At 34.6% G+C, this 110,429-nt stretch carries 86 protein-coding genes, 1 tRNA gene and 1 riboswitch; of the genes, 53 read left to right on the top strand and 34 right to left on the bottom strand.

Annotated elements, in window-relative coordinates:
- Positions 1 to 19: 19 nt before the first annotated feature.
- The 7 genes from BLS90_RS04005 to BLS90_RS04035 all read right to left on the bottom strand — a co-directional run bounded on the left by BLS90_RS04005 (position 20) and on the right by BLS90_RS04035 (position 8,254).
- Positions 20 to 430 carry an RrF2 family transcriptional regulator gene (locus tag BLS90_RS04005; RefSeq protein WP_073355066.1) on the bottom strand — a complete coding sequence of 137 codons (411 nt, stop codon included), beginning with the start codon at positions 428 to 430 and terminating at the stop codon, positions 20 to 22.
- Between the two features lie 184 nt (positions 431 to 614).
- Positions 615 to 1,787: a trans-sulfuration enzyme family protein gene (locus tag BLS90_RS04010; protein WP_091255539.1), complete on the bottom strand. Its 1,173-nt coding sequence runs from the start codon at positions 1,785 to 1,787 to the stop codon at positions 615 to 617.
- Between the two features lie 66 nt (positions 1,788 to 1,853).
- Entirely contained in the window at positions 1,854 to 2,279 is a 426-nt protein-coding gene (locus tag BLS90_RS04015; RefSeq protein ID WP_091255541.1) for an OsmC family protein, read from the bottom strand.
- A gap of 148 nt (positions 2,280 to 2,427) precedes the next feature.
- Positions 2,428 to 4,842 (bottom strand): bifunctional aspartate kinase/homoserine dehydrogenase I, encoded by a 2,415-nt coding sequence (gene thrA, locus BLS90_RS04020; protein WP_091255543.1) that lies wholly within the window; start codon positions 4,840 to 4,842, stop codon positions 2,428 to 2,430.
- Positions 4,843 to 4,859: 17 nt separating this feature from the next.
- On the bottom strand, positions 4,860 to 5,822 hold the full coding sequence (locus BLS90_RS17290) for an alpha/beta fold hydrolase (protein WP_317039376.1): 963 nt from the start codon (positions 5,820 to 5,822) through the stop codon (positions 4,860 to 4,862).
- Between the two features lie 78 nt (positions 5,823 to 5,900).
- Positions 5,901 to 6,008, bottom strand: a riboswitch (SAM riboswitch).
- A gap of 232 nt (positions 6,009 to 6,240) precedes the next feature.
- Positions 6,241 to 6,450, bottom strand: a complete 210-nt coding sequence (locus BLS90_RS04030; protein WP_091255547.1) for a hypothetical protein — start codon at positions 6,448 to 6,450, stop codon at positions 6,241 to 6,243.
- A 511-nt stretch (positions 6,451 to 6,961) separates the two neighbouring features.
- Positions 6,962 to 8,254 carry an O-acetylhomoserine aminocarboxypropyltransferase/cysteine synthase family protein gene (locus BLS90_RS04035; RefSeq protein WP_091255551.1) on the bottom strand — a complete coding sequence of 431 codons (1,293 nt, stop codon included), beginning with the start codon at positions 8,252 to 8,254 and terminating at the stop codon, positions 6,962 to 6,964.
- A 580-nt stretch (positions 8,255 to 8,834) separates the two neighbouring features.
- On the opposite strand from BLS90_RS04035, the gene metK reads away from it, so the two are divergent.
- Complete coding sequence (gene metK, locus BLS90_RS04040; RefSeq protein WP_091255554.1) at positions 8,835 to 10,085, top strand: methionine adenosyltransferase; 1,251 nt, start codon at positions 8,835 to 8,837, stop codon at positions 10,083 to 10,085.
- A 117-nt stretch (positions 10,086 to 10,202) separates the two neighbouring features.
- Here metK and BLS90_RS04045 read toward each other — a convergent pair whose 3' ends face one another.
- A complete protein-coding gene (locus BLS90_RS04045) occupies positions 10,203 to 12,905 on the bottom strand; it encodes a carboxypeptidase-like regulatory domain-containing protein (RefSeq protein WP_091255556.1) in 2,703 nt (900 codons plus the stop codon).
- Positions 12,906 to 12,965: 60 nt separating this feature from the next.
- Positions 12,966 to 13,814, bottom strand: a complete 849-nt coding sequence (locus tag BLS90_RS04050; protein ID WP_091255558.1) for a GLPGLI family protein — start codon at positions 13,812 to 13,814, stop codon at positions 12,966 to 12,968.
- Between the two features lie 117 nt (positions 13,815 to 13,931).
- Between BLS90_RS04050 and BLS90_RS04055 the strand changes: the two genes are divergently transcribed.
- On the top strand, positions 13,932 to 15,521 hold the full coding sequence (locus BLS90_RS04055) for a sensor histidine kinase (RefSeq protein ID WP_091255561.1): 1,590 nt from the start codon (positions 13,932 to 13,934) through the stop codon (positions 15,519 to 15,521).
- Positions 15,514 to 16,194 carry a response regulator transcription factor gene (locus tag BLS90_RS04060; RefSeq protein ID WP_091255563.1) on the top strand — a complete coding sequence of 227 codons (681 nt, stop codon included), beginning with the start codon at positions 15,514 to 15,516 and terminating at the stop codon, positions 16,192 to 16,194. The genes BLS90_RS04055 and BLS90_RS04060 overlap by 8 nt, the downstream gene beginning before the upstream one ends.
- A 7-nt stretch (positions 16,195 to 16,201) precedes the next feature.
- Here BLS90_RS04060 and BLS90_RS04065 read toward each other — a convergent pair whose 3' ends face one another.
- Positions 16,202 to 17,092, bottom strand: coding sequence for a GLPGLI family protein (locus BLS90_RS04065; RefSeq protein WP_091255565.1), 891 nt, complete (start codon positions 17,090 to 17,092; stop codon positions 16,202 to 16,204).
- 114 nt (positions 17,093 to 17,206) lie between these two features.
- Between BLS90_RS04065 and BLS90_RS04070 the strand changes: the two genes are divergently transcribed.
- The 4 genes from BLS90_RS04070 to BLS90_RS04085 all read left to right on the top strand — a co-directional run bounded on the left by BLS90_RS04070 (position 17,207) and on the right by BLS90_RS04085 (position 19,578).
- Positions 17,207 to 17,998 carry a hypothetical protein gene (locus tag BLS90_RS04070; RefSeq protein WP_091255567.1) on the top strand — a complete coding sequence of 264 codons (792 nt, stop codon included), beginning with the start codon at positions 17,207 to 17,209 and terminating at the stop codon, positions 17,996 to 17,998.
- Positions 17,998 to 18,612 (top strand): deoxynucleoside kinase, encoded by a 615-nt coding sequence (locus tag BLS90_RS04075; RefSeq protein ID WP_091255569.1) that lies wholly within the window; start codon positions 17,998 to 18,000, stop codon positions 18,610 to 18,612. Before BLS90_RS04070 ends, BLS90_RS04075 begins: the two co-directional genes overlap by 1 nt.
- A gap of 299 nt (positions 18,613 to 18,911) precedes the next feature.
- Positions 18,912 to 19,208, top strand: coding sequence for a type II toxin-antitoxin system HigB family toxin (locus tag BLS90_RS04080; RefSeq protein ID WP_091255572.1), 297 nt, complete (start codon positions 18,912 to 18,914; stop codon positions 19,206 to 19,208).
- Position 19,209: 1 nt separating this feature from the next.
- Complete coding sequence (locus tag BLS90_RS04085; RefSeq protein ID WP_091255575.1) at positions 19,210 to 19,578, top strand: helix-turn-helix domain-containing protein; 369 nt, start codon at positions 19,210 to 19,212, stop codon at positions 19,576 to 19,578.
- Positions 19,579 to 19,645: 67 nt separating this feature from the next.
- Here the strand turns inward: BLS90_RS04085 and BLS90_RS04090 are convergent, their stop codons facing one another.
- The 5 genes from BLS90_RS04090 to BLS90_RS04110 form a co-directional block, all read right to left on the bottom strand.
- Positions 19,646 to 22,105, bottom strand: a complete 2,460-nt coding sequence (locus BLS90_RS04090; RefSeq protein ID WP_091255578.1) for a sodium-translocating pyrophosphatase — start codon at positions 22,103 to 22,105, stop codon at positions 19,646 to 19,648.
- A gap of 111 nt (positions 22,106 to 22,216) precedes the next feature.
- Positions 22,217 to 22,747: an inorganic diphosphatase gene (locus BLS90_RS04095; RefSeq protein ID WP_073352743.1), complete on the bottom strand. Its 531-nt coding sequence runs from the start codon at positions 22,745 to 22,747 to the stop codon at positions 22,217 to 22,219.
- 107 nt (positions 22,748 to 22,854) lie between these two features.
- The gene (locus BLS90_RS04100) at positions 22,855 to 23,457 is read right to left on the bottom strand and encodes a DNA-3-methyladenine glycosylase family protein (protein ID WP_091255580.1); all 603 of its coding nucleotides are present in this window, start codon (positions 23,455 to 23,457) and stop codon (positions 22,855 to 22,857) included.
- A gap of 98 nt (positions 23,458 to 23,555) precedes the next feature.
- Positions 23,556 to 26,042, bottom strand: a complete 2,487-nt coding sequence (locus BLS90_RS04105) for a DUF5686 and carboxypeptidase-like regulatory domain-containing protein (RefSeq protein WP_091255583.1) — start codon at positions 26,040 to 26,042, stop codon at positions 23,556 to 23,558.
- A gap of 132 nt (positions 26,043 to 26,174) precedes the next feature.
- The gene (locus BLS90_RS04110) at positions 26,175 to 27,155 is read right to left on the bottom strand and encodes a pyruvate dehydrogenase complex E1 component subunit beta (RefSeq protein ID WP_091255586.1); all 981 of its coding nucleotides are present in this window, start codon (positions 27,153 to 27,155) and stop codon (positions 26,175 to 26,177) included.
- A 391-nt stretch (positions 27,156 to 27,546) separates the two neighbouring features.
- Between BLS90_RS04110 and BLS90_RS04115 the strand changes: the two genes are divergently transcribed.
- The 7 genes from BLS90_RS04115 (at position 27,547) to BLS90_RS04145 (ending at position 34,775) form a co-directional block, all read left to right on the top strand.
- Positions 27,547 to 27,819, top strand: coding sequence for a hypothetical protein (locus tag BLS90_RS04115; RefSeq protein WP_139171386.1), 273 nt, complete (start codon positions 27,547 to 27,549; stop codon positions 27,817 to 27,819).
- Between the two features lie 60 nt (positions 27,820 to 27,879).
- Complete coding sequence (locus BLS90_RS04120) at positions 27,880 to 28,569, top strand: GLPGLI family protein (protein WP_091255591.1); 690 nt, start codon at positions 27,880 to 27,882, stop codon at positions 28,567 to 28,569.
- Positions 28,569 to 31,217 (top strand): carboxypeptidase-like regulatory domain-containing protein, encoded by a 2,649-nt coding sequence (locus BLS90_RS04125; protein WP_091255594.1) that lies wholly within the window; start codon positions 28,569 to 28,571, stop codon positions 31,215 to 31,217. The genes BLS90_RS04120 and BLS90_RS04125 overlap by 1 nt, the downstream gene beginning before the upstream one ends.
- Before the next feature lie 108 nt (positions 31,218 to 31,325).
- Complete coding sequence (locus tag BLS90_RS04130; RefSeq protein ID WP_091255597.1) at positions 31,326 to 32,072, top strand: electron transfer flavoprotein subunit beta/FixA family protein; 747 nt, start codon at positions 31,326 to 31,328, stop codon at positions 32,070 to 32,072.
- A 72-nt stretch (positions 32,073 to 32,144) separates the two neighbouring features.
- Complete coding sequence (locus BLS90_RS04135; RefSeq protein ID WP_091255599.1) at positions 32,145 to 33,110, top strand: electron transfer flavoprotein subunit alpha/FixB family protein; 966 nt, start codon at positions 32,145 to 32,147, stop codon at positions 33,108 to 33,110.
- 146 nt (positions 33,111 to 33,256) lie between these two features.
- Complete coding sequence (locus tag BLS90_RS04140) at positions 33,257 to 33,886, top strand: bifunctional nuclease family protein (RefSeq protein ID WP_091255602.1); 630 nt, start codon at positions 33,257 to 33,259, stop codon at positions 33,884 to 33,886.
- 64 nt (positions 33,887 to 33,950) lie between these two features.
- Positions 33,951 to 34,775, top strand: coding sequence for a thymidylate synthase (locus tag BLS90_RS04145; RefSeq protein ID WP_091255604.1), 825 nt, complete (start codon positions 33,951 to 33,953; stop codon positions 34,773 to 34,775).
- Between the two features lie 25 nt (positions 34,776 to 34,800).
- Here BLS90_RS04145 and BLS90_RS04150 read toward each other — a convergent pair whose 3' ends face one another.
- On the bottom strand, positions 34,801 to 35,097 hold the full coding sequence (locus BLS90_RS04150; RefSeq protein WP_091255606.1) for an isoamylase early set domain-containing protein: 297 nt from the start codon (positions 35,095 to 35,097) through the stop codon (positions 34,801 to 34,803).
- Positions 35,098 to 35,334: 237 nt separating this feature from the next.
- Between BLS90_RS04150 and BLS90_RS04155 the strand changes: the two genes are divergently transcribed.
- From BLS90_RS04155 to porT, 4 genes are all read left to right on the top strand, one after another.
- On the top strand, positions 35,335 to 35,682 hold the full coding sequence (locus BLS90_RS04155) for a 2TM domain-containing protein (RefSeq protein ID WP_066083002.1): 348 nt from the start codon (positions 35,335 to 35,337) through the stop codon (positions 35,680 to 35,682).
- Positions 35,679 to 36,161: a dihydrofolate reductase gene (locus BLS90_RS04160; protein ID WP_091255608.1), complete on the top strand. Its 483-nt coding sequence runs from the start codon at positions 35,679 to 35,681 to the stop codon at positions 36,159 to 36,161. Before BLS90_RS04155 ends, BLS90_RS04160 begins: the two co-directional genes overlap by 4 nt.
- A gap of 595 nt (positions 36,162 to 36,756) precedes the next feature.
- Positions 36,757 to 37,488 carry a bifunctional demethylmenaquinone methyltransferase/2-methoxy-6-polyprenyl-1,4-benzoquinol methylase UbiE gene (gene ubiE / locus BLS90_RS04170; RefSeq protein WP_073352754.1) on the top strand — a complete coding sequence of 244 codons (732 nt, stop codon included), beginning with the start codon at positions 36,757 to 36,759 and terminating at the stop codon, positions 37,486 to 37,488.
- Between the two features lie 22 nt (positions 37,489 to 37,510).
- Positions 37,511 to 38,215 carry a type IX secretion/gliding motility protein PorT/SprT gene (gene porT, locus BLS90_RS04175; RefSeq protein ID WP_175455431.1) on the top strand — a complete coding sequence of 235 codons (705 nt, stop codon included), beginning with the start codon at positions 37,511 to 37,513 and terminating at the stop codon, positions 38,213 to 38,215.
- Between the two features lie 48 nt (positions 38,216 to 38,263).
- Here porT and BLS90_RS04180 read toward each other — a convergent pair whose 3' ends face one another.
- Positions 38,264 to 38,989 carry an RNA methyltransferase gene (locus BLS90_RS04180; protein ID WP_091255610.1) on the bottom strand — a complete coding sequence of 242 codons (726 nt, stop codon included), beginning with the start codon at positions 38,987 to 38,989 and terminating at the stop codon, positions 38,264 to 38,266.
- 37 nt (positions 38,990 to 39,026) lie between these two features.
- Between BLS90_RS04180 and tamL the strand changes: the two genes are divergently transcribed.
- The 3 genes from tamL to accD all read left to right on the top strand — a co-directional run bounded on the left by tamL (position 39,027) and on the right by accD (position 43,645).
- Complete coding sequence (gene tamL / locus BLS90_RS04185) at positions 39,027 to 41,594, top strand: translocation and assembly module lipoprotein TamL (RefSeq protein ID WP_091255611.1); 2,568 nt, start codon at positions 39,027 to 39,029, stop codon at positions 41,592 to 41,594.
- 61 nt (positions 41,595 to 41,655) lie between these two features.
- Positions 41,656 to 42,723: a class II fructose-bisphosphate aldolase gene (fbaA, locus tag BLS90_RS04190; protein WP_091255612.1), complete on the top strand. Its 1,068-nt coding sequence runs from the start codon at positions 41,656 to 41,658 to the stop codon at positions 42,721 to 42,723.
- 67 nt (positions 42,724 to 42,790) lie between these two features.
- The gene (accD, locus tag BLS90_RS04195; RefSeq protein ID WP_091255613.1) at positions 42,791 to 43,645 is read left to right on the top strand and encodes an acetyl-CoA carboxylase, carboxyltransferase subunit beta; all 855 of its coding nucleotides are present in this window, start codon (positions 42,791 to 42,793) and stop codon (positions 43,643 to 43,645) included.
- Positions 43,646 to 43,765: 120 nt separating this feature from the next.
- Here accD and BLS90_RS04200 read toward each other — a convergent pair whose 3' ends face one another.
- Positions 43,766 to 45,016 carry an ABC transporter permease gene (locus BLS90_RS04200; protein WP_091255615.1) on the bottom strand — a complete coding sequence of 417 codons (1,251 nt, stop codon included), beginning with the start codon at positions 45,014 to 45,016 and terminating at the stop codon, positions 43,766 to 43,768.
- 197 nt (positions 45,017 to 45,213) lie between these two features.
- Here BLS90_RS04200 and purH point away from each other — a divergent pair, with 197 nt between their 5' ends.
- From purH to rodA, 6 genes are all read left to right on the top strand, one after another.
- Entirely contained in the window at positions 45,214 to 46,740 is a 1,527-nt protein-coding gene (purH, locus tag BLS90_RS04205) for a bifunctional phosphoribosylaminoimidazolecarboxamide formyltransferase/IMP cyclohydrolase (RefSeq protein WP_091255617.1), read from the top strand.
- A 53-nt stretch (positions 46,741 to 46,793) separates the two neighbouring features.
- A complete protein-coding gene (locus BLS90_RS04210; RefSeq protein WP_066083017.1) occupies positions 46,794 to 47,822 on the top strand; it encodes a rod shape-determining protein in 1,029 nt (342 codons plus the stop codon).
- A 100-nt stretch (positions 47,823 to 47,922) separates the two neighbouring features.
- Positions 47,923 to 48,747 (top strand): rod shape-determining protein MreC, encoded by an 825-nt coding sequence (gene mreC / locus BLS90_RS04215; RefSeq protein ID WP_091255619.1) that lies wholly within the window; start codon positions 47,923 to 47,925, stop codon positions 48,745 to 48,747.
- The gene (locus BLS90_RS04220; protein WP_091255621.1) at positions 48,740 to 49,246 is read left to right on the top strand and encodes a rod shape-determining protein MreD; all 507 of its coding nucleotides are present in this window, start codon (positions 48,740 to 48,742) and stop codon (positions 49,244 to 49,246) included. Before mreC ends, BLS90_RS04220 begins: the two co-directional genes overlap by 8 nt.
- Complete coding sequence (gene mrdA / locus BLS90_RS04225) at positions 49,243 to 51,195, top strand: penicillin-binding protein 2 (RefSeq protein WP_091255623.1); 1,953 nt, start codon at positions 49,243 to 49,245, stop codon at positions 51,193 to 51,195. Before BLS90_RS04220 ends, mrdA begins: the two co-directional genes overlap by 4 nt.
- Positions 51,196 to 51,200: 5 nt before the next feature.
- The gene (rodA, locus tag BLS90_RS04230; protein ID WP_091255624.1) at positions 51,201 to 52,436 is read left to right on the top strand and encodes a rod shape-determining protein RodA; all 1,236 of its coding nucleotides are present in this window, start codon (positions 51,201 to 51,203) and stop codon (positions 52,434 to 52,436) included.
- Positions 52,437 to 52,825: 389 nt separating this feature from the next.
- Here rodA and BLS90_RS04235 read toward each other — a convergent pair whose 3' ends face one another.
- Positions 52,826 to 55,003, bottom strand: a complete 2,178-nt coding sequence (locus BLS90_RS04235; RefSeq protein WP_091255626.1) for a carboxy terminal-processing peptidase — start codon at positions 55,001 to 55,003, stop codon at positions 52,826 to 52,828.
- Between the two features lie 207 nt (positions 55,004 to 55,210).
- Between BLS90_RS04235 and surE the strand changes: the two genes are divergently transcribed.
- The 5 genes from surE to BLS90_RS04260 all read left to right on the top strand — a co-directional run bounded on the left by surE (position 55,211) and on the right by BLS90_RS04260 (position 60,146).
- Entirely contained in the window at positions 55,211 to 55,990 is a 780-nt protein-coding gene (gene surE / locus BLS90_RS04240) for a 5'/3'-nucleotidase SurE (protein ID WP_091255628.1), read from the top strand.
- A 109-nt stretch (positions 55,991 to 56,099) separates the two neighbouring features.
- Positions 56,100 to 56,255 carry a hypothetical protein gene (locus BLS90_RS17295; RefSeq protein WP_317039377.1) on the top strand — a complete coding sequence of 52 codons (156 nt, stop codon included), beginning with the start codon at positions 56,100 to 56,102 and terminating at the stop codon, positions 56,253 to 56,255.
- 82 nt (positions 56,256 to 56,337) lie between these two features.
- Positions 56,338 to 57,450: a lipid-A-disaccharide synthase gene (gene lpxB / locus BLS90_RS04250; RefSeq protein ID WP_091255632.1), complete on the top strand. Its 1,113-nt coding sequence runs from the start codon at positions 56,338 to 56,340 to the stop codon at positions 57,448 to 57,450.
- A 46-nt stretch (positions 57,451 to 57,496) separates the two neighbouring features.
- Positions 57,497 to 58,015 carry a C40 family peptidase gene (locus BLS90_RS04255; RefSeq protein WP_091255634.1) on the top strand — a complete coding sequence of 173 codons (519 nt, stop codon included), beginning with the start codon at positions 57,497 to 57,499 and terminating at the stop codon, positions 58,013 to 58,015.
- Between the two features lie 94 nt (positions 58,016 to 58,109).
- The gene (locus BLS90_RS04260) at positions 58,110 to 60,146 is read left to right on the top strand and encodes a ComEC/Rec2 family competence protein (protein WP_091255636.1); all 2,037 of its coding nucleotides are present in this window, start codon (positions 58,110 to 58,112) and stop codon (positions 60,144 to 60,146) included.
- 5 nt (positions 60,147 to 60,151) lie between these two features.
- Here the strand turns inward: BLS90_RS04260 and BLS90_RS04265 are convergent, their stop codons facing one another.
- The 4 genes from BLS90_RS04265 to BLS90_RS04280 are packed head-to-tail and all read right to left on the bottom strand — an operon-like array spanning position 60,152 to position 66,190.
- Positions 60,152 to 60,610 carry a thioredoxin family protein gene (locus BLS90_RS04265; RefSeq protein ID WP_091255638.1) on the bottom strand — a complete coding sequence of 153 codons (459 nt, stop codon included), beginning with the start codon at positions 60,608 to 60,610 and terminating at the stop codon, positions 60,152 to 60,154.
- Between the two features lie 44 nt (positions 60,611 to 60,654).
- The gene (locus BLS90_RS04270; RefSeq protein ID WP_091255641.1) at positions 60,655 to 62,460 is read right to left on the bottom strand and encodes a peptide MFS transporter; all 1,806 of its coding nucleotides are present in this window, start codon (positions 62,458 to 62,460) and stop codon (positions 60,655 to 60,657) included.
- Positions 62,461 to 62,464: 4 nt separating this feature from the next.
- Entirely contained in the window at positions 62,465 to 64,009 is a 1,545-nt protein-coding gene (locus tag BLS90_RS04275; RefSeq protein ID WP_091255644.1) for a peptide MFS transporter, read from the bottom strand.
- Positions 64,010 to 64,018: 9 nt separating this feature from the next.
- Positions 64,019 to 66,190 carry a S9 family peptidase gene (locus tag BLS90_RS04280; RefSeq protein WP_091255646.1) on the bottom strand — a complete coding sequence of 724 codons (2,172 nt, stop codon included), beginning with the start codon at positions 66,188 to 66,190 and terminating at the stop codon, positions 64,019 to 64,021.
- Positions 66,191 to 66,369: 179 nt separating this feature from the next.
- Between BLS90_RS04280 and BLS90_RS04285 the strand changes: the two genes are divergently transcribed.
- Complete coding sequence (locus tag BLS90_RS04285; protein ID WP_091255649.1) at positions 66,370 to 67,686, top strand: hydroxymethylglutaryl-CoA reductase, degradative; 1,317 nt, start codon at positions 66,370 to 66,372, stop codon at positions 67,684 to 67,686.
- 69 nt (positions 67,687 to 67,755) lie between these two features.
- Positions 67,756 to 68,673 carry a GYDIA family GHMP kinase gene (locus tag BLS90_RS04290; protein ID WP_091255652.1) on the top strand — a complete coding sequence of 306 codons (918 nt, stop codon included), beginning with the start codon at positions 67,756 to 67,758 and terminating at the stop codon, positions 68,671 to 68,673.
- A gap of 124 nt (positions 68,674 to 68,797) precedes the next feature.
- Here the strand turns inward: BLS90_RS04290 and BLS90_RS04295 are convergent, their stop codons facing one another.
- The 6 genes from BLS90_RS04295 to BLS90_RS04320 all read right to left on the bottom strand — a co-directional run bounded on the left by BLS90_RS04295 (position 68,798) and on the right by BLS90_RS04320 (position 75,043).
- Positions 68,798 to 70,894, bottom strand: a complete 2,097-nt coding sequence (locus tag BLS90_RS04295) for a peptidylprolyl isomerase (RefSeq protein ID WP_091255655.1) — start codon at positions 70,892 to 70,894, stop codon at positions 68,798 to 68,800.
- Positions 70,895 to 71,002: 108 nt separating this feature from the next.
- A complete protein-coding gene (locus BLS90_RS04300; RefSeq protein WP_091255657.1) occupies positions 71,003 to 72,262 on the bottom strand; it encodes a hemolysin family protein in 1,260 nt (419 codons plus the stop codon).
- Positions 72,263 to 72,265: 3 nt separating this feature from the next.
- Positions 72,266 to 72,463, bottom strand: coding sequence for a hypothetical protein (locus BLS90_RS04305; RefSeq protein WP_091255660.1), 198 nt, complete (start codon positions 72,461 to 72,463; stop codon positions 72,266 to 72,268).
- A 10-nt stretch (positions 72,464 to 72,473) separates the two neighbouring features.
- A complete protein-coding gene (lptC, locus tag BLS90_RS04310; RefSeq protein ID WP_091255662.1) occupies positions 72,474 to 73,028 on the bottom strand; it encodes an LPS export ABC transporter periplasmic protein LptC in 555 nt (184 codons plus the stop codon).
- 40 nt (positions 73,029 to 73,068) lie between these two features.
- Positions 73,069 to 74,316, bottom strand: coding sequence for a hypothetical protein (locus BLS90_RS04315; protein WP_091255665.1), 1,248 nt, complete (start codon positions 74,314 to 74,316; stop codon positions 73,069 to 73,071).
- Positions 74,309 to 75,043: a type III pantothenate kinase gene (locus BLS90_RS04320; protein WP_091255668.1), complete on the bottom strand. Its 735-nt coding sequence runs from the start codon at positions 75,041 to 75,043 to the stop codon at positions 74,309 to 74,311. Before BLS90_RS04320 ends, BLS90_RS04315 begins: the two co-directional genes overlap by 8 nt.
- Before the next feature lie 128 nt (positions 75,044 to 75,171).
- Between BLS90_RS04320 and BLS90_RS04325 the strand changes: the two genes are divergently transcribed.
- A tRNA-Phe gene (locus tag BLS90_RS04325) sits at positions 75,172 to 75,244 on the top strand.
- Between the two features lie 200 nt (positions 75,245 to 75,444).
- Here BLS90_RS04325 and BLS90_RS04330 read toward each other — a convergent pair.
- Entirely contained in the window at positions 75,445 to 75,984 is a 540-nt protein-coding gene (locus tag BLS90_RS04330; RefSeq protein ID WP_091256069.1) for a lipid-binding SYLF domain-containing protein, read from the bottom strand.
- A 594-nt stretch (positions 75,985 to 76,578) separates the two neighbouring features.
- Here BLS90_RS04330 and BLS90_RS04335 point away from each other — a divergent pair.
- The 8 genes from BLS90_RS04335 (at position 76,579) to acs (ending at position 87,513) form a co-directional block, all read left to right on the top strand.
- Positions 76,579 to 76,998, top strand: a complete 420-nt coding sequence (locus BLS90_RS04335; RefSeq protein ID WP_073352781.1) for an IS1/IS1595 family N-terminal zinc-binding domain-containing protein — start codon at positions 76,579 to 76,581, stop codon at positions 76,996 to 76,998.
- Between the two features lie 101 nt (positions 76,999 to 77,099).
- Positions 77,100 to 78,479: a porin gene (locus tag BLS90_RS04340; protein ID WP_091255675.1), complete on the top strand. Its 1,380-nt coding sequence runs from the start codon at positions 77,100 to 77,102 to the stop codon at positions 78,477 to 78,479.
- A gap of 22 nt (positions 78,480 to 78,501) precedes the next feature.
- Positions 78,502 to 80,037, top strand: coding sequence for an MFS transporter (locus tag BLS90_RS04345; RefSeq protein ID WP_091255677.1), 1,536 nt, complete (start codon positions 78,502 to 78,504; stop codon positions 80,035 to 80,037).
- 10 nt (positions 80,038 to 80,047) lie between these two features.
- Complete coding sequence (locus BLS90_RS04350; protein WP_073352818.1) at positions 80,048 to 80,275, top strand: DUF6814 family protein; 228 nt, start codon at positions 80,048 to 80,050, stop codon at positions 80,273 to 80,275.
- Positions 80,276 to 80,602: 327 nt separating this feature from the next.
- Positions 80,603 to 83,308, top strand: coding sequence for a sensor histidine kinase (locus tag BLS90_RS04360; protein WP_091255679.1), 2,706 nt, complete (start codon positions 80,603 to 80,605; stop codon positions 83,306 to 83,308).
- A gap of 4 nt (positions 83,309 to 83,312) precedes the next feature.
- Entirely contained in the window at positions 83,313 to 83,675 is a 363-nt protein-coding gene (locus tag BLS90_RS04365) for a response regulator transcription factor (RefSeq protein ID WP_091255682.1), read from the top strand.
- A 17-nt stretch (positions 83,676 to 83,692) separates the two neighbouring features.
- Complete coding sequence (locus BLS90_RS04370) at positions 83,693 to 85,591, top strand: acetate--CoA ligase (RefSeq protein ID WP_091255684.1); 1,899 nt, start codon at positions 83,693 to 83,695, stop codon at positions 85,589 to 85,591.
- Between the two features lie 14 nt (positions 85,592 to 85,605).
- Positions 85,606 to 87,513, top strand: a complete 1,908-nt coding sequence (acs, locus tag BLS90_RS04375) for an acetate--CoA ligase (protein ID WP_091255686.1) — start codon at positions 85,606 to 85,608, stop codon at positions 87,511 to 87,513.
- Positions 87,514 to 87,920: 407 nt separating this feature from the next.
- Here acs and BLS90_RS04380 read toward each other — a convergent pair whose 3' ends face one another.
- From BLS90_RS04380 to BLS90_RS04395, 4 genes are all read right to left on the bottom strand, one after another.
- Positions 87,921 to 90,809, bottom strand: coding sequence for an alpha-amylase family glycosyl hydrolase (locus tag BLS90_RS04380; protein ID WP_091255688.1), 2,889 nt, complete (start codon positions 90,807 to 90,809; stop codon positions 87,921 to 87,923).
- Between the two features lie 74 nt (positions 90,810 to 90,883).
- Positions 90,884 to 91,996: a SusE domain-containing protein gene (locus tag BLS90_RS04385; RefSeq protein WP_091255691.1), complete on the bottom strand. Its 1,113-nt coding sequence runs from the start codon at positions 91,994 to 91,996 to the stop codon at positions 90,884 to 90,886.
- A 23-nt stretch (positions 91,997 to 92,019) separates the two neighbouring features.
- Positions 92,020 to 93,618 carry a RagB/SusD family nutrient uptake outer membrane protein gene (locus tag BLS90_RS04390; RefSeq protein WP_091255693.1) on the bottom strand — a complete coding sequence of 533 codons (1,599 nt, stop codon included), beginning with the start codon at positions 93,616 to 93,618 and terminating at the stop codon, positions 92,020 to 92,022.
- 17 nt (positions 93,619 to 93,635) lie between these two features.
- Positions 93,636 to 96,575, bottom strand: a complete 2,940-nt coding sequence (locus BLS90_RS04395) for a SusC/RagA family TonB-linked outer membrane protein (protein ID WP_091255696.1) — start codon at positions 96,573 to 96,575, stop codon at positions 93,636 to 93,638.
- Positions 96,576 to 96,808: 233 nt separating this feature from the next.
- Here BLS90_RS04395 and BLS90_RS04400 point away from each other — a divergent pair, with 233 nt between their 5' ends.
- From BLS90_RS04400 to BLS90_RS04445, 10 genes are all read left to right on the top strand, one after another.
- Positions 96,809 to 97,831, top strand: a complete 1,023-nt coding sequence (locus BLS90_RS04400) for a LacI family DNA-binding transcriptional regulator (protein ID WP_091255700.1) — start codon at positions 96,809 to 96,811, stop codon at positions 97,829 to 97,831.
- A gap of 188 nt (positions 97,832 to 98,019) precedes the next feature.
- Positions 98,020 to 99,381, top strand: coding sequence for an MFS transporter (locus tag BLS90_RS04405; protein WP_091255702.1), 1,362 nt, complete (start codon positions 98,020 to 98,022; stop codon positions 99,379 to 99,381).
- 2 nt (positions 99,382 to 99,383) lie between these two features.
- Entirely contained in the window at positions 99,384 to 100,040 is a 657-nt protein-coding gene (pgmB, locus tag BLS90_RS04410) for a beta-phosphoglucomutase (RefSeq protein ID WP_091255704.1), read from the top strand.
- 93 nt (positions 100,041 to 100,133) lie between these two features.
- Positions 100,134 to 102,437, top strand: a complete 2,304-nt coding sequence (locus BLS90_RS04415) for a glycoside hydrolase family 65 protein (RefSeq protein ID WP_091255706.1) — start codon at positions 100,134 to 100,136, stop codon at positions 102,435 to 102,437.
- A 449-nt stretch (positions 102,438 to 102,886) separates the two neighbouring features.
- Positions 102,887 to 104,692: a glycoside hydrolase family 13 protein gene (locus BLS90_RS04420; protein WP_245705043.1), complete on the top strand. Its 1,806-nt coding sequence runs from the start codon at positions 102,887 to 102,889 to the stop codon at positions 104,690 to 104,692.
- Between the two features lie 113 nt (positions 104,693 to 104,805).
- Positions 104,806 to 106,485 (top strand): alpha-amylase family glycosyl hydrolase, encoded by a 1,680-nt coding sequence (locus BLS90_RS04425; RefSeq protein ID WP_091255707.1) that lies wholly within the window; start codon positions 104,806 to 104,808, stop codon positions 106,483 to 106,485.
- A gap of 205 nt (positions 106,486 to 106,690) precedes the next feature.
- Complete coding sequence (locus tag BLS90_RS04430) at positions 106,691 to 107,248, top strand: NfeD family protein (protein WP_091255709.1); 558 nt, start codon at positions 106,691 to 106,693, stop codon at positions 107,246 to 107,248.
- 13 nt (positions 107,249 to 107,261) lie between these two features.
- Positions 107,262 to 108,776 (top strand): flotillin family protein, encoded by a 1,515-nt coding sequence (locus BLS90_RS04435; RefSeq protein ID WP_091255711.1) that lies wholly within the window; start codon positions 107,262 to 107,264, stop codon positions 108,774 to 108,776.
- Between the two features lie 145 nt (positions 108,777 to 108,921).
- On the top strand, positions 108,922 to 109,629 hold the full coding sequence (locus tag BLS90_RS04440; protein ID WP_091255713.1) for a glycerophosphodiester phosphodiesterase: 708 nt from the start codon (positions 108,922 to 108,924) through the stop codon (positions 109,627 to 109,629).
- A 101-nt stretch (positions 109,630 to 109,730) separates the two neighbouring features.
- The gene (locus BLS90_RS04445; RefSeq protein ID WP_091255715.1) at positions 109,731 to 110,138 is read left to right on the top strand and encodes a GxxExxY protein; all 408 of its coding nucleotides are present in this window, start codon (positions 109,731 to 109,733) and stop codon (positions 110,136 to 110,138) included.
- The last annotated feature ends 291 nt before the right edge of the window (positions 110,139 to 110,429 follow it).

The raw sequence follows: 110,429 nt of genomic DNA on the forward strand, positions 1-110,429 counted from the left end.
TTTATTTTGTGATTATTATCTAAAAAGCAATGTCCGCCAGCGTATTGTTTTCCAATATCAAGAGCGTATTGTCGCGCACTTCTGTCATTAGCTTTCGCACCGCACAAGTGGTTTCATCGGAGCAGTCAGCACAAGGCTCATAAAAATTGTGGCTGGCACATGGAAGTAGTGCAATTGGCCCTTCGAGAATTCGATAGACATGGGCCATATTAATATCCTTTGGTTCTTTTATCAAATAATATCCTCCACCTTTTCCTTTTTTAGCACCTAAAAATCCGGAGTGACGCAGTAACAACAAAATGCTTTCTAAAAATTTTAACGAAATGGTTTCACTCTTTGCAATATCAGCAATTGCTACTGGAGTTTGATCTTCTTGGCGAGCCAAAAAAGTCAACGCTTTTATTCCGTATTTTGTTTTCTTTGAAAGCATGTTAAAAAAATATAAGATTGAAGATTAACGATTTTTTGATTTCAGATTTAAAATTAATTTGAAATCAAAACGTATTTAATATTGTAACAACAAAAATATACTTTTTGAATGAAGAATAGTGACTGATGATTAATGAATATTATCCGACTCGAAATCTAAAATCACTAATCATCAAACTAAAACCTTACGAAAGCGCCTGTTCCAAATCAGCAATAACATCCTTCACGGTTTCTAATCCTACGGAAACTCGCACCAAACCATCAGTAATACTTACCGCTAAACGTTCATCCACTGATAATTTGCTATGAGTTGTGGATGCTGGATGCGTTACAATAGTTCTAGTATCGCCTAAATTTGGTGATAAAGAACATAATTTTATTTTATCCAAAAAGTTTCTTCCGGCTTCTAGACCCCCTTTTATTTCAAAAGCTACAATGTTTCCGCCCAACTTCATTTGCTTTTGAGCAATTTCATATTGTGGATGCGATTTCAAGAATGGATATTTTACTTTATTGACCTGAGGATGACTTTCCAGAAACTCCGCTACTTTCAAAGCATTTTCACAATGTCTATCTAGACGAATCGCTAATGTCTCTAAACTCTTAGACAATACCCAAGCATTAAAAGGTGATAAAGAAGGTCCTGTAAGTCGGGAAAACAAATAAATTTTTTGAATCAATTCAGCATCACCAACTGTTATTCCGCCTAAAACTCTCCCTTGTCCGTCCATTAATTTTGTCGCAGAATGTACCACTAAATGTGCACCCCATTTTATAGGTTGTTGCAAGTAAGGCGTTGCAAAGCAGTTGTCAATGACCAAAATCAAATTGTGTTTTTTAGCAATTGCTCCTAAAAGTTCCAAATCGATAATATCAACAGCTGGATTGGTAGGCGATTCTGCAAAAAGAATCTTTGTATTGGGTGTGATGAAACTTTCAATGGTTTCCGGCTTATTAATATCAAAATAGGAAGTTTCAATATTCCATTTTGGAAAATAATTAATGAACAACGAATGTGTGGCTCCAAAAACACTGCTGGATGAAACAATATGATCTCCAGATTTCAATAAAGCGGCTATGGTTGAATACACCGCAGCCATTCCGGATGCAAAGGCAAAACCAGCTGCAGCACCTTCCATAGCACAAACTTTATCAACAAATTCGTTGGTGTTTGGGTTGCTATAACGGCTATAAATATTTCTGTCTTTTTCCTCAGCAAAAGAAGCACGCATGTCCTCGGCATCTTCAAATACAAAACTGGAAGTTAAGTACAAAGGCACTGAGTGCTCTAAAAATTGTGTTCTTTCTAATTGAGTGCGGATGGCTAAGGTTTCAAAACCAAATTCTTGATCGTTCATTCTTTTTTAGTTTAAAGTTTAAGGTTTAAAGTTGTTTGAATATTGAATTCAATCACTTTGCTTAAACTACAATGGTTTATTATTCAAAACTACTTTGTAATGTATAGTTGCTGTTGGCTCTAATGTTTTAGAAACCGAACAATATTTTTCGAAAGAAAGTTGTGCGGCTCTCGCTGCTTTTTCTTCATTAATAGGGCCTTCCAAATAAAACACAATGTGAATATCCTTGAATGGTTTCGCTTCTCCTACTTGCACGCGCTCTCCTTCGACCTCAGCTTTGAAAGAGGTGATTTCCTGACGTTGCTTTTTTAAGATCGAAATCATATCAATGGCGCTGCAAGCCGCTACACCCATCAATACTAATTCCATAGGACTTGCGCCCTTATCATCTCCACCAAATTCTGGTCGGCTGTCTACATTTACAATATGTCCTCTTTCGTTTTTCAATTCAAAGTGGAAATTGTCATTTACTCTGTTTAATGTTATTTTCATTTTTCCCCTCCCCAACCCTCCCCGAAGGGAAGGGAGCCAAGACTGGAGGCAGTCCCTTTTTAATTAATTATATTATTGGACACAGATGAAACGGATTGTTGATTTTTATATCTGAAATCTAAATTCAAAAATCTGCAATCTTAAATCGTCATCCTTTATCCGACAATCTCAAAATATCGCCAAAAACACCTCTGGCCGTTACTGCTGATCCTGCGCCTGCTCCTTGAATCACAATTGGTCGGTCTCCATACGACTCTGTGTAAATTTCGAAGAAAGAATCAGAACCTTTCAATCCGCCCAGCGCCGTATCTGATGGCACGGAAACTAATTTAACTTCTAGATTTCCTTTGTCATTTTGCAAATCGCCTGACAATTCGCCTATGTATCGCAACACGTGATTTGGTTTTTGATCGGCTTTTATTTTTGCATAAATAGGATCAAACTCTGTCAATTTATTTAGAAAATCAGAAACATCACCTTCACGCAAATGTTCTGGAATTAAATTTTGAATATCAATTTCTTCAAACTCATTTTGCAAGTCCAATTCCCTGGCCAAAATCAATAATTTCCTACCTACATCATTTCCGCACAAGTCTTCTCTTGGATCCGGCTCGGTATATCCGTTATCAATTGCTTCCTTCAATATTTCACTAAACGGAGCATCTTTAGCAGAAAAATTATTGAACAAATAACTCAAAGTTCCTGAGAAAACACCTTTAATCTTCGTAATATTTTCGCCTGAAAGATGCAATAATTTAATCGTATCTATTAACGGCAATCCTGCTCCAACATTAGTTTCATAAAGATAACTCTTTTGATTATCCGCCAGCACTTTACGCAATTTTTTATAAAAACTATAACTTAACGTATTGGCCACTTTATTAGACGAAATCAAATCGAAACTGTTTTCTGCTAATTTTACATAATTTTCAACAAATTCAACACTTGCCGTGTTATCAATTGCTATCAAATTCTCCAAGTGATGCTCATTTGCGTAAGCAATTACATCATCAATAGTATAAGAGAAACCATTATTTTGAATTTCATTTTTCCAGTTTGGAGTAACACCATTTTTGTTTAAAAGCACGTTACTAGAATTAGCAATAGCAAAAACATTCAACTTAATGTCTTTCCGTTTTTCAATAGCTGCTGCCGATTCTAAAATTTGATTGATCAGCGTTCCTCCTACCAATCCATGCCCGAAAACAGCAATATTGATTTTCTTTGAAACTCCAAAAATCTCCCCGTGAATCACGTTTAAAGCTTTATTCAGTTGCGATTTTTTCACCACCAAACTCACGTTTTTACCGGTAACGGTATTATTGAAAAGTATTGGAACAATTTTATTTTTTATCAACGCCGTGTAGGGCTTATGAAACGTACTCAAATCCTGACCAATAATAGAAATTACCGAAACATCATCCGTCACCGTGATTTTATTAACATCTTTCGAATAGAAATCATTTTCGAATTCTCTTTCTAATTCTATCATAGCTTTAGTTGCTTTATCAGCAGCTACAACTAAACCAATTCCTCGTTCTGAGGAACCTTGAGAAATAATGCTTACGCTAATATCATTATCGCCCATCACTCTAAAAATACGAGCATCAACACCAGTTTTACCAAGCAATCCTCTTCCTTCCAGATTGACTAAAGAAACATTTTCAAGCACTGAAAGCGTTTTAATTCCTTCTTTATTGGAATTCGATGTTATTAATGTTCCTTTATTTTCATGATTGAAGGTATTCAAAATACGAAGTGGAATGTTTTTTTCCAATAAAGGAATAATCGTTTTTGCATGCAGAATAGTGGCACCAAAATTGGCTATTTCATTGGCTTCATTAAATGACAAATGATCAATCTTCTTGGCATCAAGTACTAAATCCGGATTTGCAGTATAAATTCCGTCTACGTGCGTGTAGTTCTGTAATTCATCTGCATTTAAATAATTAGCAATTAAGGAAGCGGTGTAATTACTGCCGTTTCTTCCTAAAGTGGTCGTGTCATTATTGGTATTAGAACCAATAAACCCCGTAACAACATTCACCGTTGTTCCGTTATTTTGTTTGAAATAATTAATGACATTTTTCTTCGAAATTTGTTCCAAAGGTTGTGCATCACCAAATTTCGAATCGGTTTTTATCAATTCTCTGGTATCGGCAAAACGGGCGTTTATTCCATTTTGAACCAAAATGGCTGTCAGTAATTTTGCCGAAAGCAATTCTCCTTTTGATAAAATCTGATCTTTTATTTTATTGCTGTAATCCCCAATCAGACTTACGCCTTCGAATAATTTTTCTAAAACTGTAAATTCCTCTGATAAATCAACGTCTAGATAATCGTCTTGTTGGTATCTTTTAAAATCCTCAAATAAAGGTTTATAATCACCATTCTTTGCAGCAACACTTAAAATGTCTTCCAATTCATCCGTAGCATTTCCTCTTGCCGAAACTACAATTGCAATTTCTTCTCCTTGATTTACTTTATCGGTAATAATCGCGACCACTTTATTTATTCCGTCGCCATTTGATAACGATTTACCTCCAAATTTTAATATTTTCATTGTATTGTGTTTTTGGCTTAGAATATATCCTGAAGCAAATTGTGTAATTGTTTGTATTCTATCAAAAAAGCATCGTGTCCATGAATGGAAACAATTTCCTGATAGCTGACCTTATTTTTATATTTTCTTAATTCCTCGTAGGTTGCTTTATTTTCATTAGCCGTAAAAAACAGGTCTGAATTGATTCCAATAATATGAATATCAGCTTCAATTCGAGATGTTATTTCTTCGAATGAAGCGCTATTTCTCGTAACATCTATCGTCTTCAATAATTGATTCATCATTTTGTACGACGAAATTTGAAAACGTTTCTGTAATTTTTTGCCATGATGTAACAACCAGCTTTCTACATTAAAAATGGATAATTCCTCATTAATAGATCTCTGAAATTTTGCCGCAAAAGATTCTGGAGTACGGTAACAAAGCATCGCATGAATACGAGCATCTTCAATAGGTTTCGAGGAATTTTTCAGAATTTGTTCTTGCAAAAAGCAATTGGCGATAAGCCAATCCGTCGATTTCCAATCGGTTGCAATAGGAATTAAATGTTGTGTGATTTTTGGTTCCAATGCAACCATTTCCCAAGCGATTCCTCCGCCAACAGAACCACCAATAATCGCATACAGTTTTTTAATTTCAAGAAACCGAATCCCTTTTATAAAAATTCTGGCAATATCTCTGGCATTAAAATCCGAATAATTTTCGATGCTAAAACCATCAAATCCATTTCCGGGAACATTAAACGCGAGAATTGTATATTTTGTAGTATCTATAGTTTTGTGTTCTCCAATTAGATCATTCCACCAACCCTTTTCACCCACAACTTGTGAATTTCCGGTTAAAGCGTGATTCACCAATACGATTGGTTCGGTATGCAATTCTGGCCCAAAAACTTGAAAACTTAAATTTAAGGCAGCATAAAAAGCGCCACTTTCGGTGGTGAAATTTTGTAATGTAATAGATGATGGTTTATTTTCCAATTGCAAATCTTTTATGATTTTTGACCTGTGTTTGGAAATATTAGAAAGAAAGCTAGGAGTTATCTAGACAAATTCTTAGTGTTATCTTTCCACGTTTGGCGTGGTAGAATGCAGCACCTTCTTCGATAAATCGAAGGGTTGCTAAGGCTTCATCGGGTCTAATCCCTCTGCCTTTCTTTATAACATTTCAATACGTTTGTGAACTTAATGACGCAAATTAACCACTATTTTTTGTAACAACCAAATTTTTATGCGCAATCGATTTTTTTGTTAGGTTTAAATAAAAACCTGAAACTAATAAACATAGAAATGTTATTTTGACGAAGTGGCTCTAAACTATTTGGTTTATTACTTCGCCAAAATAACAATTTTGGTCATTCTCTTGAAAATCTCAAAACCGAAAATAAATTCGGATTTCTTAAATAAAAAGCGCTTCATTCTCTTGTGAATACATTAGAAAAAGCAATGAATTGGGCACGGACTTTTGCGCCAGAGGATCGTTCTTTGAAACTTCAAACCTAGGATGAATCAGTTCGTTTTTAGAAACGTTCTCCTTCTCTTTTTTAGATGTTGGGTCAATCCTTCTTAATAAATCGAAAGTTTTCGGAAAATACTTAGTTGTACTCATAATTTTAGGTGTTAGGTTATTAAACTCATTTGTGATTGCTAGTTACTTTTAAAATTAAATTTAGAAACAAAAAACCCTTTTAGATCCATATCCAAAAGGGTTTTAAGTTGTGTTATGAACTTATACTTTTGGAATCAACAGACATAAAGAAACATTATAGCTTGGACCGTTGTCAACTTATTGGCTGTTACTTTAATCGTGTACTGAAAATTTAAATTAATCATGTATGCTTCTCTTTCTGTAAAAATTAGTCTTTTGGTATTCAAAAAAAAAGCTTCCCGTTATCTGGGAAGCTTTTGCTATATAATTTGATTTAAAAATTATGCAATAAGCGACCCGCAGGAATTATCCTGTGCGACTTTGAACGTATTGCAAATATTAAATTTCATTTTTTTATTTTAAAAATCAAATATGCGAATTATTTTCGGAATTTCCAAATAAAAAGCAGTAAAATACTTGGATTCAAACGAGCATTATATCCATTCGGTTTTTAGTGTCCAAACAGGAAACTTTATGCCAGTTGCCCTTTCTTTATAATTTCAAAAACGACTCTCAAATCTGTTTTTAAATCTTCTATATCTTCTAAACCAACCGAAAGACGAATTAAATCCTTAGAAACCCCTGTGGCAGCTTGTTCTTCCTCAGATAATTGTTGGTGCGTTGTACTGGCGGGATGAATAATTAATGATTTAGTGTCACCAATATTAGCCAAAAGTGAGAATAATTTCGTCTCATCGGCGACTTTTTTGGCTGCTTCAAAGCCACCATGCAAACCAAAAGTAACCACGCCACTTTGCCCTTTTGGCAAATAGTGTTGCGCTAAAGCATAATATTTATTGGATTTCAATCCAGGATAATTGACCCATGCAACCTCTTCCTGAGTTTCCAACCACTTCGCGAGAGCCAAGGCATTTTCACTGTGTCTTTGAATTCTTATTGGTAAGGTTTCTAGTCCTTGAATAATCTGAAATGCATTAAACGGACTTAGTGCAGCACCGTAATCACGTAATCCTTCAATTCTAACTTTAGCAATAAAAGCCGCGTTTCCTAACGCCTCGTGATATACTAATCCGTGATAACCTGCAGATGGCTCCGTGAATTCTGGGAACTTTCCATTGGTCCAATCAAAATTTCCGGCATCAATAACTACTCCTCCAAGCGAAGTTCCGTTTCCAGTAATGTATTTTGTCAAAGAATGAATAACAATATCAGCGCCGTATTGGATAGGATTTAATAAGTAAGGAGAAGCAACGGTGTTATCTACAATAAATGGCACTTTGGCTGCTTTGGCCTCAGCCGAAATCGCTTTCAAATCCAAAACATCTAATTTTGGATTTCCCAAAGATTCCACAAAAATTGCTCGTGTATTTTCTTGAACCGCATTTTTAAAATTAGCAGCATCTGATGGATCTACAAATGTGGTGGTAATACCTAACCGAGGTAACGTAACTTTTAATAAATTATACGTCCCGCCATACAAACTATTTGAAGCTACAATATGATCTCCGGCTTTTAACAGTACTAATAATGTAGTAGCAATGGCTGCAGTTCCAGAAGCGGTAACTACTGCACCAATTCCACCTTCTAGGATGGCTAAGCGCTGTTCTAATATATCATTTGTAGGATTATTTAGTCTTGTATAAATAAATCCGGGCTCTGCAAGGCCAAAAAGATTAGCGGCATGATCCGAATTATTAAAAACATAAGAGCTTGTTTGATAAATAGGAACAGCTCTGGTTCCTGCATTTTTTGTTACGTCGTGTCCCGCGTGTAAGGCGTTTGTTGCAAATTTCTGTGTGCTCATAAGGTTTAATTTTTAAGATTAGTTTGTTGTTTTTGTTACTAGTAGTTACTCTTTATGCTTCATTTCAACTGCCGTTATTAATTTTCGAAATAAAAATTCACTGAGGCCATTTATTCCATAAAAAAACCCCTGCTGATAGCAGAGGCCTTTATATATAATTTATGTTTTAAAACTATACAACAGCGCGCTCTGCGGAGAATTCCGGCATCATAAAACACATATTGACAGTACTAAATTTCATTTATTTCTTTTTGACGACTCAAATTTGCAAACTTTTATTGACACCACCAAATAAAAATCAATTTATTTATAATTCCCTATAGACTAAGTAGGATATGTTAAATTAACTTTTATTTAAATTAAAAAATACAAAAGATTAAATTACAATTCAAAATGGTTTCATACATTTGCACCTGAATACAAGAGGAAAAATTTGAACTGATTGCAACCTCTTCATAATGAAATCAATTCATTGTGAATACTGAAAATTTTTCAGTAGAAAAAATGCTAAAGCAGGAACCCTCCTTTAGTCCTTTTCAGCAATTATTTTTCCTCGCTTAATTTAAAAATAATAATAATTATGGCCTATTTATTTACGTCAGAATCTGTAAGCGAAGGACATCCAGACAAAATTGCAGATCAAATTTCGGACGCATTAATTGATAATTTTTTGGCATTTGATGCTGATTCAAAAGTAGCTTGTGAAACTTTAGTAACAACTGGTCAAGTAATTTTGGCTGGTGAAGTAAAATCAAATACATATTTAGATGTACAACATATCGCTCGTGAAGTAATCCGAAAAATTGGTTACACAAAAAGTGAATACATGTTTGAAGCTAATTCTTGTGGAATACTTTCTGCTATTCACGAACAATCTGCTGACATTAATCAAGGTGTTGACAGAGCAAATCCAGAGGAACAAGGTGCTGGTGACCAAGGAATGATGTTTGGTTACGCCACTAATGAAACCGAAAATTACATGCCATTGGCACTTGATTTATCTCATAAATTATTACAAGAGTTAGCGATTTTAAGACGTGAAAATACCGAAATTACGTATTTACGTCCCGATGCTAAGTCTCAAGTAACCTTAGAATACAGCGATGACAACAAACCAACCCGTATTGATGCTATTGTAATCTCTACGCAACATGATGATTTTGACGAAGAAGCTACCATGCTTGCAAAAATCAAAAAAGATCTTGTTGAAATTTTGATTCCAAGAATCATTGCAAAAAATCCAGCTCACGCTCATTTGTTTAATGATGCTATTCAATACCATATTAATCCAACTGGAAAATTCGTAATTGGTGGACCACACGGAGATACTGGATTGACAGGAAGAAAAATCATTGTGGATACTTACGGTGGAAAAGGTGCTCACGGTGGTGGCGCATTTTCTGGTAAAGATCCAAGTAAAGTAGATAGAAGTGCGGCATATGCAACACGTCATATCGCTAAAAACTTAGTTGCTGCGGGTGTTGCTGATGAGATCTTAGTACAAGTTTCGTATGCAATTGGAGTTGCTAAACCAATGGGTATTTTTATTGATACTTATGGAACTTCAAAAGTGAATTTAACCAATGGTGAAATCGCCAAAAAAGTAGAAGCTATTTTTGATATGCGTCCTTACTTTATTGAGCAACGCTTAAAGTTAAGAAACCCAATCTATAGTGAAACTGCTGCTTACGGGCACATGGGACGTACTCCAGAAACAGTTACTAAAACTTTTACTGCTCCAGGAGGATTAACAAAAACCGTGACTGTTGAGTTGTTTACTTGGGAAAAATTAGATTTCGTTGACCAAGTTAAAACTGCTTTTGGATTGTAATCATCTAAAAAAATATCTAAAACCCGCAATTCAATTAGATTGCGGGTTTTTTTTTAGCCCTGATGAAATGGAAATCCTTTGCTGAAGAAAGATTGAAATGTCTAGCAGGATTAGCTCTTACAAATTATACTTTAAAGAGAAAATTATATAGCGCGGTTGCACTGTATATTGTGAAGTTCTGGTCGCAAACTGACTGAAATTATCATCATTCAATGAGGTTGTGTTCAACAAATTTGCGCCGTTTACTTTGTATTCTAATTTACTGCCTTTCTTTTGATAAATCAAACTGGCGGTCAAGAAATCATATTCATTATTTACCGTTTTAGTGTCGTTATAATAATGATAGAATTCATACTCCGTTACGAAAGAAAAACTGTTTAAGAAGAAATAATCCAACTTAGCAAAGGGCCTCTCTGTGTAAAAAGTAGCGTTATTGTAATCATTAGTTACTACATTATAGCCTATTTCCAAATTGGGCATTTTCTTGTAATTTGTTGACGCTTTTAAGGTATAGTTTTGGGTTAAACTCTCGTTTGTGGACAACACATTATTCTGAATATTATTGAATTTTGACCAAGTTAATGAAGCTGCCAAAGAGGCTTTGTAATTCTTTAAAAAAGAACGTCCGTAGGAACCATTTCCTGAGAGTGTTTCATCAGCAAAATCAGAATTGAAAGGCGTTGACGTTTGATTGACGCCATTGAATACAGCACTAGTTTTTATCGCATCCACCCTTTTTGAGTAGGAAGCTACCGCGGTAATATTCTCAAAATTGAACATATTGTATTTAAAGTAACGCAACGAATGCTCTTGTGCAGTTGCATTCTCTAAAAGTCGGTTTCCTTTGGCCAAGCTATTGTAATTGGAGAAAACAAAACCCTCCGCTAATCTATTTATATCAGTAAAATTATTGGTATATGAAAAATTATAGGTTAATGTTTCCGATTTTTTTAATTGGTAAATCGCCAAGAAATCCGGCAACGCTCGGAAGAAATTTTGACTGTTACTGGTTGCTAATTGCTCATTTGTCATGTTGTAACTGTGCAGACTCACTCCTGGAGTAAACGTGAATTTTCCAGTCAAAATCTTATAATGCAATCCTAAAAACGTGTCGTTGAAATTGTAAGTTACATCATTTGTATTGGCACTATTAGTCAAATTATTAACTGTTTCATTATCCAAAATTTGGAAAATACCGGAATTGAAATTTTGATGTGAATACGTATTTCCTAACGTCATATTGATATTGCTTTTTGGCGTTATCATGTAATAATAATCCAATTTAGAGTCTATTTTATTCGTTTTTACAAAACGACTCTGATTGATGTTATTTCTGTTTTGTCCAACCACATATCCAGCCAAACTAAAAGGTTGCGATTGTAAATTAGCATTATAAAATGGATCTTCTTCTTGGTACAAATGCTGCATTTCAAAAGCAAAAATATTCTTGTCACTTTGCGTGAAATACAAACTCAAATTTTGATTTACCGAAATCGGGTCTTGATTTTTTATCGTATTAATGTTTTCTGTAATCGAATTACTGTTGACAATAGATTCTCTTAACAGTGAATTATTCTCGTCTTGCTTGGACAATTTCGTCAAAACATCGTAATCAAATTGAAACCTCGCACTGGGTTTATAACTGGAACTTAATTTGAATAATCCCAAATTACTTTTTTGATTCGCCGTTTCCTGACGGTTCTCTGTAGAGAGAATTTCAGAAGAATTAGGCTGTAAAATATTTGTTTGTGACTTTGTTTCTAAATCCGTTAGCGAAGAAGAAAGAATCCCAAAACCGCTTAACGTCCACGCTTTATTTACATTGTAGGAGAAATTTGTAGCTCCAAATTTAGTCTCAATTTCTTTAGCTCGATTATTTCTAAGGAGTGAAATTCCTAAATCATTTGAAGATACATTAAAACTGGAACCACCTTTTTGCATCATGCCTCTAAAACCGCCCGTAAATTTAAAATAATCCTGAACTGTTAATGGCAATTCACCAATATTATTGAAATTCGTGATTAAATTAATGCTGTATTTTGGGCTGTAATAAAATAATTTTGGGTTTATCAAATAACGGCTTTCCTGGTGTGCTACTCCAATTCCAGCAGTCATATCTCCAAACCAGAAATTTTTCTTTCCTGATTTAAGTTTGATATTCATCGCAATATTATCCTGATTGTTCTCTACTCCTTTTAGGATTGAATTTTCGTTGTAATTGCGCAACACTTGGATTTTGTCAATGGCATCAGCCGGAATATTTTTGACTCCTAACTTCGTATCCCCATCAAAAAAGTCTTTGCCTTCTACCATTAATTTAGTTACTCGTTTCCCTTCAACTTCAATTTCACCATCGGCGTTTACCTCAACTCCTGGTAATTTTTTCAGAATATCTTCAAGTTTTCGTTCTGTGCCGGATTTAAAAGAATCCGCATTATAAACTATCGTATCTCCTTTTATCGAAACTGGCATTTCACGAACAATTTCAACACCGTCGAGTTCAATTCCGCCTTCATCAAGCGCAATATTTTTAATGCTGTTTTCCGAAGTTGTGGTAATTTCCAACTCTTTATTCTGCATTCCCAAATAACTAATTTTAATATTATAAGCTGTATTTGGTTTTAGATTAAGAAGGAATTTTCCCTTGTCATTTGTTATGGCATAGGCATCCATTGCTTTGGTGACTTTATTAACCGCCATTACATTGGCCATTTCGAGTCCTGCAGCTTTTGAATCAGTTATGAGACCTTCAAATTTAATGGATTGAGCAAAGGAAAATGAAGTAATAAAGAAAAATAAAAAAAGGTACTGCTTTTTCATTGATTGGGTTTGTGAATATGACTAATTAGTCATAAAAAGGTTTAATTCGTTACAAAATAACTAATTCGTGAAGGTTCTAAAAATGATATTTCCATCCTTATCCTTCATGCTGTCCATTTTCTTTTTTTCTTCTTTATCGAATTCTTTTTGCGTTAACACTTTTCCTTCGTTTGGAACTTTAATTTTTACTCTATCCTCACTATTTAAAACTACTTTAGAGCATAAAAATGTAACTTCTCCATCATTTAATTCCAAAATTAAACCTGGTAGACCTGAATATTTATCTGGTCCATGATTAACCGGGATTTCTAATGTATACCAAGCAGTAACAATGTTGTTTTTGGGCTCATCCATTTCAAATAAATTTGTTTTCTGTTTAAATTTATTTTTTAAATAATCCTGATACTCTTCTTTTTGAGCAGCAGTAACCTGAATTACAATCTCAGCTTTATAGCATAGGTAATCTCCTATTTTTTTAGTTTCATCTTTTAATTGCCAATCCCAATTCGTTAATTCATCAGTAATAAGATATTTTTTTTCGAAAATTTCGCCTTCAAAAATTTGTTTTTGCACCTTCCGATTCATGTACTTCTTTCCATCTCCTGAAATGGTAATACTAATAGTCATTCCGCTATCACTTTGTCCCACAGGCTCAAGCTTTTGTTCTTCTTCAAATAAAGACTCTGTTTTATTAAAACTTAATGAATATGTTTTTTGTGAAACTTTCTCCCATTCTTTTTGTAATGCCTTGTCAAATTCTGCATCTTTTTCAGACTTGATCTCACCGACAGTTTCCTCGGATTTAATTTTAGATTGATAAATTGCTTTGCCTTTAAAGTTTTGAGCAACGGTTAAATTGACAGTAGTTAAAATTATTGTTAAATAAATTACTTTGAGTAAATTTTTCATTTTATAGCTTTTAAGTTAGATGACAAATAAAGTTCTAAATAACCACAATAATAGTTAACCAAAGTTAACGATTGTTAATGGGTCAATTCAAAAGCATTTAGTTCTTATATTTGAAAAATGAAAGTGAAAAATTACGCCGCTATTATTATTTTTGTAAGCCTAACTATTTTGGCGACCATCAGTTTACAAGTATATTGGAATATTAAAAACTACAAAGAAAACAAACAACGATTAATTAATGATGTACAAATTGCTTTTGACAATAGCACTGAATACTATTATATTGAACAGTCAAAAGAAAATTATATCGCTTTTGTAAACCGAGATGATTCAATATCTGAAGAGCAATTTATGGATGACTTAAAACTTGATACAGTTTTTAAAAATTATAAAGCAAAAAGAAATCGAAATAAAATTTCAAAAGTTGATTCAATAAAATCTCAAAAAAAATCATCTGTAACTACATCTTTAAAAATTTCAGAATCCAAAATTCGTTCGGCTCCAGACACAAATAATTTAATGAAATTGGATTCGAAAATCATTAAAAACGAGAAAGAAAATGACACTAAAATAGTTGCTGATACTAACCCAATATCTAAAACGAATTCCTCAGTATTAATATTACGAGGAAAAAAAGCAACAGATAGCCTCTTACAAATAAAAGATTCTAGAAGTAGAATTGTAATATCTATGGTTAAAGATTCCGTTGCATTCAATAAATTGAGTAAAATTTTAGATAACGAACTTTCTCGAAAAAAAATTGTTGTTGATTATAGTTTAGAGCATTTTAAATTAAACACTCTTTTTGATAAATTTAAAAAAAATACTTCATTCAAATTAGTAAAATTACCTCTTTCTACTTTTTCAAAATCAGTCTATCTTCCCATTAACGAAAAACTGAAAATTTCATTTTCTGATCCTACGGTATTACTTTTAAAAAGAAGCATGATTGAAATAATTCTTTCGTTATTGTTATCGCTTTCCATTGTTGGATCATTATTTTATCTTTTGAGAATTATAAACCGTCAAAAAAAAATTGATGAAATCAAAAACGATTTAATCAGCAATATTACTCATGAATTTAAAACGCCTATCACCACCATTTCTTCGGCAATAGAAGGAATCAAGAATTTTAATTCCGTTAATGATCCTAAAAAAACAAATCGTTACTTAGACATAGCAAGCCAGCAATTGGTAAAGTTAGCCAATATGGTTGAAAAACTTTTGGAAACTGCTTCGTTAGAATCTGATAATCTTACGCTAGACAAAGAACCGATTAATATAGTTCAATTATTGAAGAAAAATGTTGAGAAACACCAATTGAACACCTCAAACAAAACTATTGATTTTATTTCTGATCAGAAAGAATTAATATTAGATGTGGATACATTTCATTTTGAAAATGCAATTTCAAATCTAATAGATAATGCTCTAAAATATGGAGGTCCTCAAATTGAAGTTTGCTTAAAATCAGATAAAAAAAGGATAGAAATAACAGTTCAAGATAATGGAACTGAAATTGATAAAAATCAACATGAAAAGATTTTTGAAAAGTTTTACAGAATTCCAAAAGGAAATATTCATGATGTAAAAGGCTTTGGAATAGGCTTATACTATTCCAAAAAAATCATAGAGAAACATCAGGGAACACTTGAACTAATCGTAAACTCAAAAAACATCTTTAAAATCACATTAGCTCATGTCTAAAAAAATAAAAATAATCCTAGCCGAAGACGAACCTGCATTAGCACAAATCATTAAAGAAAGTTTAGAAACTAGAAATTTTGAGGTCATTCATTGTAAAGATGGCGAAGAAGCTATTGAAGTTTTTAAAAATGAAAAAATAGAATTACTTGTTTTAGATGTCATGATGCCTAAAAAAGATGGTTTTTCAGTAGCTAAAGATATTCGGAAATTAGATAATAAAACTCCGATAATTTTCCTTACTGCTAAATCACAAACACAAGATGTGGTCGATGGATTTAATTTTGGAGGAAATGACTATCTAAAAAAACCTTTTAGCATGGAAGAACTAATCGTTAGAATTCATTCTCTTCTTGGTAGAAAAACTGCTATTAAAAACGAGGATAGCATAGTGATTGGGAACTATATTTTTAATCTAACTAAACAAACTTTACAATACCTTGACACAACAATCTCCTTAACGCATCGTGAAGCAATTCTATTAAATTTAATATCTGAAAATAAAAATAAAATAGTTGAACGTTCTTTAATTTTAAATAAAATTTGGGGAGAAGATGATTTTTTTAATGGTAGGAGTATGGATGTTTTTATTACAAAGTTGAGGAAAAAATTAAGCCTTGATTCCAACATTCAAATTATAAATGTTCGTGGTCAAGGCTGCAAATTAATTTGTTAAAATTAGTTTAACCCCCGCTTCTCATTCGCATTCCTCCATTTCCGCCACGTCCTTGATTCATGTCTCTGAACTCTTCCATTTTTTTTAATACAGTTTCATCAAATTCTTTTTGAGATGTAACTTTTCCTTTCGATGAAGCTTTTATTTCGGTTTTAACTTTCGGATTCAGAACCACTTTCGAACATAAAATAACTGTTTTACCATCATTTACTTCTAATATTAAACCTGGTAATCCCCAGTAGTTTTCCGGTCCTTGATTTACTGGAATTTCCGGCGTATACCAAGCTGTAATTACCGTTTCTTTCGGCATATCCAGTTCATCTAGAATACTGGTTTTCTTGGCTGCATCCGCTGGCTTTGTTGTTGCTGCATCCTCTTTTTTAGGTCTGAAATTTCTAAAATCTGTTTTACTAGCAGGACGTACCGCAGTTGCTTTGAAACAATTGTAACCACCAATAACTCTGGTTTCACCTTCCATTTTCCATTGTAAATTGGGTAATGAATCCTTTATAAGAAACTCTTTTCCCATAAACTCTTTATCAATAGTGTAGGATTTCTCTTTTACGTTTTTGTAATAGGTTCCGCCACCGCCGGTCATCGAACTCATCATTCGCATACCGCCACCAGCTTGCGCAGAAGCTTCTAATTTTTCTTCTTCTTTGTAGATTGATGCCGATTTATTAAAATTAAGGATAAACGTTTTTTCAAACATTTTCTTCATTCTTTCTTCAATCATATTTTGCATATCTGGAGTCATATTTTTGTTACGCTCCATTCGTGTTTTAAAATCAGAAGTACTAGTTTTTGATTCATAGACCGCCATTCCTTGAAATTCCTGAGCTTGAATTCCCATGAATGATGCCACTGCTAATACTAATGTGAAAATTACTTTATACATACTTTTGGATTTTAATAAATAAGAGTGAAAAATACTATTTTTGTTACAAGATTTCTGTTAAAATAATAATAAGACTCTCCTAATTATATAAGGTTTAATCGTAATTTCGCTTTCATGAAGAAATTAGTGCTTTTACTGTTTATCGCCTCATTTTCAGTTGTTTTTAGTCAAAAGCAAAAACTAACCGCTGTTAAAATGGATTCTATTCGTTTTGATGGAGATGCATTTTTAGGTTACGATTCATTTAGCTTTTATTACACCATTAAAAACAATATTTTTTCTAAAATCGGAACACGAGAAACTCTAGAATATAAAAATATTTCTTTGGGCAAAATCACCAAAGTAGATTTAAAAAATCCACTTAAAATTGTCTTGTTTTATGAAAATTTCAACACTGTTGTCACTTTAGACAATCAATTGAATGAAACCCAAAAAATAAATTTTTCAGAAAACCCAATTCCAATCTTAGCAACGGCCATTGGAATAGCTTCCCAAAATCAGTTGTGGGTTTATAATAGTATGAATCAACAGTTAGGTTTTTTTGATTATTTAAGCCAAGAATACAAAACCGTTTCAATTCCTTTTACAGAAAGTATTAAGAACTATTCTTCAGATTTTAATATATTTCAGTGGGTCGATATTAAAAATAACTGGTACACTTGCGACATTTTTGGAAAAATAAAAAGCAAGGGAAATATTCCTGATTTTGACTGGATTGAAATTATTAATGAGAATCAGTTTATTTATTCTAAGGATGCTGTTTTGACTTTATATGATCTCGAAAAAGGTGAAAAAACTCAAATTGAAATTTCAGAAAAAACGTTTAAAAAATTCTATTACAAGGACCAAATTTTATCTATTTTTACAGCAACAGGAATTACAAATTATAAAATCACAATATCATAATGCACATAGCAATAGCAGGAAACATAGGCTCCGGAAAGACAACTTTGACACGCTTATTAGCGAAACATTTCAAATGGGAACCGCATTATGAAGACGTAGTAGACAATCCATACTTAGATGATTTTTACCATCAAATGGAACGCTGGTCTTTTAATTTACAAATTTATTTCTTGAATAGTCGTTTCCGTCAGGTAATGCAAATTCGGGAAAGCGGTAAAAAGATCATTCAAGATAGAACCATTTATGAAGATGCACATATTTTCGCACCAAACTTATATGCAATGGGTTTGATGACTAATCGCGATTTCCTGAATTACTCCTCTCTTTTTGAATTGATGGAATCTACGGTTAAAGCACCGGACTTATTGATCTATTTAAGAAGTTCCATCCCAAATTTAGTCGGGCAAATACACAAGCGCGGTCGAGAGTATGAGAACTCGATTTCTATTGATTATTTGAGCCGATTGAACGAAAGATATGAAGGCTGGATTCAAACCTATGACAAAGGGAAGTTAATGATTATTGACGTTGACAATATCAATTTTGTTGATAATCCCGAAGATTTAGGAACTATTTTTAACCGTATCGATGCGGAATTGAATGGGTTATTTTAAAACACAGGGTGCACAAATTACCACAGATTTTCAGAATCAAAAATGCCTCACAATTGCGAGGCATTTTTTTTAAAAGATTTTTATGTATTTACATTTGTTTTACTAATTGCCTTCTCCTAAATTATAAATGCCATTAATAGCATTTTATCAAAAACTATCATTCTATAATTAAATTTTAAACCCGCACCACAAATCAACTGATATACATTTTCATAAGTCACTGATTAATAAATTAAAACAAAAAATTAATTTTTCCCAAATAGGGAATTTCTAACTATCTTTGACATAGAAAATAATGTGTGAGAATAATCGCTAAAAGAACCTTACAAAATTTTTGGGAGCAATATCCAAACTCAAAACAGCAATTATTAGCTTGGTATCAGGTATTTGATAAAAAAGTATTTGAGAATTCGAATTCCATAAAATCAATTTTCGGCTCGGCAGATTTTGTAGGTAACAACAAAGTGGTTTTCAATATTTGTGGCAATCATTACCGATTAATCGTGAAAATTAATTATGCAACACAAATTGTCTATATTTTATTTATAGGAACTCATACCGAATATGACGATTTGAAAGACATTAAAAACTTATAAAATGGAAATACGTCCTATAAAAACAGAAAAAGATTATGATTTAGCTTTAGAAAGAATCAATGTTCTTTTTAACGCTAAACCAAATACAGATGAAGGCGATGAATTAGATATTCTAGTCACTTTAATAGAAAAATATGAACAGATACATTATCCTATTCCTGAGCCAGATCCAATTGAAGCGATTAAGTTCATGATGGAACAAAACGGACTTACAGATGCTGATTTAGGAGTGATTTTAAACAGTCGATCTAGAGTAACTGAAATTTTCAAACGTAAAAGAGCTTTAACAATTAAACAAATTAGAGTTTTAACAGAAACACTTCATATTCCAGCTTCTACTTTAATCAGAGAATATGCATTAGAACAATAATTTTTTAATTTAAAACAATAAATGCCTCACAATTGCGAGGCATTTTTTATTTATGATAATAAGCTGATTACTTCAAAGCATCGATGTTAGCCTGAACTTCTGCATCAGTTCCTTCAAAACTTTGAATGTTTTCTTTTCCGTTAATATTAGTTTTAATAGTCGCTTTTACTTCTCCATCAACATTGGTTTTTTCGATCGTAACTTCTTTCGAAACCATTTCAGTTACTGCTGCGGAAGCATTCATGAATTTACACGTTTTACTGTCACATCCTTTTGCCATACACTCTTCTTTTGACATTGAAGTACACATTTCAGAAGTAGCACAGCACATAGCAGTACCAGAAATTGTATGGCTTCCGTTTCCTAAAATTGGTGCAATAACCAAACCAATCAAACACGTCAATTTAATCAAAATATTCATGGATGGTCCAGAAGTATCTTTGAACGGATCTCCCACAGTATCACCAGTCACCGCCGCTTTATGCGCATCAGAACCTTTGTACGTCATCTCACCATTAATTAAAACTCCTGCTTCAAAAGATTTTTTAGCGTTGTCCCAAGCACCTCCGGCATTGTTTTGAAAAACAGCCCAAAGCACACCCGAAACGGTAACTCCGGCCATATAACCTCCCAGCATTTCGGCAATTAACTGGTTGTTATCTGAATACACCAACTTCCCTAAAAGAACAATCGCGATTGGGAAACCAATAGTCAGAATTCCGGGCAGCATCATTTCGCGCAAAGCGGCTTTGGTAGAAATATCGACACATTTTGCATATTCCGGTTTTCCGGTTCCTTCCATAATTCCAGGAATCTCTCTAAACTGACGACGCACTTCATAAACCATATCCATGGCAGCTTTTCCAACAGAATTCATGGCCAAAGCCGAGAAAACTACAGGAATCATTCCACCCACAAATAACATCGCTAAAACTGGCGCTTTGAAAATATTGATCCCGTCAATTCCTGTAAACGTAACATAAGCCGCAAACAAAGCCAATGAAGTCAAAGCTGCCGAAGCGATTGCAAATCCTTTTCCAGTTGCTGCAGTTGTGTTTCCTACAGAATCTAAAATGTCCGTTCTTGTACGTACTTCTTTTGGCAATTCGCTCATCTCCGCAATTCCACCCGCGTTATCTGATATGGGTCCAAAAGCATCAATCGCTAATTGCATCGCTGTTGTTGCCATCATCGCTGAAGCCGCCAAAGCCACACCGTAGAATCCTGCAAAAGCATAAGAAGTCCAAATTGCAGCAGCAAATAATAAAACAGTAGGAAAGGTAGAAATCATTCCCGTTGCTAAACCTGCAATTACATTTGTACCTGCTCCCGTGCTTGATTTTTGCACAATCGCCATAACAGGTTTTGTACCCAAACCAGTATAATATTCGGTTACTGATGAAATAACGGCTCCAACTACTAATCCAACTATTGTAGCATAGAAAACGCGCATGGATGAAATTTCTTTAGTCCCTTCTCCGAAGAAGTCCATTTTCATGGTTTCTGGCAACATATATTGGACTAAAAAGAAACAAGCAACCGCTGTTAAAATAATTGAAACCCAGTTTCCTATGTTTAATGCTTTTTGAACTTGTGCTTCTTTTGCATTATCATCCGTAATTTTCACTAACATCGTTCCAATAATCGAAAATAAAATTCCAAAACCGGCGATTGCCATTGGCAATAAAATAGGTCCAATGCCTCCAAAAGCATCTTGAATATTTCCGCCCATATCTTTGATCACGTAATTCCCTAGAACCATCGCCGCTAAAACAGTTGCCACATAAGAACCAAATAAATCGGCACCCATTCCGGCAACATCTCCCACATTATCGCCTACATTGTCCGCAATTGTAGCCGGATTACGCGGATCATCTTCAGGAATTCCAGCTTCTATTTTCCCAACTAAATCCGCTCCAACATCAGCAGCTTTCGTGTAAATTCCACCACCAACTCTGGCAAACAAAGCGATTGATTCCGCTCCAAGAGAAAATCCGGCTAATGTTTCCAGAACAATAGTCATGTCTTCTGTTGACGTCCAAACTCCATTCATAAAAAAGTGAAAGAAAAATATAAAGAAAGTGGTCAATCCTAGTACGGCTAAACCCGCAACTCCTAATCCCATGACTGTTCCACCACCAAAAGAAACTTTTAAAGCTTGTGGCAAACTAGTACGTGCAGCCTGTGTAGTTCTAACATTAGTTTTTGTTGCAATTTTCATTCCCATATTCCCCGCTAAAGCCGAGAAAAAAGCACCAAAAATAAATGCAACTACTATTAATATATGTGTCGTAGGAACGATAAATGAAATTCCGGCTAAAACAGCGCTTGCTCCAATGACAAAGAAAGTCAATAACCTATATTCCGCTTTTAAGAAAGCCAAGGCTCCTTCGTAAATGTAATCTGAGATCTCCTTCATTTTACCGTCGCCTGGATCTTGTTTTAAAACCCATGCTCGTTTTGTAAACATAAATGCCAGTCCAATGAATGCCATGGCGATTGGCAAATAAATCATAATTGTATTCATAATTTTGGTTTGGTTTTTAGTTAATAATTATAGTGTAACCAAACGAATTTAAACAAAAAAGCAATACTCCTAACGGAATATTGCTTTATTTATAAAAATCATGAAAATTATTTATCTTATACTAAATAATCCTTCTGGTTTGTTCTCAATTTGATTAAAACGCTCCGTACACTCCTTAATGATAGCATAGGCCTCGTTTACATCTCCCCAACCACCTACATCTACTTTTTTGTTTTCAAGGTCTTTGTACACTTGGAAAAAGTGCTCAATTTCTTTTAATAGGTGTGGATTCATGTCTGACAAGTCATTTAGCGAATTCCAAATTGGATCTGAAACCGGCACACAGATTACTTTTTCATCTGGACCTTTATCATCGGCCATGTGGAAAACACCAATAGGTTTTACTTCCATTACACATCCAGGAAAAGTTGGTTCGTTAACTAAAACCAATACATCTAATGGATCTCCGTCTAAAGCTAATGTTTCCGGAATAAATCCGTAATCGGCAGGATACATCATTGAAGAAAATAACATTCTGTCAAAACGCATTCTTTTTATTTCGAAATCATATTCGTATTTATTTCTACTTCCTCTTGGTATTTCGATTAAGACATCGAAAGTTGTTAATTTGTCTGCAGTCATTTTAGTTTTTTCTTTTCTATATTTATGGGTGCAAAAGTAAGGAAACTATCTCTTTTTACAATAAAAAATTGCTGTTATCTCTGCATTAAATTTTAACAGTGAGTACTTTAGTACACTACTGTTCTATTTCTTTTATTCAAATAATGATGCCATAAAATATAGGTAGCAAGGGAACGATGCGGACTCCATTTTAAAGTATGGATTTCCATTGCCACTTTATCATGAATGTCCAGCAATTCCTTTATGGTATTTACGACTGCAATATCTCCCAAAGGCAATAAATCTGGGGCTTCCAAACAAAACATTAGGTAAATGTCAATCGTCCAGTTTCCTATTCCCTTGATCTTAATGAGTTCGTCCCGCACGCGTTGAGTCGTTTTATTGGGTAAACTTTCTAAATCAAGTTCTTTATTTAAAATGGCTGTCGCCAAAGCTTTGATATAAGACGTTTTTTGACGGCTTACGCCAAGACTCCTAAATTCCTCGTCCGATATGTGAAGAAGAATTTCGGGTGCCACCGTTTTTAGAGTGGTTTTTATTTTCAAAAAAGTCGCTTTCGCCGAATCAATAGAAACTTGTTGTTCCAAAATCAATAATACCAAAGTCTCAAAACCTTGCGGTCTTTTGGGAATGGTTGGCATTCCGTATTGCTCTATAATTGCTTTGAAAATAGAATCTTTTTCTGAAAGGTAGTCGATAGCTTCTTGCATAATCTGATATTTTTTAGCCCGGATGGAAACGGCATCCTTTTTACAAGGCGATTTTTATTCGCCTTGTAAAAAGATATAGTGAACAGCCGGAATAGCTCCTAAAAATTAAACCCAAACGATCCTTTTACCGTAAAACGATTCGTATCCGGTGTGTTGAGATAATTGCCTCGCCACGCAAAATCGATACGGATTACCTTAAAGATATTCCCAATCCCGGCGCTATATTCCCAATACCCTTGTTCGGGCGCATTGTAGGCTAAACCAGAGGCATTAATCGCTCTATTTTCATCTGAAATAGTGCCATAAACCCCTTTTACCGATACAATTTCCCTCCAATTGAGTTTACGCATAAATGGAATTCGGGAAAAAAGCCGCCCATTAAAGTTATGATTCCACTGCAAAGTGGCATATTGATCAGCTAAGAATTCATAAAAATTAAGATTACTGAACGTGTTTTCTAACGTAAAAAAAGTTTGATTTCCTGGAATAACACTCATTAATCCCAAGGGAACAGTTCCAAAAGTTTTTCCCACTTCCATAATAATATTCGTGCGACCTAGTGGTCCAATGATAATTGGCTGTTTGTAGTATAATTGCAATTTATCATATTTAAAATCGCTATCCAATAATCCTTTGAAACCATGACTGTAATTAACAAAAAAGCGACTGTACGGACTGTCGACATTCTCGCGTTCAACTGCAAATCCAATAGTTTTTCTTTTAGGTGTGTATTCGACCTGAAAGTTAACTTCTGATTGTTTCACATCGCTTTTTGTAACAGCATTTGCGATATCGGTGTAATAATCTAAACTAAAAGTTGGCGATGCAGTTTCGAGCGTGCGATAGGAAATTCCGGTTTGGAAAATTAAATTTTTAACCGGCTCTATTTCCACCGCAATATTACTCAGGTTGATGTTCGTCAATTTTCCATTATTTCCTGATGAAAATACAGAAGAAGAGGCAAAGCTTCGTCCCAAAACATCATAGGTAGTCGTCAAACTCGCACCAATTTGCTCAATATCACGTCTGTTGCCTCCGGACAAAATGATTCGTTTTTTCTTATCGACCATCCATTTTCCAGACAATCCGTATTTGAATTTCTCGTCTTTAAAACCATATGCCGTGTAACCTTGTATACGCCAACTGTCGTTTGTACCAAAATACGTTCTTCCTCCTGCTCGCAATCGAACGCCTTCAACTTCGTTATAACCAAAAGTGGAAAAAATAGGACCGTAATCAAAATTTCCAAACTGTAAAAAACCGCTTGCCAATACTTGAACCGTACTATAAATCTGTTTAAACTTCCTTACAGTTTGCAACGTATCGAGCATTTTATACACGCCCAATTCATCTTTAGTCAAATTCTCAAATCGATTTTCATCCCAGTATTCATCGGATTTATTATAGACATCTGCATCCATATAATTGACCTCATCTTTATAAAAAGCAACTGGTTTTTCTATGTTAAACCGATGGTTTCTGTAGTAAGTTGTCCTTTTGCCGTAAACCCCTTTTGATTTTTCTTTTTTGTTTAAAGCAAAATCGGACATCAAATAATCCTTTGTCAATAAAAAAACCGAATCACTAACCACTTCAAATTCTTGCTCAAGGTAAATTTCTTTCACCCAGTTAATATTGGCACTCTTAGTCACAGCCATATTAATTTTCTTGATGGCATAAGTGGTATCGTTAACCCAGAAATCGCCTTTAAAAGTCAATTCGTTCTTGCGTCTTGGATAGAAAACAATATTAAAACACCATTTATCATCAATATAGGCACTGTCTTTCAATACATAATTGTAAACATCAATCCCAGTTTTAGATAACGGACTGGTGAAACTTTTGTCAAAAAAGGTTAAGTAATTATTATAAATATCATAAATGGAATACAAATCTTTCACAAAAGTCAAAATCTGTTGATTTCCGTTAAAACCAGATGTTTTACTGGCTTTTATTTTCTCTTTCAGTTTCTTTAGTTTGTTATCTCCGTAAACATCATTCAAGGATTCGTTGACAAAAATGGGCAGGTACGTCTTACCCGTAATTCTTGAAGTATCCATTTGGTTGAAAATAAATTCCATCCCCTTAAAAAGAGTGCTCTTCATAAAAGCGCTATCAATAGAATTCATGTCAAATTCTATTTTTTCATACTTTTCCATCTGGTATTGATCGTACAAATAAAGTCCATTTTTACGTTTTCTTTCCCAAATTTTTCTCAGAATGTCTAGCGCAGGATTGTCTTTTTTTGATGTTTTCCCCGCAAAAACCACAACTTCGTTTAAGCTTTCGGCTTCACTTAATTGAATTTTAAAATTATAATTTACTGCCTTGTCTAACGTAATTTCTTTTTCAGAAAATCCTACTGACGAAATTATCAAAGTGGTGTACGATTTTTGGGATTCAAGATAGAACCTACCATCCTCATTAGTGACAATTCCTTCACTGGAACCTTTGAAAACTACATTAGCAAAAGGAATCGGCTGATTTTGCTTATCAACCACAACACCGCTTACTTTTGTTTGTGCAAATACAGCATTTGCAGAAACAAACAAAAAAACCAAGAGAAACAAGACATTCTTTTTCATAATCATTCAAAAAAAAACTTCATCAAAGATAATTGATGAAGTTTCAAATATAGTTAATTACAGTATTTGATTATTCGTGGTTTAGCATTCCAATTGTTAAATTTTATCTAAAGACGAATGTATCAAAAACGACTATTTTTTATACAGTACTTTTTTAACCGCTTTTACCACATCCCCAGCATTTGGTAACCATTCTTTTAATAACACAGGAGAATACGGCGCTGGCGTATCTGCTGTTGTGATGCGTTGAATAGGCGCATCCAAGAAATCAAAAGCGCGTTCTTGAACTATGTATGTGATTTCCGAAGCCACACTTGCAAAAGGCCAAGCTTCCTCAAGAACTACTAATCTATTAGTTTTTTTAACCGATGTTAAAATCGTCTCATAATCCATAGGACGTACGGTTCTCAAATCGATAATTTCACAAGAAATACCTTCTTTGGCTAATTCATCAGCAGCAATATGCGCTTCTTTGATGATTTTTCCAAAAGAAACAATTGTTACATCCGTACCTTCACGCTTGATATCCGCAACCCCTAACGGAATTACATATTCACCATCTGGAACCTCCCCTTTATCGCCATACATCTGTTCAGATTCCATGAAAATCACAGGATCGTTATCACGAATAGCCGCTTTCAACAAACCTTTAGCATCATAAACTGTAGATGGAACCACCACTTTAAGACCCGGAGTATTCGCAAACCAGTTTTCTAATGCTTGGGAGTGCGTCGCTCCTAATTGTCCTGCCGAAGCTGTTGGACCACGAAAAACGATTGGTACATTAAATTGTCCACCGGTCATCTGACGCATTTTGGCAGCATTGTTTATAATTTGGTCAATCCCCACTAAACAAAAATTGAACGTCATGTATTCCACAATCGGTCTGCATCCATTCATCGCTGATCCCACTGCAATACCAGTGAAACCAAGCTCTGCGATTGGAGTATCAATGACTCTTTTCTCGCCAAATTCAGCTAGCATACCTTTAGATGCTTTATAAGCACCATTATATTCTGCAACTTCTTCACCCATTAAGTATATGGACTCATCGTGACGCATTTCTTCACTCATCGCTTCGCAAATGGCCTCTCTAAATTGTATCGTTCTCATATTTTTTTATATTTTGTCCTCCTGAGCGCAGTCAAAGGATAATTTTCGCACAGCAAAAATAAATATTTAATATCACTTAAAAGCATAAATTACTCTAAATTAATTCAGGATTTACTGCGATAATTTTGAGGAGCAATTTCCGGCTATCCGCTGTATCTTCCTGTGGTTAAAGAAACCACAGGAAGGATGCCACTGCTATCCGGGCTACGAAATCGATGTAATAAACCTTAATTATTTTAGTATGATAGTTTTACTAGAACTGACAAATGATTATAACCGATTTTAAAAATACAACTACCTTGAATTTAAAATTATAAAAAAATCAAGTTTTTTCTTGCAAGAATTGATTTTTTTTTTTTATTTAGCAAGTATAACCTTAAAACATTATACTATGAAAAAATTATTATTTACAGCAGTTGCGTTAATTGCTTTCTCTGGATTAGCGGTAGCCAATAACGAGTCAAAAACTGTTAGCAACACTGAAAAATTACAATTAACAAGAGAAGAAAACACAAAAACGAAAACTGTAGAAGAAAAAGATGTTTGGTTTTGCTATAAAATCTCTGAATCTACAACAGTTAATGATTTCAATGGTGAAACTACTGTTACCACGACATATAAATGTACATGGTATGATTTGTCTCCATCATTAACACAGGAATAGTAAACTAATCCATAATTTGACAGGGAAAATTCCCTGTCAAATTTCATCAAACCACATCTCATGAAAATCAAACTCGTAATTCTATTTTTTTTAGCAGTACTTATAAATCAATCTTATGGCCAAACTTTAAAAGGTATTCTAACTGAAACGCCATTAAAAGGAATTGGAGACGAAACTGAATTGTCTAAAAAAGCAGCTAAACCCATGACATTCTCTTATGTGTTTTCAGAAAAAAAATCAATTCAAAAATTAATTTCTGTGGAAAAATCTTCAATAGACACAACGTACATTGAAAAATACGGAAAAAAATATGAAACTACGTCCACGGTTAATAGGTCTTCTTCGATCACATATTATAAAAATTTTGATTTAAAAAAATATAAAGTACTTTTCACTCGAAATGAAAAAAACACAAATGTTAAAGAAACTTTACCCTCTTTCGACTGGAAATTAATTAATGAGAACAAAACTATTAACGGCTACACTTGTAAAAAAGCCACAACAATAAACACTGCATTCAACTCCAGTCAATCTATTGTTGCGTGGTACACTGATCAAATCCCTGTAAACGACGGACCAATGCACTATAACGGATTACCGGGATTCATTATTCAAATAGAGATTAATGACAATACAATGCTAACTTTTGACAAATTAGTTTTCAGTAAAGAAAACACACCAATCGAAGAGCCTAACAACAGTGCGCCTGAATTAAGTTTCAGTGACTATTCCAAACAAAGTGCTAAGTAATGATTCCTTTTTATCAAGATATTTCTTCACTTAAAAAGCAGTTTCTATGCTTTTTTTTATTGATTACTGTACCTATATTCTCTCAAAACAGTGTTACCGGCTCAGTCCTGGACAGTTCTAATAAACCAATAAGTCAAGTCAACATACAAATAAAAGATACCGAAAATGATAAAACAATCGCTTTTTCCTTTTCTGACACTTCAGGAAATTTTCGCTTAGAGTTAGACAAGAAAGGTTTATATATCCTAAAAATAAGCTATTTGGGTTTAAAGTCGTTCACAAAGGAAATTGAAATAACAAATAATTTGCTAGACGTAGGGAAAATTACACTCGAAGAAAACAAAATTGATCTGGAAAATGTAATCATTAAAAACGAGGCTTCCGGAATGACTGAAATTGGCGACACACTAAGATACCGAATTGAAAAATTCCTAAATGGAACCGAAGAAACGCTAAAGGATGTCATCAAAAAATTACCCGGCTTAGACATAGACTCTCAAGGCAAAATCAAAGCAAATGGAAAAGAAGTAGACAAACTTTTAATTGATGGAGAGGAATTTTTTATTAATCAACAAAAAATAGCCACTGAAAACATCACTGCTGAAATGGTTAAAAATATTGAGTTAATAAAAAACTATACTGAATTTAAGACTATTAAAAAAGACAATAAATCTGAGATTACTGCATTAAACATCAACATCAAAGAACAATTTAAAAATAAACTTACAGGAAACGTATCCGCGGGAGCTGGCGATAACAAATATAAATTGCACGCCACACTATTCAATTTTAGCAAAAAAACGTTATTTAGTCTGATTAGCGATTCCAATAATACGGGGGAACTTTCCATGAACATTGACGATTATACCAAATTTACAAACCAAAAAGAAAACGGTACCATTGGTGAAACCACATTTTCGAAAAATGATGATTTACCTCGGTTTTTAACTATTGGCAATAATGTAAAAGAACGATCCTCCTATTTCACCGGTTTAAATCTAAAATATTCGCCCAATAAAAAAACGCAGGTCAACTTTTACTCGATTTTTAATAGTGTAGATCAAATTGAACAACAGTCAAATACGCAATTCTACTCCTCCAACTCTGGTGTTTTCTCCAATAAAGACAGCAGATTTAGCAATGAAGAAACCGTTTTTACTAATTCCTCTATAGATATTGCCCACAAACCAAATGAAAAAACATTAATCAGCTATAAAGGGTTCTTTTCGGGCATAAGTAAAACCAATTCAATTGAAATTGACAACAACGCAAACCAATTAAATAACGCGACAGAATTAAAAGACTACTCCTTTAATCATCAATTGAATTTCGCTACACTTTTCGAAAATAACAGAGGCTTTAATTTTTCTTTAAAACAGCAAATTCTCAAAAAATCAAACCTTTTAAATATCGAATCCGACCTTCCTTTTTTAGCTTTAAACTTTGAGAACAATGCTTACAAAATTATTCAGAATAGCGACTTAAATAAGAACAATATAGATGTGAATGCCAATTACATCTTCAATGTAAAAAAAACAGCCAACGCACTTTTCATGGAGTCCTCTTCAAGAAAAGATAATTATAAAAGTGCTGAAGAGCAGTTTTCGCAATTTGAAAATGACGTAGTCACAGAAAACAGCGTTCAAAGTTTTGGATTACAAACTAAATTTAAATTTTCAGCCAAAACGACATTCTCATCTGCTTTATCGTACTCCAGAATTCAATTTAAAATGGACAATTCAACCGATACAAAGTGGTTATTTACACCCAAAATAAGCTTAAAAACAGACTTTAGCTCCAATCATTATATCAAATTTTCTTTTTCCAGAAACAACGGCCTCACACAAGCAGAAAATCTAATACCTAACAGTATTATTAGTGATTACAGAACCATTTACTCAAATGTAAACCTTAGATTAAACAGTGTGTCACCAAACAATCAAGTAGGAATTGATTATTTCTATTTTAACAATAAAAGAAAATTATCCATTATTTCTAATCTTTCATATTATAAGGCAACAAATATCATTTCCAATAACTCCAGTGCCGATGCAGCGGTAAATTTAATTCAATATCAGCTGGCTCCCTTTGAAAATCGCTTTAACTCGATGCTTTATTCAGAGAAAACACTTTCTTTCATTCCCTTTTCAATTAGAGCAAGTGCTTCTTATTCGTCCAGTTCTAAAATTTTATTTTCAAATAACCTCAATCAAAATTTAAAAACAGAATCGACTTCTGGATATCTTTCTTTTATATCAAGATTAAGACAAACCAGTTTACAATTTGAAACCGGAGTGGCAACATCAAAAGACGTATATAAAGATGTCCTTTTTAATAGTCGCATTTCAATAGTAAACCCTTTTGTCGAAACTAGTTTTAAAATTTCCAATACTATCTCATTGGTAAACAAATTCTCTTACAAAAAAATAAGAGCTTCCACTTCGTCCAACGAAATTTATCAGCTCAGTCCAAGACTTCGTGTAAATTTCCCAAAGTCAAAAGTCGAAATAAGCGTAATAGCACATGACATTCTGAACATTAAAAATTACGAACAAATTACACTAACTCGATTCGATAATTTCACAGAAGAAAGAATTTCTCAATCGCTAACAGGGTATTATTTGTTAAATATTAAATTTAAACTGTAAAGTAACGAAAACGTAGTAGTTAGTGAAAATATTATGCATGCATAGTATATTATTCAAATTAATATTTTAAATTTGTAAAAGAAATTATGAATAATAAAATATATAAGTATGAAAATATTAGTTTGCATCAGTCACGTTCCTGATACTACTTCAAAAATTAACTTTGTCAACGGTGATTCTGAATTTGACACTAATGGAGTACAATATGTAATCAATCCTAATGACGAATTTGGTTTAACCCGTGCTATTTGGTTCCAAGAACAACAAGGCGCAACAGTAACTGTAGTAAATGTTGGAGGACCAGAAACCGAACCAACTTTAAGAAAAGCATTGGCAATAGGCGCTAACGAAGCAATTCGTGTAAACGCAATTCCTACTGATGGATTTTTTGTAGCCAAACAACTTGCTGAAGTAATCAAAAACGGAGGGTACGATGTAATTATCGCTGGAAAAGAATCTTTAGATTATAATGGCGGAATGGTTCCTGGAATGATAGCCGGAATTTTAGGCTACAATTTCCTTAATTCTTGCACTAGCCTTACTGTTGATGGAACTAACGTAAAAGCAGTTCGTGAAATTGATGGTGGAAAAGAAACAGTTGCTACTACTTTGCCTTTAATCATTGGTGGACAAAAAGGATTAGTGGAAGAAAAAGACTTGCGTATTCCAAACATGAGAGGAATTATGACTGCAAGAACAAAAGCATTGACAATTCTAGAGCCAGTTGACGCTACTGTAAATACAAAAGCAGTAAAGTTTGAAAAACCAGCTCCTAAGTCAGCGGTGACATTAATTTCTGCTGACAATTTAGATGAATTAATCAATTTATTACACAACGAAGCGAAAGTAATCTAGTAATCAGTTTTCAGTCTCAGTTTTCAGTTCCAAAACTTTAAACTTTAAACTTTAAACTTTAAACAAATCATCATGTCAATATTAATATACGCGGAATACGCAGAAGGAAAATTCAAAAAAGTAGCATTCGAATTGGCTTCTTATGCGAAAAAAGTAGCTGAAACGTTAGGAACAACGGTTACTGCTGTAACGGTAAATGCAGGAGATGTTTCGGAATTATCAAAATATGGAGTAGACAAAGTTTTAAAAGTAAACAATGATAAATTATCAGGATTTACAGCAAAAGCTTACGCTGATGTCATCAAACAAGCCGCAGAAAAAGAAAACGTAAAATTAGTTTTGCTTTCATCTACAACGGATAGTATTTATCTTTCTTCCCTTGTTTCAGTAGCTTTAGAAGCTGGTTATGCATCAAATGTGGTTGGATTACCGGTTTCTACATCACCTTTTCAGGTAAAAAGAACGGCGTTCTCCAACAAAGCATTCAATATTACTGAAATTGCAACAGAAGTAAAAGTGCTTGGACTTGCTAAAAACTCGTATGGAATTTTTGAAACACCTTCAACATTAACGGAGGAAGATTTTAACCCAACCATTGGAGATAATGATTTTGGTGTAAAAGTAGAATCGGTTGAAAAAGTTTCTGGAAAAGTTTCCATTGCTGATGCTGACATTGTAGTTTCGGCTGGTCGTGGATTAAAAGGTCCGGAAAACTGGGGAATGATAGAGGAATTAGCTACAGTTCTTGGAGCTGCAACCGCTTGTTCAAAACCAGTTTCTGATTTAGGATGGAGACCTCACGGAGAACACGTAGGACAAACTGGGAAACCAGTAGCAACAAACCTTTATATTGCAATTGGAATTTCCGGAGCAATACAACACATTGCGGGAATCAACTCTTCTAAAGTGAAAGTGGTCATCAACAGTGATCCCGAAGCACCATTTTTTAAAGTGGCTGACTACGGAATTGTGGGAGATGCATTTGAAATTGTTCCACAATTAATTGAAAAATTCAAAGCTTTCAAAGCTCAGAATTAACAAGGAAAAATAAATCATTACATTATTTAAAATGCTACTTAAATCAAGATATTTGTATCTTTGCTTTTAAGTAGCATTTTTTTTCTCAAAATGCCACTTACTTTTTATTAAAAAAAAGTACGTTGTACTTTTCCATCAAAACAATTATGAGCTTAGTTAAATTATCTATAAAAGGAATTTCATATAGTCAAACTCAAAACGGAGCCTATGCTTTGATCTTGAATGAGGTTGACGGTGAAAGAAAATTACCCATCGTCATTGGCGCCTTTGAAGCCCAATCCATAGCCATTGCCTTGGAAAAAGAAATAAAACCACCACGTCCTTTGACTCATGATTTGTTCAAAAACTTCGCAGAACGTTTTGACATCGTAGTCAAACAAGTCATTATTCATAAATTAGTAGACGGTGTTTTTTATTCAAGTATCATTTGCGAAAGAGATAAAATTGAAGAAATTATTGATGCCAGAACTTCCGATGCGATTGCGCTCGCGTTGCGTTTTAATGCTCCTATTTTTACGTACAAAAATATCTTGGACAAAGCCGGGATTTATTTAAAAGCAAATCCTTTAGATCCAAATAAAGACTCACAAGAAATTGACGATGTACTTTCTAATCCGGACACTTTTGGACGGGAAGAAGAAAGCAACAAATCTGGAGAAACCTATTCGAAACACAGTTTGCAGGAATTAAATGAACTACTTGATCAGGCCGTTTCCCATGAAGATTATGAGAAAGCCGCAAAAATTAGAGATGAAATTTCGAAGAGAGAATCGTAAATCGTTACTACGGTTATTAGTCAATTTAATTGCAACTAATTAAAAATCACCGAATCCACCAAAAATGAAGCAATATTTAGATTTAGTGCAACACGTTATGGAAAACGGTTGTCAAAAAGGAGACCGTACCGGAACAGGAACAAAAAGTGTCTTTGGATACCAAATGCGTTTCGACTTGAACGAAGGTTTCCCAATGGTTACCACAAAAAAATTGCACTTAAAATCTATTATTTATGAACTGCTTTGGTTTTTAAAAGGCGATACCAATATCAAATACCTTAAGGAAAACGGTGTTAAGATCTGGGATGCTTGGGCTGACACCAATGGAGATTTAGGACCCGTTTATGGCCATCAGTGGCGCAACTGGAACAGTGAAGAGATTGATCAAATATCAGATTTGATAAAAGAACTAAAGACCAATCCTAACAGCCGCAGAATGTTGGTTTCGGCATGGAATCCTTCGGTTCTTCCTGACACAACAAAATCATTTGACGAAAATGTGACCAACAATAAAGCGGCTTTACCTCCATGTCATGCCTTCTTTCAGTTTTACGTGTCTGATGGTAAATTATCCTGTCAATTGTACCAGAGAAGTGCTGACATCTTCTTAGGCGTTCCTTTTAACATCGCCTCTTATGCCTTACTTACTATGATGATCGCTCAGGTTTGCGACTTGCAACCGGGTGAATTCATTCACACTTTTGGTGATGCACACATTTACAATAATCATTTTGAACAACTTGATTTGCAATTGTCCCGTGAACCTAAACCATTACCAAAAATGATTTTGAATCCCAATATAAAAGACATCTTCGCATTCGATTTTGAAGACTTCACACTGGAAGGTTATGACCCACACCCTCCAATAAAAGGCAGTGTTGCAGTATAATATAACAAATAAAACGGTGTTTTAGTTAAACTACTAAAACACCGTTTTCATTTCCTGCAAAGGCATTCCATTTAAAAGAATCGGCTTCAGGATCATTAACAAAGGCACCATCAATTAGGTATTTAAATTCATAAGCAGCATCTTTATCTAAATCAAAAACTCCTTTAAAAGTTCCGTTTTTTAATTTACTAAGAACACCTTCAGTTTCATTCCAATTGTTAAAATCGCCAATAACGGAAGCTTGATTTGCCCCTTCTGCTTTTACTGAAAAAGTAACTTTACAAACGGGCTTTGTTTTTACAAATTGTTTTTTAATCGACATAACTATTTCATTTATAGGTTTCTGAAACAAAGTAAATAAAACATATTGAAGTTACAATAGCCCGCAAGAAGATTTAATGGAATACCTTAAACTATGTTAATTTATAAATAATTTAAGAATTTAAAGGGATTTAGATTGCAATTCAAAAATCAGAAAACGTTTTCTTCCAAAATAATACAGAGCCAAAATAGCGACTTTCCAAAATAAATTTTATCTTTATCAACTAAAATAAGATCGATGGAAAAAGAAGTACACGAACAATACGAATATGCTAGAAGAAGAATAAAACAAAAAAAACGACTGTATTTTCATTTTGTCGTTTTCGTTTTAGGAAGTTTATTGCTATTTCTTGGACACAACTTCCTGAACAGCACCGTAGTTTCTGATTGGTATCTTTGGATAATTACATTCTGGTTGTTCTTGTTTATACTGCATTTTATCAAAATTTTCATCACTGATCGATTTATGAATAAAGACTGGGAAAGAGAACAAATAGATCGCCTTGTCGCTTTACAGAAAAAGAAAGTAGAACAATTACAGATTCAGATCGAAAACGACGAACCTAATAATAGTACAAAACTATGATTATAATGATTGCGGCAGCTGCCGAGAATAACGCATTAGGGAAAGATAATAAAATAGTCTGGCATCTGCCAAACGATTATAAAAGATTTAGACTACTCACATCTGGCCATTATATCATCATGGGACGCAGGACGTTTGAAAGCCTCCAAAAACCATTACCAGACCGAACGCATATTATTATCACGAGACAAAAAGACTACCAAGCCCCAGGCTGCATAGTTGTCGATAGTATTGAAAAAGCACTGAGCGCCTGTCCTCAAGACCAAGATTCATTTATTATAGGAGGTGGCGAAATTTACACGATAGGACTTCCTTATGCTGATAAAATAGAACTTACAAGAGTCCATGCAAGTTTTGAAGCTGATGCTTTTTTCCCTGAAATTATTGATACAGAATGGAAACTTGAAGCCTCCGAGTTTAATAAAAAAGACGACAAGCATAAGTATGAATATACCTACCTCACTTTCATTAGAAAATAAAATAAAAAACATCCTTTTTACGGGATGTTTTTTTTTAACCATTGATTTAAAGAAATGACCTAGTCTTGGAAGAGTATTTGATAACATAAAATAAATATTACAAACACTAATAATACTCCAGAAATGGAGATTATAATATTTGATGTTTTTTGAGAATACATCTCAAAAAAGCCTTTAATACCAAATACCACGAAGGTACTAAAGACGAAAAAAATTAAAATTTCCAAAAACAAATTTAATCCTAAGAACGTATGTTGCGCTTTAAATACAATACTGCTTTGTAAAACAGTACTTTCAAAACAGCTTACAAGAACAAATGAGATAAGTAGCGCTAAAAATATCCATTTGATTTGGCTCATCGACTCTTTTTTAATCATATAATATGGTTACTTTCTTGAACACCAAAATTGATTAATAAAAACTAGAGTTACAATACCCACTTTTAGTGATATTTCGATAAAAACCATTTTTTTTTAATTTGCCAACTAAAGCTCCATAAAACCTGAAAAAAGAGTCAAAAGAAAACTTAATTCTAATTTTTGAAACTCATTTTAAGTTCATCAAGTTTATCTTATATTTGTACAAACAAAAAAAAATGTCCGAAAAGATAACTCCCTATAAAGATTCTGCCTTAGGCAAAAAAGAACAAGTTGCTCAAATGTTTGACACTATTTCTGGAAATTATGACAATTTAAATCGTGTCATATCTTTTGGAATAGACCTAAAATGGAGAAAAAAAGTATTGCAAATGGTCTCTAAATCCAATCCAAAAATAATTTTGGATATTGCAACCGGAACGGGAGATTTAGCTATATTAATGGCACAAACTAAAGCTGAAAGAATAATTGGTTTAGATATTTCTGCTGGAATGCTGGACGTAGGCAGGAAAAAAATTGATCAAAAAAAGCTATCTTCTACTATTGAAATGGTTCTTGGCGACTCCGAAAACATGTCTTTTGAAGACAACTACTTTGATGCCATCACAGTTGCTTTTGGTGTTCGTAATTTTGAAACATTAGAGAAAGGATTAGCAGAGATCTTGAGGGTATTAAAACCAAATGGTGTTTTTGTGATTCTAGAAACTTCAGTACCCGATAAAACTCCTTATAAACAAGGGTACAAATTTTATAGCAAAAACATCTTACCTATAATTGGAAAATTATTCTCTAAGGATGATGTTGCTTACGGATATTTATCAGAATCTGCGGCTGCTTTTCCTTATGGTGAGGCTTTAAACAATATTTTAAGAAAAATTGGGTTTATAGATGTTGTGGCGTTACCTCAAACTTTTGGTGTAGCTACTATATATTCCGCAACAAAAAAATAATACTGAAGATTTTAGCATAAACATGAGAAAAATATTTGCCTTACTCTTTTTTGTCTGTATTCTAAATGGATATGCTCAAAGGTCTAAAAACATCTTTAGTAGAGATCCAATTATTAATTTGGAGAATTTTCAAAAAAAAAGAGTTTATTATGGTTTTTATTTGGGATTCAATTCTTATGATTTTAAGATCGACTATAAAACAGAATCGCCTGATATTTTGGTCACAAAAACAACCGGTTTTAATGTAGGAATTATAGGTGATTTAAAACTACAGGAATACATTAACTTGCGATTTGAACCTGGATTGTACTATACCAAAAGAGATTTAAATTATCCGAATTTTGCCAATAGTGGAGATGCGTTACGAGAGGTTAACAGCACGTACATCAATTTCCCCTTATTACTGAAACTCTCCTCGCTTAGAACTGGAAATATTCGTCCTTACCTATTGGGAGGACTGTCTGCTACTTTAAATTTATCCAGCAATGCAAAAATAATGGATGATAATTTGCAGCAACGTTTTCGTGTAAAATCATGGACAACTAACTACGAGTTGGGTTTTGGAATTGATCTTTTTTCAGAGTACTTTATATTTTCACCGTCAATAAGAGGTGTTTTGGGTATCAATGATGAATTAATTCGCGACAACGATCCTAACAGCCCATGGACAGGAAACATCGAGTCATTAAAAACTAGAGCAATATTTATAAACTTTTCTTTCCACTAGAAAGTCAATTCTAGTAGATTAGCAAAGCATTCGTTTTATCGAAATTAACTAAGCGCGACGAAATTCACTTAGGACAATAGCCGTTGCGGTTGCTACATTCAAACTTTCTGTTTTTTGCAGATCCCCAAAACGAGGTATGGTAAGGCGATTTTGAACCAATTTTTCAAGTGAAGCAGAAATTCCATTGGCTTCATTACCCATAATTATGATTCCTTGCTCTGGCAAGACCGACTTATAAATATTGGTTCCATCCATAAAAGTTCCAAAAATTGGCATTGTAGTCTGCGTCAAAAAAGCATCTAAATTAATATAATTCACATTGACTCGAGCGATAGAGCCCATAGTGGCCTGAACCACTTTTGGATTAAATAAGTCTACTGTTTCAGTTGAACATAAAACCTGCTGAATACCAAACCAGTCACACAAGCGTAATATAGTTCCTAAATTTCCAGGATCCCTAATCGAGTCAAGCGCTACGATTAAACCAGTTTGCATTATTGGTTTTTCCGAAGGCATTTTAAAAAGAGCCAAACAAGAATTAGGTGTTGCCAACGCACTTATTTTTCTCAAATCATTTTCAGTAATAATCGTTTTTTTTTCTTTAAAAACTTGACCAAAATCATTTTGAGTAGTGTACAAATGTTCCAACTCAAAATTAGAATCCAACAGCTCCTGAATTCCTTTTACACCTTCGGCAAAAAATAATTTATTGGCAATCCTATATTTTTTTTGCTGCAAACTCGTTATAAGCTTTATTTGGTTTTTACTAACCATAAAATAATGTACTTTTGAATTAAATATTTTAGAACACTTGAAAAAAATTTATACAAAAATAACTGCATTTATCGTAATTGCAATACTAATTTGTGCATGTAACGCCGTAAAAAGAGTTCCGGAAGGAAAACTACTGCTTACAAAAAACGAAATTACAGTAAATGACAAAACAATTAAAGATGAAAATGTTTTTAATCAACTGTACCAGAAACCTAATAGCACTTTACTGGGATATCGCTTGCGTTTAAATCTTTATAATCTTGCCAATCTGAATCCTGATTCAACCTATAAAGCTAAGTTTACAAATAATCCTGAAAAATTTAAAAGGAAATCAAAATGGTTGTCAGAGAAGCAGGTCAACCGCCTAGGCAAATCATTTTGGTACCACGGAATTCACGATTTTTTGAGAAGAACCGGCGAACCCCCTATTATTATAGACAAGGAAAGAGCAGACAAATCAATACTGCGTTTGAAATACTACTATTTCAACAATGGTTTTTTTAATGTACAAGCTGCTTACGCCATAGATACTTTGAAGCTTAAAAAGGCGAAGATCAAATATGCCATAACTTCCGGAAATGCTTTTTTTATAGATTCCTTAAGAGCCACTATTGCAACCCCGGTTTTAGATTCTTTGTATCAAATAAATAAATTTAACACCTTTGTAAAATCAGGTAATCAATATAAAACTGAAGATTTTGACAACGAAAAAAATCGCATCACCACAAATTTCAGAAATAATGGCGTTTACAACTTTCAGCCAAATTATGTAACTTTTGATATTGATACTATAAAAAAAGTGAATCAGGCAAATATCACTTTGATGATCGCTAATTACTCTTATCAAGACGGCGATTCTACTAAAACAACCCCTTTTAAAATATACAAAATTAGCGATGTAAACATATACACTGATTATTCTCCAAGCTTAAACACCTTGAATATTAAAGATAGCACCACTTATAAAAACTTCAATTTGTACAGTCAGGAAAAGTTAAAATACAAACCAAAAGCTATTACTAATGCTATTTTTATCACCAAGGGTGGATTGTATGCAGACAATAAAACCGTTTTAACAACGCGCTATTTGAATAATCTTAAAATTTTCAATTATCCGTCCATACAATACGAAGTTGACAAAAGAGATACTACCGCGCAGTCATTAATTGCCAAAGTATATTTGACTCCAAGAAAAAAATACAGTTTTGGAACTACGCTGGACGTAACACATTCTAACATTCAGGATTTTGGTGTTGGACTAAGTGTATCGGAGACGATTCGCAATGTATTTAATGGCGCTGAAACTTTAGAAATTGCAGCGCGTGGCAACATTGGCGCTTCGAAAGATTTGGCAAATCCAAAAAATAACTTCTTCAATGTTTCAGAATATGGTTTGGATTTAAAACTAAATATTCCAAGAATTTTTATGCCCTTTAATACCGATAAAATCATTGCAAAGAGTATGATTCCCTCGACTCTGATAACCGTTGGTTTCGCAAAACAAAGAAATATAGGATTAGACAAAGAGAATTTTACAGGAGCACTTTCCTATAATTGGACTCCAAAAATAAATCATACGGCACGATTTGATCTTTTTAATACTCAGTTTGTACGAAATTTAAATCCGACAAATTATTTTAATGTTTACGGCTCATCGTATAATGCTTTGAATGAAATAAGCAAAGCATACAATACAAATACTACTTATTACAACAATGCCATCGATAAAGATTTGCTAATTGAGCAAGGCACGCGTGGTTTTACAAATGATGTTCTGACAGGTAATGCAACTTTTCTAAAACCATTAGAAGCTGCTGATGTCGAGTCCGTAAAAAGCATTGAAGAACGAAGACTGCGACTAACAGAAAATGACTTCATTCTAGCCACTAGTTTTACTTTTTCAAAAACAACCAAAAAAGATTTAACAGACAATAATTTTTACCTTTTCAAAACCAAAATAGAATCTGCAGGAACAATTTTATCTGCTTTTGCAAAAACCACAAATCAAAAGAAAAACGTTAATGGCAATTATGAAATATTCAATTTAGAGTATTCAGAATATGTGAAAACGGAATTTGACTACATCAAGCATTGGGATTTATCGAAAGAAAAAATTCTAGCCTTCAGATCCTTTTTTGGAATTGCCATTCCGTTTGGAAATTCTAATTATATTCCGTTCTCCAGAAGTTACTTCTCCGGGGGATCTAATGACAATCGCGCATGGCAACCCTACGGTTTAGGCCCAGGCAGCAGCGGTGCTTTAGATGATTTTAATGAAGCGAATATGAAAATAGCTATTAGTGGAGAATTCCGCTTTAAACTTTTAGGAAGTTTAAAAGGGGCTATTTTTGCTGATGCTGGAAACATCTGGAGCGTGCTGGATAATGTAGTAGATGAGAAGTCCACCTTTACGAGCTTCAGTGACTTGAAAGATATGGCATTGGGAACCGGATTTGGAATTCGGTATGATTTGAGCTTTTTTGTAATTCGTTTTGATTTAGGATTTAAAACGTACAATCCAGCTAATGAAACTAACAAAAGATGGTTTAGAGAATACAACTTTTCTAACTCCGTTTTAAATTTTGGAATAAATTATCCATTCTAATGCTAATTAATTCTTATTTTTGCAAAACTAAAAACTAAAAGAAATAACTAAAAAAAGTACAATGGCACACAACATAAAACCAGGCGTAGCTACAGGAGATCAGGTTCAAGAAATTTTTAATTATGCTAAAGAGAAAGGATTTGCACTTCCGGCGGTAAACGTTACGGGATCAAATACTATCAATGGAGTTCTTGAAACTGCAGCAAAATTAAACGCACCAGTGATCATTCAATTTTCTAATGGAGGAGCACAATTTAACGCTGGAAAAGGACTTTCGAATGCAGGTGAAAAAGCAGCAATCGCTGGTGGAATTGCTGGAGCATTGCACATTCATACTTTGGCGGAAGCTTACGGAGCAACCGTAATCTTGCATACTGACCATTGTGCAAAAAAATTATTACCGTGGATTGACGGATTATTAGATGCATCAGAAGCACACTTTGCTAAAACTGGAAAGCCGCTTTATTCTTCTCACATGATTGATTTATCTGAGGAGCCAATTGAAGAAAACATCGAAATCTGTAAGGGATATTTAGCTCGAATGAGCAAGATGGGAATGACATTGGAAATTGAACTTGGAATTACAGGTGGTGAGGAAGATGGCGTTGACAATTCTGATGTTGATAGTTCAAAATTATACACACAACCAGAAGAAGTTGCTTATGCATACGAAGAACTTTCTAAAATAAGCCCTCGATTTACAATAGCTGCTGCTTTTGGAAACGTACACGGTGTTTACAAACCTGGAAATGTAAAATTGACTCCAAAAATATTGAAGAATTCTCAAGATTTTGTACAAAACAAATTCAATACAGAACCTAATCCAGTAGATTTTGTTTTCCATGGTGGTTCTGGTTCTACTTTAGAAGAAATTAGAGAAGGAATTAGTTATGGTGTTATAAAAATGAACATCGATACTGATTTGCAATTTGCATTCACGGAGGGTATTCGTGACTATATGGTGAAAAATATTGACTATTTGAAGACTCAAATTGGAAATCCAGAAAGTGCTGATGCTCCAAACAAAAAACATTACGATCCGAGAAAATGGTTGCGTGAAAGCGAAATCACTTTCAATACAAGACTGGAGCAAGCTTTTGCTGACTTGAACAACGTGAATACATTATAATAAAAAGTTTAAAGTTTCAGGTTTAAGGTTTAAAAACTTTAAACCTGAAACAACAAAAACAATAAATATGGCTTGGTTTAAAAGAAAAGAAAAAGGGATTACCACTGCTACTGAAGACAAAATGGACATTCCAAAAGGACTTTGGTACAAATCACCTACTGGAAAAATTATTGATGCCGACGAACTCGCGCGAAACTTATTTGTAAGTCCCGAAGATGGTTTTCACGTTAGAATAGGAAGTGCTGAATATTTCCAAATTTTATTTGACAATAATGAATTTGTTGAATTGGATAAAAACATGACTTCTAAAGATCCGTTGCATTTTGTTGACACCAAGAAATATGCAGATCGTTTAAAAGACGTTATGGAGAAGACCAAACTGAAGGATGCCGTGCGCACTGGAGTTGGAAAATCCAAAGGAAAAGACGTGGTAATTTGCTGTATGGATTTCGCCTTCATTGGTGGATCCATGGGTGCTGTTGTAGGAGAAAAAATTGCACGTGGAATTGATCATGCTATTAAAAACAACTTGCCTTTTATAATGATTTCTAAATCAGGTGGAGCTCGAATGATGGAAGCGGCATACTCGTTAATGCAATTAGCCAAAACATCTGTAAAACTGGCTCAACTTGCTGAAGCTAAACTTCCTTACATTTCACTGTGTACAGACCCAACCACGGGAGGAACTACCGCTTCCTACGCAATGTTAGGAGACATTAACATCTCTGAACCAGGTGCATTAATAGGATTTGCAGGACCAAGAGTAGTACGAGACACCACCGGTAAGGATTTACCAGAAGGTTTTCAAACTGCTGAGTTTTTACTTGAACATGGTTTTTTAGACTTTATAACACCACGAAAAGAATTGAAAGATAAGATTAACTTATACATCGACTTGATTCAAAACAACGTTATTCGATAAATGAAAATCCCGAGCAATCGGGATTTTTTGGTTAAAACAAATAGGCTATAAATAAAAACGACTTTCAAATAAATTTGAAAGCCGTTTTTATATGCCTTTTAGACGGTACTACTTCTAAATTTACATCCCAGTTCTAATTGCTTCCACAGGATCTAATTTAGACGCTGCAATAGCAGGAAGAATTCCAGAGATCAATCCAATTATTGCGGCCAATCCAGTTCCTAAAATAATATTTCCCATCCCTAAGACAAATTCGAAATCTAATGCTTTTGTTAAAATAACAGAAATAATCCAAACCAACAAAAGGCCAATTACACCCCCAATCACGGACAGGATTACTGCTTCAAATAAAAATTGAAACATAATAAATCGATTTTTAGCTCCTAATGATTTTTGGATCCCAATTAAATTGGTTCGTTCTTTTACAGAAACAAACATAATATTAGCAATTCCAAAACCACCTACAAGTAATGAAAAACCGCTAATAATCCATCCTACAAGGTTCATTTGTCCCAAAATACCATCAATAAGGTCGGTAAAACCGGAGAACACATTAATAAAAAAATTGTCTATCTCCCCTGCTTTCAAACCTCTAAAGCTTCTTAATTTTTGAGATATCTCACCTTTATAAGCTTCCATATCAACTCCTTTTTCCGGCTTGAAAATAATGACATTGGTTAAGGACGTATTATTATCCCCGTACAATTGTCGGACGAAATTGACTGGAATATAAGCGGACGTATCGTTACTGTCTCCAAATAAACCAGAGCCTTCTTTTTTAAGAACTCCTATTACCGTGAAACGTTTTCCATACAAACGTACATTTTTCCCAATGGGCTCGGCATCTTCAAACAAGGATTTTGCAATTTCATTCCCCAAAACAATGACCGTAGCTCCTGAATTAGCTTCGGATTCATTATAAAAACGACCTTTTTCGAATTCAAGACCCTGAATGTCTATAAATTCATGAGAAACCGGGACAATATTAATCGCACTTACCGTTTTTGAATCATATTTAATAGACTCTTTTCTAGTAAATATTTGATAGGCCATTTGGTCTGTATTAGTCATACTTCCTTTCATATAGGTATATTCATCATACTTAACATTAGGAAATTGATCTCTTTTCCATTGTGGAATTTCAGAAGGACCAAAAGAAAACTTGATTAAATAAATGGTGTTTTTATCCAAACCGCTCAAATCTTTGGAGATTTTTCTATCTAATGAATCTACCGCAGCAAGAACTGCTATAATCGAAAAAATTCCTATTGTAACTCCTAACAAAGAAAGCAAGGTTCTTAACTTGTTATTTGTCAATGCATTCATTGCAAAACCAAAACTCTCTTTTAATAATCGAAGGTAAACTAGCATACAATCTGTTTTGTGTTAAAGTAAAATTCAATAAATATTAATCAAAAACCTAATGAAAAAGCGTTTCCTTACCGTGTCGCGCTGTTATTTTGATTGAGCCAATGAAATAGCTACAAAATATATAATTATCTCAATTTCAAATGGCTTAATTTTGACATTAAAAAACTATTTTTGCATTTTATAACTATAACTACATAATGAGCACAACTAAAACAATTCAATCGGCCTTAATCTCTGTTTTTTCAAAAGAGGGATTAGAACCTATAGTAAGACAACTAAACAGTCAAAATGTTACACTTTATTCTACCGGTGGAACAGAAGATTTCATAAAAAACCTAGGAATTCCAGTAATCCCAGTAGAAGATGTGACTTCCTACCCTTCGATTCTAGGTGGTAGAGTCAAGACCTTGCATCCTAAAGTTTTTGGAGGAATACTAAATCGCCAAGATAATGAAAGTGATGTTCAACAAATGCAAGAGTTTAACATTCCCCAAATTGACTTGGTTATCGTTGACTTATATCCTTTTGAAAAAACGGTTGCTTCAGGAGCAGCTGAAGCCGATATCATTGAAAAAATTGATATTGGTGGTATTTCGTTAATTCGCGCTGCTGCAAAAAATTTCAAAGACACTGTCATCGTAGCGTCAGTAGATCAATATAGTTTACTACTAGATATGATTACGGAGCAAAATGGCGCAACAACATTGGAAGACAGAAAACTATTGGCGACAAAAGCATTTCATGTTTCTTCTCATTATGATACCGCTATTTTTAATTACTTCAACACAGACGAGACCATTTATAAAGAAAGTATCGAAAATGGCCAAATTTTAAGATATGGAGAAAATCCACATCAAAAAGGATTTTTCTTTGGTGATTTTGAGGCTATGTTCAAGAAATTACACGGAAAAGAGCTGTCCTACAATAATTTATTAGATGTAGATGCTGCAGTAAATTTGATCAATGAATTTAAACAAGAAGGCCCTACTTTTGCCATATTAAAACACAATAATGCTTGTGGATTAGCGTCAAGAACTACCATTAATGAAGCATATCTAGCCGCATTAGCTTGTGATCCAACTTCAGCTTTTGGAGGTGTTTTGATTTCCAACACCAAAATTGATGTAGCAACTGCTACTGAAATAAACAAACTGTTTTGTGAAGTTGTAATTGCTCCAGAATATGATGCTGAAGCTACCGCAATTTTACAAGAAAAGAAAAACCGAATTATATTAGTACAAAATGAGGTTGCATTACCAGAAAAATTAGTGCGAACTTGCTTAAATGGAATTTTAGTTCAAGAAAGAAATAACATTACTGACAATAAAGAAGCACTTAGAACCGTTACTATAACTGCGCCTACTGAACAAGAAATTCAAGATTTAATATTTGCTTCTAAAATTTGTAAAAACACAAAATCCAATACGATTGTTTTTGCAAAAGACGGCACACTTATTGCTTCAGGCACTGGACAAACCTCAAGAGTTGACGCCTTGCTTCAGGCTATTGAAAAAGCTAAAAGTTTTGGATTTGACTTGCACGGAGCGTCGATGGCCAGCGATGCCTTTTTCCCCTTTCCAGACTGTGTGGAAATAGCGCATAAAGCTGGAATAACTGCTGTAATTCAGCCAGGAGGCTCGATAAAAGATGAATTCAGCATTAATTATTGCAACGAAAATAAAGTTGCAATGGTATTTACTGGAACTCGTCATTTTAAACATTAATTTGTTTAACTTTGTCCGTCACAAATTTATAACTTTTAACCCTTAAAAAACTTATGGGATTTTTTGATTTCATGACCGAGGATATTGCGATAGACCTTGGTACCGCTAATACTTTAATCATACATAATGATAAAGTTGTAATTGACAGCCCATCTATAGTTGCTAGAGATAGAGTATCAGGCAAAATCATTGCTGTAGGTAAAGAAGCAAGTATGATGCAGGGTAAAACACATGAAAATATTAAGACGATTAGACCCTTAAAAGATGGTGTAATTGCTGATTTTGATGCTTCTGAAAAAATGATAAGCTTGTTTATAAAAAGCATACCCGCTTTAAAGAAAAGAATGTTTACACCCGCATTGCGAATGGTTGTTTGTATTCCTTCTGGCATTACTGAAGTGGAGATGAGAGCCGTAAAAGAGTCTTGCGAAAGAGTTAATGGTAAAGAAGTATATTTGATCCACGAACCTATGGCAGCAGCTATTGGGATTGGGATTGATATTATGCAGCCAAAGGGAAATATGATTGTTGATATTGGTGGTGGAACAACTGAAATTGCCGTAATAGCTTTAGGTGGAATTGTTTGCGACAAATCAGTTAAAATCGCTGGTGATGTCTTTACAAATGACATTGTATATTATATGCGTACCCAACATAATCTTTTTGTAGGAGAGACTACGGCCGAAAAAATAAAAATCCAAATTGGTGCTGCAATAGAAGATTTAGAAACTCCTCCTGAAGACATGTCGGTTCAAGGTAGAGATTTGCTTACTGGTAAACCAAAACAAGTTGAAGTTTCATATAGAGAAATTGCTAAAGCGTTAGACAAATCGATACAACGTATCGAAGATGCCGTAATGGAAACCTTATCTCAAACACCTCCAGAATTAGCTGCAGACATTTACAACACGGGTATTTACCTTGCTGGTGGAGGGTCTATGTTGCGAGGATTGGACAAAAGAATTTCTCAAAAGACAGACTTACCGGTTTACATAGCAGAAGATCCATTAAGAGCCGTTGTTAGAGGAACTGGTATGGCCCTTAAAAACATCGTGAAATTCAAAAGTATACTGATAAAATAAGAAAAACAAAATTCTAAATTCCACTCTATAGTTCAGAAAATTGGACTGCTGGGATTTAGAATTTAACTTTTGATTTATTTAAAATATTTAATTTTAAACAATGCAGCAAATATTTAATTTTATTTTTAAAAACAGTAACAGAATACTGTTTTTGCTGCTTTTAGGGATATCGTTATCTCTTACGATTCAATCCCATTCTTTTCATAGAAGCAAAATAATAAGTTCTGCAAACTTTTTAAGTGGTGGTGTCTATGAAAAAGTAAACAATCTAAATGAGTATTTAAATTTAAAAACTCAAAATGATGCACTTGCACTTGAAAATGCGAAACTCAAAAGCCTCCTTTTTAATTCTGAAGATACAACTGCAGTACGAAAATTAGACAGTTTGAAAGGCGTCAAGCTAGAAGACATAATTGTTTCTAAAGTAATCCACAACTCTTATAATGTCTATGAAAATTACCTGACGTTAAATTCAGGTGAATTGCAAGGCGTAAAAACAGACATGGGCGTTGTAAATAGCTTGGGGATTATAGGTATTATAGAAAACACTTCTCCCAAATATGCTACTGTGATCAGCATTTTGAACAAAAGAACTCAGATCAATGCTAAAATTAAAAAATCCAATCATTTTGGTTCATTGAACTGGAATGGAAAAAGTACAGGTTTTGTACAGTTGACTGATCTTCCAAGATTGGCATTGATAAAAATTGGAGACACCATTGTTACTGGAGGGCAGTCGGTTATTTTTCCTGAAAACATTAACATTGGAACAATAGCGAAGATATACAGAGATACTCAAACTAACTTTTATACCTTGGATATTAAACTTTTTAATGACATGACCAATCTGGGCCATGTTTATATAATAAAAAGTAAAGATCGCGACGAAATTACTAATTTAGAAAAAAGAGAAAAAGATGAATAGCACCTTGTTAGTCAACATTTTCCGATTTATACTGTTATTAGCCATTCAGATTATCATATTTAACAACATGAATTTTTTGGGCTATATCAGTCCATTTCCCTATATTTTATTCATCATATTGTACCCTGTAAATGGCAATAAATCTGGTTTAGTGGCGGCCAGTTTTTTACTTGGAATCATTATGGATCTTTTTAGTAATTCAGGTGGAACACATGCAACAGCGTGTTTAGTTTTAGCTTATTTCAGACCGTCAATTTTTAAGTTTGCCTTCGGATTGAGCTACGAATACCAAACTATAAAATTGAATGATGTTTTAACACCACAACGATTCTCTTTTATATTATTATCCGTAGTTATTCATCACTTTACCTTGTTTTTACTAGAAGCATTTCAATTGTCGTATATCCTAGACACCTTATTAACCACATTATTAAGCACTGTATTCACCATTATTATATGCATTATCATCATATACCTTATTAAGCCAAATAAAAGATGAGAAAAGTCTTGTTGCCCTCTTTAATTATTCTTGCTACTTCTCTACTTGTGATGCGAATTTTTTATTTGCAGGTGGTTGACGACACCTTAAAGTTAAAGTCGGAAAATAATGCTATTAAAAAAAAACACGAGTACCCTGAACGAGGTTACATCTATGACCGAAAAGGAAAGTTATTAGTAGCCAATCAGGCATCCTATGACATCATGGTAATACCTCGAGAAGTAAAAAAAATAGATACTTTAGAATTTTGCCAATTATTAAATATCACCAAAGAAACTTTTATAAAAAACATAAAAAAGGCAACAATATATAGTCCGCGTCTTCCGTCCGTTTTTTTATCTCAATTAAACAAAAGTGAATTTGCTGCATTTCAAGAAAAAATACGAAAATACGAAGGGTTTTATGTTCAAAAGCGTTCCCTTAGGGATTACGAAGTGGCTTTTGGAGCTAATGTATTTGGGGGTATTACTCAGGTAAATGAGAAATTAGTTCAAAAAAATCCATACTATAACAGTGGTGATTTAATAGGACGTCAGGGTGTTGAAGAAAGCTATGAAGAAATTTTGCGCGGAGTAAAAGGAGTCAAATACATTCAAAAAGACAAATACAACCGCGAAATCGGCTCCTACAAGAACGGGAAATACGATACTATTGCTGTACAAGGTGAAGACATTAATCTTACGATAGATGCGGAACTACAAAAATATGGGGAAGAATTAATGATAAATAAAAGAGGTGGAATTGTTGCCATTGAACCAAGTACTGGAGAGATATTAGCACTTGTAACCGCTCCTTCTTATGACCCAGGAATATTAGTAGGACGACAACGATCTAAAAACTACACTGAATTATACCGCGATTCTATAGCAAAACCTTTATATGACAGAGGATTGTTGGCGGAATACCCTCCTGGTTCACCTTTCAAAATTTTGACTGGCCTCGTTGCTCTTCAGGAAGGAGTAATTGACGAGAACACTACTGTCAGTTGTAATCATGGTTTTAGTTATGCTAGAGGTCGATTCATGCGCTGCCATTGCAGAGGTGGTGCCCTTCAATTGCACCGAGGTATTTATGAGTCCTGCAATTCCTATTTTGCGACGGCTTACATGAAAACCATAAATAAATATGCTAAACCGGCTCAAGCGGTTGATGTATGGAGCAATCACATTCGAAGCTTTGGACTTGGACAATTTATGGGATACGATTTGCCAACAGGTAAAAGAGGTAAAATACCAGATTCTAAAACATACAAAAGAATTTATCCTAATGGTGGTTGGAGAAGTACCACAATTATTTCAAATTCAATAGGTCAAGGAGAGGTTGTGATGACGCCAATTCAACTAGCTAATATGATGGCAGCAATAGCTAATCAAGGACACTACTATACTCCTCATATCATCAAAAGAATCGAAGGGCATACAATTGATAAAAAATTTACAACCAAACATGTAACAACGATTGACAAAAAACATTTCAAACCAATTATAAGTGGCCTTTTTGATGTTTATAATATGGGTACCGCAAGCGCTCTTAAAGTAGAGGGAATTGACATTTGCGGTAAAACAGGAACTGCTGAAAACTTCGCAAAAATAGGAGGTCAAAGAGTTCAATTAAAGGATCATTCTATATTTGTGGCCTTTGCACCAAAGGACAATCCAAAAATCGCGATTGCCATTATGGTTGAAAATGGAGGTTTTGGATCTACAATCGCTGGACCAATTGCCAGCTTGATGATTGAAAAGTACTTACGTCAAAAGATTACAAGACTTGATTTAGAAAAAAGAATTCTTGCAACTAGTTTGCAAAGTCAATATGCTAAATTAGGTGGACTTTCAGAGGCAGTCAAATTACAATTAAGAATTAGTGATTCTCTTCTAAAAAAGAAAACAATGATTCCAACTGCCAAAGTAAAAATAGATTCTACAAAAGAGAAAAAACAAGCTATTTAATCCGAATGAAAAACCAAAGTGTAACAAATAATATTGACTGGATAAGCATAATCATTTATGCGTCATTGGTTATTTTAGGTTGGCTAAACATCTATTCGTCTTCCCTTTCATCTATGGAAGATACTTATGAAAAACAATTGATTTTCATCGTACTAACCATTCCTTTAATTTTTGTTGTACTATCGGTTGACGGAAAATTCTATGAGAAATACGCCAGTATAATTTTCGGAATTTCTTTATTAACATTAGCGGGCTTATTTTTATTTGGTAAAACTATCGCAGGACAGCGCTGTTGGTATGCCATAGGGAGTTTCACAATACAGCCTTCTGAATTTGCAAAAGCAGCAACAGCATTAGCTTTGGCAAAATATCTAAGCGATACTCAAATCAATCTAAAAGATGTTGCTCGACAATGGCAGGCTCTCGCAATCATAATATTACCGGTTTTGCTCATTTTACCACAACCCGATCCTGGGAGTGCATTAATCTATAGTATATTTATCATTGTTTTATACCGTGAAGGACTTCCATCATGGTATGTTTGGACTGGCTTTGTAACTGTTTTTTTATTTGTATTAACGCTTGTTCTAGAGCCTCAATATGTCATTCTAATTGGATTAGCGGTTATAATTATTGTCCACTTTAAATCTCGATTAGCAGACAGAAATATCGTTTTAAGCAGTATTCTTTTCGTGCTGATTTCAGGATTCGTTTTCTCCGTGGACTATGTCTTCGATAATGTGTTTAAACAGCATCATAGGGATCGCTTCAATATCCTTTTAGGCAAAACTGTGGACATGAAAGGTATTGGATACAATACCAATCAATCAGAAATTGCGATAGGCTCTGGCGGTTGGTTTGGAAAAGGATTCCTAGAAGGAACGCAAACTAAAGGAGGATTTGTACCAGAACAGCATACCGATTATATTTTTACAACGGTAGGCGAAGAATGGGGCTTTGTTGGCTCTTTAACTGTTATAGCTCTTTTCGCAGGTTTATTACTTAGAATAATCTATTTGGCTGAAAGGCAAAAAACAAAATTCAGTAGGGTATATGGATATTGTGTAGCAGGAATTTTATTTATGCACTTTTTTGTAAATATTGCCATGGTTGTGGGTATTTTTCCAACCATTGGAGTTCCGTTACCTTTCTTTTCATACGGAGGTTCCGGTTTATGGGGGTTTACCATATTACTATTTATATTCATAAAAATGGATGCGAATAAAGTGAACGAATGGTAGCTTAATAACTTCTACTCCTGCGCTTTCCATTATAAAACACATAAAATAGAGTCGTAGACCATCTCCATTTAGAGGTAGACAAACCCTATTAAAACCAGTTGATGTCTCCTAAATCACTGCTAACTATAATAAGCAATCCGTTAAGTCCAAAAGTGAGTTGAAAGAAATTACAATCTTACTGTAGACTAAATTGAGCCCGCTATATTTCTAAAACAATAAGACTTGAACACAATTACAATCTTTAAATTCAGGCCTAAAAGACACTAGTAAACTACTATCAGCATCCAAATAAGCACTGACACCAGGCTACTAAAATAAAAATGCCCTAGAAATTCAATAGAATTTCTAGGGCATTTACAAATCGTATCGTTACTAAAAAACGACAAATACTATGACTTTGCTAATTTATCTTTTTTTAATTTTACAGGTAAGCTGTTTTTAGATACTGCTTTTGTTTGCAAATCATCTAAAACGTTAAGCGCTTCTTCTACATAAATATCTTTAGATAATGCTTCATGCCATCTTTCTCTTTTCTCTTTTAACGTAACATCTTTATTCATAGCATCCGTTTCATATGGTAGCGATGTAAATGTCAGCGCATTTTTATAATCTACAATTGGTTTGTATTTTTTTGCTTTCTCTTCAATTTCAGATTGAGCAATTTTAAATTTATCAATGTTCAAACTGTAGACATTCTCTTCACTTCTACTGTCAATCCATTTCGCATTTTCCTCAATCAATTGAAATTGTGAATTGGCACTAATTCTACTTTTACTATTCGCAATCGCCTTATTAAAGTTTCCATTTTTATCCCAAACAGAATATTCTGCTTGATCAATTTTATCCCAAGGCATTGCATTATCGACATCACGTTCACCCATCTTTAGATAAGCATATCGATCCGGCATAACAACATCACTGCGTACACCTTCTAATTGAGTTGAGCCACCGTTTATTCTATAGAATTTTTGAGTCGTCGTTTTGATAGCACCTAAATCTCCAACAGAACTACTACGAACAAATTGGTTTAGATCAATCACATTTTGAACCGTCCCTTTTCCGTAGGTTTGTTTGCTTCCAATAATAATTCCTCTTTTATAATCTTGTATGGCTGCGGCCAAAATCTCGGAAGCAGAAGCAGAAAAACTATTCACCATGATCACTAATGGGCCGTCCCATTCTATTTTTTTGTCTCTATCGTACAAAACCTCTTTTTTTCTACCAGCAGATTTGATCTGAACAATTGGTCCCTGTTCGATAAACAATCCTGCAATATCAACAACAGTTGACAAAGATCCACCACCATCATCCCGCACATCTAACACGATTCCGTTTACACCTGCTTTTTTTAATCGATCGACTTCAATGGCGATGTCTTTTCCTGCATCTCTTCCATCTGTGTTTTCAAAATCAATGTAAAATTTAGGTAAATAGATTACACCATATTTCAATCCGTTTTTGTTTACAATACTGGATTTGGCGTACGTTTCTTCAATTTCAACAATGTCTCTGACTATTGAAATAATTTTGATGGTTCCATCTACTTTTTTAACGGTAAGACGCACTTCTGAACCTTTTGGTCCTTTTATCTTCTTCACCACATCATCCAAACGCATCCCAACAACATCTACAGCTTCGCCACTTCCTTGGGCCACTTTCATGATTAAATCACCGGCTTCCAACTGCTTTCCTCTCCATGCTGGACCACCAGAAATTAGCTCTGAAATCTCAGTCAAATCATTCTTCTTTTGAAGACGAGCCCCTATTCCTTCTAATTTCCCACTTATACTTACATCAAAACGCTCTTTCTCTTCAGCTGCAAAGTAGTTTGTATGCGGATCAAAACGTGCTGTAATTGAATTGATATAAACTGAAAACCAGTCATTTCTATCCAAATCTTTTATAAATCCAAAATACTCATCAAGCGATTTAGCTGAACTTTCTCTGGTTTCTTTCTCTAAAACATCAAAGGATTTTATACTGTATTTTGAGTCGTTTTTCTTCTTATCTTCCTCTAATTTTTGTTTATCAATAAGAGATGAAAGTGTAGACAATTTAATTTGCTTTCTCCATTTATCATTGAGTTCTGTTGTGTTTTTAGGATAAGGCGCTTTCTCATAATCAATATTAAAACTTTCATCAATACTGTAGTCAAAAGGTTTACTTAAAACGTCTTTATAAATCGTTGTACTTTCCTTCATTCTTTTCATTAAACGATCATAGGTAAGATTGAAGAAACTCAAATCTTTACTCAATAACTGATCGTCTAATTGCAGCTCGAATTTTGAAAATTCATCAATATCCGATTGTAAAAAAAATCTTTTGGATGGATCCAAAGCTTCAATATAATCCTTGTAAATGCCTTTCGAAAAAGTATCATCTATTGTGGCTGGGCTATAATGTCCTTTTTCAATAACAAAAGTTAATAATTCCAAAAGGAGTTTGTCTTTTTCCGGATCATTTGCTTTTGGCGCATTGATTTTAAAAGCAAACAAAGTCACAGAAATAAATACGACAACGAGGATAATTTTATAATTTCTTTTCATAAAGTTAAGAATAGTATTCATGAATTTTTATTCTAATATAAGGTAAAAACTATGCCAACAGTAGCAGAACTCCCCTAATTTTTTGTTAAAGATATAAAATAGTTTTTTTTTATTAAGCTAAATGATTCAAGATAACAAATTTTTATCTTTTGTTTACTTAATCCCATTCTGTGTCATTACATTTGCCATCAATATCATAAAAATCAATCTTTTTTTGCCAAAATACTAATGAAAAAATCTAGACCTTTAATTTTAATAACGAATGACGATGGTGTATCAGCGCCAGGACTCAGAGCATTAATTTCTGTGATGGCTGAATTAGGAGAAATCGTTGTGGTTGCGCCAGATACACCACAAAGCGCAATGGGTCACGCCATTACCATTAACAGCACATTATATTTGAATAAATTATCTAAAGACAGCGATCCTTTCTTAGAATATAGTTGCTCCGGAACTCCTGTTGATTGTGTAAAACTCGCTGTTAACGAAATTTTAAAACGAAAACCCGATTTATGTGTTTCGGGCGTAAATCATGGTTCAAACTCTTCCATAAACGTGATTTATTCCGGAACGATGAGCGCCGCAGTTGAAGCAGGAATAGAAGGAATTCCCGCTATTGGCTTCTCGTTATTGGATTACGATTGGAATGCGGATTTCGACACCATAAAATCTTTTATACGCAAAATATCAGCAGAAGTTCTTGAAAACGGACTTCCGGAAGGCGTAGTTTTAAATGTTAATTTTCCAAAATTAAAAGAAGAAGACATCAAAGGGATTCGGATTTGTCGTCAAGCGAAAGCAATCTGGGTAGAGAAATTTGACAAAAGAAAAACACCGCAAGGAAGAGACTATTACTGGCTTGCCGGGGAATTTGTAAACCAAGACAAAGGAGAAGATACAGATGAATGGGCTTTAGAAAACGGTTTTGTATCTGTAGTTCCAGTGCAATTTGACTTGACTGCGCATCACGCAATTCAGCAACTTAACACTTGGAAATGGAATGAATAAAAAAAACCTATTGCTCGGATTTTTAATCGGGATTGCAACAACTTTGCTTGGATCGTACCTTTTTATAAGCTTTTTTTCGGAGTTCAAATTTATCGCCGGAATTCAAATCATGAAATTTCAAGGTAATTTAGGGAAACTAATCACATTGGGATCGATTCTAACGCTGATAGCATTTGCAATTTTACTCAAAATGAATAAAGAAATAATGGCTCGCGGTGTAGTTTTGGCAGTCATTGCCTTGGCTATACTTACTTTATTTATTTAAGTTTATCTTTGCAACTGTATAAAATGATTCCAACAAAAATGATTTTATCCGTTTGATTTTAAAAATTCAAAATCGAAAAAACATGAAATATTATATAATTGCGGGAGAAGCTTCAGGTGATTTACATGGTTCAAATTTGATGAAAGAGCTGTACAAAAAAGATCCAACTGCTGACATCCGGTTTTGGGGTGGTGATCTAATGAAAAATGTCGGTGGAACTTTAGTAAAACACTATCGTGAATTAGCATTTATGGGATTTATTGAAGTAATTTTTAATTTAAAAACGATTCTCAACAACATTAAAATCTGTAAAAAAGACATTCTTGAATTTCAGCCTGATGTACTTATCTTCATTGATTATCCTGGTTTTAATTTGCGTATTGCCAAATGGGCGAAAGCATTGGGAATGAAAACCCATTACTATATTTCCCCGCAAATCTGGGCTTGGAAGGAAAGCAGGATAACAGATATTAAGCGCGATATTGATAAAATGTACGTGATTTTGCCTTTCGAAAAAAAGTTTTACGAAGACAAACACCAATTCCCAGTGGAATTTGTTGGTCATCCACTGATTGATGCAATTCACAACCAAGCAGCAGTTGATCCCGTTCTTTTCAGAAAAGAAAACCAATTAAACGACAAACCAATTATCGCTATTTTACCCGGCAGCCGAAAGCAGGAAATCACTAAAATGCTAAGTGTTATGCTAAGCGTTGTAAAAGATTTTCCAGAATATCAATTTGTAATTGCAGGTGCGCCAAGTCAGGAATTTTCTTTTTACCAAAATTTTATCACTCAGGAAAACATAAAATTCATTTCTAATAAAACCTATGATTTATTGCGAAATGCAACTGCGGCATTAGTCACCTCAGGAACCGCAACACTGGAAACGGCACTATTCAAAGTTCCTGAAGTTGTTTGTTATAAAGGCAGTTGGGCTTCATACCAAATTGCAAAACGAATCATTACACTCAAATACATTTCATTAGTGAATTTAATCATGGATGAAGAAGTGGTAACCGAGTTAATTCAAGAAGAATGCACTACAAAACGCATTCGGGAAGAACTCGAAAAAATATTAAAAACGGACCATCGCAATACGCTTTTAGAAAAATATGCGTTATTAGAAGAGCAATTAGGCGGAATTGGAGCCAGTGAAAAAACAGCTGCATTGATTGTAAATGATTTAAATTAAGCTCCAATTTATTTCCGAATTTTAATATCAACTTAAAAAAACTCTTTTGAAACATATTGTATTCCTACTCTTCATTATCATTTTTTTTACTTCTTGTAAATCGACATCGCCAATAGTAACTTCGAAAAAAGGAGAGCCAAAAGAGAAATTATCTCGATCTGAAAAGAGAAAAACAAACCAATTAGCAGAACAATTAATTGATGCAGCTGCTGATAACTTGGGTGTAAAATACAAATATGCAGGAACAACAAGAGCTGGTTATGATTGTTCCGGATTAGTTTATACCGTCTTTAATTCAGAAAATATTAGCCTACCACGCAACTCGTTTCAACAATCGAAAATAGGAGTTGTTTTAAATCCAAAAAAAGATCAAGCTCAAAAAGGCGATTTGATATTCTTTAAAACCAATAAAAACAAAGCAATAAATCACGTTGGAATTGTAATTGAAGCCACAGATGAAGAAATAAAATTCATTCATTCCTCGACCTCAAAAGGAGTAATTATTTCCTCGACCAAAGAACCGTATTACCAAAAAACCTTCGTCCAAATTAATCGCGTACTTTAATTAATACTATTTTTGGAGAAAATTTAACTTTTAAAATTATAAAAATCTAAAAAAAATAAATCCGTTTCTTACTAAAAATGTGTACTTTAGAGTTATGAAAGTACTACAATTCCCACTGGCAAGAATTACGATAGGGTTTATATTAGGTTTACTTTTTGCTTTTTATCTGCATCCTTCTATTTCGGCTGTTTTTATTGCACTTATTACTTCTGTGAGTATTTTTATTTTATTTTATTTTTTATCCAAAAGCAGAAGTAAACTCTCGCTTTATTTTGGTGCCGGAACCTATTTTTTGTCTTTTATCATCGGAATTGCAACCCAAATTGCACATACCGATTATTTCCAAGAAAGCAATTACATTCACAATACGTCTATTTTTGAACAACCGCAATTCATTTCTTTAACGATTCGAGAAAAAATGAAAAGTTCTGCTTTTAGCGATCGTTACCTCGCTATTATTAATCATATCGGTCAGAAAGAACAAACCGGCAGAATCATATTGAACATACAAAACGACAGTTTGCACCATGTCCTACAAGTTGGGAATTCTCTGCTGATAAAAGGCATATTAACAAAAAACAAACCACCCAATAATCCGAATCAATTTGATTACGGCAAATACCTTGAAAACAAACAAATCTATGCACAACTATATGCTGATGTTGCCGACATAAAAATCGGAACAGAAATAGACAAAAACATCTGGTATTACTCATCCAAATTGAGAACACGGATCATTCGAAATTTAGAAAAAAATAATTTCAACAAAACAGAATTAAACGTTGCCATTGCCTTAATAATGGGACAACAACAAGATATTTCGCCAGACATTATTCGGGATTATCAATTTGCAGGAGCGGTACATATTTTATCCGTTTCTGGATTACACATTGGCTTTATTTTGCTTTTTGTAACCTTTATTCTAAAACCAATTCCCAATAGCAAGCGGGGTTCATTTGTTAAGTTAATCATTATTCTCCTATCGTTATCGATGTTCGGAATTATTGCCGGATTAGCCCCTTCGGTAGTGCGCTCTGTGACGATGTTTTCCTTTGTCGCTATTGGAAATCATCTTCGCAGAAGTGTCAATATCTACCACACCTTATTAGTTTCAGTACTGTTAATTCTACTAGTCGAACCTTCTTTCTTATTTGATGTTGGATTTCAATTGAGCTATATCGCATTGTTTTTCATCATTTGGCTACAACCGCTTTTATCCTCCACTTGGAAACCAAAATACAAGGTTTCAAAATATATTTGGGATACTCTGACGGTATCTTTTGCCGCCCAAATTGGTACTTTACCACTCAGCATTTATTATTTCCATCAGTTTCCTGGTTTGTTTTTTGTCACCAATCTGATTATTATTCCACTACTGAGCATCATAATGATTTTGGGAGTTTTGGTGATGCTTTTGGCGGCGTTTAATATCATTCCCGTATTCTTGTCGCAACTATTGGAGTGGAGTATTTATTATTTAAATAAAATCATAAATGCAATTGCCTCTTTGGAACAGTTCATTATTCAGGATATTCCACTTCATTTTTACCTGTTGTTTAGCAGTTATTTACTATTGTTTACCGTAATCCTTTGGTTCAAAAAACCGAGCTTTACTAAATTGGCTTTGGTTTTGATTGCTGTTCTCATTTCACAATTCTCTTATTTTAAAATACAGTGGAAAATTCAAACGGAACAAGAATTAGTGGTTTTCAACAGCAAAAAAAGCACCTTGATTGCGGAAAGAAAAGGCGAAAACATTTTGGTTTATGCCAACGACAGCACTTTGAAAACTGCACAAAAAAATAGTCTTTTAAAATCCTATCGTATTGGAAACTTTAGCACTTTGGAACAAAAAAAAAGACTTCAAAATTTCATATTCTTTAATGGAAAAAAGATTTTTGTGTTAGACAGCTCAGGAATTTATCCCAAAAACATCAAACCCGATATTATCGTATTGACACAATCCGTAAAAATAAATTTAGACCGTTTGTTCCAAATAATGAAACCCAAATTAGTTATCGCTGATGCATCCAACTTTAAGAACATACAAAAACTATGGAAAGCCAGTTGTGAAAAACAGAAAATCCCTTTTCACGCAACTGGCGAAAAGGGATTTTATAAATTGAATTAAGAATTTTATTTCTTCAGAAAACCATTTGCTACAGCCAACCAAGCTGATGGTCCACCGGCAACATAACCTGTACTTCCAATCCCTTCAAAATTGACTTTACCCTCTTTTGTCGTGGCATTTGCTAGTATAATGGTAGGGAATCCTTGAATTCCGAAAGCCATTTGTAACTCATTATTCTGCTTTTTAATATCATCTGTCTGTGGCGCTTTCCTTGGATAATCCAGTTCGACTAAAACTACATTTTCCTTGGCCCAAGCCGCAAATTCAGGCGTTTTCAAAACTTCTTTTTGCAAACGAATACACCATCCACACCAATCGCTTCCGGTAAAAAATAGCAATAGTGGTTTCTTGGTTTCAGTAGAAATTGCCATTGCCTTAGTAACATTGGTTTCCCAAACTAATTCTTGTGCTTCGGCGGCAAATGAGCCAGCAAACAATAACAAAGCAACTATGATTTTCTTCATATTTATAATTTTATTGATTTAAAATCAAAAATGATACCTAAAATTTAACGAACACCGTGCATCAGTTTTTTAATAACCGGAGTCATCGCTACAGAGAATAAAGCAACTACAATGGAGATTATAGTCAACATCCAAAAGAAGTAACTCAATCCGTGTTCATTGGCAATTTTATCAATATTCTCTCCAAACATACCGGCACCTTTCATCCCGATTGCTACCGCTAAATACCAAACACCAAACATGAACGCAATCATACGAGCCGGAACTAATTTACTCACATAAGATAATCCAACCGGCGAGATACACAATTCAGCCATAGTATGGAAAAGATACACTAGAATTAACCAAATCATACTTACAGAAGCGGTTTTTGCACCTGCTTCGATTCCGCTTGCGCCAAAAGCTACACAAGCCATCCCAAGGGCTAATAGTCCCATTCCGATTCCGTATTTCAAATTCGCAGAAGGGTTGTATTTACTTTCCCACCATTTAGAGAATAACGGTGCTAATGAAATAATAAACAAAGAGTTTAAAGTAGAAAACCAAGTAGCTGGAACTTCCGTTAAAGCCGTGGTAACTTTGTCAATTTTCAATGCTTGCAAAGTTGAATCTGATAATGATAAATAGCCTGCAGTATAATAATCTTTTGTCAACATCCAGATTGCTATAGCCCAAATAATGATAAAACTGACACTTAGAATAATATTTGCCAGTGCATATAATTTAAAGGTCTGTTTGAATAATAAAATCAATACCCAAGTAATAATTACCAAAGGTAAAATAGTGATTAATGAATTCATCACTAAAAACACCACACTCCAATTGCCTGTTAAAACACGATCCGTATAATCACTAGCGAAAATGGTTAAACTGTTTGGTGACTGTTCAAAAATGGCCCAAAAGAAAATAGTCAGAAATGCGAAAAATGTAACCGCAATTAATTTTTCTTTGGTGATTTTAGAATATTGAGTAAATCTGTAAATCAACAATATAATAAATACGACTAAAGCAGAAACAATAGCAATAGCGTTTCCATTAGGACCTAAGAAAGAAAAAATATTCACTTTACCTCCCGATATTTTTGAAGCGGGATCATTTACAAGCCATAATAAAGCTAAAATAGAAGAGAAAGCTATTGCTGCTAATTGTATAGAAGAAAAAGGATTTCTTTTATCTGTATCCAATGCTTCTGCTTTTGCTTTACTTTCTTTATTTGGTTTTAAACCAATGTCTCCAAAGATATCTTGAGACAACCAAAATTGTAACATTCCAAAGAACATAAAGATTCCGGCTAAACCAAATCCGTATGTCCAACCTACTTTTTCTCCTAAATAACCACAAAGTAAAATCCCGAAGAACGCTCCGGCATTCACACCCATGTAAAATAAAGTATACGCACCATCTTTCTTTTCCGGACGATCTTTGTACATTTCAGATACGATTGATGTCATGTTTGGTTTAAAGAAACCATTTCCAAAAACCAACAATACTAATCCTAAATAAATAGAAAATTCAGTTTCGACAGCCATAGAAGCATGTCCTAGTGTCATTAAAGTGGCACCAACAACAACAGCCCATCTAAAACCAATTACTTTATCAGCAAAATAACCACCTAACATAGTAGATAAATAAACCAAACCCACATAGGATCCAAATAATGCAGACGCATTTTCACGAGTCCATTCCCAACCACCATCTGTAAAGGAAGCTGTTAAAAATAAAATCAATAAAGAACGCATTCCGTAGAATGAAAATCGCTCCCACATCTCTGTGAAAAACAAAACGAATAATCCCGCAGGGTGCCCTAAAACGGTACTTTTAAAAAATTGATCTGTAGTATTTTCACTCATATTATTAATTGTTTAATTCTTTATCTACTCCGTGCATTAATTTTTTGATCACTGGTGAAAGTGCCAAGAGCACTACTCCAAAACCAAGTCCTGTATAAAATAAGTATTCAAAAAGGACTAAGTAACTCTGTTTTGCTAAGTTTAAATCTGGCGCTGTACCATTTGAAGTATCCACTGATGCAATGTTAGCTAAGATGGATGCAATAAATTCAGAACTGGCTGTAGCCAAAAACCAAACCCCCATCATGAATCCTACGATTTTTACTGGCGATAATTTAGTAACAGCAGATAGTCCAACTGGTGATAAGCACAATTCTCCGCAGGTATGTAAAAAGTAAGTTAGAATCAACCAAATCATGGCTACTTTCCCCAAACCCGAGAGGCTAATCCCTAAAACCAAAGACCCAAACCCCAAACCTACCAACAACAATGCCATAGAAAATTTTACTGCTGTATTAGGATTGTATTTCCCTAGCTTTACCCATAACCAAGCAAAAACTGGGGCTAACAAAATAATAAACAACGCGTTGAAACTTAGAAATTGCCCCGCTGAGATCGTATATCCAAAAATTGTTCTATCTAAAATACGATCAGCAAATAAATTCAAAGAAGTATAAGCTTGCTCGAATAATGCCCAGAAGATTATGGTAAAGACAATCAAAATTGTCAAAGCGATTAGTTGTTCTCTCGCTTTCTTGTCCAGTTGCGTAACTGCATAATAAACGATATAAATAAAAGAAACAGCACCAGCAACCATCAAGGAATACGAAACGACTTCATGACGTTGCACCATTTGCCAAAAAACAAGTGCAGAAGAAACACTTACTAAGTATATTAACCATTCATTTTTGATACCAAATGATTTTTTCTCTAACGTTTCTGGAGCTTTTGGCTCTCCTTTGCCCATCAATAACTTTCTTCCGGAAATAAAAGTTACCAGTCCAAAAAACATTCCCACTCCAGCAGCACCAAAACCGTAGCTCCAACCGTAGGTCTCTCCTAGCCAAACACAAATTAAGGTTGCCAAGAATGACCCTAAATTGATTCCCATATAGAACAACGTGAATCCAGAATCTCTTCTTTTATCACCTGTTTCATATAGTTCTCCTACTAAGGAAGAGATGTTGGCTTTCAAAAAACCAACCCCTACTATGATCAAGGATAAGGAAAAGTAAAATATTTGCAAAGCGGTTTCGTCCCGTGTAATTTCACCTGTCATCGATTGTGTTGCGGCATTTCCTTCATAAGCCATTCCTACATGACCTAAAACCAGCATAATCCCACCAAAAACAATCGCTTTTCTAAAACCTAAATACCGATCCGCAATAAAACCACCTATTACTGGCACGGCATATACTAAAGCGGCATAACTTCCTATTAATAAATTTCCTGAAGTATCTGAAAAAAGATGGTATCGTGTCAGATAGAAAATCAACAATGCTTTCATTCCGTAAAAGGAGAAGCGTTCCCACATTTCTGTAAAAAACAATATAAAAAGCGCTTTTGGATGTCCAAAAAATTCTTCCTGATTCAATGCGTCGTTTGTCATAAAGTGCTGTTATAAATTTTCTTTAATGAAATTAGTCATTTTCGTGTACAATTGGACTCTCGTTTTCCCACCATAAATCCCGTGATTATTGTCTGGGTAAATTTGCGAATCAAATTGTTTATTTGCCTGAATCAAAGCTTCCATCATTTGCATAGAGTTTTGAACATGCACATTATCATCTCCTGAACCGTGAATCAAAAGGAATTTCCCTTTCAACTTATCCACATGATTTATTGGTGAATTATCATCGTATCCACTCGCATTTTCTTGCGGTGTCGTCATGTAACGTTCCGTGTACACGCTGTCATAAAAACGCCAGTTCGTTACCGGAGCCACAGCAATTGCCATTTTGAAAACATCATTTCCTTTCATGATACAATTAGATGCCATAAAACCGCCATAAGACCAGCCAAATATACCAATTCTAGCTTTATCCACAAAAGCGTAATTTCCTATTACTTTGGCAGCGTCAATTTGGTCTTCTACTTCGTATTTTCCTAATTGCAATTGAGTTACTTTTTTGAAACCAGCTCCTTTGAAACCAGTTCCACGTCCGTCAACACAAGCTACAATATAACCTTGTTGAGACAACATCATAAACCAATAATCATCCGTGCTGTTCCATTCATTATTCACTTGCTGTGAACCCGGACCAGAATATTGGTACATAAAAACCGGATATTTTTTTGCCGGATCAAAATCTTTTGGCTTAATCATCCAAGCATTTAGTTCGTTTCCTTTTGCTGTTTTCAAAACAAAAAACTCTTTTGCCGGTAAATCATAGCTTTTTAGTTTCGCAGCCAATGATTCATTGTTTTCAATAACTTGAACTTGTTTTCCAAATTTAGCATCGTTCAATGTATAAGTCGTAGGTTGAGCCGCGCTAGAAAACGTGTTGATGTAGTATTGAAAATTCGGACTGAATGTCGCAGCATTCGTTCCTGTATTTTGCGACAAACGCACTTTATTCTTCCCGTCAAGACTTATTTTGTAAACATCTCTGTTGATGGATCCATTCTCCACCGACTGATAGAAAACCGTATTTGTCTTTTCGTCTAAACCATAATAATTAGTTACTTCCCATTTTCCTTTAGTAATTTGGTTTTTCAATTTTCCAGTTTTGTCATATAAATAGATATGGTTGAAACCGTCTTTTTCGCTAGTCCAAATAAAACTGTTGTCTTTCAAGAAAGTCAAATTGTCTGTCACATCAACATACGCTTTGTCTTTTTCATTCAAAACTACTTTTGCAGCTCCTGAATTACCATCGATAAACAACAAATCCAAATTATTTTGATGGCGATTCAATACCTGTGCTGACAATGTATTCGCATCATTAGTCCATTTCATTCTGGCGATATAAAAATCATTGTATTTTCCTAGGTTAATATCTTTCACCGCATTCGAATTTACATCATAAATGTGTAACGATACAACAGCGTTCTTCTCACCAGCTTTTGGATATTTAAAGGTTTGCATCATTGGGTACAATTCTTTTCCAAACATAGACATCGAAAATTCCGGAACTTGACTTTCGTCAAAACGAATATAGGCTACTTTTTTGCTGTCAGCGCTCCAATCAAAAGCTTTCACGAAAGCGAATTCTTCCTCGTAAACCCAATCCGTAATACCGTTAATAATACTGTTTTTTTGTCCGTCTGTAGTTATTGGAGTCGATGTAGCAGAAGCTAAATCATATACATACAAATTATTTTCTTTGGCGTAAGCAATCTTTTTCCCATCAGGTGAAAAAGTAGGCTCTTGAACCTGAAAATCGAATAGTTTTCTTAATTTTTTATTGGCGATGTCATATAAATAATAATCAGCTGTAAACGAGTGGCGGAAGATTTGATTGGTATTACAAGCCAATAAAATCATTTTTTCTGAAGCGTCAAAAGTGTAACTGTCAATCCCGCCAGACAATTCTCTGTATGATTTTGTATCGATTAATGTTGACACTTTTTTTAATGTTGCAAAATCGTACAAATCAATCTGCATGCTTCTGGACTGCCTGTCAGCATTTAAAACCGTGTATTGATTTGTGTTTTTCAACGATTGTAATTCATCCATTCCCTGAGCTCGAAATGTACCGTTAAAAAGTTCATCAATTGTGATTTTTTGTTGACCAACAACCGTAAAACACAAGAATAAAAATAATGCTATAATTTTTTTCGAATACATACTATTTATTTAAAGATAAAAACCGTCAATTTTAGTGAAAAAATTACAATTATCGGTCATTTTATATGTTAAATGTAAAAAGTATTATAAAAAATAACCTTTCGCTGAATATAATTTGATTGTAAATAAAACGGCTAAAACCGTATCTTTGCAACTAATTACACCATAATCAATTGAGAATGAACAAGGCTATTAGCGGATTTTCTAAATTATCCAAAGAAGAAAAAATTAAATGGATTGCCAATCAATATTTTTCAACACCTACAGAAGCCATCGCCTTGCTGAAAAACTATTGGAATAGTGATGAAAAAATACAAAAATTACACGATGAATTCATCGAAAACACAATAACCAATTTCTATATTCCACTAGGAGTTGCTCCTAATTTCCTGATTAATGGAAAATACAGCACCATTCCTATGGCCATTGAAGAAAGCTCTGTGGTTGCCGCTGCCGCAAAAGCTGCTAAATTTTGGTCCACGCGCGGCGGATTTAAAACAACCGTAATTAATACCGAAAAAATTGGTCAGGTTCATTTTATCTATAAAGGTGATGTTTCCAAACTGAATTTGTTTTTTGCTCAACACAAAAGCAAATTTTTCTCAGAAACCGAATCGATTACCACAAATATGCAAAAACGCGGTGGCGGAATTTTAGACATTGTTCTAAAAGACAAAACCGATTTATTACCAAATTATTTTCAGCTACATGCTACTTTTGAAACCAAAGACAGCATGGGAGCAAATTTCATCAATTCGTGTCTGGAACAATTTTCCAAAACATTAAAAGAAGAAGCGCATAATTATAACTTGTTCACAGAAACGGAGAAAGAGATTGAAGTCGTAATGAGCATTCTTTCCAATTATGTTCCAAATTGCATCGTAAGAGCCGAAGTTTCGTGTCCAATTGAAGAATTAGAAGAAAAACACATTCTAAACCCTAAAGAATTTGCCGAGAGATTTGTGCAAGCCGTTCAAATCGCCGAAGTAGAGCCGTATCGTGCCGTTACGCACAACAAAGGAATCATGAACGGAGTGGACGCAGTTGTTTTGGCAACGGGAAATGATTTCCGTGCTGTTGAAGCAGGAATTCACGCCTATGCTTCCCGAAACGGAAAGTATTCCAGTCTTTCCCATGCCAAAATCGAAAACGGTATTTTTACTTTCTGGTTGGAAATCCCTTTAGCATTAGGAACTGTTGGTGGTTTAACTTCCCTGCATCCGTTGGTGAAATTATCACTTGAAATGCTGGAAAAACCGTCTGCCAAAGAGTTAATGCAGTTTGTAGCCGTAGCGGGTTTGGCCCAAAACTTTGCCGCTTTACGTTCTTTGACTACAACCGGAATTCAGGAAGGACACATGAAAATGCATTTAAACAATATCATCAACCAATTTGAAGCAAATGATGAAGAACGTATTTTTATCCAGAAATATTTCAAAAAAAATACCGTATCGCATAGCGCTGTGGTCTCCTTTATTGAAGGTTTAAGAAAATAAATTTTAGAATAAGCTCAGAGTTCCTAGACTTTAAGGAGTAAAAAAGATACTGAAATAAATTCAGCATACATGAAAAAAACATTCTACAGTAACGGAAAACTTTTAATCACGGGAGAATACCTGGTTCTTGATGGTGCTAAAGCTTTTGCATTACCCACAAAAATGGGACAAAATCTCATTATAGAAAAAGGAAGCAACAAAGAAATCCTTTGGAAAAGTTACGATGCGGATAGAAGCATTTGGTTTGAGGACACCCTTTTATTTTCTGATATTTCTAAAGAAGTGAATCCTGAAAACGAATCGGTCAAGAATACACTTACGACGATTTTGCACGAAGCTTTTAAACTAAATCCTGACTTTATTTTAAATTCAGATGGATACACAATCACAACAGAACTAGGATTTCCAAAAAGCTGGGGTCTGGGAACGTCATCGACATTGATAAACAACATTGCCCAATGGCTGCAAATTGATGCTTTTACCTTGCTTAAAAACAGTTTTGGAGGTAGTGGTTATGATATTGCTTGTGCGCAAAACGATAGTCCAATTGTATATAAATTGGAACAAGGAAATCCTATCGTTGAAAAAACATCTTTTAATCCGGATTTTACGGACAACCTTTACTTTGTGTATCTGAATAAAAAGCAAAGCAGTAAAAGCGCAATTGCTGCTTACAATATGAATAAAAAGAACAACCTGCCTAGAACAATCGCTTTAAATGACGAAATAACTTATGAAGTTTTGAATGCTACTACAATTCAATCTTTTGCATCCGCAATATATAAACACGAAGTAAAAATGAGTAGTGTTTTGGAAACTCAAACAATAAAAGAATCTTTGTTCCCTGATTTTAATGGTGTGATAAAAAGCCTTGGTGCTTGGGGAGGCGATTTTGTGATGGTTATATCGGAGGACAACCCAACACCGTATTTTAAATTAAAAGGATATGAAACTATTCTTCGCTATGATGAAATGATCTTATTCTAATTGGATCGTTTTTCTTAGACACTAAATTTCTAGATCGTTTTTCAAACTCAATCTGTAAAATAAAAAAATCCCGATACATTCAGCATGTATCGGGATTTTTATTTTGATTAATTACTTTTTGTAACTAGTAATTAAAATCTTGTCTGTTATCTTCAATTTTAGCGTTAGCTTTCAATGCAGGAACAACTCTGTTCGCATCTGAAGCACCTTGCGCTTTCAATTTAGCAACGTAAGGCGCATGATTTTTCAATGCTGGCGCTTTTACTGTACTTGTATTTTTAACCACATATACACCAGTATTTCCTTCAATAGGAGCTGACATTTTATTTGCTGCTAAAGAAAATGCATTTCCTACTACTTTTGGTTCAGGACCTACATTTGGCAACATGGTATTTTCCATGGTGATGTCAGCTGCTTGTTGCACCGTTCCTCCTACTGATTTCGCGATTGCTTCAAGTGAAGAACCCGTCATTTTAGCTTTGATCAGTTCTGCTTTTTTCTTGTTTTTAAGTATTTGTTCTACATAAGGTCTCGCTACAGAAACGGCAACTAAACCAGATTTATCAATACTTTTTACCTTTGCAATGACGTGTCCAACATTAGCCACTTCAAATCTTTTTACAGATCCTTCTTTAACTCCGTCTTCAAAAGCCCATCTTACAATAGTTCTTTGATTTCCTAATGTTCCAAAGTTTTCATCCATCCCTTTTACAGAGACAGCTGGAGTAACTTTAAGACCCATTTCTTTTGCTGCTTTATTAAAATCTTTATCCGCTGCATCCATTTCAAATTTAGTTGCTTGAGTAAACATTTTATCAGAAGTAGCTTCAGATGCTTCAATTTTTTGAGCTACAGTAGCCAAACGAATTCCGTCTTGCTTGTCTGTTACTTTGATAATATGAAAACCAAAATCAGTTTCTACTAAACCTACTTTACCTATTCCATTACTGAAAACAAAATCATTAAACGGCTTCACCATTTGGTTTGGACCAAAGTAGCCTAAATCACCACCCTGTTGTGCAGATGAATCATCAGAAGCTGTGAAAGCCAACATCATGAAACTATCTGGATTTGCAGTTACTTGGGCCAAAATACTTTCAGCTTTAGCTTTAGCTTGCTCTTTCGTTCTTTTTTCTTTTTGATTTGGAACTTGAGTTCCTTCGTAACCAATTAAAATATGACTTGCTTTTGCATTTACACCGGACTTCATTCCCATAGATTTAGAAATACAGTAGTATTTTCCAAACATGTAAGGACCATAAACAGCCCCTGGAGCCAAGTTGAACAATTTATCAGCATCTACAGCTGGTAAATCTTTCTTAGCGACATACGTTGAATCGTAAGGAACATCTGAATTTGAATTCACAAAGTCGATTGCATTTTTAGTAGTTCTAAATCCAGCTAGAGTGTCATTTTTTCCAGTAGCTTGGTTGTACACCACGCTTCCTGTCAACAATGCATTTATTTTGGTTTTTACTTCAGCCTCATCTGCTGTAGAAGCTTTGTCTTCAATCAAGACATATTCTACTTCACGAGATTCATCTGCTTTGAATTTTTTTTCATTTTTCTTCATGTAGTCAACAATCTCTGCATCGGTGATTTTTACATCACTATCTTTAATCGTCGAATATAAACCGGCAACATAAGCAAAGTTCACTTTGTTTGCTTCCATTTCGTATTTCATTTTCCCTTCACTTTCCGTTGTAAAAACGGCCGCTTTGATCATTGTGTTGTACATTTGATATTTAGCGTTTAGTTCAGCGTCTTTTTCTCTATCCTTTAAAAATTGAGCTTGTTCAGGATTTGACTTGAAGTATTCTTTGAATTTAGCAACATCAAATACACCAGCAGCATTCATAAACAATGGATTTCCACCAATATTTTGATCTGCTTTTAAAACTTCTAACAAGTGCTTTTCACCCACTCTAAGTCCTAATTTTTCAAATTCAGAAGTCAACAAAGCAATAGAAACTTCTTGGTCCCAAACTCTGTTTGCCGCTTCTGTTGAAGTAATCCCTTGCCCACTTTTCTCTACATTACTCACTTTAACTCTAAAGTCTTCAAATGAAATATCTTTATCGTCAATGCTTCCCACATCTTTTGATGTACTGTTAAAACCACCACTGTTGAATATATCACCTATGATAAATGCTAATAAACAAAACCCGATAACGAGTATCAGAAGAAGTGAACGTTGTCTAATTTTTTGTAAAACTGCCATTTTATTGTTGTTAATTTTTATATTCAGTTTGCGAAAATACAATTATCTAATTAATAATTATACTAGTAGCGTTTTATTTTGCAAGAAATTTTATTTTCATAATAAAAATCAGTCTTGAACGCTCATTTTAACTAATTCTATTTTCTTATTTGTTGCTTCTTCTATTATAAAATGATAGATTCCTATTGGAATGACGTCCCCTTTTTGCGGAATTTCTTTTGTAAAATCGACAATAAAACCACCTAGTGTTCCGTAGGAATCTCCCTCCGGAATTTGTAATTTATAGATTTGATTCAAATATTCTACATCTAAGCGAGCTGAAAATATATAAACACCTTCTCCGAGTTCTTTTTCTACCAATTCTTCATCAGAATCATGTTCGTCTTCAATTTCGCCAAAAAGCTCTTCAACAATATCTTCAATAGTTATAATACCTGATGTTCCCCCATATTCGTCCAAAACTACCGCGACACTTTTTCGCTTTTTAGTTAGCAAACTCATGGCATCCTTTATAAAAATTGTCTCCGGAACAAACTGTACCAAAATCACAATTTCTTTGATACTCTTTGGTTTTTTAAACAAGTCAAAGGAATGCACGTAACCAATAATATCATCAAGAGAATTTTGATAAACCACAATTTTAGAATAGCCCGTTTCAATAAATAACGCCCTTAGTTCTTCGATTGAATCAAATAAATCAATGGCTATAATTTCGGTCCTAGGACTCATTACATCTCTGGCTTTAACACCTGAGAACTCTAATGCATTTTGAAACATGAGTATTTCTGAATCTACCGTTTCATTATCCTCCACCGTACTCATTTGTTCTGTAATGTAGTTTCCTAGTTCAATTCTACTAAAAAACAATGATACACTATCCCCTTGTGTTTTAAAGAATTTTTTTAGTATGAAATCCGAAATTTCTACAAAGAAAGCAGCTATATATCCAAAAATCTTGTAAAAAAAATAAGCTGGAATTGCAAAAAATTTAATTAATGAGTTGGCATAAATTTGAAAAAAAACTTTGGGAAGAAATTCTGATGTGATCAAAATAAGCATCGTTGAAACTAGCACTTGCAACAGGAGCAAAAATCCTTTGGATAGAGGATAGTCTACGGTTAAAAACCAACGCATCAAAACATCGCCCATTAAAAAACCATAAACCACCAAAGCAAGGATATTGCCTATCCCCATGGAGACAATAAAATTCGTAGGCTTCTCCGTCAGTTTAGTCAATATTTTTGACAGAAAATTATCTTGTTTTTTTTCAATCTCAAGATATATTTTATTCGAAGAGACAAAGGCTATCTCCATTCCTGAAAAAAAAGCACTTAGTATTAGACACAGTATGATAATACTAGCTTCCATCAATTAGGAATTTTTATTTCTATCTTCAAATTTTTTAGCAAATTTTCTTCTAAAGAAAAACATAAAGATAGCTAATCCTGCAATCATAAAACTCAACCACGGATTTCCCAATGCAGGATCATTTATTTTGGTAAAGCCATCATAAATGAAATAAGCTCCAAAAACAAGATAAACGTATTGTGTATATTTTAAGTAATTCATAATGTAAAAATTATTCGTTTGTTTCTACTTCGCCCGTTATTTTCTGAGAATTAATGACCTTGAAATCTTTACTGAAATCAATTCCTTGACCGTTTGAAACTCCTTTAGGGTCGGTAAATTTAAATTTTCTTTCGGTAAAAAACCATTCGTTTTTTTGATCAAAATACAGCTGCTCTGTTTCCAGCATTTGACCCTGTTCTGTAAAAATTTTCACCTTTCCTTGTAAATCAATTATGTTAGTCCCTTTGAAAGAGATTGCATAATTTGATCTTATAAAGGTTTTCTTTTCTTTTTTATCGTATAGTGTCACATCAATCCCTTTAGGGAATTCAGTAAAAGGAAAATCAACACTTGCGTAATCAAGCATTTTAAAACTTACAAGAACTGCAGTAATGCGACCGGAATCCGTATACTTGAGATTGACCTTATCCGCATCGCTGCTAGGTACAAATTCAGAAAAATTAATTTTTTGTATCTCTTTAAAATTACTTTCGCACCCAAAAAACAGAGTCACAGCAAAAACTGTGACAATCCATTTGATAGTATATTTTTTAAATAAAGTCATACGATTAACTTTCGAAGAACCTGTAGTGGCAATTCCTCTTTTAGTTGAATTTTCTTTTCACAAACCATTGTTCGTTAAGTGAAAAACCAACACTTACGTTCGCATAGTTTTCCTCTACTAAGTTGGCAGCAGTAGTTCCTCTTTTTCCCAATTCAAGACCAATATTTACATTAGAGAATGTTCCCGTCAACGGCAACCCTACTCCAACTGTTACTGCCATATCTTGGATAGGTTCTGTGTTAATGACCAAACCTGTATTCTCAAATCTAAAACCACCTCTATAAGTAATCCTTTTGGCATAGCTTGTAAAGGAGTTGTAATTAGGCATATAATAGCCTCCAATACTATATTTGGAGTGCTTCTCGTAAGTCACATTGCCAGGTGAATTATAATTATTACTTATAGAACTCGGTTCCTGAAAAGTATAACCAACTCCAATCAACCATTTTCTAGCTTCCCCAAAACCTGCTGAGGCAGCATATTTACTTGGCATTTTTAAATTTCTCTCTGTTTTCACATCTTCCAAAACATCTACAACTGACAAATCAAAATTTAAATCATATAATGCTGTAGCAATATTTCTAGTGTTTTTAGCCTTTAAAGTACTTTCTAAAGAGTAATTAAAACTACTGAAAAAAGATATTTTTTTATAAAATTTGGTTTGATACATTACTCCGGCATTGAAATTAACCCCAGATAAATCTACTGTATTTAATTCTCGAGTACCTATTGCAATATCCGTAATATATTCAAAATTATTAGTTTCAATTTTTCCGAAATTATAATTCACATCAGCCCCTATGCTTAAACCCTTCATTATTTTATAACCCAGACCAATGAATGCTTTGTTCAAGCCTCCTTTTCCATTAAAACTTTGATTGTTTTCAGTAAGCGATCCTGCTGTTCTAATTTTATAACCAACGGAAGAGTAGGGTATCAGTCCAAAACCTAAACCAAATTTACCAAGTGGTAAACCTACGGCCAAATAGTCTAAAGTGGTTCTACGCGCATTTGAAGACTCGGTGTCTGTTTTTAATTTTGTACTAGCCTGAGTACCGCCTAAAGAAAATGTGGTTAGTTTCAAACTTGCGAAACTAGCCGGATTTTGTAAGTTCATGTGAATACTATCCTGCTCAATAGCAATTCCACCCATAGATCGATTTTCTAAGGTTCCTTTGAATCGCACATCACCTATTCCGTAAAAAGAGTATGGCGATGATGTCCCCTCTTGAGCAAAAGATACTAATGATAAAAGCAAACAAGCGCTTACTATAATTTTTTTAATCATTTTTGATTTTATATTGAAATGTTTGGTTCAAACTTTCCAAAAGAAAATTTGAATTGGCAAATATGGTATTTTTTAATCGTTTAGCCAAAAAATCTGTGTCCCCACCCGTTAAAATTATTATAAAATTTGAATACCGTGTACTATATTCTGTTATAAAACCGTCAATCTCATAAACTAATCCATTGACTACGCCAGAATGAATAGAATTTGAAGTCGAGTTCCCTATTAGTTCTTTAGGACTTTTTAATGCCAGTAAAGGCAATTTTGCAGTGTAATTGTGCAATGACTCATACCGCAATCGCAGTCCTGGCGTGATAGCTCCGCCCAAATAATTATTTTGGTGATCAATAAAATCATACGTTATACAAGTTCCTGCATCAATAACTAGTCGGTTTTGACTGGGAAACTGAAAGACTGCTCCAGCTGCGAGGACCATTCGGTCTATCCCTAAAGTTTTGGGAGTACTATATCTATTTTGGAAAGGAAAAGGATCTTCATTGGAAACAAAACAAATATTTAGAACCGAATCAAATGCTAAAAACGACTGCTTTTCGACATCTCCTACGGAGGAAACAACCAAATGAGCTACTTTTTGAAATTTATTTAAAATATTTTTAATGTTTTTCTCAAGCTCTATTTTGGTAAAAACAAAAATCTCTAAAAGGATAGCACCCTCAAAGACAGCTGCTTTAATTCTGGTATTTCCCACATCGACAACTAAAATCATAATTTGGTTTTTGGTGCTGCGAAGGTACGAATTGATTTTTTTTAAAAAATGTTTTGGATAAACTAAAAATCATTCTATATTTGCACCCGCAATGAGCAAGCATTACAGCTTTCGAAAAGCACAAATAAGGTACCTTAGCTCAGATGGTAGAGCAATGGACTGAAAATCCATGTGTCCCTGGTTCGATCCCTGGAGGTACCACAAGACCCGAATAGAAATATTCGGGTTTTTTGTTTTAAAAATCTACTAAAACCATTAATTACACCTGAAATAGTGGATAAATTTCAGCAGTTTTTTACAGAACCATTAGCGCATCTATTATTATAAGCAAACAATTAGCTTCGGATTTTAATATACCTGATAAACGCTGCATTTTCTTTTTTGTCTCTTGAAAAAATACCTTACAATTTATTAAATTGGAACTTTTGCCCTCCAACTGATGCTTCATACATGAGCCCTCCTTTTTGCATTGTAAAAACCATCACACCATCAGCATACTTTACATTAGTTGAAGCACCGGCCGTCACAGCAACCGCCGAAGCTTGGGCAGAAAACTCGAATTGACTACCTTTAAATCGCTCCAAATCATTTTGTCCTTCAAAAAATATCACCTCTCGATAGGCTTGTCCACCAGCCTGAAACCCAATGCTTACTTGCGAGAGTTTAGCCATACCTATTATTTTTCCTCGCTCATAAACCACACCGTTACCCGCTGCACCACCAATTCCAAATCCGGCTTTACCCACATTGGGGAAAATAACGTAACCGTATGCGTCTTCAAACAGACCCTTCATTAGCGGATCCGCTTTAACAAACTCAACCTTTGCCATCTTACTATCGGCGATGATTTTATTTTTCTTTGCTTTAGATTGCCCAAAAACGGATGCTATACACAGCATACAAACCATCATCACTACCCAAATACTATTTGATTTTTTCATCTCTCTAGATTTAAATGTTACTAAAAAATTGAACCACACTACCTTACTTTTGCTAAACAAGAAGCGAAATATGGCTATTCAAATATACCATATTTTTTTAAAATAAATAATAAATAGCTTGATTATCAACACCATAGGTAAAAAAATTCAAAAAGACATTCCTCCGATTCGATTATAGCAGGAAACATTTAAATAAGTGGTATTGCCTGTTAAAAAACGGTATCGCACCAAAACGATTGAAAACACTTCGTTTTTGCTTTCAATAAAATAAACTAAGGATTCTTTACTAATCACCGTCATAGCTTTCCTTTATAATTAGGTTAAGAAATAAACGACTCATTGGTATAAACTCCTCCAATTCTTTTCAAAACAGCTAAAAACTATCAAAGATATTCTTTCGCAGGACCTTGGTTAAAACAAAAACTACGCAACGTAAAAGTTATACAAGAAATACTTTAAAACAGGCTACAGTATTGTCAAAACCATATCATTTTTTCAATAAAAATGCACCTTTCGTAAATATAAAACGATATAATTATATAATTCTCTTTTATAATGTTGCAAGATTACTATATTTATGCAAAATTTATATATATGGAGATTTTAAGCTGTCCAAAATGCCAAAGCAACCACATCATAAAAAGTGGTGTAATTAACAGCAAACAAAGGTACTTATGTAAAAAATGCAATTATTTTTTTACGGTTAATAAAATTGGAAAAAAGATAGATGACTATTACGTAACTAAAGCATTACAGCTGTACTTAGAAGGTCTAAGTTTTCGGGAAATAGAGCGAATAATAGGGGTTTCACATGTAACGGTGAGCAACTGGGTAAAGTCTTATAATATCAAAAAGCCCTCTCACGCCAACTACCATCCAACCTATAAGATTTTTAGCCACTTAGAACTGGTAGAATTTTTAAAAAACAAGGAATTACTCTCAGGCGCAGGGATGATTATTACCGAACTTGGCGATAAGTTTATGCTCATTAAATGGGAGCGATTTAAAGATTAACTATAGTACTTTACACAAAAATATATTCGAATTTTTTTCTAGAATAAAATAACTGAATTTGGCACTTTATTAACAAACCATTTAATAACCAATTTCTATTTATGAAAAAAATATTTTTTACAGCGGCAATACTACTATTGTCTCTTGAAGGATTTTCACAAGGCTCCACCGACTATGGTGCCGGACTGAAATTTAATCTGAACGAAGACGGTTCCAAATTCATGCGCGTAATTGCTTGGAACCAGATCTGGATGCGTTCCGCTCAGATGAATCCTGGAACAATGATTGGTGGAGAAGCAACATCCACAGCGACCGATATAGGCAACAGACGCTTGCGTTTTCTAGCCTATGCACAAATATCCAAAAGATACATGATCTTAACTCATTTTGGTATTAACAACCAAACTTTCATTAACGGTGGCGCAGCAGGAACCTCAGGTACTGGCGGCTACGGTGCCGGGAAAAAACCAGGTTTATTCTTTCATGACGCGTGGAATGAGTATGCAGTTGTATTACCAGAAAAAGACAAAAAATTTAGTTTCACTCTCGGTGCAGGATTGCATTATTACATGGGATTATCTAGATTAACAATGGCTTCTACTTTAAATTTTCTAACTATTGATGCTCCTATTTTTAACTGGCCATTAATAGAAAATTCAGATCAATTTGCCAGACAAGTAGGTCTATTTGCTAAGGGAAAATATGGAAAACTTGAATATCGCTTGAGTTACAACAAACCTTATGCTACCAACTTAACACCTGCAAACACCACGAATGCATCGAATGCCGTAGCTGTAGATAACAGTGGTATGACAAAATGGTCTAAGGCTGGTTATTTTGAATACCAGTTTTTAGATCAAGAAGCCAATGTATTGCCTTTTAAAGTAGGTAGCTATTTAGGAACTAAAAAAGTATTCAACATTGGAGCTGGTTTTTACACGGCCCCTGATGCCACAAAAACTTCTGTAAACAGTACTATCAACAAACATGACATCAAACTTTTCTCTGCTGATGTTTTTCTTGATATGCCTATTGGAAAAAAAGAAAACAAAATGGCTGTTACAGCTTACAGTGTGCTATATGATTATGATTTTGGTCCTAATTATTTGCGTAATGTTGGGATTATGAATATTGGCTCAGTAGATCCTAATTTTACAGGAAATAGAGCAATAGCAGGAGCTGGTAATGCACAACCTACTATTGGATCTGGAAACATATGGTATACACAAGCGGGTATTTTATTGCCTAATAAAGAGGCAAAACCTAAAGTTAGAATCCAACCCTTTGGTGCTGTTACATACAAAAACTTTGATGCTTTAACACAGTCGAGCACACAATTTGACGTGGGATCAAACTTTTTTATAGACGGACACCATGCCAAAATAACGGCACAATATTCAACTAGACCTGTATATACCTCTCTAACAAATCGTTCAGGATCATTAGGAGACTTCATAGTACAACTTCAAATCTATCTATAATCAATTTTAAAAATAACAATACATGAAAGAAAAATCAACAAAAGGAATTTGGAAAGTTATTTCCGCATCCTCAATGGGTACCATGATCGAATGGTATGACTTTTACATCTTTGGAAGCTTAGCAGTTGTAATTTCAACTAAGTTTTTCCCTTCGGATAATCCAACAGCTGCTTTCTTATCAACTTTGGCAACATTTGCAGCAGGGTTCGTAGTTAGACCGTTTGGAGCCCTTTTCTTTGGAAGATTAGGAGATCTAATTGGAAGAAAATACACCTTCATGGTTACTTTGCTTTTAATGGGTGGTGCTACATTCTTAATAGGCTGTATCCCAAGTTATGAAACCATTGGATTTATGGCTCCTTTATTAGTATTAATTCTTCGTTTATTACAAGGTCTTGCATTGGGTGGTGAATATGGTGGAGCAGCGACTTACGTGGCCGAACATGCGCCAGTAGGACAAAGAGGATATTGGACTTCTTGGATTCAAACTACCGCAACAGTTGGTTTGTTCATCTCTTTAATGGTAATCCTTGCCACAAGAAATATCCTAACACCGGAACAATTTGACGAATGGGGATGGAGAGTTCCATTTTGGTTATCCATTGTAATGGTTGGAGTTTCGTATTTGATTAGAAAAAACATGGATGAATCACCTGTTTTCGCCAAAGCTAAAAGCGAAGGAAAAACAAGTACAAATCCTTTGAAAGAAAGTTTTGGAAATCGATACAATATGAAATTTGTATTATTGGCTTTATTTGGAGCTACAATGGGACAAGGTGTTGTTTGGTATACTGGTCAGTTTTATGCAATGAATTTCATGAAAACAGTAATGTCCATTGATTCCTCTCAAGTGGATACTTTATTAGGAGTTGCTTTAATTCTTGGAACCCCATTTTTCGTGTTTTTTGGTTGGTTGAGTGATAAAGTAGGTAGAAAATACATTATGATGGGCGGTATGTTATTGGCTATTTTATTATACAGACCAATCTACAAACAAATGTACGAAACCACATCAGTAAAAAACAAAACTGAAATGGTGGAAAAAACTACGATACTTGCTGAATTGAAAGAAAATAAAAAGCAAACCATGGATTCTATCTATACGACTAACAAAGAGTATGTGGATGGAACTACTTTTCAAGAAATAAAAACCGTACATTTAGAAAACGGTGTAGCAATAGTAGTGGATGGGAAAGCGAAGGTTGATACTAAAACAACGGTAAAAATTAATTCTAGTGACAATTGGGCTTTAGTATTTTTAGTATTCATACAAGTGATCTTTGTAACTATGGTTTACGGTCCTATTGCCGCATTCTTAGTTGAAATGTTCCCAGTAAAAATCAGGTATACATCGATGTCATTGCCATACCACGTAGGTAATGGAATCTTCGGGGGTTTACTTCCTGCTATTTCAACCTATTTTGTTACCAATGCAAAAGACCTCGGTCATCCGGAATTTTATCTTGAAGGACTTTGGTATCCAATTGTTATTGCTGCAGTCAGTTTTGTAGTTGGAATGGTTTACATTAAAAATAAAGATAAAAACGCTCACGAATAAAAACACAGCTATGAATCAATTAAAAAGAATATTAGGACTAGTTTGGATTGCATTAGCAGCTGCCGCAGCCTATTTTTGCATCTTCACTTTTGGATTACCAAAATTGATGTCTGGAAAACAAGAAGACTTAGTTTTCGGAATAATTATACTCTTTATACTAACCCCATTAATTGTTTTGGGATTGGGAACCTTTGGGTACTTCTCCTTAATGGGAGATTACGATGAAAAAGACAATTAACCAAACCATTACCACAATAGACAGTCTCTGCATTAATTTGCAGAGGTTGTTTATTTTTTTAAACAAAGCCTCCAATTCTAAAACAGAATTTTAAAAAAAGGCAAAAGTACATTCTGCTGAAAAGCAAACCGCATCTTCTTATGAAAAAGAGACATGAACAAAAGTTGGTTATTCTTTCAATGCTAATGCTATTGGCTTTGAACGTGCCTCTTTTGCTACTATTTGACAGTTCAAAACCCCTTTTTGGGTTTCCAATAATATACATTTATATCTTCTCGGCATGGCTGTTTTCAATTGCTATCTCGTACTTAATTATAAAAAGATATTATGAATAGTATTGGACTTTTACTGATATTGGTGCTTTATTTGTCGATTCTTTTTTACATTGCCTATTGGTCTGAAAAAAGAAGCCACTCTAAATGGACAAATAATCCCTACGTATATTCCTTTTCCTTAGCCGTTTATTGCACTGCTTGGACCTATTACGGCAGTATTGGTGTGGCCGCAGAATCTGGTTTAAGTTATTTGCCTATTTACTTAGGCCCAATACTTATCGTCCCTACATGGATGGTAATTCTCAAGAGAATCATTAGAATTTCGAGAGTAAATAAAATTTCCAGCATTGCAGATTTTATTTCTTTACGATACGGAAATAGTAGATTTCTTGGGGCATTAGTGACCATAATTTGTGTTATTGGCATATTACCATACATTTCTTTACAACTAAAATCAATTTCAGACACTTTTCACATTGTTACAAAAACACAAGCAAGTGATAATATTTTTACTGATACTACAACCTACGTTTGTTTAACTTTAGCTTTATTTGCGTCATACTATGGCACAAAATACGTAGATGCTTCGGAAAAAAGACGCGGCATTGTTACAGCGGTTGCTATGGAATCTATCTTGAAACTCGTTTTCTTTTTAATTGTTGGTATTTATGTAACCTATTTTGTATTTGATGGATTTGATGATATTTACCAAAAAGCTTCAGTGCTTAAAGATTTTGACAAAAAAAATTCGATAGGTGGCATTACAAATGGAATCAACTGGTTTTTTCTTTGTATACTATCAATGTTTGCTATTTTCTTATTGCCAAGACAATTCCACACCGCAATTGTGGAAAATAATAAAGAAACTCACATTCGAACAGCCATCTGGCTATTCCCCTTGTACCTATTGCTTTTTAACCTTTTTGTATTTCCAATAGCCTGGGGTGGAAACATTCTTTTTGACGGTAAAGGCCACAATTCAGATACCTATTCACTGCTAATTCCTCAGTTTTTTAATAATAATGTATTGACTGTTTTAGTCTTTCTAGGTGGGTTTTCAGCAGCGATTTCGATGATAATCGTATCTTCCATTGCTCTTGCTACCATGCTGAGCAACAACCTACTGATTCCGTATGGCTTTATTGGATCATTGGAAAACTCATCACAGAAAAAGAACAGTAAGCGTATTGTAAACAGCCGTAAAATAGGAATATTTTCGCTTATCATTTTAGCTTATGCAATTTACCGAATATTCATTTTAGATTATTCATTGGTTTCCATTGGTCTAGTAGCTTTTGTAGTTATAGCACAATTAGCACCCTCCTTTTTTGGCGCTATATTCTGGAAAAGAGGCTCAAAAAACGGTGCGATTACAGGAATAATTCTTGGTTTTTTTATCTGCTTGTACACCCTTTTAATCCCGTATGCTATGGGGCTTACAAAATCTACAAGTCTTTTCATTCAGGAAGGACCTTGGAGCATAGCACTATTAAAACCGTTTCAGCTTTTTGGTTTAGATTATTTAGAACCCATTCCACATGCTTTTTTTTGGAGCTTACTAATTAATATCTTGAGTTATGCAGCGGTATCAGTGAGTTTTCAAGGAAATTACAGGGAACGTAATTATGCCGAAATGTTTGTAGATATTGACAAATACATCACCAATCATGAGAATGCGTTTGTATGGAAAGGGACCGCTTACATCTCGGATATACAAAAAGTATTGCAGCGCTTCTTGGGCGAAGAAAGGACTAAAAGAGCCTTGACTATTTTTAATTTAAAATACAATGTTGATAAAGACATCACCACAGCGGATGCTCGCTTTATAAAATTTGCGGAGAATTTATTGACGGGCCACATCGGTACGGCTTCTGCCAAAATATTAATATCGAGTGTTATTAAGGAAGACAAAATTAGCCTGCCGGAGGTGTTGCGCATTTTAGAAGAATCAAAAGAAAACCTTATCATTAATAAAAAACTGACAGATACTTCCAATGAATTAAAAAAAATATCGGAACAACTAAAAAATGCGAATCAGCAATTAGTCAATAAAGACATTCAAAAAGATGAATTTCTAGACACAGTTACCCATGAACTAAGAACACCAATAACCGCCATTCGGGCAGCAAGCGAAATACTTCACGACGATGACGACATTCCGGAGGAGTTGAGAAAACAGTTTCTACAAAACATCATATCTGAATCCGATCGTTTGAATCGTTTGATTGATAAAATACTGGATTTAGAGAAATTTGAAACCGGAAAACAAAAGATTTATTTGTCCAAAAACAATATTTCAAGTACCATAAAAAACACTTTGGATTCCGTACAACAATTAATAAAAAATAAAAAAATAAGTGTCGAATTTAACAGCGCTTCCAAGGAAATAAAAGCCTTTTATGACGAAGAACGAATCATCCAAGTCATTCATAATTTACTATCGAATGCCATAAAATTCAGTACAGAAACAGAGGGAAAAATAGTGATTTCGATTTATGAGAATAAAAATAATATTGAAGTCAGAATACACAATAACGGCAAGGGAATTAAGAAAGAAGATTTTGAAGCCATTTTTGATAAATTCTATCAATCTCGGAACCAGAACGTAAAAAAACCAATAGGAAGTGGATTGGGCTTAGCCATTTGCAAACAAATTATTGAGCATCACAAAGGCAAGATCTGGGCAGAGGACAATGTGTTGGAAGGCGCCACTTTCGTATTTACTTTACCCAATTATAACACAGCAGAAAATAGTTAACAAGATGAAGAAGATTTTAATTGTAGATGACGAACCTAATATAGTAATGTCATTGGAATATACGTTTAAGAAAAATAATTTTGAAGTTTTCATAGCACGAGATGGTCAAGAGGCTTTGGATATTTTAAATAAACAACTTCCAGACGTAATTATTTTAGACGTTATGATGCCCATGGTAGACGGCTTTGCAACATTGGAACAAATAAAAAAAGACGAACGCCTTCGGCATTGCAAAGTGATTTTTCTATCGGCAAAAAATAAAGAAAAAGATATTGAAAAAGGCCTCTCTTTAGGTGCAAATTTATATGTAACCAAGCCGTTTTCAATTAAAAAACTAGTCGATCAAGTTCATGAATTAATTCAATAAGAGACAAATTCAAAACAATGACATACAAGGAAGTTTATGAGGACAGCATTGACAAACCGGAAAAATTCTGGGCAGAACAAGCTGATGCAATTGAGTGGTACAATAAACCGGAGACGATTTTGTCGAAAGATGAAAACGGATATCCGCTTTGGTACAAAGATGGGGAATTGAACATTTGTTATCTGGCATTAGACAAGCACATTCAAGATGGTTGTGGCGATCAGGTCGCTTTTATTTATGATTCTCCGGTGACACAAACCGTGAAAAAATACACTTTTTCGGAAGTAAAAACCGAAGTCGCAAAACTCGCGGGAGGCATGCAATCATTAGGATTAAAAAAAGGCGATACCGCTATAATCTACATGCCAATGATTCCTCAAACTGCTTTTGCGATGTTGGCTTGCGCTAGAATTGGCGTGATTCATTCTGTTGTTTTTGGAGGTTTTGCACCAAATGAATTGGCCATCAGAATCGACGATTGCAAACCAAGAGCAATTATTACCGCTTCGTCAGGAATTGAAGTGGATCGTTTGATTGCATACAAACCTTTGGTGGATGAAGCCATTTCGTTAGCGAGTCACCGACCAAAAAAAGTAATCGTATTCAATAGAAAATTAGGCGCCAGAATTCCGTTTAAGAAATACGATGTAGATTACGATGCCTTGGTTTACGGTTCAGAAGAAACGCCTTGTGTTCCTGTTAATTCGAATCATCCGCTGTATATTTTGTACACATCCGGAACTACTGGAAAACCAAAAGGAATTGTAAGAGATACCGGTGGATATGCTGTGGCATTGAAATTTTCGATGAAATATATCTATGATGTAAAAGAAGACGAAACTTTTTGGGCAGCATCGGATATGGGTTGGGCAGTTGGGCACAGCTACATTCTTTACGGACCGCTATTGAACCGAAATACCACCATAATTTTTGAAGGAAAACCGATAAAAACTCCAGATGCGAGTACGTTTTGGAGAATAATTTCAGAGCATAAAGTAGGCACCATGTTTACCGCTCCTACCGCTATTAGAGCCATCAAAAAAGAAGATCCTGACGGAGAATTCATCAAACAATATGATTTGAGCACTCTTAAAAATCAATTTTTGGCGGGAGAACGTTGTGATAATGCTACGTTAGAATGGTACCAACAGCACATTCCTATTCCTGTAATAGACCATTGGTGGCAAACAGAATCGGGCTGGCCAATGATTGCAAATTCCCTTGGTATTGAAAAAATGCCGGTAAAATCAGGTTCCGCAACTAAAGCAGTTTGTGGGTATGATATTCGGATTTTTAATGAAAACGGTGACGAATTAAAAGCCAATGAAGAGGGCTTGGTGGTTGTAAAATTACCTTTACCTCCTGGAAATATGTTAGGAATTTGGGAAAACGAAGTACGTTTCAAAGCAGGTTATTTCAGCAAATTTGACGGATATTATCTCTCTGGCGATGGTGGCTATAAAGATGAAGAAGGTTATATTTTCATCACGGGAAGAACGGATGACGTGATAAATGTAGCGGGACATCGATTGTCAACAGCAGAAATGGAAGAAGTTGTTGCTTCCCACCATTCCGTTGCTGAATGTGCCGTTATTGGAATACAAGATGAATTGAAAGGGCAAATTCCTCTGGCATTGGTGGTAACCAAATCAGGAGATGAAATCGAACATTATCAATTGGAACAAGAAATCATTAAACTGGTTCGTCAGCAAATTGGCGCAGTTGCCTCGTTGAGAAATGTGGTTATTGTACAACGATTACCAAAAACACGTTCGGGGAAAATCCTGCGAAAACTGATGCGCAGCATTACCGATGGCGAGGAATTCCAAATTCCGTCCACCATTGATGACGAAAACATTGTGGAGGAAATCGTTACCACATTAAAAAAGTATAAAATAGGAGTTTATAATATTTAAAATTTACCAAAATCATGAGTTACTATAAAATTAATAATTTAGAAGAGTACTTTAAACATTACAAAAAATCAGTTCGTGAACCCAAAAAATTCTGGGACAAAGTGGCGTCTGAAAATTTTACTTGGTACCAAGAATGGGATAAAGTTGTAGACTTTAATATGGCTGAAGCCGATATAAAATGGTTTACCAATGCGAAAGTAAACATTGTAAAAAACTGTATCGACAGGCATCTTGCTAAAAAAGGAGATAAAACAGCCATCATTTTTGAACCAAATGATCCAAATGAAGAGGCATTGCATATTTCGTATAATGAATTGTACGAACGTGTTTGCAAAATGGCGAATGTCCTAAAAGAACAAGGCATACAAAAAGGAGATCGCGTTTGTATTTACTTACCCATGATTCCTGAATTAGCCATTACCACTTTGGCCTGCGCCAGAATTGGAGCCATTCACTCAGTTGTTTTTGCAGGATTTTCCGCTTCGGCAGTTGCAGCAAGAATCAATGACAGCGAATGTAAAATGGTAATCACTTCAGATGGTGGATATCGCGGGAACAAAACCATCGATTTAAAAAGTATCGTTGATGAAGCCTTACTGAATTGTCCTTGCGTTGAGAACGTTTTAGTAGCTAAAAGAATCAACTCAACTATTAATATGAAAGAAGGTCGTGACCAATGGTTGCAACCACTTTTAGACCAAGCTTCGGATAATAATGTAGCCGAAATAATGGATGCCGAAGATCCTTTATTTATCCTTTACACTTCTGGTTCAACAGGAAAACCAAAAGGAATGGTTCACACTACAGCGGGTTATATGGTGTATTCAGCCTATACGTTTAAGAACGTTTTTAATTATGAAGACAATGATATTTTCTGGTGTACTGCTGATATTGGCTGGATTACCGGGCATTCTTATATTCTTTACGGACCGTTATTGAACGGAGCTACCACGGTAATTTTCGAAGGAGTTCCGTCTTATCCCGATTTCAGTCGCTTTTGGCAAACCATCGAAAAGCACAAAGTGACCCAGTTTTACACGGCACCAACCGCCATTAGAGCTTTGGCAAAAGAAAGCATCGAGTATGTACAAAGATATCAATTGACTTCTTTAAAAGTAATTGGATCCGTGGGAGAACCCATCAACGAGGAAGCTTGGCATTGGTACAACAACCACGTAGGAGACAAGAAATGTCCTGTCGTGGATACTTGGTGGCAAACGGAAACAGGAGGAATTATGATTTCGCCAATTGCGTTTGTAACGCCAACAAAACCTACTTATGCTTCGTTACCATTACCGGGAATCCAACCCGTTTTGATGGACGAAAAACGCAACGAAATCGAAGGCAATCAGGTGACCGGAAGTTTGTGTATTAAATTTCCTTGGCCGGGAATAGCCAGAACGATTTGGGGCGATCACCAACGTTACAAGGAAACCTATTTTTCTACCTTTCCAGGTAAATATTTCACTGGCGACGGCGCTTTACGTGACGAAGTTGGGTATTACAGAATCACTGGCCGTGTAGATGACGTAGTTATTGTCTCGGGACACAATCTGGGAACTGCACCGATAGAAGATGCTATCAATGAACATCCTGCGGTTGCCGAAAGTGCGATTGTAGGTTTCCCGCATGACATCAAAGGAAATGCGTTGTATGGTTTTGTAATTCTTAAAGAAACCGGAGAATATCGTGATAGAGAAAACCTAAGTAAAGAGATTAACCAGCACATATCCGACCATATTGGACCAATTGCAAAATTGGATAAAATCCAGTTCGTTTCCGGTTTACCAAAAACCCGTTCCGGAAAAATCATGCGTAGGATTCTGCGTAAGATTGCCGAAGGAGATTACTCAAATTTTGGTGATACCTCAACATTATTGAATCCTGAAATTGTGGACGAAATCAAAGACGGTAAGATTTAATTTTTTAGTTTTAATTGTAGTTAAGAACTGCTTCAGTAATGAAGCAGTTCTTTTATATAAAAACGGCTGTCTTTTAAGGGACAGCCGTTTTTTACTAATTCAAGGATTCTTCTACCAATTGTAGTTATGCTAAAAGCGTCTGGTTTAGCGACAATAGCTTACACTTATTTTTAACTAAGCAGTTGAACCTATTTAAGGTCGTACTATAAAATGAGTGAAATAATATTTAACATAGAAGTCATATAAGCATTAAACCTTAAATGACCTTATTGTTGTTTAACGTATATAAGCCTAACAAATGAAACTTAAATGACTTATATGGTAAAAAAAATGCACCATTGTTTTATTCTTATTGCTTATCATTTTAAAACCCTATCTTTTTTAACCTTTTAGAAACGATAAAAATTTTAGTTTTTTAAAAGTTTCAATACTTTCATTTCATTATTTTCATCAAATGCTTTTACGATGTAGAGTCCTTGATTCAAATCACTAACTGAAAATTGAGTTCCTGCTGTCTTATTAACATCAAAACTTTTTACCAATTGTCCCGTGATAGAAAATAACTGCACTTTAGAAGTTGTTTCATTCAAAGTGAAATAATCAGAAGCTGGGTTTGGATACAACACAATCGTTGGTGATTTTTCGTAATCCGCAATAGCCAAGGATGCTGTTTTGTTACCGTAGATTTTAAATTCTCCCGGTTGCAACGTAATTGCCGCTGAAGTACTAATCACATTAATAGAGTTATTATCCATTAAGTTATACCAAGTTCCAGTATAAGGAAATCCTGAAGGGACGTTTTGAGGAATTACATTAAAGTTAGCGACAATCAAAACATCTTTCAGCTGGCTTGAAGCCAATGCGCTATTCGTGATTTTGATATTCGGAAATAACGAACTACTACTATTAATTGTTACAGTTCCTGAAAATACTGGTTCCATGGTTTTCATAGTAATCATTTTCGCCCAATCATCGTAAATTTTGCTTCTGTTAGTGTCTCCAAGCCAATTGCCTGTCCATTGCGGTTGTGGCTTAGTATCTAATTTACAGTCCCCTGATGTTGCATCAGTCGGTGAATTTACACTGCCATTGTTACAAGAGAATATAGACGTATCCCAACCTAGTTCTCCAAATTGCCAAATCATTTTTGGTCCTGGAACCAGCAAAGAAACAGCACCCAAAGCTGACATTCTAGACAACGCAACGTTTAATGTTTTAACATTATGATCCGGGTTTGAACTATTTCCTGACTGAATGTTATTATACATTAAGCGCTCTTCATCATGACTTTCAGCATAACCCATCAATCGGTGTGAGGTAAATCCTCGACTTGAAGAACTCATTCTAGAAATATTACCCGCATACCCTTTAGTTAAATTATTGTACTCCGAGGTCAATATTCCCCACATCATAACGCCTTTACTTGGCGTTTCGTTCAGCCTATAATTGGCCCATTGTTGTTCTTCATCATTACCGCCCAAATGTTCAAAAATAACGTAATGATTGGCATCTAAACCCCAAGAATAGTCTGCATATTTTTGCAACACTTCTACCCTATCTTGTTGTTTGCTACCAGTACAATTTTCTTGACCACCTGCTACATTAGCAGGACAATTTTGGGTAAAACCTTTGGTTAAATCCCAACGGAACCCGTCAATTTTATATTCTTCTACCCATTGTTTGATGACACGTTGCACATAGTTTTGTGTTCTAGGTTGCTGGTGATTGAAATCCTCGCCTACACTATAACTATGCATTGCTGTTGTATTAAAATACGGATTTTCAGTTGAAGGAGAACCCCAACCATCTCCGTCAGGATCATTCATCCACATCCGAAGCATTGGATTTCTACCAAAAGCATGATTTAAAGCGACATCAAGAATAACGGCAATTCCGTTTTGATGGCACAAATCAATAAACTCTTTCAATTTATCCGAAGTACCATAGAATTTATCCAATGCCATATGAAAAGAGGTATTGTATCCCCAGCTTTCGTTGCCTTCGTATTCCATTACAGGCATTAACTCAATCGCATTTATCTTCAAATTTTTGAAATAATCGATTTTATTAATTAAGTCTTGATAGCTTCTGTTGGCATCAAAATCCCGAACCAATAATTCATAGACTACTAATTTTTCTTTTGCAGGCTTAACAAAATTTGTTGAAGCACTACTCCATGAATACGGAGTTTTTCCAGTTTGTAAAACGGTAACTTCTCTTTCTTGACCAACTGGATAGACCGGCATATTTGGATATTTGGAAGCAGGAATCCCGCCATCATCATAAGGAGATAAGACTAAAGTTGAATATGGATCTGCCGTTTTCACCAATGAAGGTGTCCCAGCAATAGGAGTTTGGTCCACCACCCAGTATTGGTAGGTATAATTTGCACCTGAAACTAATCCTGTTAATTCCAACCAAAACTTTCCTGAAGCCGGATCTTTTTTCATCGCAAAAGAACCTGTAGGTTGCCAATTGTTGAAACTTCCAGCAACATATACAAAGTCTTTAAATGGAGCATCTACAACCAAAGTCGCTTTTGTAGCATCGGTTGTATTGTAATTAATTCCATCTATTAAACCTGCTGCCAATGCTGCACTAACCACATTTGGATTCACTATGGCACTAAACTTTTTGGTGATTATAGTTGTTCCTTGTGTAACTTGTAATTCGTAATTCTGATTTCCATTAATAGCAGAATGATTGAAAGAATAACTGGAAGTTGCCGCATTAGTATTTAAAGTTGTACCGTTTGCTTTTAATACATAACTGGCATTTCCACCGGTATTGGTAGCTGCAATACTCAAACTTCCGCCTGATGCAATTATGGTCGCGCTATTTTCCTTGGGAGCAGTTAAGGTCACTTGAAAACTACCTACTTCAGCTAGTATATCTTGTGATTTTTTATCTCCTGTACCGTCTTTGGCTTTGACCAAGAAACCGATCCTTCCTATTCCATTTCTGTTGTAAAAGGTAATTGGAGTAATGGTTTTTGTGTAGGTATCTGAACCAGCGTTATAGGTAAATAGGTTCGCTTCATTGGATGCAGTCCATGCACCATTTGTAGGACAATCAACAATATTGGCATCATTGATATCAAAAGACCATGCCCACATATACAATGCATTCCCACTAACACCCCAAGCGGCTTCATTTACACTACTACCGTTAATAGTAATTGTAATTGAAGTAGTTTCTTCGAAAGTAGCTGGATTAATGCTATAAGTAACTGCTTGTTGTTGAGCAAATGTTGCCATTGAACAAAAAAGCAACAATAATAGTATAATTTTTTTCATAGTTAGATTATGATTAAATTAAAAAATAAAAAAAAAGGCTACCCATAGATAGCCCTTTAATTTTTTGAAATAAATTATTTTTGATTAGGAATCATCAAATAACTACCATCTAAATCATTGAAATAGATTTTGTATTTTGATTTAGCAACTGGTAAGTCACCCCCGCTTGTTCCGTTATTTGGGAATGCTGAAAAAGCAGTGTTTCCACCCCAATTTACGTCCCATGCATTATTTGCTCTAAATTTAGCTTTACCGTCATTTAATGGCAAAACATTTATAGACCAAACATGTGAATTGAATGTAGATTGAGTTAATGCTGTTGAAGCATCCCATTTTAATGGTGTACTATCTCCAATGATACCTACGGTAGTAAATGTTGCAGCAGCAGCTGCATTATACGTCACTAAAGTGTATTTTAATGTTTCAGTATTCATTGTGAAAGTATAATATCCTTCCGTTGCAATTTCAAAAGATGATGGATCTGAATCAGCTTCAGTAGGTCTAGCTACAATAGCTCCATTATCCCCTTTACCATACATTGGAGCCCATTGTCCAGGTGTAGAAATTAGTTTGAATGCACCAGCTTTGAAAAAACCTGTAAACTGATATAAGCTTGGATTAGTTCCGCTTCTAAATAATGGTTGGTTGTTATTATTATTATTCCATCCCGAAGCAGTTGCATCACCTACAAAATACCAGTCAGTAAAAGCATAAGGAATTAATCCTGTGTATGGATTCACTAAAATAGTCAATGGAGTTTCAGACATCATTTTTTCCATTCCAGCTAAACTTGACATTACTTTAACATCATAAGAACCTAATACATCAGGTGTACCACCCAAGGCAATTATTGCGTTGTTTAAAGTTTTAACCGTAACCTCGATTTGGGTAGCGCCAGAAGTTCCGCCTATTTCAACTGCTTTTGTAAAATCACCCCCTTTAACGTCGATTAGAAGTTTGTATCCAATTTCTACATTTCCATCGTACGTAGCTTTCGTCCAAACAAAACGTTCTGCAACTTCTTCTGCATTATCTTCCAATAAAACATACGCTTTATCGTTTTCTGGCGCTACTAATTCAGGAGTATCAATTCCCTGAATTACTGGTCTATCTTCTACATCCTCTACGCTACAAGACAAGGCAAGTACCGCAAATAAAGCAATTACTGATTTCGTTATATTTTTCATTTTTTATTTATTTTTTATAGTTATTAATATCCAGGGTTTTGTTGTAATTTATTATTTGATGACAATGCAGTAGCAGGAATAGGAAATAAATTTCTAAACGCTTGTGTTGGAGCTCCACCAGATACGTTTCCTTTCCAAGGCCATAAGTAGCTACCGCCTGAAAATTTACCAAAACGAATTAAATCCGTTCTTCTGTGTCCTTCCCAATGCAATTCTTTTGCTCTTTCGTCAAGAATTAAAGTTGCACCTGTTGCATCAGCAGTAAGCGTGCTTATCATCGAAGCATTTGCTCTAGTTCTCAACGCATTTACATACCCTCTAGCCGTTCCAAGATCTCCTACTTTACCAACAACTGCACATTCAGCATACATTAAATATGCATCAGCTAAACGGAACATTGGAAAATCTGAATCAGAGAAATCACCTGATTTATCTGAGCCCGGAACACCGTTTACCGTTACATTTCTAAACTTTTGAATAGCATATCCATCTGTGAAATTACTAATATCAACAATTTCTTTCGTTTGCCCATCGGTGTAAAATTGACCCCTTGCGTCAGTAGTGTTTGCACTAAACTTGTCTACAAATGCTGCAGTTGTTCTGATTCCAGCCCAACCACCATTGATTCCAAATTCAGATGCTTTCATCGAACCACCCACTGGAGCGTGCGTCAAGAAAGTAGTTCCGCCGTACGTTTGCGTTCTAAGACCGTCAAAAGCAATTGTGAAAATAAATTCGTTTTGAGCTCCATTTCTATCATTATCTGCAAAAAATAATTGGTTATAATTGTTGTGCAATGCATAACCAGAAGCAATAACTTTATTGATTAATGGCAATGCTCCAGCATAATTATCAGTTCCAATGTATACTTTAGCATTCATATACAATTTTGCTTGCAACATCCAAGCAGCTGCTTGATCTACTCGATACGCTTCATTTGATTTTGGCGCTTTTAATTCTGGAATGATCGCAGTTAACTCCTCATCAACAAATTTGTATAATTCTGCTCTTGTAGCATATTCAGGATAGTAAAAGGTCGTTGGTGAATTTTCAGTAACCAAAGATCCACCACCAAACATATCAATTAAGTGCCAGTAGGTAAATGCTCTAATGAAACGTGCCTCGGCTCTATACGTCTTAATTTCTGCTATCAAAGCAGCATCAAGACCTCTTGCAGCTAATTTTTCATCTGTAGTTTGTCTAAGAAACTCGTTACAGTTTACAATTTGGAAAGAGAAACGAGCAAATGTAGCTGTGATAAATCGGTCTAATGAAGTCCATGTTTGTGAGTGAAGATCTTTTATAGTTCCGTCATTCCAAGCAATTACCGCTTCATCCGTAGTCAGCTCCTGCATCAACCAAAATCCTCTGATATACTGACTTTCTCCTTCATCAATTCCGGAGATATCTGGAGAACCAGCAGCCGTTTGACCTGAAGTAGCAAATCCTGCATATAATTTAGCCAAATTTTGTTTGTACGATTCTGGCTTGCTAAAAAATTCTTCACCAGGAACAGCAACGTTGCCCTCTGGAGACTGGCTTAAATCATCTGTACACGATGGGAATAATAGCACCAACAGTAACAATGAAATACCCCATAATTTTGTTTGTATCTTTTTCATTTTTCTTGATATTTGTATTAGAAATTAACGTTTAAACCTAACGTAAAAGTTATTGGTCGTGGGTATAAATTTCCATCTATACCTCCAGAAATCTCTGGATCCAAACCTTCATATTTTGTAATTATCAAAACGTTTTGAGCAGACAATGTCATTTTTACTAATGAAGAAGCTTTGTCTTTTTGATTGAAAGTATATCCAACACTTACGTTATCTAATCTTACAAAAGAAGCATCTTGAATGTAGTAATCGGATTCAAAACGTTTGGTATCATTAGATCTGAAACCCGTTTCCAATAGATTTTCAACACCGTTAGATAAATCCGTGTTTCTGATCAAAATGTTATTGAAAGATCCTTTGCTTGAATCTACGTTGTTGTAATTGTAGTTACCCCAAGATCCTCTCCAGTTCATTCCCATATCAAAGTTTTTGTAGGTTACACTTGTATTGAAACCGTAAAAAACATCAGCTGCTGGTTTGTGGAAACGGTATTTGTCTTGTTGTGTAATCAATCCGTCATTATTTCTATCGATATACACGCCGTCTATTGCTTTTCCATCTACACCGTACGCTTGCTCATATACATAAAATGAACTTGGCGCAAATCCTACTTGGTGATTTTGAATCGTATTTCCTGTAGCACCTTCATAACCGCCAATGTTTATTCCTGGAGTATTTGGTTGTGTAGTGGTCAATTTTGTGATTTTAGAATCTTGGAACGTTACGTTTCCACCAATTCTCCATTCAAAATTGTCATTGCGAAAAGGAATCACTTCTGCTGCAATTTCAATTCCTTTGTTTTCTATCGTTCCTACGTTGTAATTATCAAAGTTTGAGAATCCGAAGAAAGAAGGATTTTGAGTGTTCAATAATAAATCTTCAGTAGTTCTTTTGTATAAATCTACACTACCGTTTATTCTATTGTTTACAAATCCAAAATCTAAACCTGCATTAACCGTAGTGGTTTGTTCCCACTTCAAATTACTATTGTATGGTTGTGGTCTATATGTGGTATAAAAATCACTTCCAAATTGGTATTGAGCAGCTGTATTAGAAGCTAAGTATAAAGGAATAGAAGGATAGCTAATTCCAATATCTTGTTGTCCAGTAATACCCCAACCTCCACGAAGTTTCAAAGTAGATATACTTGTTACGTCTTTCAAGAAGTTTTCCTCATTCAATTTCCACGCTAAAGCAACTGCAGGGAAATTAGCCCAACGATTCGACTCCGTAAATCTTGAGGTACCATCACGTCTATAAGACAAAGTTAATAAGTACTTATCAGCAACTGAAATATTTGTTCTTGCAAAAAACGATTGCAAATTGATACGGGAAGGAAAGTTAGGATCAACAGTAGTATTATTACTTTGGAAATTAAAATTTGAAGAGTTAAACGACTCTCTAAAATCTTGGTACGAATACCCTCCAGTTACATCTACTTGTGTATCAATAGACTCCAATTTTTTATTATAATTAAAAAACAAATCCATCAATTTATTGAAACGGGATTGTGTTCTTTCGTAGGTATTGTTATACCCAGAACCAGAAAGCCCATTTAGATAATCAGCTTCAGTATTACCAAAAGATCTTCCTGTTAATTGATCGTAACCAAGATTAGCAACTGCTTTCAATTCTGGTAAAAAATGCATTTTATATTCTGTTTGGATGTTTCCAATACTTCTATAAGCAGTTCCAAAGCTATTTTGTTGTTCAATTAAAGATAAAGGGTTTCTTCCTGATAATTGGTTTATTTGAGTTGGAGAAGTATACCATTGGAAAAAAGTTCCATCAGGATTTCTGACCACTTGTGTTGGATCAAAACGAATCGCTGAACCAATAGCACCACGATTACTATATACACTATTTATAAGAGAGGTATTGTTGTTCACTTCAATTTTTAAATGATTATCTAAAAAGTTCCCTGTTACATTTGCAGACATGGTAGTACGCTCCATATTATCTCTTTTCAAGATACCATTCAAATTAGCATATCCTACCGATGCTCTATACACGATGTTATCAGAACCCCCGCTTAAAGAAACATTATGATCTGTACCAATAGCTGTTCTATAGATTTCATCTTGCCAGTCCGTATCAGCAGCACCCATTAATGCAATTTGAGCAGCATTTCCGTTCGCCGTTACAAAATCTCTGAACTGTGTACTAGATAAAGCATCTACTTTATTTGTAATTTCAGATACTTGAAAATTTCCGTTGTAGTTTATTTGTAAATCACCTGCTTTTCCTTTTTTGGTAGTAATGATGATAACACCATTCGAAGCACGAGAACCATAAATAGCCGTTGCCGAAGCATCTTTTAAAACCGAAATAGATTCAATGTTATTCTGGTTGATAGTTGTCAACGGGTTTCTACTTCCTTCTACTCCACCAGCAGCAACTGGCACACCATCAATTACGTACAAAGGATCGTTATTTGCTGATAATGAAGATCCGCTTCTGATTCTAATAGTTGCACCTTCACCTGGTGAACCCCCTCCGTTGATAATTTGCAAACCAGCTACTTTACCTTGAATCATCTGATCCGCAGAAGTTACTGGCCCTTTATTAAAATCTTTTGAAGTAAGCACCGTTACCGCTCCAGTAGCGTCTTTTTTCTTAACAGTTCCGTAACCCACTTGAATTACGACTTCTTTTAATTGATTAGCATCTTCTTCTAAAGATACGTTTAATGAATTTTGAGCAACATAATCCACTACAGTGTTCATGTAACCAATATAAGAAAAAACGATTTTATCGCCTCTTTTTACATTTGTCAGCTGATATTTACCATCAAAATCAGTAGAAACTCCATTAGCGGCACCCTGTACATTTACATTTACCCCCGGAATTGGTTGTCCAGATGCTTTATCCAGAACAGTTCCGCCCACCGTATTCTGAGCCAGAACACTAAAAGGGAGTAGCAGTAATAAAATTAACAACTTTTTATAAATTGTTTTCATACTTTTTGTTTAATTTAATTTAATTTTTCTTGAATTTTCAAGCTTAACTAGTACTTCGAATGTTAAATTTATGTAAATTTTAGTACTCCCGACAAAGACCAAATTTTAAAGGGTTACGAAAACGTAATAGTGTTGAAAACTTTCTGATTTATTTAAATTTTTATCACTTTAATTATTATTTGTAAAATTTAATTTTACCTTTAGTAAGAAATATTTTTTTACCAAAAACCACTATGAAAAGGAAAATAACGCTTAAACAAATTGCAAAAGAATTAGACGTTTCCATTTCAACGGTTTCCAAGTCACTTAGAAACAGTCTCGAAATAGGCGAAGAAACTAGACTTAAAGTGCAGGCTTTCGCCAAATTCTACAATTACAAACCCAATAATATTGCGCTTAGCTTAAAAAATAGAAAAACCAAAACTATTGGAATCATCATTCCAGAAATTGTGCACCATTTTTTCTCGACCGTAATCAACGGAATAGAACAAGTGGCCAACGAACATGGTTACAGTGTTATCATCTGTCTTTCAGATGACTCCTTTGACAAAGAAGTGCTTAATATGGAAATGCTTGCCAATGGAAGTATCGATGGTTTCATCATGTCACTCTCCAAAGAAACCCAGTTTAGAGGAGATTTTCATCACATTACAGAAGTTATCAATCAAGGCATGCCAGTTGTCATGTTTGATAGAGTCACGAATGACATCCTGTGCGACAAGGTGATAATTGACGACCAATCTGCAGCGTATGAAGCCGTTCAAAGCTTGATTGACAAAGATCGGAAAAAGATCGCTCTTGTGACCACTGTAGATTACGTGAGCGTAGGTAAACTTCGAACAGATGGTTACATTAAAGCACTTTTAGACAATGACATCCCCTTCAATGAAAACCTAATTATAAAGATCGAAGATGTAGACACTTGCGAGATTACCATTGGAAAATTATTAGAAGACAAAGCTATTGATGCTGTTTTTGCTGTCAATGAACTATTTGCTGTGACCATCATTAAAACTGCCAATAAAAGAGGCCTAAATGTCCCTAAAGATCTAGCTGTTATCGCCTTTACGGATGGAATAATTTCTAAATATTCTACTCCCACCATTACAACAGTGAGTCAAAATGGCATAAAAATGGGAAATAAGGCCGCAAAAATGCTTATTGAAAGACTCGAATCGAAAGAAGATGAGGAAGATGAAAACTATAAAACCGAAGTAATTGAAACCCATTTGATCGAAAGAGAATCAACGAATTAGCTTTAGTTTGTTAATTTTTGACTTACTACAACCTTGTAGTTAAAAAAGTTCTCTATTTTTTGTTTCTCAAAAACAAAAGTTTGAAATATATTTTTATATTTACCCCTCAAAACTTTAACTTTTACTTCGAAAATAAGATAAGTTTTGATAAGCATAGCGCTTATCGTATTAATTTATAAATTACGATAATGGAAAAGCGTAGATTAAGTTTCTGGGAAATTTGGAACATGAGTTTCGGTTTCTTGGGAATCCAGATGGGTTTTGCCCTTCAAAATGCTAATGCCAGCAGAATTCTCCAGATTTTTGGCGCAGATGTACATGAACTATCCTGGTTTTGGATTATTGCCCCGTTAATGGGTCTTATTGTTCAGCCAATTATAGGACATTACAGCGACAAAACGTGGGGGAAATTCGGAAGACGAAAACCTTTCTTTTTAGTAGGTGCTTTATTAGCCTCAATTGGACTAATATTAATGCCTCAAGCCGAAATTTTCATCGCTTTTCTACCTGCCTTATGGGTTGGTGCCGGAATGCTGATGATTATGGATGCGTCATTTAATATCGCCATGGAACCTTTCAGAGCTTTAGTGGGAGATAATTTAAGAACCGACCAAAGAACTCTTGGTTTTAGCGTACAAACCGCATTAATTGGTTTTGGTGCTGTTATTGGTTCTTGGCTTCCTTATGTTTTAACGAATTGGTTTGGCGTTTCCAATAGAGATGAGGATGGCGGCGTTCCCATGCACCTGATTTTATCTTTCGTCATAGGAGCGGCTATTCTGGTAGTTTCCATTCTAGTTTCCATTTTTTCTGCCAAAGAATATTCTCCTGAAGAGTTAGCACAATTTGAAGACGAAATGGCACATCAGGAAACTAAAGTGGCTGATGCCAATCCAAAAGAATCCAGTTTATTGGACATTTTTGATGATTTCAGAAAAATGCCTACCACGATGCGACAATTAAGCTGGGTACAATTTTTCTCTTGGTTTGGTCTTTTTGGAATGTGGGTTTTTACCACTCCAGCCATAGCCCATCATATTTATGGCTTACCCATTTCGGACAGCAAAAGTGAGGCCTATCAAAACGCAGGAGACTGGGTTGGAGTCCTTTTTGGAATTTACAATTTAGTTTCTGCATTCTATGCCTTTGCGCTACCGTATATCGCAAAAAAAATTGGTCGAAAATTAACACACTCTATATCCTTAATTATTGGAGGAATCGGGTTAATATCTATCTATTTTGTTCCTAATGAAGACTGGTTAATTCTTTCCATGGTTGGTGTAGGTATTGCTTGGGCAAGTATTTTATCGATGCCATATGCCATATTAGCTGGATCAATTTCTCCAATGAAAATGGGAGTTTACATGGGTATTTTCAACTTCTTTGTCGTTATTCCCCAAATTATCAATGCCTTAATTGGCGGACCATTAGTTAAATATGTTTACAATGACAATGCCATATTTGCATTAGTAACTAGTGGCGTCAGCTTCTTGATTGCTGCAATTTTAGTTGTTAAAGTGAAAGATGTTGATGACGTAATAAAACAATAATAATGAATACAAAAGCATTTATATTCGACCTCGACGGAGTAATTGTTGACACCGCAAAATACCATTATTTAGCGTGGCAAAAAATCGCTGCTGAATTAAATATCGAATTTACACACGAACATAATGAATTATTAAAAGGAGTAAGCCGCGTGCGCTCTTTGGATATCATATTAGAATTAGGAAAAGTAACTGCATCACAAGAAGACAAAGACAGATGGTTAGTTCAAAAAAATGAGGACTATTTATCCTATTTAGTTGACATGGATGCAAGCGAAATTCTTCCGGGAGTTTTTGAAATTTTGAAATTTCTGAAAGAAAACAACCAACCCATCGCTTTGGGTTCAGCCAGTAAAAACGCAAGACCTATTTTGGAAAAAACAGGATTGCTATCTTATTTTGACGCTGTTGTAGATGGAAATGATGTGACGAACGCCAAACCGGATCCGGAAGTTTTCTTAATGGCTGCAAAATTACTGAACATAAAACCCGAAGATTCGATCGTTTTTGAAGATTCAGTAGCGGGAGTTCAAGCGGCAAATATTGGAAACATGACCAGCATAGGAATAGGAGAAGCAAGTACTTTGCATGAAGCAAAATACATCTTTACCGATTTTACAGCCATAGACACCGCTTTTATAGAAAAATTAATTAAAGGATAAAGAAACAAATTTTAAAAGTAAAAAAGATAGATTGAATGTGGATCACAACAATCTTTAAATTTTTAAATGATTGAAATTTTAAATTAGAAAAAAATGAATCAAGATTATATAAAACCGGATAATTGGTCCATCATAGAAGAAGGATTTGATCCGGAGCGCGTAAAATCATCTGAAAGTTTGTTCAGTATTGGCAACGGTGCCATGGGACAACGTGCTAATTTTGAAGAAAATTATACTGGTGAAACCTTCCAGGGAAGTTATATTGCCGGAATTTATTATCCTGATAAAACCAAAGTGGGCTGGTGGAAAAACGGATATCCGGAATATTTTGCTAAAGTGTTGAATGCACCAAACTGGATTGGAATCGACATTGAAATCAACGGTGAAAAACTGGATTTAAATACCTCTTCCGATGTTAAAAACTTTCGTCGTGAGCTGAATATGAAAGAAGGTTGGTACCATCGTTCTTTTGAAGCGACTTTGAAAAACGGCACCGAAATTTCCGTAAATGTGCGTCGTTTTCTTTCATTGAACTTGGATGAAGTTGGCGTTATTAATTACGAAATCACCCCTTTGAACAAAGATGCAAAAATAATATACAAACCGTATATTGATGCTGGTGTAACCAATGAAGATGCGAACTGGGAAGAAAAATTTTGGGAATCGCTTGACGTAAAAAAATCAGGAAATGAGGCTTTTGTAACCGCTCAAACGTTCAAAACACATTTCAAAGCTACCACTTTCATGCAAAACACCATTTTGACAAATGGTGAGAAAACGGGAATTTCCCCTTCTAATATTGATGCAACAACTGATAAAATTCAGTTTAGCTATGATGTAATTGTGGCTCAAGGCCAAAAATCATCGATACAAAAAATTGGTGGTTACACGGTTTCCTTAAACCATGAAAATACCATTACTGCTGCTGAAAAAGTGATTCAATCCGCTTTAGCAGTAGGATATGACCAAATGTTGCAGGACCAAATTGATGCTTGGGCAAAAATTTGGGATATGTCAGACATTACCATTGATGGCGATGTAAAAGCGCAACAAGGAATTCGTTTCAATATTTTTCAGTTAAACCAAACGTATTTAGGAAAAGATTCTCGATTGAATATTGGACCTAAAGGTTTCACTGGAGAAAAGTACGGAGGATCTACTTATTGGGATACCGAAGCGTATTGCATTCCGTTTTATATGGCGACCAAAGACCAAGAAGTAGCTCGAAATCTATTGACGTACCGCTACAATCAATTGGACAAAGCCATTGAAAACGCTGCTAAATTAGGATTTACTAATGGTGCGGCTTTGTATCCAATGGTAACCATGAACGGCGAGGAATGTCATAACGAATGGGAAATTACTTTTGAAGAAATTCATAGGAATGGAGCCATTGCATTTGCCATTTACAACTTTTACAGATACACGGGCGATTACAGCTACATTCCTGAAAAAGGATTGGAAGTATTGATAGGAATTGCACGTTTCTGGCATCAAAGAGCCAATTTTTCAACTAATTTAAACCAATATGTAATTCTTGGTGTTACAGGCCCTAATGAATATGAGAATAACGTAAACAATAATTTCTACACCAATTATATAGCCAAATGGTGTTTGGAATATACCTATGAACAAATTCAGAAAGTATCTCTGGAATACCCTTCGGATCACAAAAGAATTACGGAAAAAGTAAAAATCTCGGATTCGGAATTACAATCTTGGAAAAAAGTTTCGGATAATATGTACTTCCCTTTTTCAGAAGAATACAATGTATATTTACAGCAAGACGGTTTCTTGGACAAAGAATTGGTTCGCGTAGTGGATTTGGACAAAAGTCAAAGACCAATCAATCAAAAATGGTCTTGGGATCGCATTTTACGTTCGCCGTACATCAAACAAGCCGATGTTTTGCAATGTTTCTATTTCTTTGAAGATCATTTTTCGAAAGAAGAATTGAAAAACAATTTTGAATTCTACGAATCCTTTACGGTTCATGAAAGTTCCCTTTCGCCTTGCGTACACTCGATTCAAGCCGCCTTATTAGACAAAATGGATATGGCGTATACGTTCTATTTGAGAACGTCGCGTTTGGATTTAGATGATTATAATAAAGAAGTCGAAGAGGGCTGTCATATTACCTCAATGGCCGGAACCTGGATGAGTATCGTGGAAGGTTTTGGAGGAATGAGAGTTAAAGAAGACAAACTTCATTTTTCTCCAAAAATCCCAAAAGAATGGGAAGGCTATTCGTTTAAAATTAATTTCAGAAACCAAATTTTGAAAGTAGCCATCAATCATAATGAAACTTCTTTCTCAATTGTTGGCGATAAAGAATTAGCTATCGTTGTAAACGGAAAAGCTATTGTAGTTAGGCCTGAGCATTTAATTACTGTATAAGCAATTATTAGAACTTGTAGTTTATTCTATCATTTGATTCAAGCCGCAACAAGCAAAATAACAATCCCAATTCGCATTGGGATTGTTTATATAAGTATGAGTTTTATTTAAATTATTTAGCGCACAAGCAATAAGAATAAAACAATGGTGCATTTTTTTTACCATGTAAGTCATTTAATTTTCATTTGTTAAGCTTATATACCTTAAACAACAATAAGGTCATTTAAGGTTTAATGCTTATATGACTCCTATATTAAATATTATTTCACTCATTTTATAGTACGACATTAAATAGGTCAAACTGCTTAATTCCTTGTAACAGGAATCTTTTTTTGTAAAATTCTCATTAAAATTAAATGTAATCAATGTATTTCACCATGAATAAAATTATTTCTTTACCTTTCCAAAATAGGGATTTTCTAAAAAAAATAACCTTATTCCTTTTTTTTATGTCTGTAACGTTACATGCTCAAATCGACAAAGTAGAACCGCCTTTTTGGTATGCAGGAATGCAAAATCCAGAACTGCAGATACTTTTTTACGGCAAAGACATTTCTCAAAACCAAGTCACCGTTTCTAATGGGATAAAAATAACCAACGTAAAAAGAACCGAGAATCCCAACTACATTTTTGTTACAATCGACACCAAAAAAGTTGTGGCCTCTGATTTCGTTTTTACCTTTAAAAGCAAAAACAAAGAAACGTTTACACATAAATATTCATTAAGAAAAAGAAGAGAAAACGCAGCCCAACGCAAAAGCTTTGATTCTTCGGATATGATGTATTTATTGATGCCGGACCGCTTTGCCAATGGAAACAGAGATAACGACAGCGAAAATTCGACCCAAGAAAAATACAATAGAGAATTGCCGGGCGGAAGACACGGTGGCGATATTGAAGGGATTATAAAAAACTTGGATTACATTTCGTCGTTGGGCGCAACAACCATTTGGAGCACCCCACTTTGTGAGGACAATGACGCTAAGTATTCTTATCACACCTACGGACAATCTGATGTGTATAAAATAGATCCACGTTATGGAACCAATGCTGATTATGTTCGATTGGCTTCCGAAATGCATAAAAGAGACCTGAAATTAGTAATGGATTATGTGACGAATCACTGGGGAATTGAACATTGGATGATGAAAGATTTACCAACAAAGGAGTGGATTAATCAATTTGACACTTACACCCAAACCAATCATAAAAGAACAGTTATCCATGACACTAACGCTTCCGAAATTGATAAAAAAATCACTATAGATGGCTGGTTTGTTCCCACAATGCCTGATTTGAATTTAAAGAATCCTTTGACTTTAAAATACTTGATTCAAAATGCAATTTGGTGGATTGAATACGCTGATTTGGATGGTTTCAGAGTAGACACCTATAATTATTCTGATCCAAAAGGAATTGCAAAATGGACCAAATCAGTGACGGATGAATACTCCAATTTTAATATTGTAGGAGAAGTTTGGATGCAAAGTCAAGCACAAATGGCGTATTGGCAAAAAGACAGTAAAATTGCTGCAATACAAAATTACAATTCGTATCTGCCCAGCGTTATGGATTTTACATTATATGAGGCAGCCACTAAAGTTTTCAATGAAGATGATGGCTCTTGGGACAAAGGAATGGTAAAACTCTATGACAATTTTACCAATGATTTTTTGTATCCAAACAGCAATAACATGTTGATTTTTGTCGAAAATCACGACACCAATCGCATCAATCAAACTTATGGAAACGACATCCGAAAATATAAAATGGCAATGACTTTGATGGCTACCGTTCGCGGTATTCCACAATTGTATTATGGAAGTGAAATAGGGATGGCCGGCGACAAAGACAAAGGGGATGCTGCAATTCGTCAAGATTTTCCTGGCGGTTGGGAAGGCGATGAAAACAATGCTTTTACGAAGGAAGGAAGAACTCCGGGACAAAATGAGTATTTTGATTTTACCGCTAAATTGTTTCAATGGAGAAAAACAAAAGCGGCGATTCATTTTGGAAAAATGACCCATTACATTCCAGAGAATAATACCTATATATATTTTAGATACAATGCAAATGAAACGGTCATGGTTTTAATGAACAACAGCAACGAAACCAAAACGGTAAACACCCAACGTTTCAAAGAGAACATCAAAGACTTTAAAACTGGAAAAGATGTCATTTCTGAACTCACCTTTGATGTGACGAACGAAATAATAATCGAACCTAAATCTGTTTTGATTTTAGAGCTAAAGTAATTCCCACTCTAAATACAAGAATCCGGAGAACGCACTGAAAAGAATACCAGACCCGTTTCCTGCTGTTTGAAAAGAAGCTTCAGCAGAAAAATAACTATTCAATTTATAAAAAAATGAAAAAAAAATCTTTACTATTAATGCTATCCGTACTCGCGTTTTGTGTGAGTTGCTCCGGAACCAAAACTGTAGCGGAAAACAGCACACCAATAAAAAAGACACGAAAAGCCCCTTTTGTCTGGGAAGGCGCTAATGTCTACTTTCTTATGACAGACCGCTTTAATAATGGTGATCGTTCCAATGACATAACTTTAAACAGAACAAAAACTACAGGAAAACTCCGTGGTTATGAAGGAGGCGATATCAAGGGAATTACTAAAAAGATTGAAGACGGTTATTTTGACAAATTAGGAATCAATGCCATTTGGTTTACTCCTGTAGTAGAACAAATTCATGATGCCGTAGATGAAGGAACTGGTTTGAGTTACGGCTATCATGGTTATTGGGCCAAAGATTGGACGGCATTAGATCCCAATTTTGGAACTAAAAAAGAGTTAGCCGAATTAGTAAAAAAAGCACATGCGCGAGGAATCAGAATTATCCTTGATGGTGTAATTAATCACACCGGTCCGGTAACGGAAATGGATGCTGTTTGGCCCAATTACTGGGTTCGCACCAATCCGGTTTGCGATTATACAAACTATCAAAATACAACAGCCTGCACTTTGGTGGCCAATCTTCCAGACATCAGAACTGAAAGTACCCAAAATGTAGACTTACCTCCTTTTCTTGTCGAAAAATGGAAAAAAGAAGGTCGATACGAACAAGAAATGAAAGAGCTAGACGCTTTTTTTATTCGAACAGGCTATCCTAAAACTCCAAAATATTACATCATAAAATGGCTGACAGACTACGTCGCTGATTATGGGATAGACGGCTACAGAGGAGATACCGTCAAACATACAGACGAAACCGTCTGGGCAGATTTCAAAACTCAATGTGACTATTCATTTGACACTTGGAAGAAAAAAAACCCTGCAAAAGTACTAGATAACAACTCCTTTTACACCATTGCCGAAGTCTATAATTATGGTATCAGCGGCGGACAATATTTTGATTTTGGAGACAAAAAAATAAACTATTTTAAAAATGGTTTCAACAACATGATCAATTTTGAGTTCAAATGGGATGCCCAAAAAGACTATGAATTCATATTCTCAAAATACTCAGACAAGCTCAACACCGATTTAAAAGGATACAGTGTTTTAAACTATTTGTCCTCACATGATGACGGCGCTCCTTTTGATGCAAAACGCACCAAAAGCATCGAAGCCGGTACAAAATTATTGTTGAGCCCAGGACTTTCTCAAGTATATTATGGCGATGAGAGTGCGCGTCCCTTAGTCATTGAAGGTACAAACGGTGATGCTACCTTGCGTTCCTTTATGAATTGGGAAGACATAAAATCTAATCCGGAAACTAAAAAAACACTGACACATTGGAGAAAATTAGGAAAATTCAGAAAGAACCATCCTGCTGTGGGAGCTGGAATTCACACCATGATTTCGGACACGCCCTACACTTTTTCAAGAACATACACTAAAGGAACTTTTACGGACAAAGTAGTGGTTGGTCTGGATCTGTCTACTGGTAAAAAAGAACTTATTGTAGCCACTGTTTTTAAAGATGGATCTAAAGTAAGAGATGCCTATTCCGGAAAAGAAGCTAAAGTTTCAAATGGGAAAGTAAAAATTCGAACCGACTTTGATATTGTATTACTGGAATTGAAAAAATAGTTTTAAGAAAAACTTAGTAGTATATTAAAGAACTTCAAAAATTTAATTTAAGACTTTACTAGAAGTATATTTACAACCAATAGGCACAGTTTCAAAACGATCTGTGCCTTTTATTGTAAGATAGATTTTATTAGAAGAAATAATATCTTCCATTTGTAACCTTTTGTAAAAAATATCGTCTACTTTAGACAATCAAATCATAACTATGAATTTTTTAGAAAATTACGAACCATTACTCAAGGCTTTCTGGTACATTGCTTTACCAGTAAGCTTATTCTTTGGACTCCAAACCGTTATGACCTTTATTGGTTTAAGCGACGGTGAAACCGATATTGATTCTGATGCTATCGACGGAGAATTACCTTTTGAAATTTTTACTTTACGTAACTTAATCAACTTTTTGTTAGGATTTAGTTGGACCGGAATTTCATTTTATAACAGTATCCAAAACAAAACAATTTTAATTATTATTTCTGTTTTAGTAGGATTGTTTTTTGTTGCTATATTCTTTTTCGTAATTAAACAGATTTTAAAATTGTCCGAGAACAATAGCTTTAAAATAGAATACGCACTTCATAAAACTGCACAAGTATACCTAACCATCCCTGAATCGAAATCCGGCAAAGGAAAAATACTTATTAGTATAAATGGAACTTTTCATGAATTAGATGCCATGACTTTTTCACCTGAAAAAATTCCTTCAAACAGTTCGGTAAAAGTCGTGGCTATCGAAAACAACTTATTAATTGTAGAAAAAAATTAAATTAAACTAAACCATGACTGAAATTATCATTATTGTTGTTGCCGTATTTGTTGTTTTTGTAACCTTCTTAACCCTTATTTCTCGATACAAGAGATGCCCCTCAGATAAAATTCTAGTTATATATGGCCGCACAGGTGGTACCTCTGCAAAATGTGTGCATGGTGGTGGTGCTTTTATTTGGCCTGTTGTTCAAGATTTTCAATACCTAGATTTAAAGCCCCTTTCTATTGATGCTAATTTGACAAATGCTTTATCGCGTCAAAATATTCGTGTTGATGTTCCCTGCCGATTTACTATCGCCATTTCAACCGAGGCAGAAAGTATGAATACCGCTGCTGAACGTCTATTAGGTTTACTACCGGAGCAAATTCAAGAGTTAGCTAAGGACATTTTGTTTGGTCAACTACGCTTAGTTATTGCCACTATGACAATTGAAGAAATTAATTCTGACAGAGATAAATTCTTGGCAAACATTTCGAAAAACGTTGATTCTGAATTAAAGAAAATTGGTTTAAAATTAATTAACGTTAACGTAACAGATATCAAAGATGAATCTGGATATATTGAAGCTTTAGGAAAAGAAGCTGCTGCAAAAGCAATCAATGAAGCAAAAATTTCAGTTGCTGAACAAGAAAGAATTGGAGAAACAGGAAAGGCATTGGCTGATCGAGAAAAAGACGTTCAAATTGCTGAAACTCATAGAGATCGTGATGTGAAAATTGCAATAACTAATAAAGACAGAGAAGTTAGTATTGCTGCTGCTTTTAAAGACGAAAGTATTGGTAAAGCAGAAGCACAAAGAGATACCCGCGTAAAAACATCTGAAGCCAATGCAGTTGCAATTCAAGGAGAAAATGAAGCGCGAATTGCTATTGCACAGTCAGAAGCAGCGCGACGAGAGCGCGAAGCGGAAGCGTTGCGAACTGCTTTAGCATCTGAAAAAGTACAAAGTGCAAGAGCATTAGAAGAGTCTTATGTTGCCGAACAAAAAGCAGAAGAAGCTCGTGCAGAAAGAGAACGATCTACACAAAATGCAAATGTGGTTATTCCTGCGCAAATTGCTAAACAAAAAGCAATTATAGATGCACAGGCGGAAGCGGAAAAAACAAGAGAATTAGCAAAAGGGGAAGCAGACGCCATCTTTGCAAAAATGGAAGCCGAGGCGAAGGGTTTATACGAAATCCTAACTAAACAGGCCGAAGGGTACCGTGCAGTAGTTAGTGCAGCAGGTGGCGACCCAACAAAAGCCTTCCAATTATTATTAATTGAAAAGTTGCCCGAATTAGTAAAAACCCAAGTTGAAGCAGTTAAAAATATCAAAATTGATAAAATTACTGTTTGGGATTCTGGTAATACAGGAGACAACGGGGCTGGATCCACTGCCAACTTTGTCGCCGGAATGATGAAAACCGTACCTCCCTTAAACGATTTGTTCAATATGGCGGGACTTAACTTACCTACTTACTTAAAAGGAGAAGATAAAAGTGAAGAAATAAAAACTACTACACCTGTTGATGACTTAAAGTAATTTTTTAATGCAAACCACCAATGAATCCATTTATGGTTTTGCGTTTTCAAAACTAAAAAGTTAGCTACTGAATCCATTTACAAAAGCACAAACCAATTAAGTTTGTGCTTTTGTATTTATACTACCTTTGTGAAAAATTACTTCCATGCTCAAAATTGGACATCGTGGCGCAAGAGGATATGAACCAGAGAATACTTTGGCTTCATTCCAAAAAGCTTTGAATATGCAAGTGGATGGCATTGAACTGGACGTTCATTTAAGTGCTGACGGCGAAATAATCGTTATTCACGACGAAACTATTGACCGAACGACCAATGGAAAAGGTTTTGTAAATGCATTATCTTTGCGCAAATTGAAGGCTTTTCGAATAGATGGAAAATACGACCCGAGGCATTTAGCCGAACTGGCGCAGCAAATCCCAACGCTGAAGGAGGTTTTTGATTTGGTAAACCAAGATTGTTTTATAAATATTGAACTAAAAAGCTATGAAGTAACGGACAAAGTAGTCGCACTTATTGAAAAGTATGTTACCAAAAAAGGCTGGAAATACGACCAATTTTTAGTTTCGAGTTTTGATTGGAATGCGTTACAACAAGTGGCGTTTTTAAATGATAAAATCCCTATTGGCGTTTTAACAGAAACCGATTTAAACTTGGCTTTGGCTTTCGCCAAATTCATTCAGGCCAAATCAATTCATCCGCATTTTCATCTATTAACCAAAGCAAATACGGCACAAATCCAAGTAAAAGGATTCGATGTTTTCCCTTGGACAATTAATGAATTAGAAGACATTCAAAAAATAAAAACCTTCAACGTAAACGGAATCATCACCGATTTCCCCAATAGAATATGAATCAAAATATTTTAGTTTAATATTGTATCCTCAACAAAATATTTTTTTTAAACCATTTAGTGATTTAAGTCAATTAAGTAACGAGGTAAATAATTCAGTTTATGACAAAAAAAGAGATAACACAATTATCCTATGAAATTATTGGTTACGCAATAAAAGTTCATAAAAAACTAGGGCCCGGTCTATTAGAAAAAATTTATGAAGAATGCTTGAAATATGAGTTAGAAAAAAATGGGTACAATGTGAAGCAACAATTTAATGTCGCAATAGATTACTATGATTTAGAACTTACCAATCCATTACGATTAGATTTATTAGTAAATGATTGTATAATTGTTGAGTTGAAAACGGTTGAAAAATTTCACCCAATTGATGAAGCTAAACTACTAACTTACATGAAACTATTAAGTATTCCACAAGGGCTACTCATCAATTTTAATACTCTCAATATAACAAAATCATGCAAACCTTTAATTAACGAATATTTTTCTCGGCTTGCTGATGATTAAACTTAAAAATCTTAACTCACTTAATGGTTAAAAAATGAATCAAAGTTCTCAACCATTAAGTGAATTAACGCTATTAAGAGCAAAAGTAAACTTATGAATAAACTTAAAATCTTAACTCACTTAATGGTTAAAAAATGAATCAAAGTTCTCAATAATTAAGTGAAATAAGGCTATTAAGAGCAAACGTAAACTTATGAATAAACTTAAAATCTTAACTCTCTTAATGGTTGAAAAATAAATCAAAGTTCTCAACCATTAAGTGAATTAAGGCTATTAAGAGCAAACGTAAAC

The sequence above is a fragment of the Flavobacterium omnivorum genome (assembly GCF_900099915.1).
Lineage (GTDB): Bacteria > Bacteroidota > Bacteroidia > Flavobacteriales > Flavobacteriaceae > Flavobacterium > Flavobacterium omnivorum.

What these genes read in the sequence shown, in the direction of transcription:
- BLS90_RS04005 (WP_073355066.1), bottom strand. Translation starts at nt 430, where the DNA reads ATGCTTTCAAAGAAAACAAAATACGGAATAAAAGCGTTGACTTTTTTG.
- BLS90_RS04010 (WP_091255539.1), bottom strand. Translation starts at nt 1,787, where the DNA reads ATGAACGATCAAGAATTTGGTTTTGAAACCTTAGCCATCCGCACTCAA.
- BLS90_RS04015 (WP_091255541.1), bottom strand. Translation starts at nt 2,279, where the DNA reads ATGAAAATAACATTAAACAGAGTAAATGACAATTTCCACTTTGAATTG.
- thrA (WP_091255543.1), bottom strand. Translation starts at nt 4,842, where the DNA reads ATGAAAATATTAAAATTTGGAGGTAAATCGTTATCAAATGGCGACGGA.
- BLS90_RS04030 (WP_091255547.1), bottom strand. Translation starts at nt 6,450, where the DNA reads ATGAGTACAACTAAGTATTTTCCGAAAACTTTCGATTTATTAAGAAGG.
- BLS90_RS04035 (WP_091255551.1), bottom strand. Translation starts at nt 8,254, where the DNA reads ATGAGCACACAGAAATTTGCAACAAACGCCTTACACGCGGGACACGAC.
- metK (WP_091255554.1), top strand. Translation starts at nt 8,835, where the DNA reads ATGGCCTATTTATTTACGTCAGAATCTGTAAGCGAAGGACATCCAGAC.
- BLS90_RS04045 (WP_091255556.1), bottom strand. Translation starts at nt 12,905, where the DNA reads ATGAAAAAGCAGTACCTTTTTTTATTTTTCTTTATTACTTCATTTTCC.
- BLS90_RS04050 (WP_091255558.1), bottom strand. Translation starts at nt 13,814, where the DNA reads ATGAAAAATTTACTCAAAGTAATTTATTTAACAATAATTTTAACTACT.
- BLS90_RS04055 (WP_091255561.1), top strand. Translation starts at nt 13,932, where the DNA reads ATGAAAGTGAAAAATTACGCCGCTATTATTATTTTTGTAAGCCTAACT.
- BLS90_RS04060 (WP_091255563.1), top strand. Translation starts at nt 15,514, where the DNA reads ATGTCTAAAAAAATAAAAATAATCCTAGCCGAAGACGAACCTGCATTA.
- BLS90_RS04065 (WP_091255565.1), bottom strand. Translation starts at nt 17,092, where the DNA reads ATGTATAAAGTAATTTTCACATTAGTATTAGCAGTGGCATCATTCATG.
- BLS90_RS04070 (WP_091255567.1), top strand. Translation starts at nt 17,207, where the DNA reads ATGAAGAAATTAGTGCTTTTACTGTTTATCGCCTCATTTTCAGTTGTT.
- BLS90_RS04075 (WP_091255569.1), top strand. Translation starts at nt 17,998, where the DNA reads ATGCACATAGCAATAGCAGGAAACATAGGCTCCGGAAAGACAACTTTG.
- BLS90_RS04085 (WP_091255575.1), top strand. Translation starts at nt 19,210, where the DNA reads ATGGAAATACGTCCTATAAAAACAGAAAAAGATTATGATTTAGCTTTA.
- BLS90_RS04090 (WP_091255578.1), bottom strand. Translation starts at nt 22,105, where the DNA reads ATGAATACAATTATGATTTATTTGCCAATCGCCATGGCATTCATTGGA.
- BLS90_RS04095 (WP_073352743.1), bottom strand. Translation starts at nt 22,747, where the DNA reads ATGACTGCAGACAAATTAACAACTTTCGATGTCTTAATCGAAATACCA.
- BLS90_RS04100 (WP_091255580.1), bottom strand. Translation starts at nt 23,457, where the DNA reads ATGCAAGAAGCTATCGACTACCTTTCAGAAAAAGATTCTATTTTCAAA.
- BLS90_RS04105 (WP_091255583.1), bottom strand. Translation starts at nt 26,042, where the DNA reads ATGAAAAAGAATGTCTTGTTTCTCTTGGTTTTTTTGTTTGTTTCTGCA.
- BLS90_RS04110 (WP_091255586.1), bottom strand. Translation starts at nt 27,155, where the DNA reads ATGAGAACGATACAATTTAGAGAGGCCATTTGCGAAGCGATGAGTGAA.
- BLS90_RS04115 (WP_139171386.1), top strand. Translation starts at nt 27,547, where the DNA reads ATGAAAAAATTATTATTTACAGCAGTTGCGTTAATTGCTTTCTCTGGA.
- BLS90_RS04120 (WP_091255591.1), top strand. Translation starts at nt 27,880, where the DNA reads ATGAAAATCAAACTCGTAATTCTATTTTTTTTAGCAGTACTTATAAAT.
- BLS90_RS04125 (WP_091255594.1), top strand. Translation starts at nt 28,569, where the DNA reads ATGATTCCTTTTTATCAAGATATTTCTTCACTTAAAAAGCAGTTTCTA.
- BLS90_RS04130 (WP_091255597.1), top strand. Translation starts at nt 31,326, where the DNA reads ATGAAAATATTAGTTTGCATCAGTCACGTTCCTGATACTACTTCAAAA.
- BLS90_RS04135 (WP_091255599.1), top strand. Translation starts at nt 32,145, where the DNA reads ATGTCAATATTAATATACGCGGAATACGCAGAAGGAAAATTCAAAAAA.
- BLS90_RS04140 (WP_091255602.1), top strand. Translation starts at nt 33,257, where the DNA reads ATGAGCTTAGTTAAATTATCTATAAAAGGAATTTCATATAGTCAAACT.
- BLS90_RS04145 (WP_091255604.1), top strand. Translation starts at nt 33,951, where the DNA reads ATGAAGCAATATTTAGATTTAGTGCAACACGTTATGGAAAACGGTTGT.
- BLS90_RS04150 (WP_091255606.1), bottom strand. Translation starts at nt 35,097, where the DNA reads ATGTCGATTAAAAAACAATTTGTAAAAACAAAGCCCGTTTGTAAAGTT.
- BLS90_RS04155 (WP_066083002.1), top strand. Translation starts at nt 35,335, where the DNA reads ATGGAAAAAGAAGTACACGAACAATACGAATATGCTAGAAGAAGAATA.
- BLS90_RS04160 (WP_091255608.1), top strand. Translation starts at nt 35,679, where the DNA reads ATGATTATAATGATTGCGGCAGCTGCCGAGAATAACGCATTAGGGAAA.
- ubiE (WP_073352754.1), top strand. Translation starts at nt 36,757, where the DNA reads ATGTCCGAAAAGATAACTCCCTATAAAGATTCTGCCTTAGGCAAAAAA.
- porT (WP_175455431.1), top strand. Translation starts at nt 37,511, where the DNA reads ATGAGAAAAATATTTGCCTTACTCTTTTTTGTCTGTATTCTAAATGGA.
- BLS90_RS04180 (WP_091255610.1), bottom strand. Translation starts at nt 38,989, where the DNA reads ATGGTTAGTAAAAACCAAATAAAGCTTATAACGAGTTTGCAGCAAAAA.
- fbaA (WP_091255612.1), top strand. Translation starts at nt 41,656, where the DNA reads ATGGCACACAACATAAAACCAGGCGTAGCTACAGGAGATCAGGTTCAA.
- accD (WP_091255613.1), top strand. Translation starts at nt 42,791, where the DNA reads ATGGCTTGGTTTAAAAGAAAAGAAAAAGGGATTACCACTGCTACTGAA.
- BLS90_RS04200 (WP_091255615.1), bottom strand. Translation starts at nt 45,016, where the DNA reads ATGCTAGTTTACCTTCGATTATTAAAAGAGAGTTTTGGTTTTGCAATG.
- purH (WP_091255617.1), top strand. Translation starts at nt 45,214, where the DNA reads ATGAGCACAACTAAAACAATTCAATCGGCCTTAATCTCTGTTTTTTCA.
- BLS90_RS04210 (WP_066083017.1), top strand. Translation starts at nt 46,794, where the DNA reads ATGGGATTTTTTGATTTCATGACCGAGGATATTGCGATAGACCTTGGT.
- mreC (WP_091255619.1), top strand. Translation starts at nt 47,923, where the DNA reads ATGCAGCAAATATTTAATTTTATTTTTAAAAACAGTAACAGAATACTG.
- BLS90_RS04220 (WP_091255621.1), top strand. Translation starts at nt 48,740, where the DNA reads ATGAATAGCACCTTGTTAGTCAACATTTTCCGATTTATACTGTTATTA.
- mrdA (WP_091255623.1), top strand. Translation starts at nt 49,243, where the DNA reads ATGAGAAAAGTCTTGTTGCCCTCTTTAATTATTCTTGCTACTTCTCTA.
- rodA (WP_091255624.1), top strand. Translation starts at nt 51,201, where the DNA reads ATGAAAAACCAAAGTGTAACAAATAATATTGACTGGATAAGCATAATC.
- BLS90_RS04235 (WP_091255626.1), bottom strand. Translation starts at nt 55,003, where the DNA reads ATGAATACTATTCTTAACTTTATGAAAAGAAATTATAAAATTATCCTC.
- surE (WP_091255628.1), top strand. Translation starts at nt 55,211, where the DNA reads ATGAAAAAATCTAGACCTTTAATTTTAATAACGAATGACGATGGTGTA.
- BLS90_RS17295 (WP_317039377.1), top strand. Translation starts at nt 56,100, where the DNA reads ATGAAATTTCAAGGTAATTTAGGGAAACTAATCACATTGGGATCGATT.
- lpxB (WP_091255632.1), top strand. Translation starts at nt 56,338, where the DNA reads ATGAAATATTATATAATTGCGGGAGAAGCTTCAGGTGATTTACATGGT.
- BLS90_RS04260 (WP_091255636.1), top strand. Translation starts at nt 58,110, where the DNA reads ATGAAAGTACTACAATTCCCACTGGCAAGAATTACGATAGGGTTTATA.
- BLS90_RS04265 (WP_091255638.1), bottom strand. Translation starts at nt 60,610, where the DNA reads ATGAAGAAAATCATAGTTGCTTTGTTATTGTTTGCTGGCTCATTTGCC.
- BLS90_RS04270 (WP_091255641.1), bottom strand. Translation starts at nt 62,460, where the DNA reads ATGAGTGAAAATACTACAGATCAATTTTTTAAAAGTACCGTTTTAGGG.
- BLS90_RS04275 (WP_091255644.1), bottom strand. Translation starts at nt 64,009, where the DNA reads ATGACAAACGACGCATTGAATCAGGAAGAATTTTTTGGACATCCAAAA.
- BLS90_RS04280 (WP_091255646.1), bottom strand. Translation starts at nt 66,190, where the DNA reads ATGTATTCGAAAAAAATTATAGCATTATTTTTATTCTTGTGTTTTACG.
- BLS90_RS04285 (WP_091255649.1), top strand. Translation starts at nt 66,370, where the DNA reads ATGAACAAGGCTATTAGCGGATTTTCTAAATTATCCAAAGAAGAAAAA.
- BLS90_RS04290 (WP_091255652.1), top strand. Translation starts at nt 67,756, where the DNA reads ATGAAAAAAACATTCTACAGTAACGGAAAACTTTTAATCACGGGAGAA.
- BLS90_RS04295 (WP_091255655.1), bottom strand. Translation starts at nt 70,894, where the DNA reads ATGGCAGTTTTACAAAAAATTAGACAACGTTCACTTCTTCTGATACTC.
- BLS90_RS04300 (WP_091255657.1), bottom strand. Translation starts at nt 72,262, where the DNA reads ATGGAAGCTAGTATTATCATACTGTGTCTAATACTAAGTGCTTTTTTT.
- BLS90_RS04305 (WP_091255660.1), bottom strand. Translation starts at nt 72,463, where the DNA reads ATGAATTACTTAAAATATACACAATACGTTTATCTTGTTTTTGGAGCT.
- lptC (WP_091255662.1), bottom strand. Translation starts at nt 73,028, where the DNA reads ATGACTTTATTTAAAAAATATACTATCAAATGGATTGTCACAGTTTTT.
- BLS90_RS04315 (WP_091255665.1), bottom strand. Translation starts at nt 74,316, where the DNA reads ATGATTAAAAAAATTATAGTAAGCGCTTGTTTGCTTTTATCATTAGTA.
- BLS90_RS04320 (WP_091255668.1), bottom strand. Translation starts at nt 75,043, where the DNA reads ATGATTTTAGTTGTCGATGTGGGAAATACCAGAATTAAAGCAGCTGTC.
- BLS90_RS04330 (WP_091256069.1), bottom strand. Translation starts at nt 75,984, where the DNA reads ATGAAAAAATCAAATAGTATTTGGGTAGTGATGATGGTTTGTATGCTG.
- BLS90_RS04335 (WP_073352781.1), top strand. Translation starts at nt 76,579, where the DNA reads ATGGAGATTTTAAGCTGTCCAAAATGCCAAAGCAACCACATCATAAAA.
- BLS90_RS04340 (WP_091255675.1), top strand. Translation starts at nt 77,100, where the DNA reads ATGAAAAAAATATTTTTTACAGCGGCAATACTACTATTGTCTCTTGAA.
- BLS90_RS04345 (WP_091255677.1), top strand. Translation starts at nt 78,502, where the DNA reads ATGAAAGAAAAATCAACAAAAGGAATTTGGAAAGTTATTTCCGCATCC.
- BLS90_RS04350 (WP_073352818.1), top strand. Translation starts at nt 80,048, where the DNA reads ATGAATCAATTAAAAAGAATATTAGGACTAGTTTGGATTGCATTAGCA.
- BLS90_RS04360 (WP_091255679.1), top strand. Translation starts at nt 80,603, where the DNA reads ATGAATAGTATTGGACTTTTACTGATATTGGTGCTTTATTTGTCGATT.
- BLS90_RS04365 (WP_091255682.1), top strand. Translation starts at nt 83,313, where the DNA reads ATGAAGAAGATTTTAATTGTAGATGACGAACCTAATATAGTAATGTCA.
- BLS90_RS04370 (WP_091255684.1), top strand. Translation starts at nt 83,693, where the DNA reads ATGACATACAAGGAAGTTTATGAGGACAGCATTGACAAACCGGAAAAA.
- acs (WP_091255686.1), top strand. Translation starts at nt 85,606, where the DNA reads ATGAGTTACTATAAAATTAATAATTTAGAAGAGTACTTTAAACATTAC.
- BLS90_RS04380 (WP_091255688.1), bottom strand. Translation starts at nt 90,809, where the DNA reads ATGAAAAAAATTATACTATTATTGTTGCTTTTTTGTTCAATGGCAACA.
- BLS90_RS04385 (WP_091255691.1), bottom strand. Translation starts at nt 91,996, where the DNA reads ATGAAAAATATAACGAAATCAGTAATTGCTTTATTTGCGGTACTTGCC.
- BLS90_RS04390 (WP_091255693.1), bottom strand. Translation starts at nt 93,618, where the DNA reads ATGAAAAAGATACAAACAAAATTATGGGGTATTTCATTGTTACTGTTG.
- BLS90_RS04395 (WP_091255696.1), bottom strand. Translation starts at nt 96,575, where the DNA reads ATGAAAACAATTTATAAAAAGTTGTTAATTTTATTACTGCTACTCCCT.
- BLS90_RS04400 (WP_091255700.1), top strand. Translation starts at nt 96,809, where the DNA reads ATGAAAAGGAAAATAACGCTTAAACAAATTGCAAAAGAATTAGACGTT.
- BLS90_RS04405 (WP_091255702.1), top strand. Translation starts at nt 98,020, where the DNA reads ATGGAAAAGCGTAGATTAAGTTTCTGGGAAATTTGGAACATGAGTTTC.
- pgmB (WP_091255704.1), top strand. Translation starts at nt 99,384, where the DNA reads ATGAATACAAAAGCATTTATATTCGACCTCGACGGAGTAATTGTTGAC.
- BLS90_RS04415 (WP_091255706.1), top strand. Translation starts at nt 100,134, where the DNA reads ATGAATCAAGATTATATAAAACCGGATAATTGGTCCATCATAGAAGAA.
- BLS90_RS04420 (WP_245705043.1), top strand. Translation starts at nt 102,887, where the DNA reads ATGTCTGTAACGTTACATGCTCAAATCGACAAAGTAGAACCGCCTTTT.
- BLS90_RS04425 (WP_091255707.1), top strand. Translation starts at nt 104,806, where the DNA reads ATGAAAAAAAAATCTTTACTATTAATGCTATCCGTACTCGCGTTTTGT.
- BLS90_RS04430 (WP_091255709.1), top strand. Translation starts at nt 106,691, where the DNA reads ATGAATTTTTTAGAAAATTACGAACCATTACTCAAGGCTTTCTGGTAC.
- BLS90_RS04435 (WP_091255711.1), top strand. Translation starts at nt 107,262, where the DNA reads ATGACTGAAATTATCATTATTGTTGTTGCCGTATTTGTTGTTTTTGTA.
- BLS90_RS04440 (WP_091255713.1), top strand. Translation starts at nt 108,922, where the DNA reads ATGCTCAAAATTGGACATCGTGGCGCAAGAGGATATGAACCAGAGAAT.
- BLS90_RS04445 (WP_091255715.1), top strand. Translation starts at nt 109,731, where the DNA reads ATGACAAAAAAAGAGATAACACAATTATCCTATGAAATTATTGGTTAC.